Here is a 115,343-nt window from a genome sequence, read left to right on the forward strand (position 1 = left end):
GTACGGCCGGAGAAGATCGACCCGATGGTCAGATCGTCTTGCCCGGTGTAGCGGTGCAGCACGGTCAGCAGGGCCGCTTGGAGGACCGCCAGGAAGGAGACCTGGTGGGTGCGGGCGTAGGCGCGTGCCGCCGCGGCGGTGGCGTCGGGCAACCGGCGACCGGCGACCGCACCGGCACCGGTGGGCTGGGCCGGACGAGGACGATCGCTGGGGAAGTCCAGCGTCGGCAGATCGGCCAGGGCCTCACGCCAGTAGGCCAGCTGACGCTCCATCTCATCGCCATCGAGCCAGCGGCGCTGCCAGACCGCATGATCGGCCGGCTGCAGATACACCTGCGGCAGCTCGATCCCACCTCCACCGCGCTCGGCGGCATACAGGGCGGCGAGCTCCTCGGCCAAGATCTTGGCCGACCAGCCGTCGGCGACGATGTGATGGACCACCAGCACGATCGCGTGCTCCTGCGGCCCCAGCCGGGCCAGCGCCGCACGAAACAGCGGCCCGGCCGCCAGATCGAACGGCCGGTGCGCCTGACCGGCCGCCCACCGCTCGACCACCTCACCATCGAGCTCGGCCACCGGCAGCGAGAACGCCGACGGCGGAGGGTCGATCACCTGCCGCGGCAGACCGTCCACCTCGACGAACCTGGTACGCAACGCCTCATGCCGCTCCACCAAGGTGAGCAGGGCCCGCTCCAGGACGGCGACGTCCAACACACCACGCAACCGCAACGCGAACGGGATGTGGTAGGTCGTCGAGGTCGGGTCGAGCTGGTGCATGAACCACAGGCCCTCTTGCTGGTGGGTGCAGGAGAGCACTTCACCGCGCGCCACCGGCACCATGCGATCAGGCTTGCCCTGCTGCTCCTTCGCCGCGCGCTTCGCGGCCAGCAGCCGTTCCAGCTCCGCGATCTCGTCGTCCAGTGCCGTGTCCGGCTCCTCGGCCGCGGCGGGCACGAGTGCCTGGGCAAGCTCACGCACGCTGGGGTTGGAGGCGAGCGTTCCGATGCTGGCGCCGTCGATGCGGCCGACCGCGCGGACGGCGTCGAAGGAGTCACCGCCGAGTTCGAAGAAACTGGCCGTTACGTCGAGGTCCGTGAGGTCGAGGACCTCCTTGTAGACCGCGGCGATCGCCTCCTCCTCGGCGGTGGCGGGCGGTTCGGGTGCCGACGGTCGCTCGCGCGTCACCCTCTTCGGCTCGGGCTGCCGGACCGGCCGCGGGCCGGTCGCCGACACGACCGGGGCGATGCGTTCGGCGGTGAGGATCGCCTCCATGGTCAGGTGCAGCCGCTTGAGCAGGTCGTCGATGAAGTCGGGGGCGAACCGGTCGCGGTGGATCAGTAACTGCATCTCCGATACCGGAGAGGGTGCGACCGTCAACGTCAGCGGCAAGTCGATCTTGTCGTAGAGGGTGTCGACGCGGAACCTCAGTGGTTCGTCCGCCGTGGCGTCTCCGGTGCCTGCGTCGATGGCGAGCGAGTAGTTCTCCAGCACGAGGAGGGTGTCGAAGAGTTGCTGTCCCGGTACCTCGGCCCACTTCTTGATCTCAGAGAGGGGGGTGTACTCGTAGCGGCGCATGGCCGCGTAGGTGTTCTGGATGTCGCGCAACCACGAGCCGAGGTCACCGTCGTCGGGCACCGTGACCCGTAACGGCAGCGTGTTGGCGAACAGGCCCACCATCCGCTCGACCTGCGGCAGCTCGGGGGGACGGCCGGAGGTGGCGCAGCCGAAGGTGATCTCCGGCTGGCCCGTGTAGCTCTGGACCACGATGGCCCACACGGCCTGCACCATCGTGCTGAGCGTGACGCGGTGGCGGGCCGCCGCGTCACGCAGCCCGTCGGCCAGCGACATCGGCAGGCTCACCGTGCGGCGCTCGACCGCTCCGGTGCCGTGCTGCGGGTCCGTCGGCTCGAATCGGGCCACGAGGCTGGGCCGGACGTCGGCCAGGGTCTTGGTCCACAGGTCGCGCGCCTCGTGCAGATCCTGGCGGTGCAGCCAGGCGATGTAGTCGCGGTAGGCGGGCACGGGCTGCGGTGCAGGAGCGCCGAGGGTCAGTGTGCGGTACCACGCCATGACCTCGTCGAGCAGGACGGGGATCGACCAGCCGTCCAGCAGCACGTGGTGGTAGGTCCAGATGAGCTTGTAGCGGCGGTCGCCAAGCCGGATCACGTGTAGCCGCTGAAGCGGCGGCACCGCGGGATCGAAACCGGCGGCGCGATCCTCATTCTGCAGCTGCTCGAGCCGTTCGAGCTGTCGCCGGTCGTCGAGGTCGGACCAGTCGTGGTGGTGGACCGGCAGTGCCACTTCCTTGTGGGCCACCTGCAGCGGCTTGTCCAGCCCTTGCCAGTGAAACGACGTCCGCAACCCGGGCTGGGCGGCGACGACTGCCTCCCAGCCGCGTATCAAGGCGTCGACGTCCAGCGGTCCGTCGACGGCATAGGTGTGCTGGCTGAGGTACATATCGGCGGCGCCGTCATGCAGGCTGTGCAGCAGCATGCCCTGCTGAAGCGGTGAGAGCTCGTAGATGTCCTCGACATTTCCGCTGCTCACACTCTTTTCCCTTCGCTGGTCAGATGAAGGTCCTGGACGATGGTCTGGACGACCTGGCGTTCTGCGGCGGCGTTGAGGAAGTGCCCGCCGGTCAGATGAAGGTCCTGGACGATGGTCTGGACGACCTGGCGTTCTGCGGCGGCGTTGAGGAAGTGCCCGCCGGCCAGATGATGAAGCTGGAAGCCGGCGGTGGTCTCGGTGCGCCAAAAGGCCACGCGTTCGGGAGTGCCGGTGGGGTCGTCCACGCCGGCGAAGGCACGGATCGGCACGTCCAGGGGGGTGGTCGGGGAGAAATCGTGCGTGCTGAGCACGGCCAGGTCCGCCTGGAGAGTCGGGAGTACGGCCCGGAGCAGTTCCGGACTGTCCAGCACCTCAAGTGGCGTGCCGCCCATCTCGCGGAGGTAGCCCTCCAAGCCGTCGGGCCGCCCTTGCCAGGGCCAGGTGCCGTCATCGGTGATGGGCGCGGGATCGCACGCCACGTAGAGCCGGGTGGGCAACGGCATCGCCAGCTCGCGGAGCCTGTGCGTGAGGGCCCAGGCGACCCTGGCCCCCATGCTGATGCCGTAGCAGGCGAACGGTCGGTCCAGCAGCGGCTTGAGGACGTCGACGAGGTCGTGAACGAGGCAGGTCATGCGGTCGTGGGCCGGTTCGGCGAAGCGGTCGGCGCGACCGGGGAGCTGGACGGCGACCAGTTCGACGGATGACGGCATCAGCCGGTGCCACTCGCGGTACATGGCCGCGCTGCCGCCCGCGTGATGGAAGCACAACAATCGGATCCGGGCGTTGTGGTCGATGCGGCCGAACCGTTTCAGCCAGCGGCGGTCGATGTCCTGCGGGTGTACGTTCATCCCCACCTCGTCCGCGAGGGTGCGTATGAGCTCTTCACAGACGCTACCGAGAGCCGCCCTCGTGGTGCTGTCACACGAATCGAGGACAGTCGATCGAGGCGAAGCCTCTGTCCGGGCGGTGGCCCTGTTGCCCGATGAAGTCGACGGCCACCTGCATCAGGGTGGTGTCCGCGTGAAACAGGGACGAGTGGTCGCCATGTGCTTCCACCCGTAGGCGTCCGTTCGGCAGGCCGTCGGCCACCTGTTTCGAGCCCTGCGGGTGGGCGGTCTCGTCATCCTCGCTGGTGACCACGAGCGTGGGCTGTTGTACCTTCGTGAGGTACTGCTCCACGTCGGTGGTGGCGAGACTGCCGTTGAGCCGGCAGTACCGGTAGAAGAGCTCGGGGTTGGTGTAGGGGTACAGCACGAAATGCGCCGTCTCGGCGGGGGTGGTGGTGAGTGCCACCTGGCAGAAGGCGGTCTGTACCGACCGTGCCGCGGCACGGCTGTGCGCGGCGATGGTCATCAGCTCGATCAGGTCGTTCTGGAATCTGGTCCTCGGGGAACCGCCGCCGAACTGATAGGCGCCGTGCCACAGGCTGAGCGAGGAGATCCTGGCGGGCTGATCGGCCGCGGCCGCCAAGGCGATCACCGCCCCGCCGCAGAGGCCGACGACGTGGGCGCTGGACACGGCGTAGTGGTCCATGACGGCGAACAGGTCGGCGGTCTGCGCCGTGATGTCGACGGCGCAGTCGCCGTCCTGCTCGGCCGCGCCGAAGAGGCCTCTGCTCTCCCATGCCAGGACACGACGATCCCGTGCGAGGAAACGCATCCAGGCCTCCGCCAGTGCGGCGGGCATACCGCAGGCGGGAACGAGGACGACCGCCTCGTCGCCGGGGCCGGCGCTGTACACGTTCAGCGGCACCCCGTCGTAGGAGACGATGGTGTCCTTCCCGAAGAACGCGTCGAAGCCGTCCGCCACCGTTGTGGCGATCACCCGGTCGGCCTGTGCCGGCAGCTCTTCCGGCAGTGCCGCGATGGCGTTCGCCACGTCCGCGAGAGCTAGGCGATCGCTGATCACGCGTTCGAAGACCTGAAGGTCCTCGACGGCCACGTTCCGCGACAACGAAAGCCCCGTGACGCCGGCCTGCCTGGCGATCCGGCCCAGCAGCCGCTCCAGCCCGCTCCACCACCTCGTGGACCGGGTTTCGGACGCGTCGGTGGTGTCGCTCGCGACCGGAACGACCCGGACCGGAACGGCCAGGCCCTCCACGAGTGGCTTCACCGAGAGCACGGATGTCACAAGCCGGGCGATCGCCTCGCTCGCACGCGGCTCCAGCATTGGGCTACTCCCTGGCAGATCTGCCACACCTGATGGACCGGTGGCCGGGCTCAGCCGTACGGAAGCGACCGGCCCGGCTGTATCGTGTCTCGGCGGGCGATCACCGGACCGGGAACGTGTGCCCGCGCGTGGTGGCCGTGACCTTCCGGTTGTGGTCGTAGGTGTCGACACCGGCCACCAGCACCGCGCCGTAGTCCTTCAGACTGACCCGGCCGCCGTACTCGTCCACGTCTTCGGTGTCCGGGTAGATGGCCACGCTGGTCGGCACGTAGCGGCCGGCGAAGCCGAGGCGCATCTCCTTGTCCATCGCGCTGTGGGGCTTCGACGCGTGCATCATGGTCGACCAGAACATGATCGCCTCGCCTGGGCGCATGATCATCGATATCGCCTGCTCCTCCGGCGGCCGCCAGTTCGGGTCCTTCTGCAGTTCCCGGTAGTCGTAGCCGTAGAAGCCGCGATTGACGCCGCCCTTCTCCGCATTATTGATCTTGTCGGCCCGGTAGTGCATCTCCTTGGTCTCGTCGTAGAACATCGTGTGGTGCGTTCCCGGGATGAACTGGAGGCACCCGGTGTCCTCCGCGGCTTCGGTGAACGCCGTCCACACCGTGATGGTGCCGCCGAACTCCTTCTCCTCCTCGGGCCAGACGATCTGCGGTTTGCCCGAGGCGAAGGCGAACGTGTCGGCCTGGTGCCAGTCCGTTCCCTCATCACCGGGGTATTTCGGGAAGAACTCGCTACGCCAGCACAGAACGTTCGGGCCGAGCACGGCGGTGACCCGGTCGACGATCCGCGGGTGGCAGATGTGATCGGCAAGGAACGTCGAGTCGAGGTGGCGGTCGTAGTTGGCGATGTTGGTGTTGCCCGCCTGCGCGTCGCCTTCGTCGTAGACGGCGCCGCTACGGTTCATCAGCCGCAGCCGCTCGCGCCGCCAGATGCGCCGCATCTCGTCTTCCTCGTACACCTTGAAGGGGCCGAGGTAGCCGAGCTGGTGGAACCTGGCGACCTCTTCGGGGGTGGGGCTGAAGCTCTGCTGCACTGTTTCCGTCACCGGTTCTCGCTCCTCAGCTGCTCCGCCACGAGCCCCGACAGCGCGTCGACGCTCGCTTCCTCCAGTTCCGCGACATCCATGGCGATGTCGTACTTCTCGTTGATCTGAGCCACGACCCGGATGAAGGTCAGGGATGTGACCCCCTGGTCGAACACGTCGACCGACGGATCGATCTCGCGGTCCAGATGTGTACGCATGATGTCCATGATCGTTTCCCGGACGTCCGTCACCGGAACGCCGGCCCTCAGCGGCGCGGTCATTCCCGCCCTGCCCGGGGTTCACTTTCCCAGCGCATCGCGATCCACCTTTCCCTGCAGCGTCATCGGAATCTCCGTGACGACCTTGTAGACGGACGGCCGAAGATGTCGTGGCAGTTTCGTCAGCGCATGTCGCTCCGCCGCGGCGACGAGCCGCGCGCCGTCGTCGGCGTCGGCTCCGCCCGCGGGCAGAAGGTAGGCGACCAGGCGCACGTCGCCGCCGCCGAAATCGCGTGGTGTGACAACAGCCCGCGCGACTCCGGAAGTCTCCGACAGGCACTGTTCGATCTCACCCGGTTCGATCCGGTACCCGCGGACCTTCAACTGGTCGTCCACGCGCCCGAGATAGGCCAGTTCGCCGTCGGGTAGTCGTACCGCCCGATCCCCGGACCGATAGAGCCGTTCTCGGCCCTTCTCGGTCATGGCGGACACGAAACGATCGGCGGTGAGCGCCGGCCGGTTGAGGTAGCCGCGGGTCACCCCGCCGCCGGCGATGTACATCTCCCCCGGTACGCCGTCCGGTACCGAGTTCCCGTCGCCGTCCATCAGGTACACGCGCAGATCGGGGATGGGGACACCGATCGGACTCGCCCCGTTCGATTGCACGTCCGCGGAGGTGATCCGCCGATAGGTGCAGTGCACCGTGGTCTCGGTGATGCCGTACATGTTGACGAGGGCGGGACGACGATCGCCGTGCCGGTCGACCCAGGGCGCGAGCATTCGGGGCTCCAACCGTTCCCCGCCGAAGACGACCAATCGCAAGGTCGTGTCCGCGGAGCCCTCGTCACCGTTCTTCGCGGCGAACATCACGGTGAGCAGCTGGTGGAACGCCGACGGGGTCTGGTTCAGAACGGTGACCTCTTCGGAGCGAATCAGCGCGGTCAGCAACGCCGGCGAGCGGGAGGTCATCTCGGGAAGCAGCACCAGACGGCCGCCGTACAGGAGCGCGCCCCAGATCTCCCACACCGAGAAGTCGAAGCTGAGGGAATGGAACAACGCCCAGGTGTCCCGGTGGTCGAAGTGGAACCAGGCGGCCGTCTGCTCGAAGAGCCGCACCACGTTGCGGTGTTCGACCGCGACCCCTTTGGGCCTTCCGGTGGAACCGGAGGTATAGATCACATAGGCCAGGTCGTCGCCGGTCGCCTCGGATCGTCGCCTGCTGTCTCCGGGCTTCATGGCGGCCGTGTCGGCGACGACCTCGTCCCCTTCGATCCAGACGACCGACGCGTGGCGTCCGCCGATCACCTTTGCCGTGTCCTTCGCCGCCACCACGATCGGTGCCGCACTGTCGGCCAGCAGGTATTCGATGCGTTCCGCCGGGTAAGCCGGATCGATGGGCACGTAGGCTCCACCGGCCTTCAGGATGCCAAGCATGCCGACGATGGCTTCCGGGCTCCTTCGGGCACAGAGTCCGACCAGGACATCCGGCCCGACGCCGAGCTCGGTCAGACGGCCGGCGAGGCGGTCGCTTCGCGCGTCGAGCTCCCTGTACGACATGGTCTGTGTCGATGTGGACAGCGCGATGCTCTCCGGAGCCCGACGGGCTCGTTCCCGGAAGATCGTGTGCAGGCAGCTGCCGGGGAGCACCACACGGATTCCTTTCCGTCGCCGGATGCCGTCATGTTTCGATCACGGCCGTGCTCATCCCGCGGGCTGGGCTCCTTCCGGGGTACGTGGAAGCGTCCCGGCCGCGCAGGTGAGCCGGAATGCCGAGCGCCAGTCGCGCGTGTCCTCAGATTAGGTACGGCGACTGCAGCAGTGGAGTCACGTGAAAGGGGTACCGACCGGATCGGTGCGTTACGGAACGCCAGGTCAGGCCGCACGCCATGCGGCCGGTGGGTCTTCCCCGACGCGTCCGTCCACGGCCTCGCGCAGCAGGTCGGCGTGGCCGGTGTGCCGGCCGTATTCCTCGATCAGGTCGCACACGATGCGCCGCAGGCTGGCTCGGCGGCCATCAGGCCACGTCAGGTGGACGAGCTGGTCGAGCCCGCCGTCGCGCAGGGCGGCGTCGAACTCGGTCCTGGACCGCGCGACGGCGTCGTCCCAGAGGGTGTAGAGCTGTGCGGGAGTGTCGTCGGCGGCCGATGCGAAGTCCCAGTCGGGATCGGCCTTCCAGTCCACGCCGTTCCACGGGGCACCGAGCGGCGTGCCACTGAGCTTGGTGCCGAAGCACTGCTCCTCGACCCGCGCGAGATGCTTGAGCAGGCCGCCGAGGGTCAGTGACGAGGCGCCGACACGAACTCGCAATCCGGCGGAGTCGAGACCGTCGGTCTTCCATCGGAAGGTGGCACGCAGGCGCTCCAGCGCACCGGTGAGGTGCTCGGCCTCCGTGCCGGCGAGCGGCGGCTCCCACGCAGGCGCTTCCCACGACACGTCGCTGTCGGCCATGGCGTCAGCGTACACGCCGTCGTCAGCGGTGTGCTCCGACCACGCGTCGGCGGTACCTTACTCCCGCGGATCCGCGTTCTGTCTCGAGGATCCGTGCGTGTCGCGGCGCGGCCGGGCGGTGAAGGCGGTGAGACGATCGGCCAGGTCGACGAGCTCGGCCTGGTCGGCGTTGCTGAGGCTGACCCGGAAGGTGCCGCGGTCGTCCGGGAGGAAGGCGGTTCCTGGGATGACGAGCGTGTCGTAGTCGACGGCGAGCTCGCGCACGACGTCTTCGGTGGGACGTCCGGTGAACGGGTGGCGCACCCAGCCGAAGAAACCGCCGGCGGAGAGCAGTTCGAAGCCGCCGGGCCGGTCGGCCATCACGGTCGCGAACCAGTGCCGCCGGTCGGCGATCTCGCGGGCTCGTGCCCGTCGCCACTCCCGAGCCGCCGTGAGGCCGGCCCAGGCGGCCTCCTGACCGATCCGTGGTGCGCAGATCGCGACGCAGTCGAGCAGCTTCGTCACCTCACGGCCCAGCTCGGAAGAGGCGACCACGGCGCCCACCCGGTACCCCGGGAGGGCCAGTTCCTTGGAGAAGCTGTGCAGGCTGACGACGGTGCCGGGCCATCGCGGGTCGGCGAACAGCGAGTGCGCCGGCTCCTCGGTGTCACGGAACGACCGGTAGGTCTCATCCAGGATCAGCGCGACGTCGTGCCGCGCCGCCACCTCGGCCAGCGCCGCGATCCGGTCCGGTGCCACGGTCACACCGGTCGGGTTGCCGGGTGTCACCACGAGGATGGCCCGGGTACGCGCGGTGATCAGGGCTTCCGCCGCCTGGGGAGTGGGTACCAGGTCGGGCCCGGGCTCCAGGTACACCGGCACGATCCCGGTCATGCGCAGCCACATGTCGTGGTTGAAGTAGTACGGCAGCGCCACCACCACCTCGTCGCCGGGTGCGGCGAGTGCCGACGCCACGAGGCAGAACGCCTGGTTGCACCCGGCGGTGACGACCACATGCTCGGCACGCACCCGCCCGCGGTACGCGGCGGAGATCTCTGCGGCGAACGCCTCGCGCAGGTGGGGCAGCCCGTCGATCTCCGTATAGTCCCCGCCGTGTGGGTTGCGGGCGGTCGCGACGATGTGCTCGATCACCTCCGGGGCAGCGGGGTACTGGGGTGCCGCCTGGGCGAGGTCGAGCAGGTCACGCTCCTTCGCGCGGTGGTCGAGAAGGGTGTATGCGGTGCCGATCGGCGAGTCGGTCGTCTGAATCGCCCATTGGTTGAGTCGCACGCGGTGCTCCCTTGGATCCTTGGTCCGAAGTTCCTGACATATGAGCTCGTTCCGGCCGCGAACCGTCGGTCGGCGCCCGGGGCGCCCCTTGCCGATCCTGGCCTTGGCGTCGAACCGGACCTGGCGAGCGGCATCGCCGCCCTACGGAAGCGCTGTCCCCGGCGATTCGGCGAATTCGGGTAGGCGATCAACGTTCCGCACACCTCGGTGGTACCGGGTGGAGCCTCACCGGTGCCTGATGCAGCAACTGGTGCAGAGCGTGGCCCCTGGCACGGTGAACTGCAGGCAGCAGGTCTTGCGCCGTACCGTCGGCTCGCCGTTCGGCCCGGGTACCAACTCGATCAGGTCTGCGATGCCCAATGCCTGAAGAAGGGTGTGAATGGTCTTCTCCACCGGCGAGCCGGGGAGCGTCCCGGTGGCGCGGAGGATGCCGTGAGCGATGCCCGAGCTCACCGAACCGAGCAGGGCACGTCTGCCGATGCGCACCCGGGCCTGAGTCTCCTCCAGCAGGGGGGTCAGATGCGCATCCAGCAGGGACAGGCGAAGGGCCTCCAGCAGCGCGACCTCGTCGCCGGCCACGTGCACACCGGTCGGCGGCGGGAATCGCGCCAGCGCGTCGGACGGCAGCACCGCGACCGCGACCGACGGGCGCAGGCCGATGGCGAGGAACTGGTCCGGGCCGTCGATGCGGACCAGCACGTCGGCCGGATATAACAACGGCACTCGGAGAGCGGAGGCCCAGCCGATCACGCTGGGCAGGACCAGCCAGTAACTGTAGGACTTCCAGGCCAGCGACGCCGCGACATGAGGGGCTGCCTGCCATCGTCGGTGTGCCGCATCGAGCAGGTCGGTGATCCGGGAACCGTCGGTGAGCCAGGTCGCCGGCATCCAGCCGGTGTCGTCGCGAACCACCAGGTCCGGGGCAAGGCCGGACCGGTCGTGCAGGTCACGCAGCGCCGCGGTGACCGGCGCCAGGCGTTCCGCCTCGTTCACCTGGCGCGGGACGATCATGCTCACCCGACGACGCCGCCCTCGACTTCGCAGCCGACGGCCTGTGGCGTGTGAGACGGCGGTACGGCCAGTGCCGTGGGAGCCGGTGGCCGGTCGGAGGCGAACCGGCCGAGCAGGGCGGCCCGGGTGAGCTCCGCCTTGTTGCCGACGCCGAGCTTGGCGCGGATACGTTTGACGTACGTGTCGACGGTGTGCGGGCTGATGCCGAGCCGGGTGGCGATCTGGCCGTGTGTGAGCCCGCGCGCGATCTGCCGCAGTACCTGCTCCTCGCGCTCGGACAGGTCACCGTGGGCGGGGGCGTCATGGTCACCGCCGTTGCGGTAGGTGGGGTGCGCGCATCGATGACTGTGGACGGTGCCGGGGCGCGGCGGTGCGGCAGAGGTGGCGGCGTGGATCGCGTCGATGATGCGCTCGCCGGACGCGCGCTTGCTGATGACGCCGCTGGCTCCGGCGCCGAGGTAGGTGGCCTGCTCGGTGTCAGTGTCGTCGGTGAGCACCAGGACCGCGGTGCACTGGGCGGTTTCGGCGATGTGGGTGAGGTGGTCGGGCGGGGTGAGCACGCCGGCGTCGATGAGGGTGGCGTCGGCCAGCCAGGAGGGCTTTTCTCTTGGCGACGTCCTGGACGCTATGACCTTGATACCGGCGTCGTTGAGTATCTGGGTGAGGCCAACGAGGAAGATCGGTGAGTTGATAAGGACGTCGATCCGGATCACGAAGTTCCCCTATCCGTGTCTTACCTTTGGAGCATCAGGCCACACCCGCGGCAAACCGAGGTCCACATCCCTCTCCCACCGGGGTCTTCATTCACGCAACTATTTGATCGCCAACCGCAAACGACACTAGCCGCGCACCTGTCGCGGAAACCGGTCCCCGCTTTCGGGGACATACGCGATCATCTACGTCACCCGCTTGCACTGCACGACAAAATTCTGCTAGTAGTGCGCCGCGACTTTTGTTAATGTGACCTTTTATTCTTCTGTGCGAGGGTGACGGGCACGTGTCACGGTACCGACATACCCGACACATCCAGTGATGTATGCCCTCGTGCATCGGTATGTCCGCAGCGTCGTCAGGGGATCGCGGGACGCCTCGAGGTCGGGCCGTTATTCCAGAAACCCGTCCGGAACCTTACCAGATGGGCGGCCGTAATATCGGCGCCAGCGAACCAAATTGCTTTTAGCACTTCGATCAACTCGTATCCTTACACACAGTAAGGATACGAGTAATTTTCCGTGAACGGGCCGGAAAATACTTCTCGATCAATGTCGGAAGACATACATGGATCGGTTTCGGTTCGATCCCTACCATGCAGAGAGTCACCATATCGCCGACCTGTCCGTCGTCGATATTTCACCTGCCGTTTAATCTGACCGGTCACAACGATCAAGTAATTGGGTCAGGACTGCTCTGACCTGTTTCGCATCGGCGGAATGACGTTTTTCGCGCGCCCGGCAGTCCGAGTTCTGCGGACGGCAGGCGGCAGGCCACCTCGGCGCCCTGGGTGGTGTCCTTGAAGGTTCAGCCGTCGGCCGGACCGCTCAACCCGCGCGCCGTGTCCCCGTTAACGGGGACAAGGCGCGGGCGCGGGCGGTACCTAGACTGGCGCACGCTATCGCCCGTCTGGCAGAAGGAGAAACGGGATGCACCGACTGGCGCTGACGGCGAAGGACAACGCGGTGCTGTTCCCGATGCTCACCGAACTGGCCGACGCCTACGACACGATCGAAGACCCTCAACTGATCCGGCAGGCGCCGGTTCTCGCCAGGACACTACCGACCCACCTGCTGGAATTTCTGGAGGCCTTCCGCCTTGCCGAGCCGTCCGCACTGTGCCTGATCTCCGGGTTGCGGATGGAGGAGGACCCGCTCGGCCCCACACCCACTCATTGGCGAGACAGCCAGTACAACTCACCCGCCTTCGAGCAGGAGATCTTTTTTCTGCTCTGCGCCTCCGCACTGGGTGACGTGTTCGGCTGGACGACGCAGCAGGACGGCCGGATCATGCACGACGTGCTGCCCATCAAGGGGCACGAGCACTACGAGATCGGATCCAACAGTCTGCAACACCTGTCCTGGCACACCGAGGACGCCTTTCACCCCTGCCGCGGTGACTACGTGGCACTCATGTGCCTGAAGAACCCGGACATGGTGGAGACCACGGTTTCCTGCGCACCCGACCTGAACTGGTCCGCACTGGATGTCGAAGCTCTGTTTGAAGCCGAGTTCACTCAGATGCCCGACAACTCCCACCTTCCGGAGAACGGCACCGAATCCACCGGCGACCCGACCATCGACCGGTTACGCGCCCGCAGCTTCCAGCTCATCCAGTCGTGGAACGAGCATCCCGAAAAGCGGCCGGTCCTGTTCGGCGACCGAAGCGACCCGTACATGGCGCTCGACCCGTACCACATGAGGACCGACGGCTGGCCGCGCCGGCATCTGGAGGCCTTCCTCGGCCTCTGCGCCGAACTCGAGGACAAGATGACCGGGATCAGCCTGTGCCCCGGCGACACCGTCTTCATCGACAACTTCCGGGCGGTGCACGGCCGCAAGTCGTTTCAGCCCCGCTACGACGGCACCGACCGCTGGCTCAAGCGCCTCAACATCACCCGTAACCTGCGAGGCTCTCGCGCATGGCGGCCCGCCGCCGACAACCGCATCATCTACTGAGGACGGCTCCAGCGCATCAGATGCCCTTCCGGCCTTCCACGTTTCGTAGACTCACCGCCCGCGACAGCGCGTACCTGGTACTGATATCCGGGCGGACGCGGCGCCGTGTGGACGAGCGGACGGAGATCCCGGCGTGGTGGCGAGTGAGGGTGTGCGATTGTCCTGGCGGCAGGCTCTCGCCTGGCGGATGGCGCGGCATCACCTCATCGACCGGGCCGCACCGGAAGACGCCGTCGGCGTGGTCGGCGATATCTGCGGCCTGCACGCGCAGGTGATGTCCTCGGCCGAGCTGAGCCTGTGGGCCCGCGTCGAGAACCTGCCGCGCGACGCGGTGGGTGAGGCGTTGTGGAGACATCGTTCGCTGGTGAAGCTGTGGGCCACGCGCCGGACCTTGCACCTGCTGCCCACCGCCGAACTGGACGCATGGCTCGCCGCCCTCGGCACGCTGTCCGGTGGCTTCAGCGGCGCGAGCCCCGCCGATGTGAACGCCATCACCGCCGCGGTCGGCCAGGCACTCGCCGACCGGTCCCTCACCCGCGAGGAGCTGGCCCTCGAGGTCGGCCGGCTGACGGGGTCGGCGGAGTACGCCGACTGGCTGCGCTCAAGTTGGGGCTCGGCGCTGAAAGCGGCCTCGTTACGCGGGATCCTGTGCTTCGCTCCCGGGGAGAGCACCCGGGTGCGGTTCACTTCCCCGGCGAGCTGGCTACCCCGCGCGCCCGCTCCGTTGTCACCGACCGAGGGGTTACGTGAGATCACCCGCCGGTTCCTGCACGCCTACGGCCCCGCCACGGCCGCGGATCTCGGCCGCTGGTGGATGGAGGCGCGGTCCGGCCGACGAGTGCTCGCGATGCTCGAAACGCTGGGTGACGAGGCGGTCGAGGTCGACGTCGAAGGCCGGCCCGCCTGGGTACTGGCCGCGGACCTGCCAGACCTCGTCACGGCCCCACCGGTCGACGTGGCGCGGCTGCTGCCGGCCTTCGACCCCTGGGTGATCGGTATGGCCCGGTGTGAGCCGATGATCGACCCCCGCCACGTCGGCCGGGTCTACCGCCGGCAGGGCTGGGTCTCACCGGTCATCCTGGTGAACGGGCGGATCGCCGGCGTGTGGCGGCACAGGCGCATCGGCCGGCGGCTGGCGGTCGAACTGGAACCGTTCGAACCGCTGCCCTCCTGGACGCAGCGACAGCTCACTTCCGAGACCCGCCGGCTGGCGACGTTCCTGGACTGCGAGCGTTAGCGCACCCTAAGGCGATACCGGCTTCTCGGCGGTATGCGGTCGTCACCTGCGTCACCACCGGCATGTCGCAGTGCCCAGGCACGGTGCGCTCGGGCATCGGGGTGTGGGTGTCCGCTGAACGCGGGACAGGGCACCCCATTGACCGGCCCGAGACCGATCTCGTTGACTGAGGGCTCCGACTGGCTCGTACCGTAGGAGCGTCCGTGATCGGCAGCCACCAGTCCGCCGAAGGTCCACGTGCCGCAGCAGAACCCGTTCCTCGTCCGAACGAGGACGGCTTCGCGTATGGGGCCCCCACGGCGGATGAAGCGCCGGACGCCGTCACGGTGCGCCGGGCCGATCGCGGAGCCGACGCCATGATCACGGTTCCGCAGCAGATCCTGGTTCAGGCGGAGCGATCACCGCAGCGGGTGGCGGTCGAGTCGGCGGGCAACCGCCTGACCTACGCGCAGGTGCTCGCCGAGGCCGCCTGCCTGGCCGAGCACCTGCGCCGCATCGGCGTCGGGCCGGGCGATCTGGCAGCGGTGGCGGTGCCGCGCGGCGTCGACCTGGTTCCGGCGCTGCTCGGCGTCCAGTTCTCCGGCGCGGCGTACGTGCCCCTGGACCTCGAGCACCCGGCCGACCGGCTCAACTACATCATCGAAGATTCCCGAGCCAAGGTCGTGGTGACCGCCGACGCCGCCGGTTCCCGCGGTCTGCGCGCCGGCACGCAGGTCTACCTGAACGACATCGCGGTGCGTCCCGGTCCGGTACGCCTCGCCGAGCTGGACGCCGAATCCGCCGCCTACGTCGTCTACACCTCCGGTTCGACCGGGCGGCCGAAGGGCGTCATGGTGACGCATCGCGCGTTCGCCAACTTCGCCGAGTCCATGCGCGATCGCCCCGGGTTGCCGGACGATGTCGTGTTGCCGGCCGTGACCACGGTCTCCTTCGACATCGCCGGTCTGGAGCTGTTCCTTCCCCTGACCACCGGTGGTCGGGTGGTCATCGCACGGCATTCCGAGGCCAGTGACCCGCGTCGGCTGGCGGCCCTGCTGACTGGCACCGGCGCGCGCGTCATGCAAGCGACGCCGATCACCTGGCGGCTGTTGCTGGAGGCCGGATGGTCGCCGCCGCCCGGCTTCACGGTCCTGTGCGGCGGCGAGCGGCTGCCGGGCGAGCTGACCGATCGGCTGCTGGATGAAGGGGTCGTGCTCTGGGACCTGTACGGGCCCACCGAGACCACGGTCTGGTCGTCGGTCACCCGCTACGAACGCGGCCGCCCGACCAGGTTCGACCCGGTCCGCGAGACCACGTTGCACCTGCTCGACGAGCATCTGCGGCCGATTCCGCCCGGTAGGGCCGGTGAGCTCTACATCGGCGGCGCGGGAGTCGCCGCCGGCTACCTGGGCCGCTCTCCCCTGACCGCCACGAGGTTCGTCGCGGATCCGTTCACCGCGGCGGCGGGGGCGCGGCTGTATCGCACCGGCGACCTGGCACGCCGGCACCCGGACGGACGGATCGAGATCCTCGGCCGCAGCGACGACCAGATCAAGATCCGCGGATTCCGGATCGAGCCCGGCGAGATCGAGCACCTGCTGGCCCGGCACCCAGGAGTGGCCGAGGCCGCGATCCGGGCGTTCGGCGACACCGACGAGGCCACCCACCTGGTCGGCTACATCCGGCCTGCCGACCGGGCGGACCCACCTGATGCCAGGCGCCTGCGGCTTCACCTGGCGCGCTCCGCTCCGGCCTACATGATTCCGGCCCAGTTCGTCGTCCTGGACGAGTTCCCCCGGACGGCGAACGGCAAGCTGAACCGCTCCGCGCTCCCGGCCCCGAACGGGCCGCCGCACCACAGCGGCACCGACGACGTGGGCCGTCCCTCCTCGGAAGAGTCGGTAACCGGCACGGTCGAACAACGAATCGTCAAGATCGTGGCCGAGGTGCTCGGTCAGCCGACGATCGGCGTGCACGAGGACTTCTTCACACTGGGCGGCGACTCACTTCGCGCCGTTCAGATCGTTTTGCGGTTGAACGAGGAACTGGAGACGGAGGTCCCGATCAACGCGTTGTTCGAGACCCGCACCGTCTACGGGCTCGCCGCGCAACTCGACGCCGGCGGCGTACCGGAACCACACCCCGTGCCGCTCCTCGACGGGCGTGGCCTGCGGCTCTCGGCCGCCCAGTGGCGATTGTGGCTGCACCAGTTGTCGGCGCCGCACAGCACCGTCGACAACGCGCCGCTGGTCGTCCGCCTGCCCGGCCTCCTCGACGTCGCGGCCCTGGAGGGGGCGCTGACAGGTCTGCTCGAACGCCACGCCACCTTGCGCACGTGCTTCGAGCAGGACGACTCCGGGCTACCCGTCCCGGTCGTGGTGCCGGTGGCGCCGGTAGGGCTGAGCGTGGAGGACGGCGACCCGCGAGGCGTCCTCGCCGAAGAGCTGGCCCGGCCCTTCAATCTCGCGGCGGGGCCGCCGGTCCGCATCCGTCTGGTGCGCCAGGCCGCCGACGGGTCAACCCTGCTGCTCATGGTCGTGCACCGCATCGCGGCTGATGACCGGTCCTTGGAACTGGTCGCGAGCCAAGTACGTGCCGCCTACCGGGGCCGCACCGTGCCCACTTCGCCGCTCGGCTACACCGACTTCTCCGAATGGCAGCGTGTGTTCTCGGCGAGCCCGGCCGCGGGGCGGCACCTGGACTTCTGGCGCACAACGCTGGCCGGGCTCTCCCTGGCCGAACTGCCCGCCGATCGGCCGCGCCCCCTTGCCCGCGACTGGCGCAGCGGCACGGTCCGGTTCGACGTGCCGCCGGATGTGGCACGCCGCCTGTACGAGGTCGCCGCCGACCACGACACCACCCCCTTCGCGGGACTGCTGGCGGGGCTTCACGCCCTCCTGGCCCGCTACACGGGCGGGACCGATCTGGCCGTCGGCGTACCGGTCTGCGGCCGGGACCGGCCCGAACTGGAGAACATCGTGGGAATGCTCGAGGAGACCACGGTGATCCGGGTGGACCTCGGCAACAGCCCGAGCTTCGGCGAACTGCTGGCTTGCGTTCGCGAGGCCACGCTCGCCGCCGTCGACCACGCCGTGCTGCCGTTCGAGGATATCGTCGCGGCCGTCGCCGGAACCGCGGAGAGCGAACCGGCACCGGGACGCAACCCCCTGTTCGACGTTTTCTTCACCCTTCACGAGATTCCCGCCGAGCCGCCCGGATTCCTGTTGCCAGACGCGCCGGGAACACGGTTCGACCTCGGCTGCCACCTCACCGAGCGGCCGGACGGCGGAATCGACGGCCGGTTCGAGTACGCCACACAACTTTTCGACGAGGCCACGATCACCCGTCTCGCGAGCGCCTACGTCGACCTGCTCGCGAAGGTCGGCGCGGACCCGGGCGCGCAGGTCACGGCGACGCCGGTCCGGCCCCGCTGATCCCGGGCCGCTCCCCCGGTCCGGGATCCGGCTCGCCGTCGCGGTCGTGGCCGCGATCCGGCGCGATGTCCCTGGAAGCGGGGAGATGCCTGCCTGTGCGCGCGGCGGGATGCTTGCCAGCATGAGCGCCCCGACACCGCCTCGCCCACCGGCGAACAGCAACCGCCGAGCCGCCCCGGTAGCCGCCGCATGACCACCACCAACGGCTCCCACGGCCAGGCACTGCACCGCACCGATCCGATCCCGGACATCGATCTGGCCGATCCCGATCCAGCGCGCGCCGCCGCGCTGGATCGGCTCTTCACCGAGTTGCGGCGCGAGCATCCGGTCTTCTGGCACGGCCCGAAGAGCCGGCCGGGCTTTTGGGCGGTCATCGGGTACGCCGAGACCATGCAGGTCTACCGGGACGCCCCCACCTTCTCCGCCACGCACGGCATGACCATCGACAGCCTTCGCCCTGACCAGGATCCGGCGAGCGGGATGATGATCGAGGTCACCGATCCCCCGGAGCATCGCCGCCTGCGCCGGAGCGTCGGCGCCTTCTTCGTCGACGGCGTCGTCGCCGGCCTGGCACCGGCGATCGACGAGTACGTACGGGGGCTGCTCACCGGGATCCGCGACCGCGGCGGCACGATCGACTTCGTCGAAGCCGTCGCCGCCAGGGTCCCGACCTATGCCGCGGGCCTGCTGCTCGGACTACCTCCCGGTGATCTTGAGTGGATCACGAGCCGGACGGCGCTGGTGTTCCTGTCGGGGCCGGACACCGACACGCGCGGCGAACTGCGTGAAGCGGCCGAGCAGGCGAACGGCGAGTTGCTGGGCTACTTCGCCAAGCTGCTGCGCACGAACCGGCGCGGAAGTGGAGCCGGCAGCCTCGTGCACCGATTGGCGGCCGGGACCGCCAACCGCGAGGGCATGAGCACCGGCGAGGCGGTCCTGAACGCTCTCAACCTGGCCATCGGCGGAACCACCACGACACGCAGCGCGCTGACCAACCTCATGCACGGGCTGACGCAGCTCCCGGAGGTCTTCCAGGCGCTCCGTGACGAGCCGTCGGCGGTGCCGACGGCCGTCGAGGAGGCCGTACGGTGGGCGAACCCGGTGCGGCATCTCGCCCGCGTCGCCACCCGCGACGTCGAGCTCGCCGGCAGGAACATCCGGGCCCACGATCCGGTGCTTGTCTGGCCCCGCTCCGCCAACCGCGACGAGAGCGTCTTCGTGCGGCCGCATCGCTTCGACATCCACCGCCACCCGAACCCGCACATCGGTTTCGCGGCCGGCCCGCACAGCTGCCCGGGTACCGGGCTCGCCCGAGTGCAGCTCAGGGCGGTGCTCGGCCACACGCTGGAGATCTTCACCGGCGTCGAGCCGGTGGGCCCGGCGGAGCTGCTTCAGTCGAACTTCCTGCACGGGTACGCCCGCCTGCCGGTCCGGTTCGCCACGGCGTCCTGAGGATGGCCTTTCATGCGACCGGATGCGATGCCATCCCCTGGCAAGGCATCCTTTTACGTGACAACCGCCGGGAACGGCGCGACCGTACTGTTCGGTTATGGCGCGTCCTTCGCTTGTGACATCCTCCGCCGGCTCCGACGACGGCTCCCACGACGGCACCCCGCACGACCCGCCAGGCGCGCACGCCGAGCGGTCGCTGCCGCCGCGCACACCGTATGAGGATGCGATCGTCGGCATCCTCGGTGACGTCCTGGGGTGCTCCGGCATCGACGTCAACGACCGCCTGCTCGCCCTTGGCGACGTGTCCCAGGTGCCGCGCGTGGTCGCGCAGATCCGAAAGACGATCGGTGTCGACATCCCGGTCGCGGACTACGTCGAGTCCGGTACCGTCACCGCTCTGGCGTCGGTCGTGGCCGCCAAGTCGCTCGCGGCCCGCTCCGCCGCCCGCCCCCACGCGATGGGACCGCGGCCGAGCGACGCTCGCCCCGTGCTCTCGTTCGACCAGCAACGGCTGTGGATGGAGAACCAGCTCCTGCCCGGCGTGATCTACAACGTGCACGGGCGGCGCCGGATCGTCGGGGAGCTGAACGTGGCGGTCCTCGAGGCGAGCATCCGCGCGATCGTCGCTCGCCACGAGACGCTGCGCACGAGGTTCCCGGCCGGTGAAGGCGAGCCGGTGCAGGTGGTGGACGACCATGCCGACGACGGGCTCATCAGGATCACAGACCTCACCGGCCTGCGTGGCCAGGACGGTGACGAGACCGCCGAGCGCGCGGCCCGGCGCCTGCTCGACGAGGAGCTCACGACGCCGTTCGACCTGACGACCGGCCCGCTCATCCGCTGTCTGCTGATCAAGCTCGGCGACGACGAGCACGCACTCGGCGTCACCATGCACCACATCGTCTCCGACGCGTGGTCGATCGGACTGTTCATCCGCGAGCTGACCGCGCTGTACGAGGCGGGTGGGGATCCGCGCCGCGCCGGCCTGTCCCCTCTTCCCGTGCAGTACCGCGACTACGCGGTCTGGCAGCGAAGCTGGCTCTCCGGTGAGGCCCTGGAGAACCAGATCAACCACTGGCGCCGGCACCTGCAGGCAGCACCACGTGCCCTGGCCATGCCGACGGTGCAGCGGCGGACGAACGCGATGCGAGCCGAAGCCGGCCAGGTCGTGGCCGAACTGTCAGCACAAGAGACCGCGTCATTGCGTCAGCTGTGCCGCTCGCACGGGGTCACCTCGTTCATGGTGCTCTACGCGGTGCTCGCAACGATCTTCAGTCGGTGGTCGGGTCAGACCGACCTCGTCATCGGGGTTCCCGTCGCCGGCCGGACGAACCGCGCGACCGACAGGCTGATCGGTTTTTTCGTCAACATGCTGCCGCTGCGGGTGGACCTGTCGGACAACCCGACGTTCGTACGGCTGCTCGAGCGCGTACGCCGGGTGGCGCTCGACGGCTACGCGCACGCCGAAGCTCCCATGGACGAACTCGTCCGGGACCTGAACATCGCCCGTGACCCGCGCCGCACGCCGCTGTTCGAGGTGGTGCTCAACGTCGTCGCCAGCCCCGAGGCGGAGGACGTCACCAGTCTCACCATCGAGCAGATGGAGACGCCATCGTTGTTCAGCCGCTACGACCTGACGCTCACCGCGCAGGAGTCGGGCGGTGTGCTGCGCTTCAAGCTCGACTTCCCCGCCGACCGCTGCGACCCGCCGACGGGCCGTGAACTGCTGCGGCAGCTGCGCATGCTCCTGCGCGCCGCGGCCTCCGACCCCGATGCGCGACTGTTCGACGCGGCGGCCGAGGAGCCGGACAGTGCCGCGGCGAGCGATTTTGCGGCCGAGCCGTCCGTTCGCCCGGCACCCCACGTCGCCGTCGCGCGACACGCCGCCGACCACGAACTGGTCGCCGTCGAGGACGGCGCGGGCCGCTGGAGCTACCGGTGGCTGGCGTCGGCCGCCGATAAGGTCGCCGATGTGCTGACGCGGCGCGGCGTCACGGCCGCGGACCGACTCGGCGTGGTCCGGCGTCCGAGCGCCGCCTTCGTGGCGGTCCTGGCCGGTGCGGCGAAGGCGGGGGTGACCTGCACCGTGATCGAGACCGACGATCCGGCGCTGACCGGCCCGCTCGGAATCTCAACGGTGCTGGACACGAACCCGGCGGGCGAACCGGCGGCCGGCACGATCGACCTGAGCCCGCTCCTGTCAGCCGGCACCGATGCCGATGCCGCGGGGCTTGTTCTCGCGGGCTCCGCCACAGCCGAGGCGGCGCCGGGCGACTGGGCGGTCGAACGTTTCGGGTTCGGCCACGACGACCGGTTCGTGGTGCTGTCCAGCCGTCCAGGTCACCTGATGTCGGCGCTGTGCAGCACGTTCGGCGCCGGAGCGACCCTGGTGATCCCCGACCGCGGGTTCGGCAACGACATCGGCGCGCTCAGCACCTGGCTGCGCGACAACGCCGTCACGGTCGCCTACCTCGATCCGCCGATCCTGCGTGCGCTGTCCACCCAAAAGCCTCTGCCGAGCCTGCCCGCGTTGCGGTGCGTGTTCGTCGACAACACCGGGGACCTGCTGCCGCACGACGTCGAGGCGGCACGGCAGATGGCGCCGGGGTGCCGGTGCGTGGGCCTCTACCGCGTCGCGGCGGACGGTCGCCCGCTCGCCTGCTACGACGCCCCCGCCGGACTGGAGGCCCGCAACGCGCCGCTGCGTGTGCCGCTCGGCACCCCCCTGCCCGGCACGGGGATGGAGCTGCGGCGCTCTTGCGGGCAGACGGCGGCGGTCGGCGAGCTGGCCGAGATCTGGCACGACACCGAACGCACCGGCGACCTCGGGCGCAGGTGGCCCGACGGTTCCTTGGAGTACGCGGGCGAGTCGGGCGAAAGTTCTGCCGTCGACCTCATCGAGACCGTCACCGTTCTGCGGGACGTTCCCGAGGTCCGGGACGCGATCGTCGTCGAGCGAGCCGCCGCCGACGGAGCCGCGACGTTGATCGGCTACGTGGCCGGCCCCGATCCGCAGCTCGACACGATGACCGTCCGCAACTTCGTGAAGGCCCGCCTCCCCGAACACCTGGTGCCCGGCCACCTGTTCGTGCTCGAGGCACTGCCGCGGACGCCGTGGGGCGGATACGACCTGCGGGCCCTGCCTCGCCCCACGGGGGACGCGGTGGACGGTGACGACTACGCCGCGCCGCGCACGCCGATGGAGCGGCAGATCACCGAGATCCTCCAGGAACTGCTCGACATCGACCGGGTCGGTATCTACGACAGCTTCTTCGAACTCGGTGGTTTCTCGATGCTTGCGACACGACTCATCGTCCGTGTCCGTGACGCCTTCCGGGTCCAGCTCGCCGTACGGGACGTGTTCGAGTCGCCGACCGTCGACGAACTGGCACGGTTGATCGTCCGCGCGCAGGTGGAGCAGGTCGACATCGCCGACCTCGAGGCGCTGCTCGCGGAGGCCGAACAGGCCTGAGCGGTGCCCGGTCAGCCGGCGAGGAACGAGGTGAGGCAGGCGACCTGCTCGGGAGTCGCACGGAAGGCGTCCAGGTGATTTCCGTGCTCGGCCGACACCAGCCGTGCGCCGGGTATGATCTCGGCCAGCCGCCGGGAGCCGTCGGGGTGCGCGGTGTCGTCGTCCTCACTGGTGACGATGAGGCAGGGCAGGCTCACCATGGCCGCTGTCTGGCGGGAGTCCCAGTGCATGGTCGCCCCGGTGAGCTTGGCGTAGCGGTAGAACAGCTCGGCCGTGGCGTACGGCCGTACCACCAGTGGGCCGATCCGCTCCGGGACACCGGTCATCGGGCCGCTGGTGAGCTTGTCGCGAAGCCAGGCCGCGGTGTCGCGTGACTCACCGCCTAAATCCAGCAGGGCACGCAGATTGATCTGGTGGTCGCTCTTCTTGGCCTGGCCGCCCAGCTCCAGGTCAGCGTGCCACAGGCTCACGGAGCCGACTCGATCGGGCCGCCTGGCGGCCGCCGCCAACGCCACGGCCGCGCCGCCGCAGATGCCCATGAGGTGCACCGAGCCGGTGGAGAGCTCCTCCGTCAGCGCGAGCAGATCATCCACCTGGTGGCCGACGTCGTAGCCCCGCCGGTCGAAGGTCTCCGGTTCCTCGATCCGCTCGCTGGTGCCTCGCGTCTGGATGACCAGGCAGCGGTAGGAGGAGCTCAGCGCCGTGAGCCACGGCAGCGAGAGCCGGTAGCTCAAGGCACAAGGCGGCGATATCAGCACGCAGGGCGCGTCCTGCGGGCCCGCGTCGACGGCCGTGATCACGCTGCCGTCCGGCCGGTGCACCGTGTGCAGCCGATACCCGGCGTTCTCCGCCTGGCGAAGGCGCCGGGCCTCGGCGGCCGCGGCGGCCACGTCCTCGCAGGACAGGCCGGCCAGTTCGGGGGCGCGCTGCGCGCGCTGGATCTCCGCCGCCAGGCTGAGGAGGGCGAAGTCCCGCTCGCGTTCACCGGACGGCGCGTCGAAGGTGAGCGGGACCTCCAGCGCCCGGCACAGCGCGGCGACCAGATCCGGTGCTCGGTCGCAGGTGTCGGGATAGAGCGCGAACGGGCCGATCTGGATGGTCAGACCCTCCAGTTGCCGCACCGCGTCGACCAGGTCTGCCAGCGCGATCGAAAAGGCCTCGGTCATGGCTGCTTGACTCATCCTTCGTCAGCGCGATGGCCGCGCGACCCTGGCCAGGTTGCGGGCCGTGATCGTCGCGTCGAGATCGCGCGGGTTGATGTCCAGGTGGAGCGTGCGGTTCGCCAGGGCGACGATCCGGACGATCGACAGCGACGTGCCGCCGTGACCGGCGAGGTCGTCGTCGGCGGCGATGTCGGGATTGCACAACACCTCTCGTGTGAGGGCCAGGATCCGGCCGAGCCGCTCCTCGCCGGAGCCGTTCTCCGTACCGTCAAGGAACGAGATCGCCACGTCGGCTCCTCCTCGAAGATCAGTATCTGGGCGATCTCGCGCTCTGGTCATCCGGCCGGCGCGTCGTCGCCGGCGGGATCGGGGAGCGCGGCCAGGTCGTAGTCGCCGCTGCTCGTCAGCGGAAGCCGCTTCAGCCTCACCACGTGCCGCGGGAGCAGATACTGCGGCAGATGGGTCACCAAGCGTTGCCGCAGCCGGTCGAGATCGACGGTGGCGTCCCGGCAGGCGATGTAAGCCACCAGTCCGGGCCGGTCGTCGCGTTCCCGGTAGCCGGTCACCACCGCGTCCAGGACGTCGGGCAGGTCACGCAGGACCGCGACCGTCTCCAGCGGGTCGCCCTGCGGTGCGCCCGCCCTGCCCGTGGTCGCCGGGCCGGCGAATTCGACCATGCCGTCGGGCCGTCGCCGGACGAGATCCCCGGTACGGGTGGCGCCGAGGTGGAGCTCCCCCACCTCGGCGGTCGCGGCCGGTCTCCCGGCCGCGTTACGCACGACCGCCGAAGGGCCGGTGAAGTGCCTGCCGATCGGCACGCGCAGCGGTGCCGTGGACGGCGACCACGTGCCGGGCACCTCGTAGGCGGCCAGTGGCGCGTTCCCCCCGGCCGGCCGGTACAGGGCCACCACCCGGCAGCTTGGAGCGAGCCGCCGCATCAGTGCCACGTCGTGGGCGGTGAGGTCGCCCCGGTTGTCGAGGAACGCATGACGCAGCAGCGGCAGGACCGTCCCGCCCGGATGCGGAGTCAGCGCCCGTAGCAGCGGCGCGGTCAGGTAGACCGCGGTCGCGCCGGTATCGCGCAACCACGCCGGCAGCGCATCGGGGTCGCCGGCCGTCACCTCGTCGGCGAGGGCCACCGCGGCCCCGGCGGCCAGCGCCAGGGACATGGCGCACATCGTCAGGCCGGCGTCGCCGGTGGGGACGGCGAGCAGATCGTCACCGGTCAGGCCGGAGAGCCGATCACCGGCAGGGCCGGGCCCCTTGGACGTCTCGGCGGGCCCATCACCGCCTGCGCCCGGAGCGCGCAGCAGCTCACCGACGTCGATCACCCCGCCTGCACCCGCGGCCGGAGACGGGTCGAACACGACAGACCCCGCCGGAACGTCGCCAGGCTCGATGAGCGTGTAGGGCACGTCGGCCCGCGCGCAGCCCACAAGCGCGGCCACGAGTCCGGCCGACCGGCGCCGGACCACGGCCACCGCGCCCGGTCCCGCGTGCCCGGACGCCAGGTCGGCGACGGCCACGGTCGCCCTGGCCAGTTGCCGGTAGGTCCACTCGCCGTCCCGGTCGACCACCGCGCCGCGATCCGGCCGCCCCTCTGCCAGGCGTACGAGGTCGAGGTGGGGCGCCGGGGCCGCCGGCGCCGCGTCGCCGTCCTCGGCCGGGCGCTCCAGTTCGCAGGCCAGGATGCCGCGGGAGGGGTCGTCGGCGGCCGCGGCGAGGATCGCCACGACCTGGTCCAGGAGGGCCCGCATCGCCGAGGCCTCGAAGCGTTCGGCGTGATAGAGCAGCTCAAGCCGGTAGTCGTCCGCGCTGTGGTGCACGTCCAGGTTGAGGTCGAACTTGCTCGGCTGCGCCGGGAGGTCCGGTGCCTGCGCCGCGATGCCGGGCAGCCGCCACTCCTGCCCGGCGTCCTCGATCATGTTCAGCAGCACCTGGAACAGCGGCGTCCGCGACGGGTCTCGCACCGCCCCCAGCCTGCCGACCAGAATCTCGAACGGGGTCCCGCCGTGGTTTACATACCCTTCGACGGCCGTGCGCCGTACCCGGTCGAGCACCTGACCGAACGCCGGGTCGCCGGTGAGCTCGACGCGCAGCGGAACGGTGTTGACGAAGAGGCCGATCAGCGTGTCGGTGCCTGACGCTCCTCGCGTGTCCACCGGGACACCGATGACCACGTCGTCTTGACCGGACCAGCGGCGCAGCACGCTCGCCAGGGCGGCGAGCATCGCCATGAACGGGGTCACCCGGTGAACCCGGCACAGTTTGTGCAGCGCGGCCACCTCGTCGGCGCCCAGGACGGCCCGCACCTTACCGCCGACCGTGCCTTGTGACGGCAGCCGCCGGCGGGCGGTCGGCAGGGCCAGCGCGGGCGGCGCCCCCGCGAGCCGGTCACGCCAGTACTCGATGGGTTCTGCCAGGTGCTCGTCGGTCAGTGTGCTCCGCTGCCATACCGCGTAGTCCAGGTACTGGACCGCCAGCGGCGGCAGTGCGGCCCGCTCGGCTTCGCCGCCGGCCCGATACAGCGTGGAGAGCTCACGCAGGATCAAACCGATCGACCGGCCGTCGGAGACGATGTGATGAACCGTCACGCTGAGCAGGTGTTCGGTGTCGCTCAGTCGTACCAGCAGGCAGCGAAGCAGCGGCCCGCGGACCAGGTCGAAGGGCATGGCCGCCTCGTCGTCGGCCAGGCGCATCGCCGCACCGGCTCCTTCGGCGCCGAGCCCGGACAGGTCCTCCACGGTGATCCGCCACGAGGGGTCCGGCTCGGCCACCCGTTGCTCGGGCAGCCCTCGCACGACGGGGAACGTCGTGCGCAGGCTCTCGTGCCGCTCGATGATCGCTCGGATGCTGCGTTCCAGGACCGGCACGTCGAGGGGGCCGCGAAGCCACTGACGTCCGTGCACGTTGTAGGCGACCTTGGACCTGATCTGGCACTCCAGCCAGACTCGCTGCTGCTCGAAGGAGAGAACGGGTCTGGCGCCGGGCGGCCGCGCCGGGACCGCCTGCCCGGCGTATGACGGTTCGGGCGTGGAAAGCGCGGCGGCGAGATCGGCCAGCCGAGAGTTCTCGAAGACCAGCCGCAACGAAAGTGCGCGGCCCGACCGTTCGCGCAGCCCGATGAGCACCTCACCGGCCTTCAGCGAGTCGCCGCCCAGATCGAAGAAGTCGTCGTCACGTCCGACCGCATCCAGGCCGAGAACCTGCCGCCAGACCTCGGCGACCAGTTCCTCGTCGGTTCCGCGCGGCGGCTCGCCGCCGACCGCGGCCGGGGCGTCCGCGACCGGCAGCGCCAGGCGGTCCACCTTGCCGTTCGGAGTGCGCGGCAGCGCGTCGAGGACGACCAGGGTGCTCGGGACCATGACGATGGGCAGCGTGCGCCGCAGGTACGCCCGGACATCACCCACATTCAGGCCGCCGGGGCGGCGCGCGGTCAGGTATCCGACGAGTCTGCCGTCCTGCAGGCAGACCGCCGCGTCGCCGACGTGCGCGTGCCGCTGCAGGGTGTTCTCGATCTCCCCCAGCTCGATCCGCTGCCCGCGCACCTTGACCTGAAAGTCGCGCCGCCCCAGGTAGAGCAGGGCACCGTCCGACCGGTAGCGCACCATGTCGCCGGTACGGTACATGCGCTCACCGGGAGCCACCGCATAAGGGTCGGCGACGTAGCGCGACGCGGTGAGCGCGGACTGGTTGACATAGCCACGGCTCAGACCGCGACCGGCCAGGTAGAGCTCGCCGACCGCGCCGACCGGCACCGGTCGCAGCCCGCCGTCGAGCACGTAGCAGCGCCCGTGAGGCAGCGGCACGCCGATCGGAGGCGGCTGTTCCGCCGGGCGCAGCAGGGTGTACGTCGAGTAGGTGGTGTCCTCGGTAGGGCCGTAGAGGTTGAAGACCGCCTCAATGTGCCCGGTGGCATACAGCTCCTCGACCAGCGATCCGGTGACCGCCTCACCGGCCAGACCGACCACCCGCGTGCTGCGCGGCAGAGCACCCGCCGCGACCAGTGCGCGAGCCGCCGACGGCACCGAGCTGACCATCGTCACCTGCGGTGGATCGGCGAGCAGGGAAAGCGCGTTGTCGACCACGACGACGGTGCCGCCCGCGCAGAGCGTGGCGAAGAACTCAAAGACCGACACGTCGAAGGAGATCGACGTCGAGGCCAGCACCCGAGACAACTGCTCCGGCGAGAAGGTACGCCCGCCCCAGACCACCATCGCCGCCGCGTTGCGGTGGGTGATGAGCACTCCCTTGGGGCGTCCCGTAGAGCCCGAGGTGTACAGCACGTACGCCAGCCGGTCCGGCGGCACCCGCCCGCCATCCACACCGGACACCGGTTCCGCCTCAAGCTCGCCGAGCTCGGCGTCGGTGACGACCATCCGTGCCGAACTGTCGGCGAGCATGTAGGCCGTTCGATCGGCCGGGTAGGCGGGATCGAGCGGCAGGTAGGCCGCTCCGGCCTTCATGATGCCCAGCATGGCCACGGCCAGGTCCACGGACCTGCCGAGCCGGATACCGACGACGTCCCCGGCTTCGACGGCCCGCTTCCGTAACAGGTGAGCGAGCTGGTTGGAGCGCTCGTCCAGCCGGCGGTAGGTCAGCGTGCGGCGCGCGTCCTCGATGGCGACCGCGTCCGGTGTCCGGGCCACCTGCGCCGCGAACAGATCGACCAGGCCGGCGTCAGGATCTTCAAGGTCTTCGGGGGCTTCAGAGTCTTCGGTGTCTGGGCCGTGCCGCCATCGAAGGAGTAGTTCCCGCTCCTGGTCGGTGAGCAGGTCGAGCAGGTCGAGCGGTGTGTCGGGCTCGGCCAGCCCGCGGGCGAGGAGCATCGGCAGCCGCTGCGCCATCCGGGTCGCCGTCGTCTGCTCGAACGTCTCTGCGCTGTAGTCCCACATTCCCCACAGCCCGCCCTGGTCGCGCCACAGGTGCAGCTCCAGGTCGTAGCGGATACCGGGACGGGCGACGGCGACCTGCTCGAGCGGCGAACCGGCCAGCGTCGGTTCGCCCCAGTCGCCCTGGAAGGCGATGCTCGCTCGCACCAGCGAACCGCCGACGTGGCGTCCCGGCGCGAGCGTGGCGACCAGGTCCTCGAACGGCACACCCCGGTGAGCCAGGGCGGCCAGGCAGGTGGCGCGCGCACGACGGACGAGTTCCCGAAAGGTCGGCCGCCCGCTGAGATCGGCCCGCAACACGAGCAGGTCGGACAGGAGGCCGACCGCGCCGTGCACACCCGGCCGTGACCGGCCCGCCTCGGGTGTTCCCAGCGCGAAGTCACTTTGGCCGCTGTGCTGTCCGAGCAGCACCTGGAACGCGGCCAGCACCACCGTGAACAGCGTGGTGCGCTCGCTGCGCGCCAGCCGTTCGGCCTCCGCGACCAGTTCGGCGGGAATCTGCAGCGGTATCGAGCCCGCCTGGAACGTCGCGTGTGCGGGGCGCGTGTGGTCGGCCGGCAGGTCCAGTTCAGGCAGACCGGCGAGCTGGGTTCGCCAGTACTCCAGTGCCGACGAGTCGGCGGGCGCCGGCGCCGGATCGGATACCACCCCTGTGAGCTCACCACGGTAGGCGGCGTCCAGCTCGGCCAACAGCACCCGCATGGAGGCTCCGTCGCAGACCAGGTGGTGCGCCACGAAGACGAGCAGGCGCTCATCGTCGGCTAGGCGGTAGCCGTGCACCCGCGCCAGCGGCCCGCGCTCGAGGTCGAACGGCTCGGCCGCGATGCGCGCCGCGTGTTCGAGCGCGGCCGCCGAGCGCTGCGGCGGCGGCAGATGCCGCAAGTCGGTTCGTTGTGCCGTAAGGGTGAGGTCGTCTCGGACGACCCGGACCGGCCCGTGGTCGCCGTCGACGAACGTGGCGCGCAGGGCCGGATGACGGCGAGCCAGGACGCGGAGCGCACCATCCAGCCGGTCCTCGTCGAGGTCTCCGGTATGCCGGGCGGCGAAGCGCAGGTTGAAGACAGCGGTGCCGGGGCACAACCGCTCGAACACCATGACCCCGCGCTGTACCTTCGACATCGGGGCGGGACCCTGCGGAGTCGGCGTTTCGCCCTCGCCTCCGGCCCGCCATCGCCGGACGAGGCCGCGTCCCGCCGCGAGATCCATCACACGACTCCCGCGCCGTTGCCGGCCGTGACCACCCGATCGCGTATGAGACCCGGTTCCTGGCCCTTGGCGAGCCAGTCCGCGATGAGAGCCTTCGCCGCGTCGTCCGGTGTGGACACGGCCAAGATGGCCTCCAGAGGCACTGTGAGGCCCAGCGCGTGTTCGAGCACGGCCGCGGCCTCCGCCGCGCGCACCGAGTCGACCCCCAGGTCGATCAGGTTGTCCGCCGGTCGGCAGTCGTCGGCCTCGCAGATCATGGAGACGACGCCGCAGATCATGGCGGTGAGCTCGCTGGTCGCCTCAGCCTGGGCTCGGCTGTCGGCCGACGCCGAGCGTGTGGCCCCGCCGGGCAGCACCTCGTCGAAGGCGCCGGACACGAAGGCCTCGCGCGTGGCGGAGCGCCGTATCTTCCCGCTGGACGTGCGCGGCAGCGAGCGCGGCGGGACCAGCGCGACAACGCCGAGGCGCAATCCGGTCCGAGACAGCACGGCCGCCCGCACCTTCGACGTCAGCGCCTCGTCCTGCTGCCCGTGCGTCTCCAGCAGGAGCACAGGCAACGGCTCGGGCCCGGTGTCGACCAGGAACGCCGCCGCCATGCGGCCGACACTGCCGGCCACGTCGAGCGCCACCGCCTCCACGTCGACCGCGTGGTGATTCACGCCGCGAAAGACGATCACGTCCTTGATCCGGCCGCTCACGAAGAGCTCACCGCCACGCAAACACCCAAGATCGCCGGTGCGCAGGAAACGCAGCCCGTCCAGCTCACCGAAGAGGTCGCCGGCATCGCCGGAGAGATAGCCGGGTGTGACGTTCGGCCCGGCGATCCAGATCTCGCCTTCCACCCCCTCCTCCACCGGCAGGTGGCGTTCTGGATCAACGATGACGACCCGCTGATCCCGAACCGGCGTTCCGCAGCTTACGGCGGCGTCGGCGGCTGGCCCTGCCCAGTGACCGGCGCTGACGATCAGCGTCGCCTCGGCGAGGCCGTAACAGGGAAGGAACGCCTCCGCACGGAAACCGGCCGGAGCGAAACGCCGCGCGAACTGCGTCATGGTCTGATGCCGGACCGTCTCGCTGCCGCTGAAGGCGACCCGCCACCGCGACAGGTCGATCCCGCTCAGCTCCTGCTCATCGCGTGCCCGGCGCACGCACAAGTCGTAGCTGAAGTTGGGGCCGCCGGTGTGGGTGGTGCCGGTCTCGCTGATCTGCATCAGCCACCACAGTGGCGCCTTGAGGAAGTCACCGGGCCGCATGATGCGCATCGGGATGCCGGCGCTCATCGGTGTCAGCAGGCCACCGACGAGACCCATGTCGTGAAACGGCGGCAGCCAGGTCAACGCGCGAGAGCCCGGGCGCAGCTCGAACCGCTCCACGATGGCCGCGGTGTTGGCGGCGAGACTGTCGTGCCGCACCAGCACACCCCTCGGCCGGCCGGTGCTTCCCGAGGTGTACTGGATGACCGCGACATCGCTCCCGGCCGTCCTGCGCCGCAACTGCGGCCACGTGCCGCCGTCTGCTTCCGCGCCGGGCACGCTCAGCACGATCGGTGTCGTGATCTCAGGGTAGGGCTGAGGTGCCACGACGACCGGCGGGCGGGCGTCGGCGACGATGCCGGCGAGCCGATCACCGTCATGCCTTGAGGACGTGCCCGGCGGGAAGGCCGGGATCACCGGCCGACCGGCGAGGAACGCGCCGAACACGGCGACCGTGTAGTCGAGCCCGGCCGGGTAGGCCAGCAGCACCGGGCCGTCGGCGACCGAGGCGAGCCGCTCGGCCAACGCGGAGGCCCGGCCGGCGACCTGTGCGTACGTCAGCGTGCTGACGGGGCCGAGCGGGTCGACGCTTTCGTAGATGACGACATCCGGCGTCCGGTCAGCCCGCGCTAGAAGCGTGTCGGTCAGCACTTCAGGCTCCATGCCGCTCAGCCTCCATGTCGCGTATCGGATCTCAGCACGCGTGGCGGTCGGGGCGTGCCTGTCCGTGCACCGATGTGTCCACGGTGATCGCGTGACGCGCGATCAGCTCCGGGTGAGTGCGCGAGCGCTGCGCGGGCGGATGTCGGTCCAGTTCGTCTCGACGTAGTCGAGGCACTCCTGCCTGGCGGCCTCGCCGTGGACCACTCGCCAGCCGGCCGGGACGGCGAGCTTGGACGGCCACAACGAGTGCTGCTCCTCGTCATTGACGAGCACCACGAAGATGCCGTCGGGATCATCGAACGGGTTCATGGCGTCACGCCCTCCTTTGTGCGTCCGCTACCGGCCGCATTCGCCGACATGGCACCACGCTACGGACCTCAGGCGCGGAAGTGCTGTCACGTGAATCAAGGACTGTCTGGCGATCACGTGCTCCGACCGCGCCGCGAACCCGCGGTCCTGTGGGAAGGTGCTCGCATGACACGATTCGCCGTCGATGCTCCGGTGGCCATCTGGCTCGCGACCGACGGTCCGGCGATTCCGGCAGGCCACGTGCTGCTCGCACCGACGTTGCTGCGATCGCAGACGCTGGCGCTCATGTACGACTCCGTCCGCCGAGGCGACAACGACGAGCGAACAGCAAAGAAGATCCTTGACGGCATCCGTTCGTTGCGCATCCGGTTGCTCGGGGACCGGGTACTTCAATCCACCGCTTGGGAGGTCGCCCGCACACTCGGCTGGCCGAACACCTACAAGGCGGAGTACATCGCGTTGACCCGGCTACAGGCGGACGCGCTGGTGACGTTCGACGACGAGCTCGCCAAGGCGGCGAGCACACTGGTTACGATCGCACCGCTGACCGAGGTACTCCAGACGTCACATTAGGGCCTGTGCGAGGCAAGGATCTTCATACGGCTGAGCCACGGATTCACGACATGACCTCGCGAAGATGGAGACCGGCCAGGTAACTGTTCGAGGTCTTATCGAAGCGGAAGGCCAGACAGCTCCTTGATCTGGCTGATACAGCGCTTGACGATGAACGGATCGCGATCGCATTATCACTCTGTGACATGAAGCGGTTCGCTTCTCCCGATAGCCCGCGCGATGCCGAGGGTGCGGGGAACCGTCGCATCACGTAAGAAAAGTGATTTTCATCCGCTGGGTGAGGTATTGCACAGGACAAATAATTCCTTGATCGGAATGTCAAGGGCGTCGGCGATCTGGAAGACGTTGTCCAGCCGGGGGCTGTACATGCCGTTCTCGATGCGGTTGATGGTCTTGCGGTCGACCTCGGCGAGTTCTCCGAGTTGCTCCTGGCTGAGCCCTTGTCCTTCCCGCACGTCGCGTAGCCGCATGCCGAACTGTCTGCGCAGCTCAGCGAGGCGTGGCGTGGTCGGGGCGGGCACTCACCCACGGTGGCGTGCATGATCCTCAAAGGTCTGTACCAAGTTTGGTACATATAGCGGAGGGTGATCAGCACTCGCCTTCCCGCGACGAAAAGCTGACAGCGATTGCTTTGCTCGCCCCGGCACACCTTAAAGAGGCAACGATGATCACCACGGAGTCGCGTCGTCCCGCCCGCACGATCGCCCTGCCGCGCCGCAACCACCACGGCGGCCACTCCCCCGCCTGGCTGCTGGTCCAAGCCGCCCAACTGTCATGGGAGATCAACTCCATCCTCTCCCTCGTCCACGGCGCACGCCTCAACCTCACCGAGGAGCTGTCCATCCAGCACGAGGCGACCCAGGCCCTGATCAACGCCGCGCACGCCGGCGTCATCGTCGAATCCCGCCTGCCCCTGGCCCCCTCCTGGAGCAGCGGAGTACCGAGCCCGCGCTCGGTGTTCGCCCAGGCCCGCGAGGCCGGCAGCGACCCGCAGACGGTCATCCCGGAGATGTACGCCCCCGCCAAACCCGACATCCCCGCCGAACACCTGCAGGCACTCAGTGAGGCCTCCCGCCCTGACCTCTTTCCGCACGCCCAGTGCACCGGCACCAACGCCAAAGGCGTGCGCTGCGCCAAGCGCATCTTCACCGGCATCGGTGCCGAGCATTGTCATGTGCACCTGACCACCGCTGAACAACAGCGCCGCGAACAACTGCGCGAGGCCCGTGAAAAGGTCCGCCAGGCCGAGGAGGATGCGATCGAGTGCCAGCGGGTGGCCTTGGCCCGCGACTGGATCGACCGCTACGGCCGACGCCCCCACCGGGTGGAACTACCCACCCTGCCACCGCGGCCGCCCCAGATCACCCTCACCCACCCCGACCTCCCGCGACCGACGGACGCTCCTCATCCGATCATCGGGGTGCACGAGAGCGGCTGGCTGACCATCTGCCCCCGCGCCGGTGAGATCATCCGCGCCTTCCTCGATGCCCCGTGCGCCTCACCACAAGAGATCGCCGCACACGCCGCGGCCCACAGCCCCGAGCGGTGGGCCGATGCTGAGCAGTGGCTGGCCTCCAGCGTCTGGGACGGCATCCAGCCGCCCCTGGACTACATACCGGCCCCCGGCGAGGTGCCCGAGCTGGATGAATACCCCGGCGTCCACACATTGCGGCTGCAGATGATCGGTGACGAGCGCAATTGGGACCGCTGGGACAGCGGCTTCTCCGCTCTTGTACAGGCCTGTGGTCACCCGGAGGTGGAGACCATGGCTGATCTACTGGCGTTTTGGCAGCACGTGGGTATCTTGACTCAAACCCAGATCCACACCTATCCTCCGGCCCGGGTCCGGGGCACGGATGCCGCCTCGTGTGCCGAGCCGCGGCTGATGATCAGCACAACGGTGCGCTCGCCCTGGCGGGTTCTGTACGCGGCCGGGCGGCCCGAGGCTCCGTACGCACTGCTGCGGGCGGTGCGCTTCTTGACCGAGGTGGCCACCCCGTGGGATCGCGAGGTCTCCCCGAACGAAGTCTTCGAATTGGCCCGCATCGCCATATAGCAAAGCGCCGCGCTATTGCCGTGGGTGGCGCGGCCCGCGCGGACCCTTGAAAGGGCTACGGTCACAGCCAAGGGCAAGGTCGGATCCGGTGGGGTGCGGTCGCCTCAAGAGGCGCCAACAGGGTGGTGCGTGGCCGCCCAGGCATCGATGTGATCGAAAGCGGTGCGCAGGGCGGCCCCCTGCTCGGTCAGGCAGTAGGTGATCCGGGTGGGCGGCCCGTCCTCGACGATGCGCCGCACCAGCCCTTGGTCGGCGAGTTCACGCAAACGCTCGGTCAACACCCGCCCCGAAAGGCCCGGCACCGCCCGAACCAGCTGACTGAAGCGAGCCTCGCCCTGACACAACAGATACAGAACCTGCAAGATCCAGCGGCGGCCGAGCAGATCGATCGCCGCCGCGGTCGAAGGCGGGAGCAGAAAGGCCGGAGATTTCACCGAATCGGTGGCGCCGGTGTCACCGGCGTTGTTCACTTCCATAGAGTTACTCCAGATAACCAGGTGATCAGAGATACCCCATGTCGAGGTGGTCTGTGCCTGTCACCGAGCGGCTGCCGGCGCACACCAGCCTAACCATCACGGCCGCGGGCGACCGGACTCCTACGAGCGTCGCCTCCCAGCCTGCGAGCAGTCGACGAGCCTGCCCAGACAGCAGCCGGTCACATCATGGGCATGAAGGAAGGCGCCTCGATGCCGAACACCTCCCCCCTACCGTCGGCCGACGAGCCCTCAGCGACCTCGACCGCGACCGTCTGCGCAGTGCGCGCTCCGGCCGTGACCATCGTGCTCGACCCTCACGACGACCGCGCCATCACCGACGCGGCCCTGGCCGCGCATGCCCCCGAGCACGGCTGTATCACGGTGCATCCGACCACCGCCGTCACCGACGACCAGATCTTGGCCCATGACGTGCTGATCGCCCTGGGCAAACGGGCTACCCAGCTGAACGTGCAGCACCTGTCCAATGCAGCCTCCGCCTGGGCGGCCGCGGCGACCTGGACGCGCATTGGAGGCATCACCACGGTGATCGTGCTGCGAGCTCATCGGATGACCCCCCGGCGCTGGCAGCGTCTGCTTCACCTGCGCGCCCTGACCGGCGTGCACCTGATGTTGATCCATCACCACGGCGATATCGCACCAGCGCTGCAGCAGCAGTTAGCGGGAATCGAGCACCACATCAGCTGCGACCCCGACCTCCTGCCAGAAAGACCCATCGGCAAGGCGCCCATCGACGCAGACGAGCCGACGGCGCCACTGCCTGAGGTCGTGGCGGCACCGCTACCGTGGTACCGGGCCAATGCCTACCGGTGCTTGAGCGCCACCGCGTTCGCTCGCCTCGACGCCGAATACCATCGAGGACTGCACAATGCCTGCCGCTGGCTGAGCGCCCACGACGAGCGCGCCTCCCGCAAGGCCGCCCTTGCCCTCAACGACATCGGCATCAGTTTCGAGGCCTCGAAAGCCTCCTCCCTCGTCGATCATCTCGTGGGACGAACCCCCACGATAGAGACCACCTCCTCACCCGCCGACGTTCCCGACCGCTCCGTGCGGCCGTGGAGTGACAGCGCCGGCCTGCAGGTGTTCTTATCCGGCCTGGTCAACGACGCGCCCACCCCCGGCCACAGCATCGCGCGCATCCGAGGAGCCCAGGCGGCATTCTTGCTGCACGGGCTGCTGCTGAGCCCCCCAGAGGACCTGTCGACGGCACACGGACCAGGTTTCGGCCGATCCTCCTTCACCCGCTCGGCCGCTCATCGGATCCGCAGCCAGATCGCCCATCCCCTCATCGCCACCGCGCTCGCCATCGCACTGTTCACCGGTGAGCCCGGCCACGAAGTGGCCCAGATGGCTCTGCAGACGGTCGACGATGATGCCCGGCGGCTGCGCAGGGGAAACTACCGCTACGCCATCCCCGACCACGGTCGCGACCTGCTGCAGGCCGGTGCACTGTTTCGCCGGATGAGCTCTGCCCGCATCGGCAAGAGCTTCGCCACCCTCATCGGTCGTGACGGGGCCCTGCTGGAGCCGGCCGCTCGCGCCTGCGACGTCGAACTGCGCCTCGATTCGCCGCTTGAGCGTCCCTGGCACTACCTCACCGGCTGTTGGCACATCGGCCCCGCGCTGCACCAACGACGCCCCGACCCCGGCCGGCAACCGGCCTCCCCTCACCAGGAGTGGCCATGACCGGCGCCCGCATCCACTGTGCCCTCGACTTCGCCCTGATCGAGTCCCGGGCTGGCGACCTCGGCTGGGACAGCACCACCTTCGTCGCCGAGATCGGCATCCACCCCCGCGATCTACAGCGGGTGCTCGCCCCCGAGCGGGTGACGCTCACCTGGCTGTCCGACATCGCCACCGCCTTGGGAGTGCACCCCGCCGACTTGATCACCTCCCCCTGCGACAGCACGAAAGTAGGGCTCGGCACCGACAGCGACATCATCGAAACTCTGCTCGTCCCCCGCTCGCGCCCCGCCCCAGTGAGCGCCGAAACCCTCTCCATCATCACCGGCTGGCCTTTGCAGCGCGTCCACGCCGCCCTGGACGCACTCCAGCAGCACCTGCAGCACACCCCGTTCGTGTTGATCCGCGACTCACGCGGATACGTGATCGCCAGCCGCTCCCCCAGCCCTCAAGCCGGCGACAACCTGCCCGGCATCCGCCGGCGCGCCAACCCGCTCACCTTCGACAGCGCTGGCCCGATCGTGGCCGCTGTGCACGCTCATGCCCCGCCGACCACCTGCGGCCAGCCTCAACCATCCCCAGGTCACGCCATCGGCCATCCACCGCAGCCCGATTCGCCGACAGGCGACGATGACGGCCCTGATGGATATCTCACCCCTACAGGGCTTCACCCCGACATTCTGTTCGCACTCTTACTGACCGACATACCCGCACCGGTCCTACCGGCCGTCACCGGCCAGTGACCAGCGCCCGCGACGCCCCCCTTTGGACGACTGAACGGCCCGATCGCATCGACGGCATGGCGCTGGCGACTCCTTGCCCTCTTCACCGATCGATGATCGACAAGGTGCCTGAGGTGACCACTGCCGCCTCGCTGGCGCCGTGACCACCTGCCTGGCCACTTCGGCCGTTTCGGCTGGACATGGCGGCACCACCAGGGCTTAGCCGGGGACGATGCGGCAGACCGCAGTGGTCGGCAAGAGCGCGCAAGATGGCGAGCACGCGCGTGCCGGTCAGGGGAAGGTCGGCCAAACCACCCTCTTCCGCAGGAGTGGTAGCCAGCAGCGGCCCGCGCAGCTGCCCCCAGCGCTGTCGCAGCCTGGCGCCGCGCCGTTCCAGATAACCGCGCACCAGCCGATCGGCGTGCTCGGCCAAGACCACCGCCTCACCGTCGCCGGGCTTCACCAGCCGCAGTCCACCTGGGATGGACCTCAGCGCGCTCAGCTCAACAGCCAACAACGCCGGCGGCGCGATCTCGGTGTAAAACCACACCGCCAGCAAGGCCGCATCGCGCCAGGCCCTCTCAGCGACTACCTCGTCGGCCATCTCGGTGCCGCACTCGGATGCACACGCGTCGGCGTAGTCGACCAACACCGCGCTGGCCATCATGGTGTGAGCGCGCACCCGGGGACGCAGCGGCTCAGCCGACGGCAACTGCACCCCCTCGGTGGGGTCACGCCTGCAGATCCGCTGGTGCAGCAGATGTACATACCACGAGTGCACGCTCGCCACGCGCTTGCCCACCGGTACCGCTGCAGCACTGCGCTCGAGACCCTTGATCCACCAGATGATGTCCCAAGGGGTCGCCCTCAACGGGTTCACACGCCCGTTCTGGCAGTGACTGAGCCAGCTGCGTACATCCTCCAGATGGCTGACGCGGGTGTTGCCCTGTTTGCCGGCTAACCAATCAGCTGTTGCCCTCATGGCCAGATCAAGCGTCCCTTCGGCGTCGGAGTCCACGAGCGGCAGGGGGGCGCCGGTAGCGACGCTGCGCCCATGACCAGGTCCGCTCATCGGTGCCGCCATGGCGGGCGCGAGGATCGAGCCGGCAAGTCAGCGCACAAGGCTCGAAGGCAGCCGATCATGACGGGGCCGAGTGGTGATCGGCACAGGTGTCCATAACCTCATCGGGCATGGACGGCTCACCCGGGCTGAAGGCGAACATGACATCGGGATGCAGCACGAACGGCAAGCTTTCCCTCCGGGAGGTGTGAGCAACACCACGATCATCGTTTTTGGATGTGGCGCGGCCGTAGGGCGCCGCGATGCCGCGCTGAATCAACTCGGTGATCGTGCAGGCGGGAAGTTCGACAGCACCATGCGTGTGAGGAGGTAATGGACGCAATGCGGTGACCAACAGGCACGCCTCCTGTGCAAGCACAGGAAGCGACCAGTCACGACGGGCTCTCAGCGCGTCCGTCACCGCCTTCGACAATGCATACTTCTCCTCGCGCAGCGATAACACAGCTCCGCTGCGCTGCACCTGTCTTCCGGTCTCGGTTAAAAGCTCTTCCAGTACTCTAAAGGCAGTTTCTAATCTCTCCATGCTCCAGTCGAAGACGGAGATGATCTCTTCATTGGAGAGAGGGCCGAAATGCGTCAGCGCAACATGAAGCGATCTGCCGTCCTTACGCTCCCGCAAAAGAGGCTTCGCGGCAACAGTGTCGATTCCCGGCAGTAGTTCTTCTGCCGTTAGACCTAGTAAGTGCTGCAGCTTCAGCACCGTTTCGCCGGAGAGTTTACCTAACTCGATTGACTCATCAGGCTGCTTTCGGGCAAGTAAGGAAACAAGCTCAGTATAGTTCGCGCCGCCTGCCGCATTCATCTCAGCGGCTCGGCTCCAAATGAGAGTGCTGTTAATTTGCTGGGACACCAGAAATCCTCCCGAGCGCGTGATGATAAAAATTCAGGTACACGCCGGGGACCTGCGAACCGCATGATCGCGAGGATGAAACGGTAACGCCACCCAAAAACAGCGCATTTGCAGACGCCAATCATCGCGATGGCCGTCCAACATGAATTCTCGGAGGTTGAGGCCACATCGTTGCGCAGTGTCGGCCAGTGTCTGTCCCCCCACGCCGATACCCGTAGCCAGGAAACGTTCATCGTCGTCGCAGTTCTGCAAGACGGCGAACGCGCGCGCCGCCGCCAACAGATCCCTTGCCCACAATGGAATTGGGTAGCCTATCTTAAATGGCGTGTATGCGCGCAGAATGGAGGCATCTGGTGCTAGTCTGCACATGGAGATCAGGCTCAGCCACCAAGCCGAAAGGCCAGTTGCCAAGAACGCCGCTAAAGCACCCGCCCGCACCGGATCAATAATGTGACTCCGGATCTGCTCAGCAACCGCTGGCGTGAGCGGTGGATCAACAAAACCTGGCCCGCCAAGCTTTTCCGGGTTAGCAGGAATAACAAGATGAATTCCGTGCAATAGGAAGCCTGCCTGTGCACCATGCAAAAGCGCGACGGTATGCGCATGAGAGGGCGCAGCGACGACGAGTTCGGTGACGAAACGCGCGATCGCTTCCCTGTCCTCCCAAGGCCGCGGCAAAGACGCCGACGCCGAAGGCAAGCCACCAACCTGTACCGCTAGGTCATCAAGAGCGAACTTGAGTCTCTCAGCGACTTGACCATCCGGCACGTCGCGATCGCCGCTCTCCTTGCCATCGCCATGGAGGTCGACACCGGCGCTGGTTTGGATCTCCTTACAGTAGTCCGGATGAGCCGATAAAAAAGCACACGCGGCATCCATAGCTGAGGTGTAGAGCAAGTCCACGCGCGCGAAGTCCTCACGGCTCAGCGCCCGGAAGGCATTGGCGCGAAAATGCAACACGTTGCTCTGTGGTACCTCGGGCAATGCCTGGCACATCACCAAGCGAGCCTGCTCTTGCCGCTGTTTACTCATTAAGGGTGAACATTGTTGCTCAGGCACATCAGCAAACGCGGCAACGGGTGGCTGCTGCTCGTCAGCCGCAACCGGTGCGGCGCCTGCCTGCAAGATTCTTATGGTCGCCGTCGGCAGCAGACCTTCCCATCTCGCGGGCGGACGGGCATGCCAGACCAAAGTCAACGACGTGTTGGCATCCGCGGCCAATTGCACCAGCCGGGCCAAAGCCGGGCGAGGCAACCGATGAGCCCGCAAGATCACCAGCTGTCGGATGTCCATCCCGATGACCCACGCCGTGGTAATCATCCACATCGCGGTGGCCGTGAGAGGCTCCTTCACCACCGCTGTCGGCAGTTTACCCAGTGCGACCAAAATATCTTGGGCCAGTGCCGCCATCGCAGAGACGCCGACCGTGGGATGCACCGCGAGCACACCGTTGGCCACATCGTGCGCCCCCAGTGCGGCGCGGGTGATGTGGTAATCATCATCGGCATCCACCACGACCGTCACCCATGGGGCACCAGGAGCGTAGGAGGACGCAGCTCCAGCGGTGGCTGTCACGACAACTCCTTGTTTTCGCGGAGCCTGTCGAACACCCACACCAGCACATCCTTGTCGACCGTTGTGCGCCCCAGCTTCTTGAGCGCGCGAACCGCCAGCACGGTGATCTTTGCCCAGGCACGGAAATTACCGTGCCCGGCCTGGCGATTGGCCAGCAAGATGTCCTCCAGGTCGGCCTCGGCCCAGATCGAGTGGTAGACCGGCATCACCGTCATCACCTCAGCGGCCGTCAACGGCTCGAACTTCTGCCACAGCAGAACGCGAGAAGCCAGCATGCGTTCACGCTGCAACACCTTGTAGCAGTGCGCACCTCCCACGAAAATGATCGTGATATCGGTACCCGGGTCGTCCCACAGATGACGCCACAACTCAAAACAATCGGTGGACAACCACTGCGCCTCGTCACACACCAATACCCGGAACTTCTCCGCCAGCTTCTCTTTGAGAAGCTTGTCGAACTCCAGCGGATAAACCGGTGCAGGTCCCGGTATCTCGAGGGCGTCGAACAACACATTGCGGATATCGCGCGGGTAGGGGTGCGAGCGAAACTGGATGCGCAGGGTATCGTCAGGGGCGAGTTCGCGCAGTGAGGCGTTCACCGACATTGTCTTACCCAATCCGGAATCACCGTGCACGCACATCATCGCGCGCTCTTCGATCGCGATCTCCACATTGTCCTGGATACGCTGGAGCGCTTCGGTGACCACTACGCTGGCGCCCTTCAGGCGCAAGTAGTGATCATGAGCCTCATCCAGCGGAGATAAAAAGCCTGCATTCAAGACTTCTCCTCCTGATTTTTAGAAGGTCCCTGCGGGGGTTTCTTAGGGAGAGTCCAGCCAGGGGCAGGAGGCCGCAACGGAATGATCTCCGAGGCGGCCCGGGCAGGCAGCTTCTGATAATCGATACCCGCCAGCTCGGCTCGGGCCTCTTCAGAGGTCATTGCACCCAGCAATCGAGGGGGTTCGGCTTTGGTAACCGCCCCATACTGGATCCTGCGCTTTTTCGCCGCGGCCTTCAGCGCCCTGGTGACCCGTTTGCTCGCGCTACGGCGCGCGGCCTGAACCGCCACGACCGCCTGCTTCGGCGCCTGGTCCCCCAAGACGGCCGGACCCAGATGGCGGCCCGTGACCGCGTCGAACACCTCAACCTCATGATCATGATGAGGCATGTACCGCAAGCGCACCTTCCGTCCCGTCCCGCCAAAGCCCGTCATCCAGGCCCCCACATACTTACGCCCGCGCCACGACACCCCATTGCTCGTGAGAGTCCGCTCACGTCCGTCGTCTTCCAGCATGAACAACCGCAGATCCTCAGCCGGGATGTTATCGATCGGCCACGCATCATCCAGCCAGGCTTGATGCGGAGTCCGGCCCGACAAAGCCGGCTTGGGAATATCGAAATTCCACTCCCGCACCCACCCCAGCAGCAACTCAACGAAATCCTCGAACAACAGCACATGCTCGTCCGGATCGATGGGCTTGCCCCCCGGGAAAGTGGGCCGGCCAACATAGTGCGGCAGCGTGTTGAAGAACATCTTCTCCGCAGCCCCGTTCAACTCCTCGACGGTGCCCTTGAGCCACGGGCAATAGCCCGGCAGGTCCCCGACAACAACGGCGAAACGACTCAACGCCGTCATCACCGTCTTACACAAGAAGTCCTTACCGCGATCGACACGCACCAGTGTCGGCACCCCGCCGAACGGCCCATACTGCTCATCGTGCAAGATCGCGCTGCGAAGCGCAGCCAGGATGCTGGCCCGGTTGGGATACCCAGGCGTCACCGCCAGCCCGCACACGGCGTCGGTGGCACAGTCCACGAACCAGGTCACCCACGGCTTGATCAGCTGTCCATCGACATCGACCCTCACCGGAACCTGGACATGGTCGCCTTCCCAGACAGTGTTGCGGTGGTGCTGGTCGGTATCGGTAGGCCGGCGCAGGTAGACATCGAAACGGCGGCGCGCCATCTCCCCCTTGCGGATACCGCTCCACTCACCCGGAGTCAACGCGCGATTGACCGCCCGATACAACGTGCGCAGGCTGGGTGCGGCAGGGCCCCCGGCGCGTTCCTGCTTGACCAACTCCCGGTGCAGATGCGCGCAGTTGCCTCCCAGCAGCGCGAGCTGGGCCAGCAGATCATCGGTCAGCGTGAACGCGCTGCGCGGCTTGCGCTCGGTCTTGCCTTCCGCGCGCGCCCGCTCGAGCCACCGCCACACGGTACGTTCCGAGGCGTTCAAGCACGACGCCACAAGCCGCACATGCTCAGTGGCCAGTTCACCACGCGCCTCCAAGGTCATCAACCGCCGGGTAGCCGGCCCCCGAAGCTCGTGCAGGGATTCAGGATCCTGCTCCGACTCTGGCATCACACGATGATCTTCGTCAGGGGGAAAAGGGGGCATCTTCGCTGGCCTCCGATCCGGCGAGCCGTATCAGGACAGAAAACAGCCCACCTCAGCACTGGTAGGTCGCCAATGGCGAGCGGCCACCACAGGGGCCACCTGGACCATTGAGAAAAACCGTCAGCCGTGTGAGCCACGTCACTGCCGAGTCGTATGTTAGTACTAAAAATCACTTGGTGCTACGGAGTAACCACAATAAGTCTCCGAAAATCCCAGTGGTTTCAACGTCTCCATCCAGCATCGCCGCCCCGAGGCATCACGAGGCTTCCAGCGCGCTCGCACCACTGCCACGCCGCCTAGCTTCCGCCTCCCTCTCGCCACTACGCCAGCCTCCCGCCCCGGCGAACCCGCATAGGTAAACCGCCCATACTGCACTGGGCATCAGAGACAGCCATCACTGACATGTCATGGCACAAGCCACTGACACCGTGTGGCAAAACTGCACTTCAGAGCACGGATTTCAGTTGTCAGAACGTGGCATCTTGCCAATCGGCGACAGTCCTCTCAAAGAGAAAAAGAGAGCCACTACAGAAAGCGGCAGTAGGGTCGGGGCAACTCAAAGCTCTCGGTGGAGGAAGGAGTCCGTTCTGGGCGATTACTGGAGTTTGTGCAGACGGAACTTCCTGAAGCGCCTCGGCCGGATCAACGCTCTGACCTGCGGACTGACACCTCATGGCAAATCACTACTGACAGTTTCGTGGCAGTTCGCAACCGACCTGATAGCCGTTGGTGGCCGCGCCGAGCGCGCTGAGGCCGTCCGTGATCAGATGCACCAGGAAGTCGAGACGGCTCGTGCCGAGGCCAGCCGGGTCCGCGAGGAACTCGCCGCCCAAGCTCAGGCTCTGCAACAGATCCGTGATCAACGCGACGAGGCCCGTACCGCCGCCGCAGTGGCCACCGCCCAGCTGGAAACCCTGCAGCAGGCGTTGGAGCAGGCCAGCCACCGCGCCACGACCGCCGAACAACGCGAGGCTACCGCCCAGCAGACAATCAGCCAGCTCCTCGCCGGCCAGGCCAGCGAAGCCCATCCACCACAGCAGAGCCAGACAGCGACCGCACCTTAGGGGGTAGGCCACATCCCCCAACACGACTACCGCAACGGCGCGATCACGTATGTGAGCGCGCCGGTAGGTACGCCTTCTGATGCGATCAAGATCTTCTAGTTGTTAGTACAAAGGCGGGGTGACGATGCCGGCGCTGTCGTCGTGAGCGAAGGTGAACTCGGGCACGACCTTGATGACGCCCTCCACCCGGCCGATCGCCTCCACCAGACGGGTGATCTGGGACGTGCGCTCGACGACGCCGCCGACCGTCACCACCCCGTCCCGAACGCCGATCGACACCGTCGATGGATCGAGTCCGGCCGCACCGCGCACGACCGCCTCGATCTCGGCACGCATCTCCTCCGCCGGACGGGTGAAGACCCGCAGCAGATCCCGCTGGTGCACCGTGCCGATGATTCGGCCGGTGACCGGATCGATCACCGGCAGTTGCTTGATCCGCCGCTCGTGCATCAGCCGAGCCGCCTCGCGGACCGGCGTTCCCGGAGTCACCGTGATCGCCGGGCTGGTCATCAGCTCGGCGGCGTTGACGCCTGCCGCCTTTCGCTGCTCCTGCCAGCGTTTTTCGCCCTTGAGGATTCCGGCGCCGTGCCGTGCCTCGACGACTTCTTTGAGCAGCAAATCGTCTTGCGACACCACACCCACCGGACGCCGGTCCGCATCGAGCACCGCGACCGCACTGACGGCGAAACGCTTCATCGTCGCGAGAATCCCCGCGAAAGAGGTATCCGGCTGCACCGCGATCGCCACCCGGCCCATCACGTCCTTGATTTCGATCGGCATGGTGTTCTCCTCTCACTTCACGCGGCCCGCGGTGGCCACCACCTGACGTCGGCCGCCGGGGTGGTACCTGGATGCGGGCCGCCTTGGCGACGCTCGCCTCTGTCTCATCGTCCGTCGCGAGCCTTGCCGCGGGACAGGGCGGAACGTCCCGTGACCGGGGGACCTCTTGCCCCTCGAATCCGGCTGTGGTGTAACGATCACACGATAGGAATCACCGGACGGGAAGAGCGCGAAAGTGGCGGTTGTGGTCGATCCCGCCTGGCGCCAGGCCGGGTCGATCACCGTCTTGGTCGAGATCCTCAAAAGCCGCCCTGGGCCGTGGCATCTCCTTTTAACGGGCGGCAATGGGATGGAGCAGGCGTCGTGGAGGTATCCATGATCTTCGATCGCCCCAGGTCGTGATCAGGTATGCCGTCCCAGGTCAGTGAAGGGGGGAGGCGGTAGCGCGTGTGACGATGGGAGGGTGACGCAGACGATGACCGCCTGGGTGGTCCGCCGTCCCGGCCCCGTGACCACCCACCCGCTGGAGCGGGTACGGCTGCCCGTGCCCGAGCCCGCCTCGGGCGAGGTGCTCGTCCGGGTCGAGGTGTGCGCGGTCTGCCGCACCGACCTGCACCTGGCCGAGGGGGACCTGGCTCCCCGGCGGTCCGGCACGGTGCCCGGGCACGAGGTGGTCGGGCGTGTCGCGGCCCTCGGTCAGGGGGCCGATCAGCTCTCTGTCGGCACCCGGATCGGCGTGGCCTGGCTCCGCTCGACCTGCGGTGAGTGCCGCTACTGCGTCCGGGGCTCGGAGAACCTCTGCCCGTACTCGCGCTACACCGGCTGGGACGCCGACGGCGGCTACGCCGAGTACCTGACCGTGCCGCAGGACTTCGCCTACCCTCTGCCCGAGGACCAGCCGGCCGAGAAGCTGGCCCCGCTGCTGTGCGCGGGCATCATCGGCTACCGGGCGTTGCTCCGCGCCGAGTTGCCACCGGGCGGGCGGCTGGGCGTCTACGGGTTCGGCGCCTCGGCCCACCTCACCGCCCAGGTCGCCCTCGCCCAGGGCGCCACGGTGCACGTGCTGACCCGTTCGGCGGCCGCCCGCGCGCTCGCCCTGGAGCTGGGGGCCGCCTCGGCGGGCGGCGCCTACGACGCTCCTCCCGAGCCGCTGGACGCCGCCGTCCTGTTCGCCCCGGCCGGTGACCTGGTCCCGGTGGCGCTGGCCGCCCTGGACCGCGGCGGCACCCTGGCCGTCGCCGGAATCCATCTCAGCGACATCCCGCCGCTGAACTACTCCGACCACCTGTTCCAGGAGCGCACGCTGCGCAGTGTCGCCGCCAACACCCGCGCCGACGGCCGTGCCCTGCTGGAGCACGCCGCCCGCCGTCCGCTGCGCGTCACCACCACCGCCTACGACATCGAGCGGGCCGACCAGGCGCTGGCGGACCTGGCCGCCGACCGTGTCACCGGCGCAGCCGTCCTGCGTATCGGCGATCGGTCACCTGCCGCGGATCTCGGTGCCTGATAGGTGGGTCAGCCGGTGGAGGGGACACGTCCCAGCGTGAGGTAGGCGATCGGGCCGACCGGCTGGACCAACAGCAGCGGCCACCACAACGCCTTGGACCCTCTGACCTGCTCGGCGGGCCTGCACCACAGGTCGGTGGCCGCCGTGGCGGTGAGCGACAGCTCTACGGAGGCCAGCGTCAGGATCGCCGCCTGCTGCCGGGCGGAGAGGTCACTCCAGCGCTTGTGTGAACGTCTCATGAGTGGGCTCCTCGGTGGTGAGCGGCACGGGTTCGACGCGGAACGAGGCGGCCGGTGCCTGCGGCTTCCCGGTGACGGCGGTGCGACCGGCCACGACCGCCTCCTTCCCCTTCATCACACACCCGCGGGAGAGTTGCGGCACCGGCCGGACGTCACCTGCCGCGAGGACCATCGTCCTGGACCACCGCGCCGGCCGTCCTCCGCTCGCCATCGCGCAGAAAAACCGCACAGGCCGTGAAACGCCTCATCGTCGTGCGGTCTCCACCGTCATGGGACCGCCGGCCGTGCGGAACACCCGGGATTCGAGGCCATCGGCGCGCGGTTCGGGACTTTCAGCAGGTGGCGTGAGCGCGGCCGGGTGGTGGGCTGGTGGGGTAAGCCGTTCTCATCGGTGTCTCCCGGAAGGAGCCCGGACCATGAGCGCCTATCCCGTACGCGTGCGCGGCCACCTGGACGAGCCGCTGAGCCGGGGCCTGTGGCTGGTCAAGTGGCTGCTGGCCCTCCCGCACTACCTCGTCCTGGGGTTGTTGTGGATCGCCTTCGCCGTCCTGACGGTGATCGCCTTCTTCGCGATCCTGTTCACCGGCCGCTACCCCCGGCCGATCTTCGAGTTCAACGCAGGCGTGCTTCGCTGGACGTGGCGGGTCGCCTTCTACGGCTACGCGGCGCTGGGCACCGACCGCTACCCGCCCTTCACCCTCGGCCCGGCCCCGGACTACCCGGCCACGCTGGAGATCGACTACCCGGTACGGCTCTCGCGCGGCCTGGTGCTGGTGAAGTGGTGGCTGCTGGCCATCCCCCACTACCTCGTCGTCGCGCTCTTCACCAGCGCCGCCGTGGTCCTGTGGCGAGACGACCTGCCGGGCTCCGGCGGCCCCGTGCACAGCCTCGGCTTCGGCGGACTCACCGGCCTGCTGGTCGTCGTCTCCGCCGTCGTTCTGCTGTTGCGCGGCCGCTACCCGCGTTCGATCTTCGACTTCGTGCTGGGCATGAACCGGTGGACGCTGCGGGTGGCCGCCTACGCCACCCTGATGACCGACGTCTACCCACCCTTCCGTCTCGACACGGGCGAGGACGAACCCGCAGGAGGACCTCAGCCTCCGCCCGGAGGGGCCCGCCTTCCCCCTGCGGGGAACCCCCTGCCCGCAGGAACAGGAGCGGCCCCCGCCGCCCCGCCCAGGGAGCGGTCCCACGTGTGGTCGGCCGGGGCGGCCACCGCGGCCGTGCTGGGCTCCCTGCTCGCGTTCTGCGCGCTGGGCGCCGCCATCGCCGGGACCGGTGCCCTCGTGCTCGGTTCCGCGCGCGGGCCCGACGGCTTCGTCGACACCGGCATCGAGCGGGTGAACACGTCCACGTACGCGCTCACCGTCGAGGACGTCGAGATCGAGGGGCAGGGCGTCGGGTTCGTCAGCGACGCCGTCGGCCCGCTCCGCGTCCAGGTCGCCGGGGCGAACGGGCCCGTGTTCGTCGGGATCGCCCCGCACGGCGAGGTCGCCGCCTACCTGGACGGCGTAGCTCATGACCGGGTGACGCATCTGACCTTCTCCCCCGGTCCGGATGACGGCGCCCGTCCCGTTCGCGTTCCGGGCCGGGTGCCCGCCACCCGTCCCGGTGCGCAGCCGTTCTGGACCGCGCAGGCCGAGGGGATGGGGCGGCAGACCCTCACCTGGGACATCCGGCCGGGCGAGTGGACCCTGGTCGTCATGAACGCCGACGCCTCCGCGCGGGTGTCCGCCGACGTCCGGCTGGGCGCTCCCCTGGCCTGGACGGGAACTTTGATCGCGGGGGCGTTCGCCGCCGCGGCCGTCCTGTTCCTGGCCGGCGGTGGGCTGATCATGCTGGGCGTCCGCTTGGCCGCGGTCCCGCTCCCGCCCCTCCCCGCCCCCGCCCCACCGGTCGTCAGCGGATCCGTCTGAGGGCCACCGGCCGGCCCTTCCCAGGATCGAGCCCGCACGATCATCTCCGCTCGGCGAGGTGAAGACCTACGGTGCGGCCGGACAGGACCCGAACCGTCCACCGGCCGCACCGCTCAAGGACCCTGAGCACACCCGCGGGACCTCCTGTGAAGTCGGCCGCGACCCCGCCTTCGGCTCGGGGCCGACCACGGCCGTCCAGGATCCGGTCTCCACCACCGTCTGTCTGTTCACCGCGATGCTGCTGCTCGACCGACCTCCAGACGACGCCCACCTGCGGTCTCAGACACGGGGTGAGCGGACCACGGCCACGGTGCCGCGGGCGTGGTGCAGAACGCCCCGGCTGACCGAGCCCAGCACCAGCGATCCCAGGGCTCCCCGGCCGTGGGAACCCACGACGACCAGGTCCGCCCTCTCCGAGGCTGCGGTCAATACCTCGACCGGATGCCCCGACCGGACATCCTCGACGACCTTCACCTGCGGGTACGTCTGCCGCCATGAGGCGAGCTTGTCAGCTGCGACCTGGTGCTGTGCGCGGCGGATCTCGTCCATGTCGTAGACGATCTCCGGGGCATAGGCGTGTACCGGCGCCTGCCAGGCGTACAGGGCCCGCAAGGTGGCGCCGCGCAGCGCGGCCTGCTCGAAGGCGTAAGCCAGGGCAGGGTCGCACTGCGGGGAGTCGTCGATGCCGACGACGATCTCCCCGTGAGCGGTCCGGGGCCCGGGGTGGACGACGACCACCGGCCCGCGGGCGTGCCCGGCCACGTGCGTGCTCACCGAGCCGAGCACGGCTCCGGAGAACCCGCCCAGCCCCCTGCTGCCGACCACGACCTCGGCGGCCTCGGCGGCCTGGTCACGAAGGACCAGCGCGGGCGCGCCCTCGATCGTGCGGGTGGTGACCTCGATCCCGGGCCGGCGTTCGCGGACGAGGGCCTCGGCTTCGGCCAGGACCCGCTCCGCGTTGCGGGTCAGGGCATCGCCCCACTCCGGGGCGGAGAACCTCGGGATGTCGTACGGCGAGCGGTCCAGGGCGAAGACGATGCGCAGCGGAGCGCGCATGCGCGCCGCGTCGTCGGCGGCCCATTCCACGGCGGCGGAAGCGGCGGCCGAACCATCGGTGCCCACGATCACGGGATCGGACATGGTCGTTCTCCTTTGTGTTTCCTTGTCTTTCTCCCATCTCAGCGTTTCCCCGCGAGGACGTACCAGGGCCGGTCGGCCCATGACCGCGGGCCTATCGGCCGTAGTCTGCGCCGGGCCGGCGCGTGGGAATCGCGGGGTGGGTGTCCGAGAAGACCCGGGTGGTGCCATGGCGCCGGTGGAGGCCGGAGTTCCCGTTGCCGGTGGTATGGCGATGCCGGCTCTGGGCTGGGTTGCGGCAAGGTGATGGCCAGGAGGCGGATGGTGGCCCGTTCCGGCCCGTGAGCGGTGAGCAGGTCGGCCTCGTGCTGAGGCAGGCCGTGAGGCCGTGGCCGAGATCGTCAGGTCGCGCCGGTGAGACGGCGGCGAAACACCCAGTACGTCCACGCCTGATAGGCCAGCACCACAGGTGTGAAGAGGGCCGCGACCCAGGTCATCACCGTCAGCGTGTACGGCGAGGAGGCGGCGTTGGTCACGGTGAGGCTGTTGGCCGGATCCAGGGCGGGCAGCACGTTGGGCCACAGGCCGCCGAACAGGGCGGCCACGAGCGCGATCACGGCGATCGCGCTGGCCGTGAACGCCCACCCGTCGCGGCCGCGCAACGTCGCGGCCACGGCGCCGGTCAGACCGAGCGCGACCAGCGCCACCGCGGCCCACCAGATCGGCCTGTCACCGCCTGCGGCCAGCAGGAACGCCATCACCACCACGACTGCCGCCGGGGCCAGGCGCTTGGTCATGCGGGAGGCGCCCTGGCGCAGCTCCCCCGTGGTGCGCAAGGTCAGGAAGATCGCGCCGTGCAGGGTGAACAGCAGTAACGTGGCCAGCCCGCCGAGCAGCGCGAACGGGTTGAGAAGGGTCAGCAGGGTGCCGGTGTATTCGTGGTCGGCGTCCAAGGGGACGCCACGCAGGATGTTGGCGAAGGCGACACCCCACAGAAAGGCCGGGCCGAGGGAGCCCCAGAAGAAGGCCCGGTCCCAGCCACGCGTGCTGTCGGATTTGCCGCGGTACTCCAGCGCCACCCCGCGCGCGATCAAGGCCAGCAGAATGAGGAACAACGGCAGGTAGAAACCGCTGAACAAGGTGGCGTACCACTCGGGGAACGCGGCGAACGTGGCGCCGCCGGCCACCAGGAGCCACACCTCGTTGCCGTCCCACACCGGGCCGATCGTCGCGACGATGGTGCGCCGATCGGCCTCCCCTCCGCCGAGGAAGGGCAGCAGGATGCCGACGCCGAAGTCGAAGCCCTCGAGAACGAAGTAGCCGGTCCACAACACGGCGATCAGTACGAACCAGACAGTGGTGAGTTCCATGGCGGGGATCCCTCAGTAGCTCAGCGCGGGCACGGGGGCTTCCGAGGCGGAATCCTCGTGCGGCCCGATGCGGATGAACTTGATCAGCAGCCGCACCTCGATCACCGCCAGCACGGCGTAGACGAGGGTGAAGCCGGTCAGCGTGATCGCCGCGGAGGTGACGTCCACGCTCGGCGACACGGCCGCGGCGGTGCGCATCAAGCCGAAGACGGCCCACGGCTGGCGGCCCATCTCGGTGAAGATCCAGCCCAGGCTGTTGGCCAGGAACGGCAGCCCGATCCCGGCGATGGCCAGCCGGTAGGCCCAGCGGCCCGACGGCAGCCGGCCGCGCCGGGTCAGCCACAGACCGGCCAGTGCCAGCAGCGCCGACAACGCCCCGAAGCCGATCATCAGCCGGAACGACCAGTACGCCAGCCCCACCACCGGCCGGTAGTCGCCCGGCCCGTACAGGGCCTGGTAGCGGGCCTGGATGTCGTTGACGCCTTCGACCTGCCCATCCAGGGTGTTGGTGGACAGCAGGCTCAGCCCGTACGGGATCTGCACGTTGATGTGGTTGCGGCCGTTCTCGACGTCGCCGACGGCGAACAGTGAGAAACCGGCCGCGCTCTCGTCCTCCCACAGGGCCTCGGCGGCGGCCATCTTCATCGGCTGCTGCTCGGTCATGATCTGCGCCTGCCAGTGGCCGGACATCGACACCCCGATCGCCGCCACCGCGCTGACGGCCAGCGCCAACCGCGCCGACGTGCGAAACAGCGGCACATCGCGCTTGCGCAGCAGGAACCACGCGCTGATGCCCAGCACGAACGCCCCGGCCGTCAGAAACGCGCCGAAGATGACGTGCGGAAAGGTGACCAGGGTGGTCGAGTTGGTGAGTACCGCCCAGATATCGGTCAGCTCGGCACGGCCGTTGTTGATGCGATAGCCGACCGGATGCTGCATCCAGGAGTTGGCCGCCAGGATGAAATAGGCCGAGATGTTGGTGCCGATCGCGGCCACCCAGATGGTGGCCAGGTGCAGCCGGGACGGCAGCTTGTCCCACCCGAAGATCCACAATCCGAGGAACGTGGACTCCAGGAAGAACGCCATCAGCCCTTCCATGGCCAGCGGAGCCCCGAACACGTCCCCGACGAAGCGTGAGTAGTCACTCCAGTTCATCCCGAACTGGAACTCCTGCACGATCCCCGTCACCACGCCCATCGCAAAGTTGATCAGAAACAGGCGCCCCCAGAACCGGGTCAGCCGCAGATACTCCGGCTTCTTCGTCCGGTACCAGGCCGTCTGCAGCCCAGCCACGATGATTGACAAGCCGATCGTGAGCGGCACGAACAAGAAGTGGTAAACGGTCGTGATACCGAACTGCCAGCGCGAGAGGTCGAGCACATCCATGCCGCCAGGCTGGAGGACAGCCGCTCCGCCGCGTAGAGCCCAGCGACCTCTGCCCGGAGGGACTTTGGTCCCGCGCCTTCCACCGGTGTTCCCGGCCACCGCGTGTCCTGCCGGTTTCGACGGCTCGGATCCGGGCGTCGCGCACTAGAACGACTTTCACCTGCGGGTATGCCTGCCGCCACACGGTGAGAGGGCCTGCGGCGTGGCGCCGCGTGGCGCCAGGCCCCTGCTGCCGACCGTGATCTCGGTGGCGTCGGCGGCTTGGTCGCGCAGGACCACCGCCCCCCGTCTCCGCGTTCCTCCGTAAGGACGCACCAGGGCCGGTCGGCCCACGCCCGCGGGCCCATCGGCCGTAGTCGGCGGCCGGGTCGGCGCGGACACTGAAGGCATGGACGATCCGTCCGTGCGCGACGACGGGATAGAGCCGGATGCAGTCATCGTGTGTTCTGGCACGTCTCGAATCGTAAAGAGGAAAAGGAGCGACGATGGCTCGCCAGATCGCCATGACCTACCGGCCCCCCTCCGCAGCAGGTCTCGAGGCCCGCATCCACAATCTGGAGATTCAGGTCGCCCATCTCACGGAGCTGGTCGAGGCGCTGACACAAGAGCCCAAGACCCGCTCTTGACCGGAGGGGCTCGCCGGAGCCCGGAACGGAGGGCAAGGCGGGGACCGCCGCGGGGACGATCCGTCTGCTCGACGCGCCGGCCGACGGCACTGCCGGTGTCGACCGCCCTGAGCGTTGGCGGTCCTTCAGCCCCGCACTCCAGGCCCTCCAGCCCCGAAACGACCCGTCGCCATAGGCATGGCGTCGAAGAGAAACGCCACAGGAGGCCATGATGAACACTGTGCTGAAGTCGTCCGCCCGGATGGGGTTACTGGCGGCGGGCATCGCTGCGGCAACCTACCCGCTATTGCTCCGCAGACGGTGTCTGACCTGGGGAGCGACCCACGACGAGGCGGGAAGTGTGTTGCCCGGGGACGAGTTGTTGCCCGGGCCCTGCTTGGTCGCCACCCGTGCCGTCACCGTCGACGCGCCGCCCGGTGCCATCTGGCCGTGGCTGGTGCAGATGGGCAGCGGTCGCGGGGGCGCCTACACCTACGACTGGATCGAGAACCTCTTCGGCCTGAACATGCACAGCGCCGATGAGATCCTGCCGCAGTTCCAGGGCCTCAAGGCCGACGACGTCCTGCCTCTGGGGGCGACCGGCCCGCGGATGCGCGCGCAGGTCGTGGAGGCGCAACAGGCACTGGTGTTCCAGTCCGAGGACGGCAACTGGGTGTGGGCCTTCATCTTGCGTCCCGAAGGCGAGACGACCAGGCTCATCAGCCGCAACCGGATCGCAGCCCCTGACGCCGGCCCGCTCGGGCGGCTGGTCACCCTGCTCATCATGGAGCCGGGCAGCCTGATCATGGAGCGCAAGATGCTCCTGGGTATAAAAGAGCGGGCCGAACGCCTGGCGCGCATCGGATGAGCTCGCCGGTCGACCGCGGGTTCCACTCGGCGGCGGGTCGGTGACCCGCCGCCGACGGGTGCGTCACCCGGTTCGCGGTTACCGCTGCGCGGCCATGCGGACGGCCATCTCCACCAGCCGGCCGGCGTAGGCGCCCTCGTTGTCGTACCAGCCGAAAACCTTGACCAGCTCGCCGCCGGCCTGGGTGAGGGCGGAGTCGAAGACGCAGGAGGCGGGGTCGCCGATGATGTCGCGGGAGACCAGCGGGGCGGTGCTGTAGCGCAGGATGCCCTGCAGCTCTCCCCCGGCCGCCTCGGCGAAGGCCTGGTTGACCTCTTCGGCGGTGACCGGCCGGGTCAGCAGCGCCGACAGGTCGGTCAGTGAGCCGTCCTCCACCGGCACCCGCAGGGCGACGCCGTCCAGCCGTCCGGCCAGCTCGGGCAGGACCTCGCCCACCATGCGGGCCGCGCCGGTGGTGGTGGGGATGATGTTGACCGCGGCGGAGCGGGCCCGGCGCGGGTCCTTGTGGGGGGCGTCCAGCAGCCGTTGGTCGCCGGTGTAGGCGTGCACCGTCGTCATGAATCCCTTGACCAGGCCGAAGTTCTCGTGCAGCACCTTGACCATCGGCGCGACGCAGTTGGTGGTGCAGGAGGCCAGGGAGACGATCTCGTGGCGGGCCGGATCGTAGGCGGCGTCGTTGACGCCGGGCACGATGGTGGCGTCGACGTTCTTGCCCGGCGCGGAGATGAGCACCCGGCGGGCGCCGCCCTTGAGGTGGACGGCCGCCTGGTCACGGGTGCGGAACCTGCCGGTGGCCTCGATGACTAGGTCGGCTCCGCGGGCGGCCCAGTCGATGTCGGCCGGGTCGCGGTGCGCGGTGACCGGGATGGCGCGGCCGTCGACGTCGATCGAGGTCGCCGAGGAGGTGACCGGAAGGCCGAGGGGGCCGTAGGTGGAGTCGAACGCCAGCAGGTGCGCCAGGGCGGGGGCGTCGGCGAGGTCGTTGATCGCGACGACCTCCAGTCCCGCGGGCAGCGCGCGTCGCAGGAAGGCTCTGCCGATGCGGCCGAATCCGTTGATGCCGATCCTCATGGTGGTTCCTTCCGACGTTGGGTTCCGATCTCATCGTCCGGCGCGAGGGCTGGTTGCTGTAGGGGCCAAGGGCCCAGCGGGACGGCCTGATGACCCGGCGGCGCAGGACTTACGGCCCTGCGCAGGCGGTGGGGCCGGCGACGGGAGAGGAGATGCCTCGTCTGCGGGGAGGATGCGACGCGGGCCGAGGGCGGCGAGTTCGCTCCGCAGGGCGGCGACCAGGACGGGCAGGTCGGGTATGTGGTCGGGGTCGGCGATGAGCGCGATCGTGAGCGTCCCGGCGTAGGACAGGATGTCGAAGCTCACCGGCATGTTGCCGCTCTCGGAGACCGCGAGCGGGACGATCGCGCGGATCGCGGCGCCTGCGAAGGTCAGCGGCCCGTCGGGGCCGTGCACGTTGCTCACCAGCGTGTGGATGCGGCGCTGACGCCGCATGAACCAGCGGTAAAGCCCAAGCCGGATCGCGCCGCGCAGCGGCGAGAGCAGCAAGGCGATGACGGGAGGCCCTGATATCCGTTCCTTGCGCGCCGCCAGGACGGCGGCGACTTTCTCCAGCCGTTCCGGCGAGTCGCCCGCGGTGGGAAGGGCCACCACCAGCGGGCGGGCCTGATTGCCCAGCCGGTCGGTGGCGGCGACGCGACGGCCGGCGACCATGATCCCCACGGTGAGGGTGCCGGCGACCTCGCCCCGGTGGGCCAGCAGCGTACGCAGCGCACCGGTGATCGCGGTCAGCAGGGCATCGTTGACGGTGCCGCCGCGACGGTGGGCCGCTGCCCGCAGCTCGGCCAGATCGGTACGGACCACCTCCACCCGGCGCCGGGGCCCGGTCGGCCGCAGCAGTGAGCACCGGGCGGCGGGCATGGGATGCAGTTCGCCCCCGGCCGAGGCGACCGTCCGTACGGCACGCCACAACAGCGACGGCCGGGGCAGCGCCCGCAGCCGTTCCCGGAGGGCGTCGGCGGCGAGCGCGGGAAGCGAGGGCCTGCGCCGGGGAAAGGCGGAAGACGCCGGTGTGGCCGTCGTCCGTACCGGTGTGGCCGTCTCGTCCACCAGTTCGGCGAGTACGGCAAGCCCGCCGATGCCGTCGGCCAGCACGTGGTCCACGACCATGACCAGCCCGGTCGCGCCGTCGGCCAGGCCCGTGAGGAACACCGCCGCCCACAGCGGCCGGCCTGCCGGCAGCCGCTCGCACACCACGGCGGTGGCCGCGTCCAGCAGCGCCCGCTCGTCCCCCGGTGCCGGGCAGCGCACGCTCCGCACGTGCGATCCGATGTCGAAGGCCGGATCGTCGGCCCACACCGGACGGCCGCATCCCGGCGGCACCCGCAGCAGGCGCTGCCGCAGCCGCGGGACGGATCGGATCCGTTCGGCGAGCAGTTCCCGCGCGGCCGCCGGGTCGAATCCGGGCTCCGCCGCCAGCACCAGCAGCGCTCCTATCTGCTGGGGCACCGGCCCGGACGCGCCCATCGCCAGCATCACCAGATCCGTGGGACCGGCACGCTCGATCACCTGCCGCGGACCGCTCATCGTTTCCCCTCCCGCGTCCCCGTGCCGGGCTCTCGGCCCCCGCCTGCGCGGTGTCACCTTCATGGTCGTGCGCCGTCTCCCGCTCGCGGAGCCTTCCGTTGCCGGGTCAGGGGGCTTTCGGTCCTTTTGCGCCGGCGCTTCGCACCGGATGCCGGAGGCGGTACGGGGTCGAGGGGATCGAGTCGTACGGTGACGGCGACGGCCTCCCGCACCGGCATGAGCGGCTCGTCGCGGCCGACGGTCCGCCCGACCGCCAGCAGTGCGGCGCGTACCCGTTCGGGATCGCGGCTGACATCGGCCCGCCCGGTGCGCTCGACGCCCCGCAGGGTGAGCCGCAGCGGGGCTCCGCCCTCCAGGTTGCGCCACCACACCCGTGACCGCCTGCTGACCAGCGTCAGGTTCTGGCCGTCCTGGGCGTATTGTGCCGGGACCAGGACGGTGGCGCCGCTGCGCCGGCCGGTGACGGCCAGCAGGACGACCCATCGGGAGATCAGGCGATGCCCGGGGGTGCGCAGCAGCCGGCGCACCAGCGGATCGACCAGGTGCCTTTGCACCCGGCCGACGCCCCGGAGCGGGCGCCGGGCGGGCGGGGGCGTGGCGGGCAGAACCGCGGGTGATCTTCCTTCTGCGCCCGTCGTGCGGCCGGTCTCTGTCATGACGACGCACCACCTCTCATCTTGCGGCCGTTCACGACGGCGACGACCAGAACTCCTCCCAGCGTCCAGGCGGCCACGACCGCCAGGTCCGCCCACGGCCAGGGGCGGCCCGCCGGGTCCAGCGCGGCCAGCAGCGCGTGCGAGACGTGCTTGAGCGGCAGCACGTCCCCGGCCCGCTCCAGCACATCGGGCAGCGGCCCGCCGACGACGAACACGTCCGAAACGAAGGCCATCGGCAGGAAGGTGCCCAGGGTGATTGCGTTCGCGGCCGCAGCGCGGGACACCAGCGCCGCCACCAGCGTTCCCAGGGCGGCGAAGCACGCCACGCCGAGCAGCACCGTCGCCAGGATCGCGGGCACCGCCCCGGGCCCGATCCGGACGCCGTAGCCGGCTGCCGCGACCAGCGCCAGCACGACGGCGGTGGCCAGAGTGACCCACAGTGCGCAGGCGATCCAGCCCGCGTAGTAGGCCCAGTCCGGCAGCGGCGTGCCGGCCAGCCGCTTGAGCACGCCCCGTTCCCGGTCACCGGTGACGGCCTCGGTGAGGTTGACATAGCCCGACACCCCGACCGTGTAAGTGATCATCGCGGCCAGCATGAACAGCGGCAGCCGCACCCCTTCCACTTGTACGTCGCCGAAGACCACCGAGATGAGCACCAGCAGCAGCACCGGCAGCAGCACGGTGAAGAACGCCGTGGACAGGTCCCGGCGCAGCCGGAGCGTGGCGTGCGCGGCCTGGCCGGCAATCAGCCGCCAGGCCGCGGGGCGGCCTCCGGGACGCGGCAGGTGACCGGGCACCGTCCGCGCCGCTCCCGGAGCGGGTGCCGTCCGCGCCGCCCCCGCCTTTTCCCCCGCCTGGGGCCGTTCCCAGCGGAAGCACCACACCGCCACCGCCCCGGCACCCAGTCCCCAGGCCGCCAGGACGGCCAGATGATCACCGTACAGGCCCGCCCCGGGCAGGAAGGGGTTGAAGTCATCGCGTACGGCGTCGGCGAAATGACGCAGCGGGAAGAGCCGGCCGACGGTCTCCAGCCAGGCGGGCATCCGGGCACCGACCAGGATGATGTCGGAGATGAACGCCAGCGCCAGCAGCAGGCCGGTGCCGATCAGCTGCACCGCCGCCGCGTTGCGCACCAGCGCGACGACGGCGAAGCCGAGCGCGGTGAAGCACAGCGCGCCCAGCAGCAGGGTGAGCAGCAGCGCCGGCATCGTGCGCCACACCGGCTGCACGTCGTAGAAGACCCATCCCGCCCCGAGCATCACGACGACCGTCGCCAGCGCGATCACCAGAGAGGCGCCAGCCAGCCCGGTCATCAGCGCCCAGGCCGGCACCGGGGTGCCGCGCACGCGCTTGAGCCAGCCACGGTCGCGCAGGTCGGCCAGGTGGATGGCCAGGGCGCCGAAGCAGCCCTGGGCGATGCCGAACACGGTCATGACCGGGACGACGAACTGCATCACGTGCACACCGGAACCGGGAGCGACGGTCTCGTTGCCCACCGCCGCGCCGACGATCACCGTCATCAGCAGCGGCATCGCGACAGTGAAGAACGCCGCGACCGGTGTGCGCAGGAAGGAGAGCGCCTCGTGCCGGGCCAGGCGGGCGACCAGTGTGACGTTCATGACCGCCTCCCGTGCGCGGGCTCGTCCTCGGCGGCCGGGTCCCTTCCCGTCGCGGGCCCGAGGGCCGCCTCGGGCGTGGGGCGTGGGTCGCCGGAGCGTTCACCGGCCTCTTCGACGAGGTCGAGATAGACCTCCTCCAGGCCCGGCCGCGACAGCGTCAGCGAGGTCAGCTCCGATCCTCGCTCCAGGGCCCACCCGGTCAGGGCGTACATGTCGCGGGCGGGCTCGGTGGTCCGTAGGGCCACGACCGCGCCGCGTGGCTCGATCGCCCCCGTGAGCACGGGCAGGTCGGCCAGAGTCGCATCCTCAGGCAGGTGGAAGGACAGTGTGCTGCCCCGGGTGCTCCCGCCGAGGGTGTCCGGCGCGCCGACGGCCACCAGCCGTCCCGCGCGCAGCACGGCGACCCGGTCGGCCAAGTGCTGGGCCTCGTCCATGTAGTGGGTGGTCAGCAGGATCGTGGTGCCTAAGGCGCGCAGACCCTCGATCAGCTCCCAGGCGCGATGCCGGGCCGAGGGGTCGAACCCGGTGGTCGGCTCGTCCAGGAACAGCAGATCGGGCCGGCCCACCAGCCCCAACGCCAGGTCCAGGCGGCGTCTCTGCCCGCCTGACAAGGTCCGGACCCGGGCGTCCTTCTTGTCCGCCAGCCCGACCTGCTCGATCACCTCGTCCGGGCGGCGCGGGTGCGGGTAGAAGCCCGCGTACAGCCGGACCAGCTCGGCGACGGTGAACTCCTCCTCGAATCCCGCCTCCTGCAACACGATCCCGATGCGTTCACGGTAGGCCCGCCCGCCGGTGGCCGGGTCGAACCCGAGCACCGAGACCGTGCCGCCGTCGCGGTCGCGGTGGCCCTCCAGGATCTCCACCGCGGTGGTCTTGCCAGCGCCGTTCGGTCCCAGCAGGGCGAACACCTCGCCTTCGGCGACGGTGAAACTCACCGCGTCGAGCGCGCGTACCGGTCCGTAGTTCTTGCACAACCCATCGACGATCACCGCGGTCATGTCGGCTCCTCACCTCGGGACTTTGATGATCCGCCGCTGTGCCGGGGCCGGGCAGAGTCATAGGACGTCTGGCCGCAGGGTCTTTGGGCCTCACCGGCGAGCATCCGGCGGACCTGTCCGGCGACGGTGGGGACCGACGGCGGCCACCGGCGGGTCCTTGGCCTCCGGTGCTCGAGGGGGCGGCCGGACATGCTGGAGGTCCAAGGCGTCGCAGAGGATGGAGGCCGGGAGATGACCGTCACCAGGCAAGAGGTACGGGTCCGTGGAGCGGAACTCGCCGAGAGGATCGGGGAGTTCATCCACGAAGGCAACGTCCGCCGGATCATCGTGAAGAACGCCCACGGGCATACGGTGCTGGAGGTTCCGGTCACCGTCGGGGTGGTGGCGTTCATCGCCGCTCCGGCCGTGACCGCGGTGGGCGCGCTGGCCGCTCTCGCCGCGGAGTGGTCCGTGGAGGTCGAACGCGACGGCCAAGGCGGTGAGGTCCTCCCGCGGGCGCTCGAACACGAATGACCGTGCCGGCCCGGTCCGGGTGTCACGGACCGGGCCGGATGGAATGCCCCGCAGCCCGGGATGTCACAGTGTGCTGGCCAGGGGCCAAGTGGCGTTGGGGGTGACGATGGTGCCCGCCGTGCCCTGCAGGATGTCCGAGGCTTGGTCGAGTCGGCCGATGGCGGCCATGTCGCCGGTGCTCTCCACGAACCGGCAGGCCGCCTCGACCTTGGGTCCCATCGATCCGGCGGGGAAGTCCAGCTCACGCAGCTCGTGCGGAGTGGTGTGGCCGATCTCCTGCTGCTGCGGGGTGCCGAAGTTCCTCATCACCCGCGGCACGTCGGTCAGGATCAGGAAGGCGTCGCACTCCAGCGTCTCGGCGAGGATCGATCCGGTCAGGTCCTTGTCGACGACCGCCTCGATGCCCCGCAGCCGGCCCTTGTCGTCACGGATGACGGGGACGCCACCGCCGCCCGCGCAGACGACCACGATGCCGTCGCGGACCAGGTTTCGGATCAGCCGGGTCTCCACCACCCGCTGCGGGGCGGGTGAGGGCACGACCCGGCGCCAGTACGGTCCATCAGGTTTGACCGTCCAGCCGTTCTCCTCGGCCAGCCTCTCGCCCTCGGCCCGGTCGTAGACTTGGCCGACGAACTTGGTCGGGTCGGCGAGGGCCGGATCCACCGCGGAGACGAGCGTCTGGTTGATCATGCAGATGACCTGGCGTCCGGGTAGGGCGTTCTGCAGCGCCTGGAGCATCCAGTAACCGATCATGCCCTGGGTCTGCGCGCCGAGCGTGTCGAGCGGATAGGGCCGGGTGAGGTTGGGGTCGTCGGCGCTCTCCAGCGCCAGGACCCCGACCTGGGGGCCGTTGCCGTGGGTGATGACGAGCTCGTGCTCGCGGGCCAGCTCGGCCAGCGACGTCGCGGCGACGCGGACGTTGTCCTGCTGGAGGTCGGCGTCGGGCTTCTGTCCCCGCCGCAGCAGCGCGTTGCCTCCGAGGGCGACCAGTACGCGCATCGCTCAGGCCCCCAGGGTGGCGACCATGACGGCCTTGATGGTGTGCAGCCGGTTCTCGGCCTGGTCGAAGACGATGGACCGGGGCGACTCGAAGACCTCCTCGGTCACCTCCAGCGCCTCCAGGCCGGTCTTGGCGAACAGCTCCTCGCCGATCGCGGTCTGGCGGTTGTGGAAGGCCGGCAGGCAGTGCATGAACTTCACCCCGGGGTTGCCGGTCGCCTCCACCAGAGCGGTGTTCACCTGGTAGGGCAGGAGCAGTTCGATGCGCTCGTCCCACACCTCCTTGGGCTCTCCCATGGAGACCCACACGTCGGTGTAGAGGAAGTCGACCCCCCGCACCCCCTCGGCCACGTCCTCGGTGAGGGTGATCCTGGCGCCGGTCCGCCCGGCGAGTTCCCGGGCGGGCCCGACGGCCGCGCTCTCGTCGGGCCAGAGCGAGCGGGGGGCGACCAGACGCACGTCCATGCCGAGCATGGCGCCGGTGACCAGCAGCGAGTTGCCCACGTTGTTGCGGGCGTCACCGAGGTAGGCGTAGGACACCTGGTGCAGGGGCTTGCCGCCGTGCTCACCCATGGTGAGCATGTCGGCCAGCATCTGGGTGGGGTGCCACTCGTCGGTGAGGCCGTTCCAGACCGGCACGCCGGAGCAGGCGGCCAGTTCCTCGACGTGGGCCTGCTCACGTCCGCGGAATTCGATGCCGTCGTACATCCGGCCGAGCACGCGGGCGGTGTCCCTGACCGACTCCTTGTGACCCATCTGCGAGCCGGCCGGGTCGAGGTAGGTGACGTGGGCGCCCTGGTCGTGGGCGGCGGCCTCGAAGGCGCAGCGGGTGCGGGTGGAGGTCTTCTCGAAGATGAGGACGATGTTCTTGCCGGCGAGCCGCTGCCGCTCGGTGCCGGCGCGCTTGGCGGCCTTGAGGTCGGCGGCCAGCTCGATCAGGTGGCGGAATTCCTCGGGGGTGAAGTCGAGTTCCTTGAGGAAGCTGCGGTTGCGCAGGTCGATTGTCATGGGGGTCTCCATTGCGGGGATCTGGTCAGGATCGCTGCGAGATGGGCGGGTCGGGGGCTCCTGCCGGGGTGGCCCGGCCGAAGGGGGCGGGGAGGGCGCCACGGGTCAGATGCCCTCGCGCTCGATCGGGCAGCTCATGCAGCGCGGGCCGCCGCGGCCTCGGCCCAGCTCGCTGCCCCGGATCGTGATCACCTCGATCCCGTTGGCGCGCAGGTGGTTGTTGGTGGTGGTGTTGCGCTCGTAGGCCACGACCACGCCCGGCCGCAGGGCCAGCACGTTGCAGCCGTCGTCCCACTGCTCGCGCTCGGAGGCGTAGACGTCCTGGACGGCGGTCAGGACCTTGATGTCGTCCAGGTCCAGTGCCCGCGCGATGGCCCGGTGCATGTCCTCGGCGGGATGATCGGTGATCTTGAGTTCCTTCTCGTTGTCCCCGGGCTCGACCGTGTAGGAGGGCAGCATGCCCAGCCCGGCGAACTTGGTGAACACGCCGGCGTCCACGTTGGTCATGACCGTGTCCAGGTGCATGAACGCCCGCGCCTTCGGCATGTTCAGCGCGACGATCTTCGTGGCCGCCCTTCGCGCGAACAGGCTCCGCGCCAGCATCTCCACCGCCTGCGGCTGGGTGCGCTCACTGATCCCCACCAGCACCACGCCCCCGCCCAGGACGAGGACGTCGCCGCCCTCGACGGTGGCGGGCGCCGAGGGGGTGCCGGCCATCCAGACGTTGTAGCCGCCCTCGTCGGGCCGGTCGTAGCCGGGGGCGAACGTCGGGTGATAGCGGTAGATCGCCTCCATGTTGACGGTCTCGCGGCGGCGCGCCTTCTTCCTCATCGGGTTGATCGAGACGCCGTCGTAGATCCAGCAGGAGGTGTCGCGGGTGAACAGGTGGTTGGGCAGCGGCGGCAGGACGAAGTCGTTCATCTCCAGCACGCGGAAGGCGAGGCTCCTGGGATCGCAACCCAGCTCCATGATCTCCCGCTTGGTGATGCCACCGGTCAGGAACCGCGCCAGCGTTGCGGTGTCCAGGCCGTCGAGGGTGTTGCGGACGGCGTCGGCGGCCATCGGCCCGAAGAAGCGCTCGTCGACGCTGCGGTCGAGGATGTGCTTGCGCGCCTCGAGGATGCCGACCGTGGTCCGCAGGAGGTCCGACAGCAGGTGAACGGTGATGCCGCGGTCGCGCAGGACCTGCTGCCATTCCTGGTGTTCCTCCACCGCGCGCTGCACCCACAGCACGTCGTCGAAGAGGAACTCGTTCTTGTTGGAAGGGGTCAGCCTCTTCAAGGACAGCTCGGGGCTGTGCAGGATGACTTGGCGCAGCGTGCCGACCTCGGAGTCGACGTGGAGTCTCATCGCAGTTCTCCCGTGACGATGTGCGTGGTCTCCTTCGGGCCGTACTCGCCGCGCGAGGCCTTGACCCAGATGTAGACGGGGATGCCCACCAGGAGCATGAGCGTTCCCTGGAAGACGGCGTCGGCACCGGCGCCGAAGATCATCCAGAAGCTGAACAGCAGGGCCACGACCGCCAGGGCCATGTTCCAGGCCAGGTGCCCGCCCGCCGCCCGCCGCCCGTCGGTCGTCAGCCAGAACAGCTGGGCGGCGGCGGAGAACAGGTAGGGGACGACCGTGGTGAAGGCGGCCAGCAGCAGGATCGTGGTGAAGGCGTTCTCGGCGGCGAAGGCCAGCACGAACGTCGCCGAGGTCAGGGCCGTGCCGGCGACGATGCCGACCCACGGCACGTTGCCGCCCCTCATTCGGGTGAACATCTTCGGGAACAGGCCGTCGCGGGCGGCGGCCATCGGCATCTCGGCGACCAGGAGGGTCCACCCGTTCAGCGCCCCGAGACCGGAGACGATCGCGAGGGCGGCCATCACCACGCCCCAGACGCCGCCGCCGAACATCGCGTTGATCGCGTCGGCGAAGGGCGCCGTGGAGTTCACCAGCCTGTCGTGGGGGACGGTCCCGAAGACAACGACGGTGCCGAGCATGTAGAGCACCGCGCAGGCCAGGGTGCCGTAGACGCTGGCGCGGCCGATGTTGCGCTCGGGGTCGGAGACCTTCTCCGCGGCGATGCCGGCACTCTCCACGCCGGAGTAGGCGAACAGCACCAGCGCGGCCGACACCGAAAGGGCACCGATCCACGAGCCGTCCGTGGCGTTGAAGGGGCCGAAGTTGCCCGCCTTGACGAAGAACAGGCCGACGATCGCGACGAAGACCAGCGGGGCGAACTTCACGACGGTGGTGACCAGCTGGAACAGGCCCATCCTGGTGACACCGGCGAGGTTGATCAGCGCCGGGATCCACAGGCCCGTCAATCCGATGACCACCTGGGTGGGGACGCCGCTCCAGTCGAGCCCGAACGTGGCGTCGGCGAAGTAGACGACGTAGCCAACCCAGGCGAAGGCGATACCGGCGTTGCCGGCCCAGGCGGTGATCCAGAAGGACCAGGCGTTGAGGAAGCCGGGGAACTCCCCGAAGCCCTCGCGGGCGTAGGCGTACGGCCCGCCGGAGGCCGGGAGGCGGCGGCCGAGCCGGCCGAAGACGACGGCGAGCGCGAGAGCGCCGAGGGTGACGATGCCGAACGCCAGGATGCTCACGGTCCCGAAGGCCGCCAGCGAGGCCGGGAGCAGGAAGATCCCGGTCCCCACGATGTTCCCGACGACCAGCGCGACGGCCTGCGGCAACCCCAGGCGGCCGCCCTTCGTGCCGTCCTCGGTCCTGTCACCTGCTGCGCCGGTCCGATCGGCGAGGGCCACTGCAGGGAGTGGCCCGCCTCCTGTGTCGTTCATGACGCCTCCCGTCGACGATGACGTGACCACCTGCCGGACGGCGGTGGGTCTTCTCGGCGTGGACGGCGTGATGGCCTCTCGGATCTCATGTGGCCCGTGGTGCGTCTGTCCAGTAGCCGGGAAACTGTCACTATTCGACCGTTTTTTCCGATTCTTCGTCACGGGAGAACGGCCTCCATCGACGGGACCTTTGTCCTCTCATGTCGCTGTCCTGGTGTTCTTTGCCGTCGACACGGAGGCGAGACGCGGAAAATCACGCATCGGCGCGAGGTCGGTGTCCCGGCGCCGCCGACGGGCACCGGTGACGACCCCGTCCTTCCCGGCCCCGCGAGTGCCCGTGGCCCACAGGTCCCCCCTCGCCGGGACCTTCGCCCCTGCCCCGGCCGCTGGCGCGGGACGATCCTCGGATCACGGAGGTTCGCCTCAAGGAGGTCCGCCATGCTGAACCCGCTCGCCACGCACGCCGGAGCGCGCCGTCTCATCACCGCGGCCGGCGCCGCACCCTCGGTGCACAACACCCAGCCCTGGCGCTTCGTCGTCCGCCACCGGGAGTACGTCGAACTCCACGCCGACCCCGACCGCCGGCTGAAGGTGGCCGACCCGCGCGGCCGCTCCCTGCACGTCAGCTGCGGCGCGGCCCTGCTCAACCTTCGTCTCGCCCTGCGGGTGAGCGGCCACCGGCCGATCACCTGGTCCGTCCCGGCCGCCGGGGATGGCTCGCCCACCCTGCTGGCCGCCGTCCGGCCCGCATCGGCCGCCCCCGCCTCGGCGGCCGAGCACACCCTGTACGAGGCGATCACGACGCGGCGCACCAATCGCCAGCCGTTCACCGGCCGGTCCGTCCCCCGGGCGGTCACCGACGAGCTGAGCAGGGCTGCCCGGATGGAAGGCGCCGACCTGGTCCTCCTGGACGCCTCGGCGAGCGCCGTACTCCTGGAGGAGGTCGCCGCGGCCGAGGAGGCGCTCACGCGTGACCGTGACTACCGCGCCGAGCTGGCGCGGTGGACCTCCGGCCGCTCGCACCACGACGGCATGCCGCCCTACGTCCAAGGTCCCCGGCCAGTCGGCGACCTCGCGCCCGTGCGCGATCTCGCCCGGGTGAGCGGGGAGCGGGCCCGGTTCGAGGCCCATCCCCGCCTCGCCGTCGTGACCACACCGGGCGACGGCCCGGCGGACTGGCTGCGAGCCGGGCAGGCGCTGCAGCGGGTACTGCTCGTCGCCACCGTGCACGGGGTGTCGACGTCGTTCCTCAACCAGCCGCTGGACCTGCGCGACATGCGCCGCCGTACCGATCCCCGGCACCCCGTCGGCCACCCCCAGATGATCCTCCGTCTCGGGTACGGCCCCGCCGTACCCCACGCCCCGCGCCGACCGGCCCTGGAACTGCTCCGGATGGCGTGACCTGCGGCGGCCTCGCCTTGCGCACCCCGGACCGTGATACGAGTTCCCGGCAGGCCGGCGAAGGCGCGGACATCGGCTGCGTCACACGTGACCTGCGTGGATACCGTGATCATCCGGTTGACGCGAGCGTTCCCTCCCGGCCGGTCCGGCCCTCATCCGGTGACCTGGGAGCCGGTGAACGAGTCGGTGAACAGGGCGAGCAGGTCACCGATGCGCCGGTCGGCCTCGGCGGGATGACGGAAGTGCCCGGCCGGGTTGACGGTGTACTCGTTGCGCCGCCCGACGCGTTCGCGGCGCAGGTAGCCGGCGGCCTCGAGGTCGGCGACGATGGCCTGCGCGGCGCGTTCGGTGATGCCGACGGCGTCGGCGACGTCACGCAGCCGGGCGGTCGGCTCCCGGGCGATGGCCAGCAGCACGTGGGCGTGATTGGTCAGGAACGTCCACTCCTTGGTCCCGCGAGCCGCTCCGGCCTGAGCCGCCTGAGACATCTGATCACCATCCGTACGGTCCGGCCAGGGGCAGGTCACCCTCCAATGTACGCACGCGAAGACACGAAAGCGGCATCGCGGTTCCCCACCCCGGATCCTTGACATACGAAAACTACTTCGTGAATACTCGATCGTAGTTCGAGGGGGAGTACCCGACGTTCGACGCGCCGCCGTCATTACGGACCCGGCAGATCCGGATCCCGGCGACGCAGCCACCTCCGCGGTGGCCCGGGGAGACCTTCGACCAGCAGCGCCGGCCTCCGCGCGAGGCCCGGCCGGTCGAAAGGTGTTCCGTTGCCCGTTTCCTGGTGGGTCTGGGCGGCGCTGATGCTGGCGATCGCCGCGATGCTCGCGATCGACCTGTTCCTGCACCGCGACAACCACGTCATCGGCTTCCGCGAGGGCGCCCTCTGGTCCGGTGTCTGGATCGCCGCAGGACTGCTGTTCGGCGTGATCCTGTGGGCCTGGCAGGGCGGCGACGTGGCTGGCACCTACTACGCCGGATACCTGATCGAGAAGGCACTGTCGATCGACAACGTCTTCGTCTTCGCACTGATCTTCACCCACTTCGCCGTACCGGCGGCGGTGCAGCACAAGGTGCTGTTCTGGGGCGTGATCGGAGCGCTGGCGTTCCGGCTGGCGTTCATCTTCCTCGGCGCGGAACTGCTGGAGACCTTCTTCTGGACCGCCTACCTCCTCGGCGCGTTCCTCATCTACACCGGCTACACGATGGCCTTCCGCCACGGCGAGCAGACCCCGCCCGACCGCAACCCCGTGGTACGCCTGGTCCGCCGCGTCATCCCCACCGACGCCAACTACCACGGCGACGCCTTCTTCACCCGCATCGGCGGCAGGCGCGTCGCCACCTTGCTGTTCGTCGTCCTGATCGCCGTCGAGGCCACCGACCTGATCTTCGCCCTCGACTCCGTCGCCGCGATCCTGGCCATCACCACCAGCACGTTCATCGTCTGGACCGCCAACGCCTTCGCCATCCTGGGCCTGCGCAGCCTGTACTTCTGCCTGGCCGGGCTGCTGCGCCGCTTCGTGCACCTGCACTACGGACTCGCCGTGCTGCTGGCCTTCGCCGGGGTCAAGCTCATCCTGTCCGAGACCCCCGTCGGGAAACTGCCCATCCCGGTGACGCTGGGCGTCATCGTGATGACCATCACCGTGTCGATCGCATGGAGCCTGCGCACCACCCGCACCACCCACGACGCCGACGCCCCCGCGGCCCCTTCCACCACCGACGCCCCGGCCCCGTAACCGCCCCCGCACCGCTCCGACCGGAAGCGGAGCATGCCCGGACGATCATCCCGGTCACCGCTGTCGCGGGCCTCCGGTCACGACGTGGCCGAGGTGGGCTCTCCCGCCTCACCCCGCCTACGCCGCGCGGCAGGCCGCTGAACGCCGGAGCTCGAATGAGCGGGGCCGGAGGGTTTCTTCAGCGTCGTTTCTGGTCGTCCATGGGGGCCGTCGAGAGCGGCGTGCCGTCGTGACGGATCAGCCGGTTCGAGGTGTGCCGCAGGCGTCGCAGTCGCCGTAAGGGGGTGGTGAGCCTCAGCATCTGCTGCAGGGAGACCCCCTCGGTGGCCCACCGGCGCAGTTCCTCGCGGCCGAACAGGTGGATTCGGAAGTCGGCCGCCGTCTCCCGGGCCCCGCTGGTGAAGGACCCGTTGGTGATCACCACGGCGACATCGGCCCTGTGGGCGGGGGCGGCCGTCCCGTTCACCGTGTAGATCACCGAGGCGCCGACCTTGGAGCCGCTCGTGGTGTGCTTGCACTGGGCGACGACGCGATAGCCACCCGGGATACGGCCGATGACGTCGGCCGCCTTGTCCCCTCTCCGGCCGACATGCCGGGCGTCGATGCCGTCGCGCACCATGAGGTCACGCACCGCCAGCTCGAAATCGGTGTAGCTCAGCGCGTCCAGGTCCGCCAGCGTCAGCCGTACCTCACGCAACCGCGCGGACCGGCGGCGAATGGCGCTGATCTTCCACCATCCGAAAGCCACTGCCATCGCGACAATGACGATTCCCGCCGCCACACCGACATACCAATGACCGGAAACGAAGTCGACAGCCGTCCGGATCATATGAAAGACCGCCGAAAACGCGGCCAGCGCGACGAAGGCGGCCGCGATCCACTCGATCGGGCCGGCCGGTTTCCGAGGACGAGGAAGGCGATGGTGCCACCGTGGGCGTGTCACGGCGCCTCGGTCGGCTCGGGGGGCGGAATGTCGGCCCCTGCGTGCTCGGCGATCGGATCCGGGACCGGTGCGACGGGCTCGGAGACTGGCGACGGCCGCTGCGGGACGTCATGGCCCTCATCGGGCAGGGTTCCCCAGAACCATGCCGCTCCGACGATGACGGCCAGGATCACCCACCCTGATGCTTTCTTGTTTTTCGGCGCGGATTTCCTGACCCAATGTCCGCGTCGGAAATACTTTTCCGCCATGACGCCTCCCTGCGGATCTCGACCGATGTATTCGACGGATCGACCGCCACAGGGAGATGGAAACATATGCCACCGACAAACGCGCCGATTCGATGAAGGATCATAGAATCGTCCGCGCCGAAAAACATTACCTTGTGGTAAGTGAATCGTCGCCGGTGAGCAGAACCTGTTGGCCGGCGAGCGGTGGCCTCACGGCGAGGACGCCGCTTTCGCCGGGCCCTCCTCCAGCACCTCGGCGACCGGCCGCCGCACTCCCCCACCGTCGTCGAAGGTGACGCCCAGACGCATGATCATCTGGGGGTACTCCTGCGAGCACAGTTTCTGGCGCAGGAACTCCCGCAGGTGGAACATCTCCAGCGCCTGGGTGTGGAAGGCCGCGCCGAGCCCGTGGGCGCAGGCGCGCAGCAGGACGCGCTGCAACGCCTGGCCGGCCGCGAGCCAGTCCCGGCGGGAGTCGCCCTTAGTGGTCAAAATCGCCACGACACCGGTGGAGGCGGAGAAGAACTGGTCGCTGTCGTTGCCCCAGGGGTGGCCGTGGGTGTAGTCGCGCTGGGCGAAGTGCGGGCTGGTCCGCCGGGGCGCGCGCGGGTAGCCTTCGGCCGGGACCCCGTCCTGGCGGGAGCTTCCCGGCGGGCGCGCCCAGCGGATCAGCTCCAGCGACAGCAGCCGGTCTTGGGACTGCACGTCCTGGGCGGCGCAGGTGGCCGAGGCAAGCACCCGGATCGCCGCCTCGGACCGGACCGGTGTCAGCCGCGCCCCCTCACCGCCCGCCTCGGCCGCCAGGGCCTCGAGGAGACGTTCCGGGACGGGCGACGGCGTGAAACCGGCCCGGTGGGTGCGGCGACGCTCGATCTCGGCGTACAGCGACCGGGCGTTCTCGTCGGCGGCCACGGCCGCTCCCGGCCGTATCGTGGCCAGCAGGGCCGGGCGGTCGGGGTCGGGCAGCACGCGCACCCGCGGTTCGTAACCGAGCGCGCGCAGGGTGAGCCGCACGTTCACCAGGGCCGCTCCGCAGCTGATCAGCAGCTCCCGGCCGTCAGGATCGGCCACTCGCAGTTTTCTGTCGCTGTCGGCGCGCAGCGCGATCTCATCGCCGTCGACGCCGAATGACCAGGGCTGGGTGTTGTGCACCGACGGGGCCCACGTGGCGGCCCGGACCGCCGCGCGGACCACCGAGGTGATCTCCTCGCTCGTACGGGCGTTCATGATCTCACTCCTGTCACAGGAACGGCGGAACGGGGACCCGGTCGTCGGAGGAGCAGGTGAGGGTGTTCTCGACGTCGAGGACGCCGTCGATCTCACAGACCGCCGCGACCAGGCGCGTGATCTGCGACCGGAAGGCGACCCGGCCGGTCAGCGTGACCACCCCGGTCTCGACGCCGACACTCACCGTCTCCGGGCCGGTGAGCCGGTCACAGGCCGCGACGACCTCGCGTTCGATCTCCTCGGCCGGGCGGGCGAAGACCGCCAGCAGATCACCCTGGTGAATGGTGCCGGTGATACGCCCGGTGACCGCGTCGATCACCGGTAGCTGCTTGATCCGATGCCGGTGCATCAGCCGCGCCGCCTCCCGGACGGCGGTGTCCTTCGTGACGGTGATCGCGGGGGTGGTCATGATCTGCCCGGCCGTGCCCCCCGCGGCCTTGCGATGCTCCTGGCGCCTTTTGTGACTGTCGAAGACGCCACCGGAGCGAGTGCCGGAGTCGGTCTCCTTGAGCAGGAGATCATCGTCGGCGACCACACCGATGGGGCGATCGTCGGCGTCGATGACGGTGAGCGCACCGACCTTGAAACGCCGCATGGCGTCGACCATCTCGATGAACGTCGCCTCCGGCCGCACCGCGATCGCCGCGCCTGCCATGACTTCCCTGACCTTCATGACGCACCTCCTCACTACAACGGTCGCAAAGCGGCCCGGAAGGCGGCAGTGGCGAAAGTCCCCCGACGGCAGGGACCTATGGTCCGTTCCGCTGCGGGTGAGCGCTCCTGGCGGGTGGCCTCGCCCCCCCGCGATCACCACCGGTCACTGCCGTGCCAGGGAGAAGTAGGCCTCCTCCTCCTGATCGAAATGCAGCAGCAGGACCGCGTGCAGGCCGTAGAGGCAGGCGTACAGATCCTCGAGCCGCTCCGGACGCACGCCGCCGTCGTCCTCGGCGAGCGCGAGGTGGCGCCCCAGCCGGCGCACGAGCCGTTCGATCTCCGCGTGTGCCCTGCTCATGGTCATCGTGACCTCGGGACCGCCGAGAGCGCGTTCCATCGCCGGGTAGAGCCGCCGTTCCTCGGCCCGCTCGTGCGGGAGCAGGCGTTCGGTCAGGAAGGCGTGAACCTCCCTCAGGCGGCCAAGAGCCTCCTGCGGGGAAGCGCCGGCCATCTCGTCGGCGCTCTCCCGGATCATCTCCAGAGGCGGCCGCAACGAGGAGTGCTCCGTTTCGAAGCGGCGCAGCAGGGACTCGGTGGGGGCGTCGACCACCGTCCGGGTCCCCCGCCCCGGCCGCAGGGCCCGCAGCGCGTTGAGGATCACCGCCACGTCGATGACCTCCTGCAGCAGAGCGCCAGGCGCGGGCGGCAGTGCTCCGGCCGCCGCCACGATCATGGCCAGCAGGGACAGGGCCATGCCCGCGCCCGCGCTCTGTACGGCGATGCGGCGGGAGCGGCGGGCGACGTCCATGGCGTCGGCGAGCCGGTCCAGGCGGTCGGTGGTGAGCACCACGTCGGCCGCCTGGGTGGAGGCGGCCGAGCCGCGGGCGCCCATGGCGACCCCGACGTCGGCGGCGGCCAGGGCCGGGGCGTCGTTGATCCCGTCGCCCACCATCACGCTCACCGCCCTGGCCGCCTCCTGCCGTACCGCCCGTACCTTGTCGGCGGGGCTCTGCTCGGCCAGCACCTGGTCGACGCCGAGTACCGTGCCCACGCTCTCGGCGACCTCGGCCCGGTCCCCGGTGAGCATGACCACCCGCTCGATCCCGGCGGTGCGCAGCCGCCGCAGGGTCCGCGCCGCATCCGGCCGTACGGCGTCGCGAAGCAGGATCACCCCCGCGGTCTCGCCGTCCACGCCCACCCAGACGGTCATGGCGCCGTCCAGCGCGGCCCGCGCCCGCTGGGCCCGTTCCCACGGCGAGGAGGTCGAGGAGGTCGTCGCTTTGCCGACCTCTATCCGGTGGCCCTGCACCACTCCCGCGGTGCCGGTGCCGGGTCTTTCCACGACCGCGGTCGGCTGCGGCAACTCGGCCCGGTGGACGCGGGCGGCAGCGACGATCGCGGCGGCCAGGACGTGGGAGGACATCTGATCCACCGCGGCGGCCCAGCGCAGCAGGTCGTCGGCGCGGACGCCCGGCGCGGCCACGACGTCGACGACCCGGGGGCGTCCGGCGGTCAGCGTCCCGGTCTTGTCCACGATGAGCGTGCGGGCCTGTCCCAGCCGTTCCAGCGATCCCCCGCCCTTGACCACCACGCCGTGGCGTGCCGTACGAGACAGCCCCGAGGCGATGGCCGCCGGCGCGGCGAGCAGCAGCGGGCAGGGGGTGGCTACGACCAGCACGGCGACGGCGCGTACCGGCTGACCGGACAGCAGCCAGGCGGCCCCCGCCAGCAGGAGCGCGGCGGGCAGGAACCAGGCGGCGAACCGGTCGGCGAGCCGTACCACCGGAGCGCTGTCCGCCTCGGCCTGCCGCGCCAGTCGTACCACTGCCGCGTAGGTGCTCTCGGCCGCGGTGCGGGTGGCGCGCAGGTCGAAGGCGGAGCCGGCGTTCACGACGCCGCTGCGCGCGCTCTGCCCCGTGGTGCGCTTGACCGGGATCGACTCTCCCGTCAGGGCCGACTCGTCCAGCAGCGCCGGCCCCGTCGCGATCACTCCGTCGACGGGGACCGTCTCACCGGGGGGAACCAGCAGCAGGTCGCCGGGACATACCTGGTCGACCCCCACGAGGCCGGGCACGCCGTCCCGGTAGCGCCGGGCCGAGTGCGGCGCGCGTTCGTACAGGGCGGTCAGGTCCCGGCGGGCCCGGCGCAGGGCGTAGTCCTCCAGTGCCCGGCCGGTGGCCAGCATCACGCCGATCAGGGCGCCGGCGAGATACTCCCCTACGGCCAGTGCCCCTGCCAGGGCGAGCACGGCGATGGCGTCCACGCCCAGCCGGCCGCTTCGCAGCGCCGAGATCACCCAGCCGGTCGCGGGCACCAGGGCCAGGCCGGTGACCGCCGCCCACAGAAGATCACCGGTGCTGTCCGCGCTGGCCAGGTGGAGTGCGCCTCCGGCCAGCAGCCCGCACGTGGTCACCGCGAGGAAGGCGACGGTGCCGAGACGTCTCACCATCCACGCCTCCCCCGGGTGGCCGTCTCGCCCCGGAGACGGGAATGTGTTTCGATCAGGTGGGGGACGCGGGCGTGCGGTGGGATGACCAGCACGGGGCAGAACGCGTGAGCGGCGGCGTGAGCGCTCACCGAGCCGAGCAGCAGGCCGGTGAGCCCGCCCAGGCCCCGGGATCCGACCACCAGGGTCCTCGCCGTCCGGCTGAGCGAGACCAGTTCCGGCCCCGGGGTTCCTCGGGCCAGGACCGAGCGCACCTCCTGGCCCGGCAGCAGCCGCTCGGCCAGCCGTACACCCTCCAGCAGGACATGCTCCGCGAGCCGGCGTCGCTGTTCGGTGATCGCCGCCTCGCGTTCGGTGTGAGGACCGTCCCAGACATGGCAGACGGTCAGCCGCGCTCGTTGCGCCCTGCACTCCAGCGCCGCCCACTCGACCGCGCCACGGCTGTGCGGTGACCCGTCGAAAGCGACAATGATCTCTCCTTTCACGGCGCCCCCCGCCTGGGGGCGACCATGACGTCGCGTCGAGGGTCGGCGACAGGAGCCGCCCCGCGGCAGGGATGCCCTCTCATCACGCGGGGACGTGGGAGGGCACCACCGGGACCAGGCGGAACATTCCCGTCATCAGCTCCGGCGCCTCCCGGGGTTCGGGAAGGCGGCCGGCCACGGCCCGCAGCACGTCGGTGGCGGTCATCATCCCCGCCAGCCGGTGATCGTCGCCGATCACCCCGATCGCGTCGACACCCGCGTCGATCATGGCGGCGACGGCGACGGCCAGGGACGTGCCAGGGGTGGTATGCGGGCGGCGGCGGTCGGTCAGCAGCGCGCGGACCCGCACGTGGGACTGCTCCATCGGGCCCCCCGACCAGCGGGCGGTGAGGTCCTCACGCGTCAGGATCCCGCGCAGACGGCCCTGCCCGTCGACGACCGGCAGATGGTGCACACCCGCACGGCGCATGATCTCCCACGCCAGGAGCGGGGACTCGTCGAGATCGACGGCGACCAGGGTCCGGCTCATCACCTGCCCCACGGTCAGACGAGCGGTGTCCATCACGCCTCCCCTCGGGCCCGGACCACGGCGACCGGACAGCGGGCGTGGTGCAGGACCCCGTGGCCGACCGAGCCCAGCACGGCCGAGCCGAACCTGCCCAGCCCCCGGGAACCGACGACGACCAGGTCCGCGGCGGCCGAGGCGTCACACAGGACACCGACCGGATGCCCGCACACCAGCCTCTGCTCGACGTCGACCCCCGGGTACTTCTCCCGCCACGCCGTGAGCGTGTCGGCGCAGACGTGCCGCTCGGCGGCCAGGATGTCCTCGACCAGCGGCGTGTAGACGAAGGCGCCCGGTCCCGCGACGGGCATCTGCCAGGTGTGGATCGCCTGCAGCCCGGCGCCACGGCGGGCGGCCTCCTCGAAGGCGTACTCCAGCGCCGCCTCCGAATGATCGCCGCCGTCGAAGCCCACGACGATCCGGCCGCGTGCCCGCTCCGGGACGTCCCTGACGACCACGACGGGGGTGGCCACGTGCCCGGCCAGGGTCAGGGAGACCGATCCGAGCAGCAGGCCGGTGAATCCGCCCAGCCCTCGGCTGCCCAGCACGAGCTGCTCGGCGTCCTCGGCCTCGCGGCGCAGGACCTCGCTCACCCGGCCCGCCTCCAGCAGGGTCTCCACCTGCAGCTCCGAGGCGCGCTCGCGTGCCAGCGTGGCCGCTCGTTGCAGTACCTCCTGGCCGTACTCGGTGACGGAGTCGCGAAAGCCCGGCGGCGTCTGGAGCGGGATGTCACCGGGCCACGGGTCTTCCACGTGGACGATCTTCACGGCGCATCCGCGCCGGACCGCGTCGTCGGCGGCCCACCGGACCGCGTCGTCCGCGGACGACGAGCCGTCCACTCCCACCACCACATGCGCTGTCATGCCGACCTCCTCGAGTTCTCCCTCTCCTACGGGTTCTCCTTCCATTCGACCGGCCGGCGACGTTTTCCGCAGCGGCCCAAAGGCCCCTTCACCGGGGACTTCCGGCCCCATTCCTGCAGAGCGCCACCAGCCGTCGCCATCGGCCGGACGGCCTGGTGACGCCGCCCGGCGACCTTCCTGTGATCTTTCCGCGGTCTTGCCTCACGGCGCCTTCGCCTCGCCGGCGGGCGGCGCGGTCCGGGAGCCGTCCTCCTGGGCCGGCACGACGGCCACCGGACAGGACGCGTGCCTGACCAGGGATCCGGTGATCGCTCCGAGGTGGCCGGTGCGGGACGCCGCCCGGCCTCTGCCGGCGACGACGAGGGCGGCATCAGCCGATGCCGCCAGCAGAGCCTCCCTGGGTGCGGTCGTGGCGGAACAGATGTCGACAGGCACCTCGGCGTACCTGTGCCGCCACGGTGCCAGCCGCTCTTCCACCCGATCCCGGCAGGCCCGGGCCGAGTCCTCCAGATCGGGCACCGGGGCCATGGCGATGCCCCACGCCAGCGGGCGCGGGTGGCCGGCGTGCACCACCCGCAGGGGCAGGCGCCGCAGGACCGCCTCCCGGAACGCGAAGTCCAGCACCGCGTCGCCCGTGGTGTCCTTGACCCCCACGACGACCGGTCCCGGCTCAGAAAGGAGGGACATCCGGTCCGCTCCGCGCACGACGATCACCGCAGACCGGGCGTGGGCCGCCACGAACGCCGCGACGGAGCCGGTCATGAGCCGGGCCGCCACTCCCAGGTCGTGAGAGCCGACCACGAGAAGTTCCGCATCGGCCGACAGCTCGACGAGCCGCTGCGCGGCCGAGCCCTCGTGAAGATCGGTGACCACCTCGATGTCCTCGCGATGGGCGTGCGCGCATTTGACGCCGTGCAGCAGCACGTGCTCGGCCGCCTTGCTCAGATGGAGCCTGGCCTCACCGTCGGCCTCGCCGTAGGGCCAGCGCCAGGTGTGGGTGATCATGAGCGGGAGCCTTCTGAGCTCCGCCTCCTCCGCCGCCCACTCCAGGTCGCGCAAGGGGGAGTTCGAACCGTCATAGCCGATGACGATCCCGTTTCGTCTCGTCATGGTCCTCACCTCGATTTCATGCTCTGGCGATGCCGATCAGGCCGGTGTGCCGGGTCGCGCCCGTCGGCTCGAGGCGAGATCGCAGGGGGCCCGATGGCGTACGAAGGTCGTTGACACCGTTGCGCGGCCGTGCCGGGTCCGGGGATCGGCCGCACCACGGTTCATGCCGCCGGAGTTGTAGAGGGTCCAGCGCCGTCCTGTCGCCAGGATCAGTGAGTAGTGGTCGTCGGGGCTCTCCCCGGGCGGCAGGTAGGGGCAGGCGGCCAAGTGCGCCCGCCCGTCGAGGGTGGCGAACCGCTCCCGGTAGACACCCGGCCTGCCCGGGGCCGTCGGGATCGGGACACGGCCAGGCCATGGCGCCCTGCCGGCCCAGACGTTCACGGGACGGCCCCGCGAACAGGGGCGCCGCCCTCCCGAACTCGGCCGGTGTCGGGCACCCCAGATCCCCCCTCAATGCCGCGGCCAGGCCGTGCACGGCCGCGAAGCCGCTCCTGGTCTCTCCCGGCGGGGCCGGGGCGAGACCCGCCCACTGGAAGCGGCGGTCGAAGGTGACGCGGAAGGCGTCGAAACGATCGGCCGAGCCCATATCCCTCATGATGGACCCGCTACCCACGCCCCCATCAGGCCCGTGACCCCACCCAAAAGGGATTTTTAGCCTCCTTCTACTATTTGTCGACCTTTGGTAACAGGTTTCACCTTTCGCCCTGACCGGGTAGCGGACAAGGCGCCGCGGTGCGGGGTGGGCGGCCCGGACGGCCTCGCTTCGGGTCCTGAATCGCCTTGTGCAGCGCATCGGCCGCCAAAACGGCCGGAACGGCCAGCGCCGCGAGCGCCCAACCCGCGGGCGGCGGGAACGATCCTCCCAGGAGCGCCGACAGCGCCGGCACGCCGACGACGACCAGCAGCAGCACGGCCTCGACCGCGACCGCCCAGAGCAGCAGAGGGTTGCCCGCCCACCACGCGCGCCCCACCGGCCGTGTCTGACTGCGGCAGGCGAAGGCGTTGGCGAGCTGACCCAGCACCACGGCGGCGAACGCCGTGCCGGAGGCCGCGGCGAGCAGGGCCGGTGACGGCTCCGCCCCCAGCGTCCAGCCGCCCAGCATCAGCACGGCGACGAAGCCCGCCATCTCCACGGCGGCCTCGGCCGGTCCCAGCACCCCGAACACCCGGCGGATCAGACGGCGATCGACCAGCGAACCCGTCCGGGCAGGCCCGTCCATGGTCCGCGGATTGGCCGGTTCAGCGCCGAGGGCGAGGGCGGGCAGCAGATCGGTGCCGATGTCCAGGGCGAGGACCTGCAGCACAGTGAGAGCGAGCGGAATCGTCCCGCCCGACAGTGCCCAGACGGCGAACGGGGTCAGCTCGGCGACGTTGTCGGTCAGGTGGTAGGTCAAGAAGCGGCGGATGTTGGCGTAGGTGGCCCGGCCCAGCTCGACCGCAACGACAATGGTGGCGAAATGGTCGTCGAGCAGGACCAGGTCGGCGGCCTCGCGGGCAACGTCGGTGCCCGAGGCCCCCATGGCCACCCCGATGTCGGCCTCGCGCAGCGCCGGCCCGTCGTTGACGCCATCGCCGGTCATGGCCACCACGTGGCCGCGCCCGCGCAGCGCGCGGGCGATACGCAGCTTGTCCTCCGGCGTCGCCCGGGCGATCACGGCCCCGTCGTGATCCAGCAGCTCCCCGAGGGCCTCGTCGCCGACGGGCAGCTCGGCGCCGGTGACGACGAGTTCCTCCGACCCCAGCAGGCCGACCTTCTCGGCGATCGCACGCGCGGTGCCGGGATGATCACCGGTGATCATGGCGAGTTTGATCCCGGCCCGACGGCACTTCCCGATCGCCTCCGCCACATCCGGGCGAGGCGGATCCTCAAGGCCCACGAGACCGAGCAACGTCAGATCCCGTTCGACGTCCGCGGCGGTCCCCGCGGCGTTCTGCGCGGCGGTTCCCGTGGAGCTCCCTGTGGCGGCGCAGGTCACCGGGACGCTCCGGCGGGCGACGGCCAGGACGCGAAGCCCGCCCCTGCTCATCTCCTGCAGCGCCTGCTCCGCCTGCTCCGCCTGCTCCGCCGCGCACAGCGGCAGGACCGCGTCCGGAGCGCCCTTGAGGTGGAGCACGCCGTCGACGATCACCGAGGAGCGGCGGCGGACAGGATCGAACGGTAGGCGCCTGGTGACCGCCCCCTCCTCGCTGGATCCGGCCTGCAGGGCCAGCGCGTGCAGGGCCACCTCCATCGGGTCTCCCACCGGCTTCCACCGCCCGTCCGCGCGGACCAGCCGCCCGGTCGAGCTGAGCACGGCCGAGCGCATGATCTCGGCGGCGCAGACCGGATCGGCCAGGTCGAGCGCGCCACCGGGAGTCCACACCCGCACGACGCTCATCTCATTGCGGGTGAGGGTCCCGGTCTTGTCCGTGCAGATGAAGGTGGTCGCGCCGAGGGTCTCCACGGCCTCCAGATGGCGCACCAGCGCCTTCTGCCCGGCCATCCGCTGCGCCGCCCGCGCCAGCGACAGGGTGACGGTGGGCAGCAGCCCTTCGGGAACGAGCGCGACCGTGACCCCGATGGCGAACAAAAAGCCCGTCGAGGGCTCCATCCCGAGCAGCAGGGACAGGCCGAAGAACACCACGCCGACGCCGAGCGCGATGGCGGCGATCACTTTGACGACCCGCCCGAGCTCGCGGGCCAGGGAACTCGGCGGCCGGGTCGCGCTCCGGGTCAGGGCTGCCACGGCGGCCAGCCGGGTGCGTGACCCGGTGGCCGTCACGACGGCGGCCGCCTCCCCCTCGACGACGAAGGTCCCCGCGAAGACCGTGGCCTTCTCGCCGGGCCGGCACGCAAGGCTCTCCCCGGTCAGCATCGACTCGTTGACCGCCAGCCCGTGCACCTCGGCCAGCTCCAGATCAGCGGAGATCCGATCCCCCGCCTCCAGCAGCACCAGGTCGCCCGTAACCAGATCCGCGGCGTTCACCACCGTGCGGCGACCGTCCCGGACGACCTTGACCTCGGCCGGGATCAGCTCCCGCAGCCGCTGGCCCGCCCGGTCGGCCCGATACTCCTGGGCGAACGCGAACGCGCCGTTCAAGACCACCACCACCGCGATGGCCAGCGCCAGCTGGGGCATGCCCGCCACCAGTGCCAGTCCCGCCGCCACCCACAGCAGCAACGCGAAGAAGTGGACCATCTCGCGGATCAGCAGCACACCCGCCGGTGTCCGCCTACCCGCAGGAAGCGCGTTCGGCCCCTCGTCGGCGAGCCGCCGGGCCGCCTGCGCGCCCGTCAGCCCCGACTGTGCCTGAGATGTGGTCGACATACCTCAATGCTTCCCCCGCAGGCTTCGCCGACCTAGAGGAGAACGGACCTCCAACCGCCCCCACCTGCGGACATACCAGACACTACGGAAGTCCCCCGGATGTCAGGCCCTTATGCCCTGTTCGCACGCGAAGCTCTTGACCAGCGTGGACGGTGAACGCCGATTCGAGCAAAGGAGCATCGTCATGCTCGCAAAACGATGGACCGTGCAGATCCACATCACCGAGGACGGCGACACCACCGCCGCCCGAGCGGTCCTGTCCACCGAAGATCGCACCCACCTGGCCGGAGCCGGCCACGCATGCCGCAACCCGGCCGACCCGCAGGTACCCGAGATCGGCGACGAGCTCGCGGCCGCCCGCGCACTGGCCGACCTGGCCGGCAGGTTGCTCACTGCCAGCTCCCAAAACATCGCCCAGGTCACCAGCCCCACCTCCTGGTGAGGACCTCCCACCCCTACCGGGGGTGCGACCTGCCCAGATCTCACAACACAACCGATACTGCCCCTATGACCAATCGCGGATGGAACCGATCGCGGCCGACGAACGCGGCCCCCACCCCGGGCCATGCCGCATCACCCGGCCTCGTCCACCGGCCTCGAAGAATCACACGACCGAACCACCAGCCCGTGGATCGTTCAACATTCGCCCCGGCCACCACTCGATCACCGGCCGTTTCGATCGCCACCGCCCGTCCGGAGGCAAATATGCACCATGTCACCGTCAAGGACGTGATGACCCAGCAGGTGATCTCAACGGGTGAGAACACCTGCTTCAAGGACATCACCCGCACACTCCTCACCCACACCGTGAGCGCCTTACCGGTGGTGGACGACGACGGCCGCGTCGTGGGCGTCGTCTCCGAGGCCGACCTGCTGCGCAAGGAGGAACTCCGAAAGCAGCCCCCCGGCAAACACCACCCCTCTCCCCCAAAGCCGCACACAGACACCCCAGGGGCCCAAACGGCCCGTGACCTGATGAGCACCCCCGCGGTCACGATCCCCAAGGACGCCTCCCTGGTGGCCGCCGACCGCCTGATGCACGAAAAAGGCGTCAAACGGCTCCCGGTGGTCGACGAGCACGGCCGCCTGGCAGGCATCGTCAGCCGCTGCGACCTGCTGAAGGTGTTCATGCGCTCCGACCGCGACATCGAACACGACGTCCGCGTGGACGTCCTAACACGATCGTTGTGGATGGACACCTCACGCGTCCACGTCACGGTCAAGGACGGCGTGGTGACGCTGAGCGGCACGATGACTCTGCGCACCGACACTCGCATCGCGCTGGAGATGACCCGACAGGCCAGCGGAGTCGTCGACGTGATCGACGAACTCGCCTGGGACCGTGACAACACCCCCACCGACGAACAGCGTTAGCACACCCGCCATATCAGCGACCGGTCGGCGCGCTGCGACCCCGACCGTCCAGACCCGCGCCCCCACAGGACCGACCATCTTTTACTCCACGACGACAAGCCCCTGACCCGCCAAACACCACACCAAGAGCCCCTCCCCGGCCGCTCACCCCTCGACGACTCGGGCCTCACCCTCACCAAACGCATCGGAACCCGACAACGCGACCCCCTCGCGGGGCGAACCCTCCCAACCGGCGGGAACGACCGCGACAGGACAAAACCCATGCTGAAGAACCGACCTGCAGACCGAACCCAGCCTGCCGTGCTCACGTCCCCCGCCGACCACCACCACACTCGCCCCCCTCGATGCATCCACCAGAAGATCCTTCGCGGACGTGGCAGCGAAACACGTACGAACATCCACTTCCGGACAGGCGATCCGCCACGGCTCCAGACGCCCGGCCAGCACATCCTCCGCCGCGTCCATCGCGATCCGCCCCTCGCGCATCAACGGCTGCAACTGCCCAGCACGCACCGCCACCAGCCCCAACCGCCTCATGGCGGCCTCACGAAAAGCGAACTCGATCACCCCATCACGGGTATCGCCACCTACCCCCACCACCACCTCACCCTGCTCCCTCGGCACCGGAATCGGACCGGGCCCGCGCACAACGATCACCGGACAGCGCGCATACGCCGCCACCCCCTCGGCGACCGACCCCACAACCGCCCTGGCCAAGGCACCCATGCCACGAGAGCCCACCACGACCACGGCCGCACTCTCCGACAACTCGACCAGCCGTTCAGTCGCCCCACCCTCATACAGATCCGTCCCGACAACGGCCACCGCACTGCACGCACGAGCGCACTCCGCCCCGTGATACAGCACATGCTCAGCCGCCCTACGCAGATGAAGCCTCGCCTCCTCATCGGCCTCCCCATACGGGCACCGCCACGCATGAACCACCCTCAGCGGCACCCGCCCGAGCTCGGCCTCATCCATCGCCCATTCCAGAGCCTGCATGGAGAAGTCGGAACCGTCATAACCGACGACGGCCTCACAGATACCCGCCATCACCCTCACCTCCTCCCCCATGCTCGCCACAACCACCCCCCGAGCAGCAGGGCGCAACGTCCCAACGGCATGGGACCTTCTACCCCCTCCCATCACAGCACCTACCTGCCAAAACAAAGAAAAACACGATCTTCCGCCAGTCGCTCCATCCGGCCGGGCAACAGAGCGACATGCGACGGCGCCCAGGGACCTTCGCCCCTATTCGGCAGAAGAAAGGACTACGAACAATGAAAAGACCACGACCGAACAAGACAACGGTGGACAACCTCGTCCACCCTCAGACCCAACAACCAAGATCCCACCACCGAACCCCGGCAACGAACCGAAGGTGACGACCATGACACAACCCATCATCGTCGGCGTCGACGGCTCACCCCCCTCCCTCCACGCCCTCACCTGGGCGGCACAGGAAGCCACACTGAGAAAAGCGCCACTGCGCATCGCACACGCCGCCCTCCGCTGGGCCTACGACGTCCCCCTCGCCCCCCAACCGGCCCACTGGGGACCCGCCGAGGAAGCCGCCCGCAACGAACTGCTTCACCACGCCGCCGAACAAGCCCACTCCGACGCCACCACACTGAAGATCACCACCGAGATCCTCGACGGAAACCCCGCCGAAGCGATCACCACCGCAGCCACGACCGCACAGCTGATCGTCGTCGGCCACCGAGGTCTGGGCGGATTCACCGGACTACTCCTGGGCTCGGTCAGCACCGACCTGGCCGCACACTCCCCATGCCCGGTAGTGATCGTCAACCCACCGCACACCACCCCCGACACCGAGATCGCCGTCGGCGTCACCGGACGCACCAACCAGGACCCCACCCTGGAATTCGCCTTCAACGAAACCCTGGAATTCGCCTTCAACGAAGCGACCCTGCGCCAACGCCCCCTGCGAGCGATACACGCCTGGACCCACCCCGCCACCAGAGCACCCGGCGACATGCAGCCACTCCTCTACGACGTCGAGGGCATCGGCGACGAGGAAGCCCGGCTCCTGGCCGAATCACTCGCCGGCTGGCGAGACCGATTCCCCGACGTGACCCTCATCGAGCACGTCGTACACGAGCACCCGGCCAAAGCGCTCATCAACGCCTCCACGACCGCCGAACTGGTCGTCGCGGGCACCTCCGGCCCGCTCCTCGGCCCGACCGTACGTGCCCTGCTCCACCACGCTCAGGCCCCCGTCGCCGTCGTCCATCACTCATCACGCACCCGCCGCGTCTGAACACCCGGCGTGAGAGCACACGTGCCAGACGACAGGGTCCTGTTTGTTTTTGCGGCTCGTCTTTAGTCCTATATGTCTATTTTTACTGTTTTTCAAAAATCGATCGCCTTTACAAAGTAGATTAATAATATTCGATATCGACCCTTAGGGGAACAGGAGTGCCACCGATCGCGGTTCAAGGAGACCGAAGGAGCGTGGTCGCGCTCTGCCGCAGCGGCCCAGGCCCGGATCCTGCGCGCCGTCCTGCCCGACTAGGTCATGTGCCTCTTCCCCGCTCCAGATGTCTCAGGTCCTTCGCTCCGGGTGAAGGGCCCAAAGTCCCTGCCGACGCCCATCCCCTGGAAGGCACTCTCAGGACACGACTCGAGAGTGGAGACCATCATGCATCGAGCACCGCCCAGCGGGCCGCGCATCATCGTCGGTGTGAACGACACGCCCGGCGCCCGGTGGGCGCTGGCCTGGGCGCTCGGCGAATCGCGGTTGCGCCACCTGCCGGTGCACCTGATCCACGCCTACCAGGAGACCACCCGCCTGGAACACCAGCCATGGTTCACCACCATCGACGCGGCGGCCCAGGTGGCTGCCGCCGACATGCTCGCGCGCGTGCTCAGGGAGGTCGCGGACGGCCAGCTCCAAGGCGTCAAGCTTTCCGCCAGCGTGCGTCCGGGAAGGCCCGGCGTGGCCCTCACCGAACTCACCAGGAGCACCGACCTCCTGATCGTAGGGCGAAGCAGACGGCGCGTGCCGATCTTGTCCGCGGGCGTCACCGCCTACTGCCAGAAGCACGCCAAGGCCACGGTCATCACGGTCGCGACGCCCCCTCCCCCGGACCTCGTCGCCCTCTCCGGGGAGCGCGGCGGCCTTTGGCGGCGACTCAAGGGGCCGGCCGGAAGCCCGTCCGGCGAGCAGTGAACGGCAACGACCGCCTCGGGAAGGAGGCATTGAACGTCGTGACCCTACCGGTCGTACCGGCGTCGGCTCCGGCGTTCACGGCCCCGCCCCGGCGCGCCTACACGTTGCTCGGCGTCATCCAGGTGGTCGACACCGGCGACTCCGGCACCACGACGAGCTTCGGGATCAGGCCCGTCAAAAGCGCCGCGTACAAGATCTACGCTCTCAGCAAGCCCAGCCGGATCGTCCTGGATGTCACGACGCCCCAACGGACCGTTTGGGCGCGCGCCCACTTCCTCGGCACCACCGGCTTCAACGCCGCGCCACCGCCGTACACCACATCGGTGCCGCGCCCGGTTATCCCGTCCGCCACCGCGTACGGCGCGCTGCAGCGCCTGTTCGCCGGGCCCGCCCAGGCCGAGCGGACGCAGGGACTGCGGTTCGTCGGTTCCGGGGTCGCTGGATCCAGCAGGCCGGCCATCAAGGGCGGCATCGCCCGGATCCACCTGACAGGTCCGTGCACCGGTGGCGGCTCGACCTTCACCGTGGCGAGTGAGATCGCGCTGATGCCCAAGCGGTTTCCCCCGGTGAAGCGGGTGAAGATCTACGACACTGCGGAGCAGACCGGCCGGTCACCGGCGGCACCGACTCCATCCCGGCGTTGACGACGCCGACGTCTCCCGCCGTCGTCGATCACCACGCACCGCCCCGGAGCACGGCTCCTGGCCTGCTGACCGATCAAGGTCTCGGCGTTCATCGTTCGTCCGGGTGATGACGGACGACGGCGACGGGGCAGTGAGCCCGATGCAACACGGCGTGACTCACCGAGCCCAGCACGGCCGAGGCGAATCCCCCCAGCCCTCGTGAGCCGACCACGACCAGGTCCGCCTGACGTGAGGCATCGGACAGGACACGCACCGGATGATCACAGACGATCGACTCCTCCACCACGACGTCCGGATACCTCTCCCGGTAGGGAGCCAGCAGCCGCCGGGCGGTCTCGGCCTCGTCCGCGAACGTGCCTTCCAGCACCGGGCTGTAGCCCAGAGCGTACGGCGAGGGCATCGGCATCTGCCAGGCGTAGACGGCTCGCAGCCGCGATCCGCGTTGCCGGGCCCGGGAGAAGGCGTACTCCAGCGCGGCCTGTGAATGCTCCGAACCGTCGAATCCCGCGACGACCACGCCGTGCACGGTCGACACCGGCGCTCGGACGACGACCACGGGACCGGCCGCGTGGCCGGCCAGGCCGAGCCCGACCGATCCGAGCACCAGTCCGGCGAACCCGCCGACGCCCCTGCTGCCAACCACGAGCGCGTCGGCCCGCTCGGATTCGCTCCTCAGCCGCTCGACCACCGCTCCGGTCGCCAGAGCAGTGGTGATCTCGATGTCGGACGCGCGAGCCCGAGCCCGCTGTGCGGCCGTGGCCAGCAGGCGGTCGGCGTACCCGGTCACCGGGTCGTTTTCCTCCTCACTCCCGGAGAGGGAAAGGAGAGTGCTCCACGGCTCGTGCACGTGCACGATCTTCAGGGCCGCGCCGTCACGTGCGGCGTCCTCGGCCGCCCATTCCACCGCCGCCGTCGCGGGCGCGGATCCGTCGGTACCGACGACGATCAGTCCTGTCATGGCCGCCTCCTCTCGGAAAATCTCCGTCCCTTCACCTCCATCGCATACCCTCGGGAGCGGTTCGGCATCGGCCGAACGTCACCTGCCGCGAGGACCAACGTCTCCTGTACCGTCCACGGACTCCGTGAAGCACTCGTCTCCGGACGGCGACACGCCCCTCGCGGGCGTCCACCGGCCCTGCCCCCTATGTGATCCGGTGAACGCCGGCCTGTCGCATCGAGGCCAGTTCCGTCCCCCACCGATGGGCTCTTTGGACCTCCCCGTCCAGGAGCGGACCCGGGGTGCCGGAGACGTGGAAGCTCTGCGAGCCGGTCAGGATCGCGAAGCCGTGCCCGCGCAGGTTCCTCTCGACACCGCGCCGGGCCGATCCCGGAACCCAGGGGTTCTTGATCCGCGTGTCGAACGCCGCGGCCGCCAGAGCCCCGGAGGGGGCACCGAGGGCGGCCGCGGCGTTCGCGCAGCCCTTTCCCCTTGGACACCAGAGCACCGGAAGCCTGCTCGGCGGCCGACCGGCGGGTGGCGGGCCGGCTCATGCCGAAGGCGTGGGTGGGCCCGCCGACGACGAGCAGATCCACATCAGCGGGAATCGACACCGGGGCGTCGCCGACCTCGACCACCTCCACCTCCATCCGGGTGGCCAGACCGCCGGCGACGGCCTCGGCGATCGCACGGGTGTTGCCGAACATCGATTCGAAGACCACGAGCGCACGCATCGGGATCATCCCCTTCATCCAGTGATGCTCCGCGAAGGACAGGGATCGAGGGCCGATCGCCACCTTTCGCCGGTCGTCGTCAGGATTTCGTCCCGCGGATCGCCAGTGAAGAGGCGGACGGCTCGCGCGGCGAGGACGAAAGACCCGGCACCGAGGGCTCGCGACGAGGACGCGGACACACCGAAGCTCCGAGGCCGGAACCTCCCGCGCGGCCGTGACCGACGACCGTGCCGCTCGGGGACCTCCGGCTCTGCCTCCCCCGGCCACCGCGCGGAAGACTCGTAGGTGGACTCATAGGTGAAAGTCGAGGAGGAAGCAGACCATGAACATGCGCGCCGCCGTCGTCACCGCGTTCGACAGGCCCCTGGAGATCCAGGAGATCCCCGTTCCCGAACCGGCGGCCGATCAGGTCCTGGTCCGTATCGAGGCCAGCGGCCTGTGCCACACCGACATCCACGCCGCCCGCGGTGACTGGCCGGTCAAACCGGTGCCGCCTTTCATCCCGGGGCACGAGGGCGTCGGTGTCATCGGGAAGACCGGTTCGGCGGTGACCGGCCGGACGGTCGGCGAGCGCGTGGCCATCCCGTGGCTGGGTCACGCCTGTGGAACCTGCGAGTACTGCGTCGGCGGCCACGAGACCCTGTGCGAGTCCCAGCGGAACACCGGTTACACCGTCAACGGCTCTCACGCCGAGTACGCCGTCGCCCACGCCGCCTACGTCGTCCCGGTCCCCGACGCCGTCTCCCCCGCCGAAGCCGCACCGCTCACCTGCGCGGGCGTGACCACCTACAAGGCCGTCAAGGTCTCGGGCCTGCGGCCGGCCGAGCGCGCCGCGATCTTCGGTATCGGCGGCCTGGGCCATCTGGCCCAGCAGTACGCGCAGATCTTCGGAGCCGAGACCATCGCCGTCGACATCACCGACGACAAGCTCCGCCTGGCCCGGCAGCTGGGAGCCGCCCACACCGTCAACGCCGCCACCACCGACCCGGTCGTCGCGATCAGGGCACTGGGCGGGGCCGACGTGGCGATCGTGCTGGCCGCCAGCCCTCGTGTCCTGGAGCAAGCTCATGCCTCGCTACGGCGCGGTGGCCGCCTGGTGCTCGTCTCCCTGCCCAGGGACAACACCATGCGCCTGCCGGTCTTCGAGACCGTCCTGAGCGGCATCAGCGTGACCGGCTCCATCGTCGGCACCCGCGGGGACCTGGCGGAGGTCTTCCGCCTGCACGCCGCCGACCGGACCAAAGTGATCTACGAGACGCGCGAGCTCGACGAGATCAATCTCTCCTTCGAAGAGGTCCTCGACAGCGCTGTCCTGGCCCGCCTGGTCTTCGAGATGTGACCATGTCCGGTGGGGTGGGACAGGGGGTTCGCTCGGCCTACGGCCCGATCTCGCCCAGGACGGCGCCTCCTGAACCGGCACGAACCATAACGGCGATGCCTCGCCCTCGCGAAAGCCGGTCACCCCTCCGTCCCAGCGGGGAACGGGGAACGGAGGCATGACCGGCACTGAAAGCTTCGATCTCTTTACTGGGGCCAGGTCCAGTCGCGGATCTCGGCGGGGTCCTCGCCGAACGCGCGGGTGTGCGCCCGCGCCGCGAGGCGGGCGTCGATCATGTGCTGACGCAGGTAGGCGGCCCGCTCGGCCAGGCCGGGCACCCGGTCGATGACGTCGATCACCAGGTGGAAGCGGTCGATGTCGTTGAGCATGGCCATGTCGAACGGGGTGGTGGTGGTGCCCTCCTCCTTGTAGCCGCGCACGTGGATGTTGGCGTGCCCGGTGCGGCGGTAGGTCAGGCGGTGGATCAGCCAGGGGTAGCCGTGGAAGTTGAAGATGACCGGCTTGTCGGGCGTGAACAGCGTGTCGAACTCCGCGTCCGACATGCCGTGCGGGTGCTCGGTGGGAGGCTGCAGCCGCATCAGGTCCACGACGTTGACCACGCGGACCTTCAGCTCGGGCAGGTGCTCGCGCAGCAGCGCGGTCGCGGCCAGCGTCTCCAGGGTGGGCACGTCGCCGGCGCAGGCCATGACCACGTCGGGCTCGGTCCCGGCGTCGTTGCCGGCCCACGGCATGATGCCCAGGCCGCGGGTGCAGTGCGCGATCGCCTCGTCCATGGTGAACAGGTCCAGGATGGGCTGCTTGCCGGCGACGATGACGTTGACGTAGTCGCGGGAGCGCAGGCAGTGGTCGGCGGTCGACAGCAGCGTGTTGGCGTCCGGCGGCAGGTAGACGCGCACCACCTCGGCCTTCTTGTTCATCACCACGTCCAGGAAACCGGGGTCCTGGTGGGAGAAGCCGTTGTGGTCCTGGCGCCAGACGTGGGAGGAGAGCAGGTAGTTCAAGGACGCCACCGGGCGCCGCCAGGGGATCTTGCGGGAGGACTCCATCCACTTGGCGTGCTGGTTGAACATGGCGTCGATGATGTGGATGAACGCCTCGTAGCAGTTGAACAGGCCGTGGCGGCCGGTCAGCAGGTAGCCCTCCAGCCAGCCCTGGCACAGGTGCTCGCTCAGGACCTCCATCACGCGCCCGCCCGCACCCAGGTGGTCGTCGCCGTCCAGGAGCTCGGCGTTCCAGGCGCGGTCGGTGGTCTCGAACACCGCCGACAGGCGGTTGGAGGCGGTCTCGTCGGGGCCCATCAGCCGGAAGGAGTCGGGGTTGGCGGCGATGATGTCGCGCAGGAACGTGCCCAGCACCCGGGTCGGTTCGCTGGAGTGCGCGGCCGGGGACTTGGTCTCGACCGCGTAGGCGCGGAAGTCGGGCAGCACCAGCGGCCGCAGCACCTCCCCGCCGTTGGCGTGCGGGCTGGCGCTCATCCGCCGTGTCCCGCGCGGTACCGTCGCCAGCACCTCGCCCACCGGGCGGCCTTCGCCGTCGAAGAGCTCCTCGGGACGGTAGGAGCGCATCCACTCCTCCAGCATCGTCAGGTGCTCGGGGTTGTCGCGCATCCCGGCCAGCGGCACCTGGTGGGCGCGCCAGGTGCCTTCCACCTGTACCCCGTCGACCTCGCGCGGCCCGGTCCATCCCTTCGGGGTACGTAGGATGATCATCGGTAGCCGGTCGGCGCGCCCGGCCTTGTAGTCGGCGATCTGGTCGAAAACCGTCTCCAGTGTCTGAGCCATGATCTGATGCACGGTCTCGGGGTCGTCGCCGGAGACGATGTGCGGACGGTGGCCGTAGCCCTCCATGAGCTTGACCAGCTCCTCCTCGGGGACGCGGGCCAGCACCGTCGGGTTGGCGATCTTGTAGCCGTTCAGGTGCAGGATCGGCAACACCACCCCGTCGCGCTCCCGGTCGAGGAACTTGTTGGAATGCCAGCTGGCCGCCAGCGGACCGGTCTCGGCCTCACCGTCGCCGATGACGCACGCCACCACCAGGCCGGGATTGTCGAACGCCGCCCCGTAGGCGTGCGCCAGCGCATACCCCAGCTCACCACCCTCGTGGATCGAACCGGGCGTCTCCGGCGCCACATGACTGGGAATGCCGCCGGGGAAGGAGAACTGCCGAAACAGCCGCCGCATGCCCTCGGCGTCGCGGGAGATCTCCGGGTAGCGCTCGGTGTAGGAGCCCTCCAGCCAGGCATGCGCCACCGCCGCCGGACCACCGTGGCCCGGACCCGCGATGTAGATCATGTCCTGATCGCGCTCGGCGATGATCCGGTTCAGATGCGCGAAACAGAAGTTCAGCCCCGGCGTCGTCCCCCAGTGCCCCAAAAGCCGCGGCTTGATGTGTTCAGGCTTGAGCGGCTCGGTCAGCAACGGGTTGTCCAACAGGTAGATCTGGCCAATGGATAGATAGTTGGCCGCACGCCAGTACGCATCGATCTTCTGGAGTTTGTTCATGCTGCCAGCCTTCTTGATGATCGGTCGATCGCACAGGGACCTTGGTCCTCACCTGCCGGGCCGAACGGGAGTTGGTGCCGGGAACCTGCCCGCGTCCTCCGTGTGGGTGACCGCGAGGTGGTGAGATGCCGGGTGCGACATCGGGAGATTTCGTGTTCGAGACGTGGAAAGACCCGCTCCCTGTGCGGTGGGAGCGGGTCATTGATCTGTGGGGCGGGGGTGGTCAGCGAAGGATGGGGTAGCGGCGCACCAGGGGGGTGGTGGCCCACCAGGCGCCCAGGCCCCAGGTGGTGCCGGCGCCGGCCAGCGCCAGTCCGGCCAGGACGGCGGTGTAGATGAGATGATCGTCCAGGACGGGGTTGTTCTGCAAGGGCAGCTCGGCGGCCCACATCAGGACCATCATCAGTCCTCCGGCGACGGCGGCGATGCGCAGGCCGATGCCCAAGATCAGGGCGGTGCCCACGCCCAGCAGGCCGAGCATGAACAGCCAGTCCACCCATACCTGTCCGGCCAGCGCGCCGAACACCCCGCCCAGCGCGTTCTCCCCGGTGCCCTTGAGGAAGCCGGTCGTGGGGCTGGCTCCGGTGAGCCAGGCCCGCTCGGTGGGGGTGGCGAACCCCAGGCCGAAGGTCTTGTCCACGAACGCCCACAAGAAGATGAACCCCAGACCGATCCGGGTGATCGCCCAGGCGCGCTCGGCCGGGCGATTGACCGCCCGCTGCTCGACGCCCCGCTGCTCGATGGCCTGCGCGGGAACGGGCTGCGTGGGAACAGCGGGGACGGGCTGGGCGGGGATGGCGCCCGTGGCTGGCCCGATGTGAACGTCGTATCCATGAGTGGTGGCCATGACGGCTCCCCTTTCCCTGTCGATCCGTGATGTTCAGCGGTCCTTGTGACACCCTCATCACACCGCCTCCCCGACCCCCGCCAGAGAGCCGTAAGGACCGCGCCAGTGGGACTTTCGGCCTCTTCGCGATCAGCAGGAGGCGAGCACGTCCCTTCCACGACGGCGGCGTACAACAGAACGGGAGAGCGAGCAGGTCGTCGTCACCACGGGCGAGGCGAAGCGACGCCGATCGGACGGTCGCACGAGTCGCCGGCACCTGACGGTGAAATACCGTGGAGGGGATGCCGTCCGGATCGATCGTGTGCCATCGCACCGGGTTTCGGTCGGCGGCCGGCACGACACGACACGACACACGGAGTTTTCGATCCCTACCGGCCCACGTCAAGGGAGGCTAACGTGCAGAGCATGATTCGCGTTTTCCTGGTGGACGATCACGAGGTGGTACGGCGGGGCGTGGCCGCGCTGCTGGGCTCCGAGGACGACATCGAGGTGATCGGCGAGGCCGGTACCGCTGAGTCCGCCATCGCCCGCATCCCGGCCCTCAAGCCCGACGTGGCCGTGCTGGACGTGCGCCTGCCCGACGGCAGCGGGGTGGACGTGTGCCGCGAGGTCCGCTCCCGGCTGCCGGGGCTGGCCTGCCTGATGCTGACCTCCTACGCCGACGACGACGCGTTGTTCGAGGCGGTCATGGCCGGGGCGTCGGGGTACGTGCTCAAGCAGATCCACGGCTCGGACCTGATCGGCGCGGTCCGTACGGTGGCCGCCGGGCAGTCGCTGCTGGACCCGCAGACCACCGCCTCCATGCTGTCGCGACTGCGCGACCAGTCGGCGAGACAGGACCCGCTGGCCGCCCTGTCGGACCAGGAGCGGCAGATCCTGGAGCTGATCGGCGAGGGCCTGACCAACCGGCAGATCGGCGAGCGGATGTTCCTGGCCGAGAAGACGGTCAAGAACTACGTCTCCAACCTGCTGGCCAAGCTCAACATGCAGCGCCGCACCCAGGTCGCGGCCATGGCGGCACGGCTGAGGGCAGATCGTCGGTGATGTAGAGGACCTTCGTCCCTAACGTCTTCACAGGGCGAAAGGGCAGCCTGGAGGGTATGAAGCTCGACTCGGCAGGTCTGCAGATCCTCTCCCGGCAGGAGTGCGTCGCACTCCTGCCGGCGGCCTCGATCGGGCGCATCGTGTTCACCGATCAGGCCCTGCCTGCGGTGCAGCCGGTCAATTTCGTGCTGGACGGCGAGGACATCGTGATCCGCACGGGGATCGGCTCCAAGCTTGCCGCAGCGGCCAGCAACGCGATCGTCGCCTTCGAGGCCGACGAATTCGATCCCACAGCCCGCACCGGCTGGTCGGTCACCGTGGTCGGACCCGCACGCGCCGTACACGAACCGGCCGAGATCGAACGCCTGTCCGTACTCCCCCTGCGCACCTGGGCGCCGGGCAGTCGCGACCACTACATCGTGGTGCGCGCCGAGCAGATCACCGGCCGCCGCATCTCGTCCTGGCACGGCGAGCGGGAGACCTGACACCCGCCGTAGGCTTTCCCGCTCCCCGGAGTCACTTCAGCCTCTCGCAGGCTTTTACCTCCCATGGTCTCCGGCGCCTGCGGTCATCGTCCGCTGGAACGGCTCATGATCGTGCGGACCCACCCGGCCGAAACCGTTCCGGCCGGGTGGGTCCGTCATGATGCTCACCCCGGCCGCCCCTGGCCGAACGCCTCTGATCCGTCCCGGTGAGATCGGCGAGGAGCGGGCGGGACCGTCATGGTCCGGCACCGTCCCGAAGCACCTGCCGGTGACAGCGACCAATGGCGGCCCCCCAGGGACCTCCGGCCCTATATGCGGCTATCGGCCGGGCGTGGGATGGAGGGGAGAAACACAAGGAGACCACGGAGGTGGCAGATGACCACACTCGTCCGCAGGGAACCGAAGGGACTGTTTCCGGAGATCTTCGACTGGCTCGAAGGACCGCTGGCGGGGTTCCGCCCGGCGATCGGCCCCACGATCCGGTTCGAGGACTACGTCAAGGACGGCAGGTACGTCCTGCTGGCCGAACTCCCCGGCATCGACCCCGACAAGGACCTGGAGATCACACTCACCGACGGCGTCCTGGCGATCCACGCCGAACGGCACCACGAGGACAAGGACGCGCACCGCACCGAGTTCCGCTACGGCGCGCTCACCCGCTCCATCGTCCTGCCCGCGGGAGCCGATCCCAAGGACATCACGGCGGTCTACGACAAGGGCCTGCTGGAGATCAGCGTGAAGCTCGACGACAGCAAGGGCGCGGGTGTCCGCGTCCCCGTCGGCAAGGCCCGTACCACCAAATGACACACCAACGGGCCCGCTCGGGCGAGCGGGCCCGGACCATCACGGGTGGAGAGATGCCATGCGCACCAAGGTAGAGAACGTCATGACCAGGAACGTGGCGATGGTCACCGCCGACACGCCGTTCAAGGACATCGCCGAGACGCTCATCGAGCACGCGGTGAGCGCCGTTCCCGTCGTGGACGAGGAGGGCCGCGTCATCGGGATCGTCTCGGAGGCCGATCTGCTCGCCAAGGAGGAGTTCCGGGAGCAGTACTACCGCGAGGGGTACCAGCCGCCGCTGCGCACCCGGCTGCGGCACCGGCTGGGCCAGGAGGGCCGTGACCTGAGGATCAAGGCGCACGGCGACGTCGCCGCCGAGCTGATGACCTCCCCCGCGGTCACCGTCGTCAAGGAGATGTCGGTGGTCGGCGCCGCCAGGCTCATGGAGGAACACGGGATCAAGCGGCTTCCCGTCGTCGACCACGAGGGGCGCCTGGCGGGCGTCGTCAGCCGCCGCGACCTGATCAGGGTCTTCGTGCGGCCCGACTCCGACATCGCCGACGAGGTCCGCAAGGAGGTCCTCGAGCGCTCCCTGTGGGTGGACACCGAGCAGGTCCACGTCCAGGTCGACCACGGTGTCGTCACCCTGACCGGCACCATGGAGCGCCACAGCGAGGCCGATCTGGCGGCCCGGATGACGGGCCGCATCAACGGCGTCGTCGATGTGGTCAACGAGGTGCGGTGGAAGGAGGACGACCACACCTGGAACGCGCGGTGAACCGTTCGGACCACCGCCCTCTCACGGTCCCGGTCAGGACCTTCCGTCGCACGGCCCTGACCGGGACCTTCGCCGTCTCCGGACCGTCCGATGCCCGGCCGCGGCTTCGGAGACCAAGGTCCCGAATGCAGGTGCCTTTCGGCTCCGGCGCGCCGGAGCCGTGACGGAGATCCTGAAGAAGACCGCAGGACCACGACGCCCGAGGTGATCCAGATGACCGACCAGGCCGCACCCGCCCCGACCGCCGTCACCGAGATGATCGACACACTGGTGGGGAACGCGCTGAAGGCGTTGGACGACTACGCCGCCTTCGACCAGGAGCGGATCGACCAGATCGTCAAGAAGGCGTCCGTCGCCGCGCTGGACGAGCACGCGGCGCTGGCCGAGCGGGCCGTCGCCGAGACCGGGCGCGGCGTGTTCGAGGACAAGGCGGTCAAGAACATCTTCGCCTGCGAGCACGTGACCAACAGCATGGCCGGCCTCAAGACCGTCGGCGTCATCTCGCGTGACGACATCAGCGGGCTGGTGGAGATCGCCGATCCCGTGGGGGTCGTCTGCGGGGTCACTCCGGTCACCAACCCGACCTCGACCACCGTCTTCAAGGCTTTGATCGCGCTGAAGACGCGCAATCCGATCGTGTTCGCCTTCCATCCCGCCGCCCAGGAGTGCAGCGTGGCCGCGGCCAGGATCGTGCGGGACGCCGCGGTCGCGGCCGGTGCGCCCGAGCACTGCGTGCAGTGGATCGAGCAGCCGTCCCTGGCGGCGACGAGCGCGCTGATGCGTCACGACGGCGTGTCGACGATCCTGGCCACCGGCGGCAACGGCATGGTGCGGGCGGCGTACTCGGCGGGCAAGCCCGCCCTCGGGGTGGGCGCCGGCAACGTTCCCGCCTACGTGGAGGCCACCGCGGACCTGCGGCGCGCGGTCAACGACATCGTGTTGTCCAAGTCCTTCGACAACGGCATGATCTGCGCCTCGGAGCAGGCCGTGATCATCGACGACGCGGTGTACGAGGACGTGCTCGCCGAGTTCGCCGTCCTGCACGCGTATCTGGCCGACGCCGAGGAGAAGCGCAAGCTGGAGGCGTTCCTGTTCGGCGCGGCGGCCGAGGGCCAGTCGTGCGCGCAGTCGAGGATCAACGCCGACGCCGTGGGCCGGCCGGCGAGCTGGATCGCCGAGCGGGCCGGGTTCACGGTGCCCGAGGGCACGTCGATCATCCTTGTCGAGGCCGGGCAGGTCGGCCCGTCCGAGCCGCTGACCCGGGAGAAGCTCTGCCCGGTCCTGGCGGTGCTGCGCGCCGGAAGCCGCGAGGAGGCGATCGTGACGGCCGAGCGGATGGTGGAGTTCGGCGGGCTGGGACACAGCGCCGCGATCCACACCCGTGACGAGGACCTGGCCGAGGAGTTCGGCCGGCGGGTGAAGGCGGTGCGGATCATCTGGAACGCGCCGTCCTCGCAGGGCGGCATCGGCGACATGTACAACGCGTTCGTCCCGTCGCTGACCCTCGGCTGCGGCAGTTACGGCCGCAACTCGGTCTCGCACAACGTCTCCGCGGTCGACCTGCTCAACATCAAACGGATCGGCCGGCGCACCAACAACCTGCAGTGGTTCAAGGTTCCGGCGAAGGTCTACTTCGAGCCGCACGCGATCCGCTATCTGGCCGACATGCCCGGCGTGCACCGGGTGACCATCGTCACCGATCCGACGATGACCCGTCTGGGGTACGTCGACCGCGTTCTCACCGTGCTGGGCCGGCGTCCGGAGCGGGTCGCCCTGCAGATCATCGACGACGTGGAGCCCGAGCCGAGCGTCGCCACCGTCGACCGGGGCGCCGAGCTGATGCGCGCGTTCCGGCCCGACACCATCATCGCGCTCGGCGGCGGGTCGGCGATGGACGCGGCCAAGGTGATGTGGCTGCGCTACGAGCACCCCGAGGTCGTCTTCGACGACATGAGGCAGAAGTTCTTCGACATCCGCAAGCGCGCCTTCACGTTCCCGACGCTGGGCGAGCTGGCGCGGCTGGTGTGCGTGCCGACGACGTCGGGCACCGGCGCGGAGGTCACCCCGTTCGCGGTGATCACCGACACCGTGACCGGCAAGAAGTACCCGCTGGCCGACTACGCCCTCACCCCGAGCGTCGCCATCGTCGACCCCGTCCTGGCCGCCGACCTGCCGGCCGTGGTCACCGCCGACAGCGGCTTCGACGCCCTCACCCACGCCATCGAGGCGTACGTGTCGGTCTACGCCAGCGACTTCACCGACGGCCTGGCGCTGCACGCGATCAAGCTGGTCTTCGCCCACCTGGAACGCGCGGTGAGGCTCGGCGCCGCCGACCCGGCCGCCAGGGAGCACATGCACAACGCCGGCACCATCGCCGGAATGGCCTTCGGCAACGCCTTCCTCGGCATCGTGCACGCCATGTCGCACACGCTCGGCGCGACGTTCCACGTGGCGCACGGCCGTACCAACGCGCTCCTGCTCCCCCACGTGATCCGCTACAACGGGACGGTTCCCGCCAAGCTGTCGGGCTGGCCGAAGTACGAGCACTACCGGGCCCCCGAGCGGTTCCAGGAGATCGCCCAGGCGCTCGGCCTGCCCGCCGCCACCCCGGCCGAGGGTGTGGAGTCCCTGGCGACCGCGGTGGAACGGCTCCGGAAGGCCGTGGACATCCCCTCGTGCTTCCGCGACCTCGGCGTCGAGGAGGCGGCGTTCATGGCCGCGCTCCCCCAGCAGGCCCGCAACGCCTACGAGGACCAGTGCGCCCCGGCCAACCCCCGGATGCCGATGCTCGACGACATGTGCGACCTCATGCGCGCCGCCTACCACGGCAGGCGCTGACCCGGACCCGGCGGCCGGAGCCGTCGCCCCGGCCGCCTTCGCGCACCACCCGAACCGAATGGAGGCGACACGCGATGCGGACCTACGTGTACGACTTCGCCGACGGCGACAAGGACATGAAGGACCTGCTCGGCGGCAAGGGGGCCAACCTGGCCGAGATGACCCGGCTGGGCCTGCCCGTCCCGCCCGGCTTCACCGTCACCACCGAGGCCTGCCGCTCCTACCTCGCAACAGGCGTGGCCCCGGCGGAGCTGGAGGAGGAGATGGCCGTCCACCTGCGGCGCATCGAGAAGACCATGAACCGCGCTTTCGGCGACCCCGGCGACCCGCTGCTGCTGTCGGTCCGCTCCGGCGGCCGCTTCTCCATGCCCGGCATGATGGAGACCGTCCTGGACATCGGTCTGACCGACGCGACCGTCACCGGGCTGGCCGCCTCCGGCGGCGAACGCTTCGCCTGGGACTGCTACCGCCGGCTCATCTCCATGTACGGCTCGACCGTCGAGGGCATCGCGGACTCCGCGTTCGAGAACGCGCTGGCGGCGTTGCGCCGCGAGCGCGGCGTCGCCTGCGATCCGGAGCTGAGCGCCGCCGACCTGCGCGAGCTGGTGGGCACCTACAAGGAGATCTTCCGCGCGCACGCCGGCACCGGCTTCCCGCAGGACCCGGCCGAGCAGCTCGCCGGCACCGTGCTGGCAGTCTTCCGCTCCTGGAACACCGAACGCGCCCGCCTGTACCGGCGCGCCGAGCACATTCCCGACGACCTGGGCACCGCCGTCAACGTGATGGCCATGGTGTACGGCAACCGCGGCCCCGGATCGGGCACCGGAGTGGCCTTCACCCGCGATCCCGCGACCGGCGCGCGCGGCGTCTACGGCGACTACCTGCCCGACGCCCAGGGCGAGGACGTGGTGGCCGGTATCCGCGACACCCTGCCCCTGCAGGAGCTCGCCCGGCTGGACAGCCGCTGTTTCGACGAGCTGGTGCGGGCGATGGACGTGCTGGAGCGCCGCTACCGCGACCTGTGCGACATCGAGTTCACCATCGAGGGCGGCAGGCTGTGGATGTTGCAGACCCGGGTGGGCAAGCGGACCGCCGCCGCCGCCTTCGTCATCGCCGCCCAGCTCGTCGACGAGGGGGTCATCGATCTGGACGAGGCGCTGCGGCGCGTCGACGGCGCCCAGCTCGGCCGGCTCATGTTCCCGCGCTTCGACCTGTCGGGCTCCCCCGAGCGGATCGCCTCAGGTGTACCCGCCTCTCCCGGGGCCGCCTCGGGCCGGGCGGTGTTCGACTCCCGCCGTGCCGCCGAGGCCACCGGCCCGGTCATCCTGGTGCGGCGCGAGACCAATCCCGACGACCTGCCCGGCATGCTCGCGGCCCGCGGCATCCTGACCAGCCGCGGCGGCAAGACCTCGCACGCGGCCGTCGTCGCCCGAGGGATGGGCCGTACCTGCGTCTGCGGTGCCGGTGACATCGAGGTCGATCCGGAGGGCCGGCTGTTCCGGGCCGGCTCCGTGACCGTCCGCGAAGGCGACATGATCTCCGTGGACGGCACCACCGGAACGGTGTACCTGGGCGAGCTGCCCGTGGCCCCGTCGCCGGTCGTGCGCCACCTCGAAGGCGACCCCGAAAGCGCCCCCGCGGACGGCCTCGCGGGCGATCTCGACACCGGCTCGGGGCCGCTCGTCTCGGCTGTGGGCAGGCTCCTGGCCCATGCGGACACGCTGCGTCGGCTGGACGTGCAGGCCAACGCCGACACCGCCGAGGACGCCGCCCGCGCCCGCAGGTTGGTGCGTCCGGGATCGGGCTGTGCCGGACCGAGCACATGTTCCTGGGCCCGCGGCGCACCCTGGTGGAGCGCCTCATCCTGGCCGAGGGCGAGCGGGAGGTCAGGGTGGTGCTGGAGGAGCTCCTGCCGTTGCAGCGGGCCGACTTCGCCGGCGTTCTGGCGGCCATGGACGGGCTGCCGGTGACCATCCGGCTGATCGATCCGCCCCTGCACGAGTTCCTTCCCCCGTTGGAGGAGCTGCTCGGCGCCGCGACCGACCGCGAGCGGGCCCTGCTGGCCGCGGTACGCAGGATGCACGAGAGCAACCCGATGCTCGGGCTGCGCGGTGTCCGGCTCGGCCTGGCCATCCCCGGCCTGTTCGCCATGCAGGTCCGCGCCATCGGCGAGGCCGCCGCCATCCGTGTCCACGAGGGCGGGACCCCACGACCGGAGATCATGATCCCGCTGGTCGGCGACGTCCGCGAGCTGGCTCTGGTCCGCGCCGAGTCCGAGCGGGTGCTGGCCGGGATCGACGGCGCGCCGCCGATCCCGATCGGGACGATGATCGAGGTGCCCCGGGCGGCCCTCACCGCCGGTGACATCGCCGGGCAGGCCGACTTCTTCTCCTTCGGCACCAACGACCTGACCCAGATGACCTGGGGGTTCTCCCGTGACGACGTGGAGGCGTCGTTCCTGCCGCAGTACCTGCGCCTGGGCGTCTTCGAGACCTCGCCGTTCGAGAGCATCGACCGGCGCGGCGTCGGCCGCCTGGTCGAGCTGGCCGTCGAGGAGGGGCGAAGGGCGCGTCCCGGGCTGCGGATCGGTGTCTGCGGCGAGCACGGCGGCGACCCCGACTCCGTGTGGTTCTTCCACGACGCGGACCTGGACTACGTCTCCTGCTCGCCGTACCGGGTGCCGGTCGCTCGCCTGGAGGCGGGCCGCGCGGCCCTTCCCCGCCGGTGACGAGACACGCACGAGACCCGGCCGACCGATCATGGCGGCATCCGGCCCACCGTGACAAGGGACGATCGCCCGTGACTCCTCAGCGGCAACCGGCGCCCGCGCCGGCGCCGGCCGGGGCCTTCGTCTCACCGGGCTGCTCATCAGCCGGGCCGCACGCGCACGACGCGGCCGGGTCCTGGCCGGCGGCCGCGGACCTGCCCAGGGTGTCGGCGTCGGCCTTGACGACGTACACCTCCCAGGGTTCGGCGCCGGGGCCGATCCACACCGAACGCCTTCCCCGCCGCGCGGAAAAAGGATGCTGATGAGCGTATGTCCGTACCGCGGCCCCACTAGGACCTATTTGAAACGATCGACATCAGGGTCGTTCGGGCCGCCGGTTTCCAGCGACACCGGTCTGTTTGCCGGGCCACGGCGAGAGCAGCGATGAGATCGGCGCGGTGAGCCTTGCTGCGACGAGGTCAATGCCTCGGCGGAGACGATGACCACGGCGACGGTCGCCATGAGGGCCGCGACGAGCGGCATGTCGAAGTGCGATCCGTTCACGGGAAAGAGCTGCCAGGCGACGTTAAGCGTCATGTGGAAGAGCGTCATGGCGAAGACGCTGCGGCCCATGTGGTCGAACAGCCAGATCATGATCACCCGTGCGGCGACGGTACCGAGCGACCACCAGGCGATCCAGGAGACCGAGCGCTGGACCTGCAGCAGCGGTACCCAGTGCCACACCGCCCAGACCGTTCCGAGAACGAGGCCGGCCCGCACCGCTCCCCATCGTTCCTGCAGGGGCTGCGTGGCATACCCCGACCAGCCGAGCTCCTCGCACAGGGCGCCGACGAAGAACCCGAGAAAAAGAAACAGTATCAACGACGCAGAAAAGCGCGGATCCGGGAGAACGGTTCCCGTCAGGCGGAGCAGGAGGAACGACGCCGTCACCACGGTGGGATACAGCAGGAGGGCGGGGATGTACCAGGCCTTCACCGGGACCCGGCCGCCGTCGAACGACCGTGCCAGCAGCACCCGCACGCCCGCGACGCCGTCCTCGCGGTACCTCAGCACCACGGCGGCGACGACCGGGCAGACGAAGGCCAGCCCGGAGAGGGGGATGCCGGGCAGGATCTGCGACCCGACCATGGCGTCAAGTGCCAGAAAGGGCACGGTGAAGGCGAAGACCAGCAGAAAGAACGCGGTCGGCGACCTTCGAGGGGAGGTCTCGGCCTCCGTCATCGACGCTGATCCCACGGGCGCGCGGGACGTCCTGGAACGGCGGAAGCCAAGAAAAAATGTGGGATACCATGTCTCATGTACGGAAAGTACTCAGTCGAGAGTGAGATGTCCATGCCGGGTGAGCCTCGCGTGCCCGGCGGCCCAGGCCGCCGAAGGCCCCGGCTGAACGATCAGGAGACCCAGCGGCGGATGCTCGACGCGGCGCTGGCCATGGTGCACCGGGACGGACTCACCGTCGGCCTCGATCACATCGGCTTCGAGGAGGTCATCCGCGACGCCGGGGTGTCGCGCACCGCCGTCTACCGCCGATGGCCCTACAAGGACCTGTTCTTCGCCGACCTGCTGCGAGAGCTGGCGCAAGGCGCCGCTCCGGCCGCCGCGATCGCCGAGGAGGACACCATGCGACTGCTCGCCTCGGTGGTGGCCGGACGAACAAAGGAGCTGGCCTCGCCACACGGCAGGCACGGTCTCATCACCGAGATGCTGCGGGTCAGCGCGAGCAGCGATTTCGAGGCCATCCACGACTCCGCCGAGTGGCGCACCTATCTGGCACTGCAGGCCACGTTCCTGAGCCTGCCCGACGGCGACCTGCGCGACGAGGTCCAAGCCGCACTGGCCCGCTCCGAGGCACGGTTCGTCGAGCGGGTGGCGCGCGGCTGGGAGCAGATCGCCGGCGCCATGGGCTACCGGCTACGGCCTGGTTCCGGAGGCGGCTTCACCGTCATCGCGACCTTGGCCGGCGCGACGATGCGCGGGCTGGTCCTGATGGCGCTGTCGGATCCCGAACTGCTGACGCGCCGCGTGAGCGCCGACCCCACCGCGGCCGGCGCTCACGCCGACTGGACGCTGGTCGGCCTGGCGGCGGCCTGCATCGCCACCACCTTCCTCGAGCCCGATCCGGACGTCACATGGGACGGTGAACGCGTGGCGTCGCTGCACGCCCTGCTCGGGCACGATGCATCCGACCAGTTCAGCGCCAACCCTGACCGGCGACCTCATCCGGGGTGAGACGTTCCGTCTCCCGTCACGATCGCCGGGAGGAGTCCGGGTCCGTGGGCACGGGGGCGAGGACCGCCGAGCCCTCGCGGACATAGTCCGGCAGCGGGCGCACCCGGCCGTCGAGGTGCCACTGCTCCAGGGCCCCGAAGTAGACGCCGAACAGGTAGGCGCGGACGGTGACGCGCGCCTGCGTCGGAGCGACACCCTTGGAGCGCAGCGCGGCCACCAGGCGCTCGGCGAGATCGTCCAGGGCGGTGTACACGGCTTCGCGTACCGGCGGCTCCTCCAGCACGTAGCGCATGCCGCGCCAGGGGGTGTAGGCCGCCGCCTCGCCCGAGGGCGCCGCGGCCGCGTAGACGCTCGCCACGATCCGCTGAAGCGTGCCCGGGAGATCGTCCAGGTCGAGCTGCTCCTCCAGCAGGTCCTGGCCGACGGCGGCATGGGTGTCGGTGGCGAACAGGCCCTCCTTGGTGCCGAAGTAACGGTAGAAGGTGCGCGGCGACACTCCGGCGGTCGCGGCCACCTGCTCGACGGTGACCGCGCCGTAGCCGTGCTCGTCGAACAGGTCCATCGCCGTCTCGATGATGTGGTGCATCGCGGCCAGCCGGTTGCGCTGGCGAAGGGTCAAGGGCACCGCCCAAGCCTACCGCGCACATGACCCAGACCCGCTGTATGACAGTTCGTGCCATATTGACATTAAGTGTCATCGGTTGAAGGATGAGGGCCGTCCCCACCACCGGGCGGCGGGCCACCGTCCCCGTCCTGCTCCCGGTGACCGAAAAGACCCCCGTCCGGTGCCGGCGCGCGCGATCTGCTTCCCACGGCGCCATCCGCCCTTTCACCGTACGAACGCGGTAAGCCCGCCCCGGCGCGGACACCGTCTGAGAAAACGAGGCTGACAATGCCCACCCACGCCCTCGTAGGGCACCTGGTTATCGCCACCGCCCCGCTGACCGCCCTGCTGGCCCTCGTCTATGCCTGGCGACCCCAGGCCCGGCGCCGATTGCGCATCCCCTTCGTCACCATCGGCGTAGTGAACATGGCCCTGGTCGGCTGGGCGGCGCAGGCCGGTGCCACGCTCCTGGACATGTTCAAGGCCACGGGAAGGACCACGGGTGAGGAGTTGTCGGCGACGGCCGTGGTGCACGCCCACCAGGCGGACGCGCTGAGCGTGGCCTCGCTGACCCTGCTGCTGGCCGCCGTCGTCCTGCTGTGGTGGGTGCTGGCGCCGAGCAGACCTCGCACGACGGGCGCGACGGCCGGCGCCTGCCTTCTGAGCACCTGCGCGCTGGCCGTCTGCTGGTTCAGCGCCAGCACGCTCGTCGAGGCGACGCGCTCGGTATGGACGCATCACACCCTCTGGCAGGGCTGAACCGGTGATCGGCGCCCGCGTCACACTTCGTCGCGTCGCGGGGCGGGCGAGGTGAGGGTCCTGGAAGCGGTGCTGGTGGTCACCGATTTGCTGATCTTCCTCGCCCTGGTGATCCTGATCCCGCGCACGCTGCGCGTGCTCCGACAGGCGGCGCCCGCGGCGCCCGCGGCGGCGGTGGCGCAGGCGCTGCTGGAGGGGCCGCGCTGGCAGGTGATCCCGGCCTACGCGCTGGCGGCGGCCATCACCGTGGTGTGGCTGCTCGGCGTCCTGGCACCGGCGCGCCGCCCGGTCCGGCTCCTGCGGCTCCGGCGGTTCGCCACCGCCGTCACCGTGGTGCTGGCCGCGATGGGGCTGGCCGTCTCGACGGCACTGGCGATCCTGCTGCCCGTGTTCTCCTTCGCACCGCCCACCGGCCCGCACCGGATCGGCACCGTGACCTACCACTGGACCGACGGCGGGCGTCCCGACGTCCTCGCCGCGGATCCGCGTGCCCGCCGCGAGCTGATAGTGCAGATCTGGTACCCCGTCGCCGGCGCGCCGTCCGCTCCCCGTGCCGCCTACGTCCAGGACGAGGACGTCCTCGTGGCCATGGCGCGACTGGCGCGGGTGCCGGACTTCACCTTCGGGCACCTGCGTCACGTGACGACGAACGCCGTCACCTCCGCACCCGTGGCCGCTCAGCACTCCCGCTACCCGGTGCTGATCTTCCTGGAGGGGGCCATGGGCTTTCGCCAGATAAACACCTTCCAGGTCGAGCACCTGGTCTCCCACGGCTACGTCGTCGCAGCCGTCGACCATCCCCACACCGCCGCCTCGGTGCGTTTCCCCGACGGGCACCGCATCGCCGCGCTGCCCGCAGCCCGGCTCAGGGCCCTGATCGACCGGAGCCTCGACCCGGCCGGCGAGCGGGCCGGCGAGCGGGCCGACCAGACCCCGGCGCCCGGCGGCCGCTCGCTCGGCGGCGGCCTCGTCCCCCACCTCGCGCGCGATGTCACCTTCACCCTGGACCGCCTGACCGCCCTGGACCGGGCGGACCCGGCCGGCCTCCTGACCGGACGGCTGGACCTGCGCCGCATCGGCGCCTTCGGCGTCTCACTGGGCGGCATCGTCACCGGCGAGGCCTGCCGGACAGAACCGCGCCTGCGCGCCTGCCTGATGATGGACACCCGCATGACCCCCGCCGTGGTACGCCAAGGCCTCGACCGGCCCAGCATGTGGATCACCCGCGACGCCGCCACCATGCGGCGCGAGGGCTGGTCCGCCGACGACATCGACCAGCACCAGAGCAGCATGCGGGCGGTCTTCGACAAACGGCCCGCGGACGGCTACCTCGTGCGCGTACCCGGCATGTTCCACGCCGACTTCACCGACGTCTCCTCCTGGTCACCGGCGCTGTCCCGTTTCGGGATCACTGGCTCGGTCCCCGCGCAACGCGCGCACACCATCCTCAACGCCTACACCCTGGCGTTCTTCGACCGGCACCTGAAAAACCTCCCGACCCCACTGCTGGACGGCCCCGCACCGGACTATCCGGACGTACTGCTCAAAACACGCCAACCCTGAGTACTTCACGTCTCACGAGGACACACCCGATGACAGGAGAACAGACGATGGCGACCACGCCGGGCCACCCGGAATCAGGCATCCTCGGCCGACTGTACGCGCTCAAACGGTGGATGTACCGCGGCGACCGCCCCGGCCTCCTGGCACGGGCGCTGAACCACGTGGCCGCACTGCAGTACTCGACCGGGGTGCTCGCATCCCGCCGGGCGGCCACGCTCGAGGTACGCGGGCGCTCCAGCGGCCGGACGATCACCGTCCCGGTAGTGGTCGCCGACCACGAAGGCCGGGAATACCTCGTGTCCATGCTCGGCAACAACGCCAACTGGGTCCGCAACGTCCGCGCCGCCGACGGCCGGGCGGTCCTGCACCGAGGCCGGCGCAGGCCGATCGTGCTCCAGGAGGTCGACCCCGGCGCGCGTGCCCCGATCCTGCGCCGCTACCTGGCACTGGCGCCCGGCGCCCGCCCGCACCTGCCGGTCACCAGGGACTCCCCGCCGGAGGCCTTCGCGGCGATCGCCGAAGCACACCCCGTCTTCCGGATCACCTCACCGCACACGGCCGGGCACGCCTGACCCGTCCGCCGGCCGCCCGGGCAAGCGTGTCGTCGACGGATACCGCTCGGTGTAGGAGCCTCCAGCCAGGCGTGCGCCACCGCCGCCGGGCCACCGTGCCCGGGGCCGGCGATGTAGATCATGTCCTGGTCGCGTTCGGCGATGATCCGGTTCAGGTGCGCGAAACAGAAGTTCAACCCCGGCGTGGTCCCCCAGTGCCCCAGCAGGCGCGGCTTGATGTGCTCTGGCCCTCCCCTCTGGCCGGGCAGTGTCCTCCGTGTGGGTGACCGCGAGGTGGTGAGATGCCGGGTGCGACATCGGGAGATTTCGTGTTCGAGACGTGGAAAGACCCGCTCCCTGTGCGGTGGGAGCGGGTCTTCGGTCTGCGGGCGGGGTGAGCGCCGGGTGCTCAGCGCAGGATGGGGTAGCGGCGCACCAGGGGGGTGGTGGCCCACCAGGTGCCGATGCCCCAGGTGGTGCCGGCGCCGGCCAGGGCCAGGCCGGCCAGGACGGCGGTGTAGATGAGGTGGTCGTCCAGGACGGGGTTGTTCTGCAGGGGCAGCTCTGCGGCCCACATCAGGATCATCATCAGTCCTCCGGCGACGGCGGCGATGCGCAGGCCGATGCCCAAGAGGAGGGCGGTGCCCACGCCCAGCAGGCCGAGCATGAACAGCCAGTCCACCCACCCCTGTCCGGCCAGCGCGCCGAACACCCCGCCCAGCGCGTTCTCGCCGGTGCCCTTGAGGAAGCCGGTGGTGGGGCTGGCTCCGGTGAGCCAGGCCCGCTCGGTGAGGGTGGCGAAGCCCAGGCCGAAGGTCTTGTCCACGAACGCCCACAAGAAGATGAACCCCAGACCGATCCGGGTGATCGCCCAGGCACGCTCGGCCGGACGATTGACCGCCCGCTGCTCGGCGGGCTGTGTGGGAACAGCGGGACCGGCCTGAACGGGGACGATCTGCGCGGGAACGATTCGTGCGGCAACGGGCTGCGCGGGAGCGGCGCCCGTGGCCGGCCCGGTGTGAACGTCGTATCCGTGAGTGGTGGCCATGACGGCTCCCCTTTCCCTGTCGATCCGTGATGTTCGGCTGTCCTTGCGACACTCCCATCACACCGCCTCCCCACCCCCCACCACAGAGCCGTAAGGACCCCGCCGCGGTCTCGAACGTCCCTCCCCCGCGGGACCTTCGGCCCTGCCGCACCACGTATGAGACGAGTGGAATGGCGGAAAGAGTCCATACCGCCAGGAAGAGGAAGACACGCGCGTGAGCGTCGGCGCGATCCGCGCGCCGTGGCGGGACCGCGATGGCATCCCCCTCCGGAAGGATCGATGAGAATGCTGGCTCGCGATGTCATGACCGGCCCGGTCATCACGCTCCGGCCCGCCCATACGGTGCGCTGGGCCGTCCGGGTGCTGCTGGCCAACGCCGTCACCGCCGCTCCCGTCCTGGACGACGACGGGACGCTCGTGGGGATCGTCAGCGAGATGGACCTGCTGCGAGGGGAGTTCCAGCCCGACCCGCGTACCGCGATGCGCCCCATCCTGGGTCACGCCGCTCCCCCGCCGCTGCGGGTGGAGGAGGTGATGACCCGCCAGGTGGTGACCGTCACCCCCACGACCGACGTCGCCCGGCTGGTCGAGCTCCTCATCGCCGAGCGCGTCAAGAGCCTCCCGGTCCTGGAGGGCGAGCGGGTGGTCGGCATGGTCAGCCGGCGTGACCTGATACGCATGCTGGCCCGCTCGGACGAGGAACTGCGCGCGGACGTGATCGCCGCCCTGACTGAGCAGTATCCCCTCGGGCCGAGCTGGGACGTCACCGTCGAGGACGGGGTGGCCACGCTGAGCGGGCACGCCGACGACCGGCACGACCGGATCGCCGACCTGCTGACCAGGACCGTCCCCGGCGTCACCCGGGTGAGGCACCTTCCGTGACCGGGCCGGCGTGTCCGGCACCGTACGGCACCGTACGGCACCGCCGATCAAGGACGTTGGTCCCCTCCCCCGGTGACCTCCGGCCGATGAAACGGGCCTCGCCGACGACGACAGTGGAGATGTAGACGAGCGACGAGGGGGTTCTCCCGATGACGAGCACGACGAACGCGACGAGCACGGTGGCCGTGCGGAACACGCCGGCCGAGCGGCGGGGGGTGGCCCCGGCGCCGTGGCGGGGGTTCCGCGGCGAGGGGTGGCGCACGGGTGTGGACGTGCGCGCCTTCATCCAGGACAATTACCTCCCCTACGTGGGCGACGAATCATTCCTGGCCGGGCCGACGGACCGTACCCTGGCCGTCTGGAGGAAGATCACCGATCTGCTTCCCGAGGAGCGGCGGCGCGGGATCTACGACGTGGACGCCTCGACCCCGTCGTCGATCACGGCGCACGCGCCGGGCTACATCGACCGTGACCGCGAGCTGATCGTGGGGCTGCAGACCGACGCGCCGCTGAAGCGGGCCATCATGCCCGCGGGCGGGCTGCGGATGGTGGAGAACGGGCTGGCCGCCTACGGCTACACGCTCGACCCGAAGGTGAAGGAGATCTTCACCCTGTATCGCAAGACCCACAACGACGGCGTCTTCGACGCCTACACCCCCGAGATCCGCGCGGCCCGCCGTGCCGGGATCGTCACCGGCCTGCCCGACGCCTACGGGCGCGGCCGGATCATCGGCGACTACCGGCGGGTCGCGCTGTACGGGGTGGCGCACCTGGTCACTGCCAAGAAGGCCGAGCTGCGCGCGCTGGAGGGCGTCTTCGCGAGCGACGCGGTGATCCGCGACCGCGAGGAGCTGTCGGAGCAGGTACGCGCGCTGGAGGAGCTGCGCCGGATGGCGGCCTCCTACGGCCACGACGTCTCCCGCCCCGCCGCCACTGCGCGCGAGGCGATCCAGTGGCTGTACTTCGCCTACCTGGCCGCGGTCAAGGAGCAGAACGGCGCGGCCATGTCGCTGGGCCGCACCTCCACCTTCGTCGACGTCTACCTCCAGCGTGACCTGGAGGAGGGACGAATCACCGAGCAGCAGGCCCAGGAACTCGTCGACGACTTCGTGATCAAACTGCGGATCGTGCGGTTCCTGCGCACCCCCGAGTACGACCAGCTCTTCTCCGGCGACCCGACCTGGGTGACCGAGTCGATCGGCGGCATGGGCGCCGACGGCCGCACCCTGGTCACCCGTACCAGCTACCGCTACCTGCAGACATTGCGCAACCTCGGCCCGGCCCCCGAGCCGAACCTGACCGTCTTCTGGTCGGCACGGCTGCCCGAGCCGTTCAAGCGGTTCTGCGCCCGCCTGTCGATCGAGACCAGCGCCGTCCAGTACGAGTCCGACGACCTGATGCGGCCCGTGCACGGCGACGACACCGCCATCGCCTGCTGCGTGTCCGCGGCCCCGGTGGGCAGGCAGATGCAGTTCTTCGGCGCCCGGGTCAACCTGGCCAAGACCCTGCTGTACGCGATCAACGGCGGCCGCGACGAGATGACCGGCGAGCAGATCGGCCCCGTGACGGAGCCTTTGCGCGGCGAGTACCTCGACCACGACCGGGTCATGGCGGCGTTCGAGACGATGATCGCCTGGCTCGCGCAGACCTACGTCGAGGCGCTGAACATCATCCACTACATGCACGACCGCTACGCCTACGAGCGCATCGAGATGGCCCTGCACGACCACCCGGTCAAGCGCACCCTGGCCTGCGGCATCGCCGGACTGTCGGTCGCGGCCGACAGCCTGTCGGCCGTCAAGCACGCCCGGGTGCGGGTGATCCGCGACGACAGCGGCCTGGCCGTCGACTACGACATCGAGGGCGACTTCCCCGCCTACGGCAACAACGACGACCGCGCCGACGACATCGCCGTGGGCCTGGTGCGCTCGTTCATGACCGAGATCCGCCGCCACCCCGCCTACCGCGGCGCCGAGCACACCCAGTCGGTGCTGACCATCACCTCCAACGTCGTCTACGGCAGGCACACCGGCAACACCCCCGACGGGCGTCGCGCGGGCGAGCCGTTCGCGCCGGGTGCCAACCCGATGAACGGCCGCGACCGGCACGGCCTGGTCGCCTCCGCCCTGTCGGTCGCCAAGCTGCCCTATGACCAGGCGGGCGACGGCATCTCGCTGACCAACACCGTCACCCCCGAGGGACTCGGACGCACCGAGCAGGAGCGGGTGGGCAACCTGGTCGGCGTGCTGGACGGCTACACCGACGCGGGCGGCTTCCACATGAACGTCAACGTGCTGAACCGGGCCGTGCTGCTGGACGCGATGGAGCACCCCGACAGGTACCCGCAGCTCACGATCCGGGTCTCGGGGTACGCGGTGAACTTCGTCCGCCTCACCCGCGAGCAGCAGCAGGACGTGGTGGACCGCACCTTCCACGGATCGCTGTGAGGGAGGGCGCGATGAACCCGGCGGCGCGGTGCGAGCAGATGACCGGCGATCACGAGACCGCGCTACGGCAGGGCGAGGCCGAGCTTCGCCCGCCACCCGCGCCACCTGGCACCGGCGTCATCAGCTCCTGGGACCTGTCCATCGGCGTCGACGGCCCCGGCACCAGGTTCACCCTCTTCACCGCCGGCTGCCCGCTGCGCTGCCTGTACTGCCAGAACCCCGAGACCTGGCGGATGCGCGACGGCCGCCGCGTCACCGTCGACGAGGTCATGGACGAGGTCGGCAAGTACCGCCGGTTCCTCACCGTAGCCCACGGCGGGGTGACGATCAGCGGCGGTGAGCCGCTGCTGCAACCCGGCTTCACCGCCGAGGTGCTGCGCCGCTGCCGCGAGATCGGCCTGCACACCGCCCTGGACACCTCCGGTTTCCTGGGCGAACGCGCCGGCGACGCGCTGCTCGCCGACACCGACCTGGTCCTGCTCGACATCAAGTCCTCCGACCCGGCCACCTACCACGGCCTGACCGGCGCCCCGCTGGAGCCCACCTTGCGCTTCGCCCGCCGCCTGGCCGCACTCGGCCGCCCGGTCTGGGTCCGCTTCGTCCTGGTCCCCGGCATCACCGACGACCCCGGCAACGTCGAGGGCATCGCCCGCTTCGTCGCCGGCCTGGGCAACGTCGAACACGTCGACGTGCTGCCCTACCACCGCATGGCCGCCGAGAAGTACCGGCGCCTCGGCCTGCCCTTCCCCCTGCCCGGCGTCCTGCCGCCCGGCCCGGAACTGCTGGAACGGGTCCACGCCCAGTTCCGGGCGCACGGCGTCACCAGCATCTGACCGACGAGGCTCCCCGTCCGGTCCGCCGGCCTGAATCCGTGCCGCTCGCCGGCCGGTGCCACGTCGGGCGACGTTCACCCCGTCCACGATCGCGCGGGCACGTACTCGTTGCGCCAGGCCGCCACCGGCGACGAAGCAGAAACGCGAGGACAGCCCGGGGCTTCCCCAAGAAGACGAGGGGCGACGAGGAAAACGGCCCGCCCGGTGAGAATTCCCGGTCCGTACCGGACCAGGATCGAGCCGACACCGCGCCTGTGGAGCTCGGACGTCCACGGCCGACGGGCCGAGGACCCGCATGCCGACCGGCCCCTGGGCATCGAGGAGGCCGCGGGTGAACCGGTCAGGAGGACGGCGGGGCCGGGATCACGACCAGCGGGCAGGTGGCGTGGTGCAGCAGCGAGTGGCTGACCGATCCCAGCAGCAGCCCGGTCACCTCCCCGCGGCCGCGTGAGCCGACGACCAGCAGACCGGCGTGGGCCGAGGCCTCGGCCAGGACGTGCGCCGGGTGGCCGTGTTCGAGCCGCTGGGTGATCGTGACGTCGGGGTGGCGTTCGCTCCAGCCGGCCAGGGCCTCGGCCAGCAGGCGCCGTTCTGCCTCGGCGGCCTCCTCCGCGATCTGCAGGGCGGAGGGGCCTCCACCGACGACCGGAGTGCTCCAGGCGTGCACCGCCCGCAGGCCGACACCGCGCAGGGACGCCTCGGCGAAGGCGAACCCCAAGGCGTCCGCCCCCGCGGCCGAACCGTCCAGGCCGACGACCACCTCCCCGCCCGGCGGGGTGAGCGGATCGCGGACGACGGCCACCGGGCACGCGGCCCGCCCGGCGACCCCCAGCGCCACCGAACCGAGCAGCATCCCCGCGAAACCCCCCAGCCCGTGATTGCCGACCGCCAGGAGCCCGGCGCCGGCGGCGGCCTCGATCAGGACGGTGCGCGGGTCACCGCCCAGCAGCTGCGTCCGTGCCGTGACCCGGGGATCCTCCTGGTGGACGCGTTCCAGTGCCGCCTCCAGCGTGGAGGTGGCCCCCTCGCGCATCCAGCGGCCCACCTCGGCGTAGCGGTCCCGCTCGGAGATCTCCAAAGGCCAGGCGGGCATGGCGTGCACCAGGCTCAGCTCGTCGCCGCGAAGCGCGGCCTCACGCGCCGCCCAGCCCGCAGCCGCGAGCGCCGCCTGCGAACCGTCCACTCCCACTACGATCATGACAACCTCCTCGTGTCATCCATGACACCATCACACCGGCGGGCGACCGGCGGGCGACAGCGGTAAAGGTCCTTTTACCCGAGGACCTCCGTCACCCTGTCCCGGTTCTCGGCCTCCCGTACTCGTCGCCGGGACGGGCGTCCGCTCCGTTCACGGCCGGCCACCGGGCAAGATCGCAGAGCAGGGGAGTGAGCACGGCCGTGCCCAGGGCCAGCGCCCACCCGGTCGCGGGCAGCGGCACCAAGGCCAGCGGGGCGCCGAGGAACGGGACAAGGGTGACGAGCACCTGGAGCAGCGCGGTGGCGGCGACCGCGATCGTGATCGTACGGCCGTGCCACCATCCCCGTTCGAAGGTCCACTGGCGGGCCCGCACGACGTAGGCGAGGGTGAGGCGGGCCAGGACCAGCGTGAGGACCGCCTGGGTGCGTACCTGCTCGTCGCTCCAGCCCATCCGCCGGGCCGCCTCGACCGCAGCGATCACCAGCAGGCCGACGACGAGGGAGCGCAGCGCGACCCGTCTGAGCACGGCGCCCGACAGCAGGCCGTCCCGTCGTGGCCGTAGTGCCAGGGGGTCTCCCGCGGGCCGGTCGACGCCCAGGGCGATGGCCGGGATCCCGTCCAGCACCAGGTTGATCCAGAGCAGGTGCACCGGAAGCAGCGGGATGATCAGGTCAGGCCACAGGAGGAGGCCGACGAGCACCAGGAGGATCTCCGCCAGGTTGCCGGTGAGCAGGTAGCCGATCATCGAGGTGACGTTGTGGTGCAGGCGCCGTCCCTCGCGCACCCCGGTGACGATGGTGCCGAGCTCACCGTTGGTGACGACGACGGCGGCCGCCTCCCGCGCCACGTCGGTTCCCTCCTCGCCCGCCATCGCCACGCCCACGTCCGCGTGCCGCAGCGCGGGCGCGTCGTTGACACCGTCACCGGTCATGGTGACGACCTCTCCGCCTTCTTGAAGGGCGCGTACCAGGTCGAGCTTGGTCGCCGGATCCACCCGGGCCAGCACGCTCGCCCCGCGCAATCGCGCGGCCCTGTCCTCGGCACCCCGCCCCTCCAGGGAGGCGCCGGTGACCACGGCAGCGGAGTCGATGCCGACCTCCTCGGCCACGGCCCGGGCGGTGTCACCATGGTCGCCGGTGACCATCATGACCCGGATGCCGGCCGCCCGGCAGTCGCCGACCGCCCGCAGGGCCGAGGGCCTGATCTCGTCGCGCAGCCCGAGCAGGCCGAGCGGGCGCAGGCCCCCGGCGTCCAGGTCGTCGCTGTCCCCCTCGGCCAGCGCCAGCACCCGAAGGCCCTGACAGGCCAGTTCGGTCACGGCGTTCATCAGGCGGTCGGTCTGTTCACCGGGCACGCAGCGGACCAGCACCGCCTCGGGCGCGCCCTTGACGGTCAGCAGGGGCCCCTCGGTCGGCAGCGGCCCTTCGGTTACCACGGCCATGGAGCGGGTCTCGGCGTCGAAGGGCCGGCTCTTCAGGCGCCTCTCGCCGTGTGACAGCCGGGCCCCATTGCGCTCGGCGGCCGCGCGCAGCGCCACGTCGACGGCGTCTCCGAGCCCGTCGCGGGCGTCGTTGCAGCGCAACGCAGCCCGCCACACGTCCGCACCGGCGATCGTCACCTGATCGACGACCGCCAGCCGCCCGGTGGTCAGCGTCCCGGTCTTGTCGGAGGCGATGACGGTCGTCGCGCCGAGCGCCTCGATCGCCGAGAGCCGGCGAACGATCACTCCCAGCCTGGCCATCCGCTGGGACCCCAGGGCCAGCGCGGTGGTGACGGCGGTGGCGAGGCTCTCGGGAACGGCGGCGATGGCGAGTGCGACCCCGGCCAGCACGATGTCGAGCAGCGCGGCCTCCCCGCGGCTCACGCGCGTCAGGCCCAGCAAGACCATGATCACTCCCGCTATCAGCGCGAGCAGGCCGATCCGCCGCGACGCCTGCGCCAGATCCGCCTCCAGGGGCCCCTTGTGCTGCCGCCCTTCGAGGGCACCGGCGATGCGTCCCATCTCGGTCGCCGCGCCGGTCCGCTCCACCAGGGCCGTCGCCGTCCCCCGGACGACGAGGGTGCCGGAGAACAGTTCCCCGTCGCGATCACCCAGCGCAACCTCCACCCCGCCGACGCCGCCGACCCGTTTGCCCGCCGACCGTGACTCCCCCGTCAGCATGGCCTCGTCCACGCCCACGGCGCCG

General features: G+C 69.7%; 94 protein-coding genes and 3 pseudogenes (1 of these 97 running past the window's edge). 35 read left to right on the forward strand and 62 right to left on the reverse strand.

What is annotated here, in order from left to right:
• From ACLQ2R_RS33290 to ACLQ2R_RS33335, 10 genes are all read right to left on the reverse strand, one after another.
• Positions 1-2,546, reverse strand: a 2,546-nt coding sequence (locus tag ACLQ2R_RS33290) for a condensation domain-containing protein (RefSeq protein ID WP_425965382.1), incomplete at its 3' end; no start/stop codon positions are given.
• Entirely contained in the window at positions 2,543-3,394 is an 852-nt protein-coding gene (locus ACLQ2R_RS33295) for a thioesterase II family protein (protein ID WP_425965384.1), read from the reverse strand. The genes ACLQ2R_RS33290 and ACLQ2R_RS33295, both read right to left, overlap by 4 nt.
• A 70-nt stretch (positions 3,395-3,464) precedes the next feature.
• Positions 3,465-4,715, reverse strand: a complete 1,251-nt coding sequence (locus ACLQ2R_RS33300; protein WP_425965386.1) for an alpha/beta fold hydrolase — start codon at positions 4,713-4,715, stop codon at positions 3,465-3,467.
• Between the two features lie 100 nt (positions 4,716-4,815).
• Positions 4,816-5,763, reverse strand: coding sequence for a chlorinating enzyme (locus ACLQ2R_RS33305; protein ID WP_425965388.1), 948 nt, complete (start codon positions 5,761-5,763; stop codon positions 4,816-4,818).
• On the reverse strand, positions 5,760-6,023 hold the full coding sequence (locus ACLQ2R_RS33310) for an acyl carrier protein (RefSeq protein ID WP_425965389.1): 264 nt from the start codon (positions 6,021-6,023) through the stop codon (positions 5,760-5,762). Before ACLQ2R_RS33310 ends, ACLQ2R_RS33305 begins: the two co-directional genes overlap by 4 nt.
• Positions 6,024-6,041: 18 nt before the next feature.
• Positions 6,042-7,610 (reverse strand): amino acid adenylation domain-containing protein, encoded by a 1,569-nt coding sequence (locus tag ACLQ2R_RS33315; protein WP_425965390.1) that lies wholly within the window; start codon positions 7,608-7,610, stop codon positions 6,042-6,044.
• Between the two features lie 222 nt (positions 7,611-7,832).
• Entirely contained in the window at positions 7,833-8,408 is a 576-nt protein-coding gene (locus ACLQ2R_RS33320; protein ID WP_425965391.1) for a DinB family protein, read from the reverse strand.
• A gap of 57 nt (positions 8,409-8,465) precedes the next feature.
• On the reverse strand, positions 8,466-9,677 hold the full coding sequence (locus tag ACLQ2R_RS33325) for an aminotransferase (protein ID WP_425965392.1): 1,212 nt from the start codon (positions 9,675-9,677) through the stop codon (positions 8,466-8,468).
• Positions 9,678-9,902: 225 nt separating this feature from the next.
• Positions 9,903-10,688: a (2Fe-2S)-binding protein gene (locus tag ACLQ2R_RS33330; RefSeq protein WP_425965481.1), complete on the reverse strand. Its 786-nt coding sequence runs from the start codon at positions 10,686-10,688 to the stop codon at positions 9,903-9,905.
• 2 nt (positions 10,689-10,690) lie between these two features.
• Positions 10,691-11,401: a helix-turn-helix transcriptional regulator gene (locus tag ACLQ2R_RS33335; protein ID WP_425965393.1), complete on the reverse strand. Its 711-nt coding sequence runs from the start codon at positions 11,399-11,401 to the stop codon at positions 10,691-10,693.
• Between the two features lie 927 nt (positions 11,402-12,328).
• Between ACLQ2R_RS33335 and vioC the strand changes: the two genes are divergently transcribed.
• The 5 genes from vioC (at position 12,329) to ACLQ2R_RS33360 (ending at position 22,931) form a co-directional block, all read left to right on the forward strand.
• A complete protein-coding gene (vioC, locus tag ACLQ2R_RS33340) occupies positions 12,329-13,357 on the forward strand; it encodes an arginine beta-hydroxylase, Fe(II)/alpha-ketoglutarate-dependent (RefSeq protein ID WP_425965394.1) in 1,029 nt (342 codons plus the stop codon).
• A gap of 133 nt (positions 13,358-13,490) precedes the next feature.
• The gene (locus ACLQ2R_RS33345; RefSeq protein WP_425965395.1) at positions 13,491-14,594 is read left to right on the forward strand and encodes a winged helix DNA-binding domain-containing protein; all 1,104 of its coding nucleotides are present in this window, start codon (positions 13,491-13,493) and stop codon (positions 14,592-14,594) included.
• 356 nt (positions 14,595-14,950) lie between these two features.
• Positions 14,951-18,007, forward strand: coding sequence for an amino acid adenylation domain-containing protein (locus ACLQ2R_RS33350; protein WP_425965396.1), 3,057 nt, complete (start codon positions 14,951-14,953; stop codon positions 18,005-18,007).
• A 189-nt stretch (positions 18,008-18,196) separates the two neighbouring features.
• A complete protein-coding gene (locus tag ACLQ2R_RS33355; RefSeq protein ID WP_425965397.1) occupies positions 18,197-19,459 on the forward strand; it encodes a cytochrome P450 in 1,263 nt (420 codons plus the stop codon).
• A gap of 115 nt (positions 19,460-19,574) precedes the next feature.
• Positions 19,575-22,931, forward strand: a complete 3,357-nt coding sequence (locus ACLQ2R_RS33360; protein ID WP_425965398.1) for a condensation domain-containing protein — start codon at positions 19,575-19,577, stop codon at positions 22,929-22,931.
• An 11-nt stretch (positions 22,932-22,942) separates the two neighbouring features.
• Here the strand turns inward: ACLQ2R_RS33360 and ACLQ2R_RS33365 are convergent, their stop codons facing one another.
• The 5 genes from ACLQ2R_RS33365 to ACLQ2R_RS33385 all read right to left on the reverse strand — a co-directional run bounded on the left by ACLQ2R_RS33365 (position 22,943) and on the right by ACLQ2R_RS33385 (position 32,417).
• Positions 22,943-24,097: an alpha/beta fold hydrolase gene (locus tag ACLQ2R_RS33365; protein WP_425965399.1), complete on the reverse strand. Its 1,155-nt coding sequence runs from the start codon at positions 24,095-24,097 to the stop codon at positions 22,943-22,945.
• Positions 24,098-24,118: 21 nt separating this feature from the next.
• The gene (locus tag ACLQ2R_RS33370) at positions 24,119-24,382 is read right to left on the reverse strand and encodes an acyl carrier protein (RefSeq protein ID WP_425965400.1); all 264 of its coding nucleotides are present in this window, start codon (positions 24,380-24,382) and stop codon (positions 24,119-24,121) included.
• A gap of 47 nt (positions 24,383-24,429) precedes the next feature.
• Positions 24,430-30,105, reverse strand: coding sequence for an amino acid adenylation domain-containing protein (locus tag ACLQ2R_RS33375; protein ID WP_425965401.1), 5,676 nt, complete (start codon positions 30,103-30,105; stop codon positions 24,430-24,432).
• 86 nt (positions 30,106-30,191) lie between these two features.
• Positions 30,192-32,108 (reverse strand): AMP-binding protein, encoded by a 1,917-nt coding sequence (locus ACLQ2R_RS33380; protein WP_425965402.1) that lies wholly within the window; start codon positions 32,106-32,108, stop codon positions 30,192-30,194.
• A 102-nt stretch (positions 32,109-32,210) separates the two neighbouring features.
• Positions 32,211-32,417, reverse strand: coding sequence for an MbtH family protein (locus ACLQ2R_RS33385; protein ID WP_425965403.1), 207 nt, complete (start codon positions 32,415-32,417; stop codon positions 32,211-32,213).
• 165 nt (positions 32,418-32,582) lie between these two features.
• Here ACLQ2R_RS33385 and ACLQ2R_RS33390 point away from each other — a divergent pair, with 165 nt between their 5' ends.
• Complete coding sequence (locus tag ACLQ2R_RS33390) at positions 32,583-32,990, forward strand: type II toxin-antitoxin system VapC family toxin (protein WP_425965404.1); 408 nt, start codon at positions 32,583-32,585, stop codon at positions 32,988-32,990.
• A gap of 266 nt (positions 32,991-33,256) precedes the next feature.
• Here ACLQ2R_RS33390 and ACLQ2R_RS33395 read toward each other — a convergent pair whose 3' ends face one another.
• Entirely contained in the window at positions 33,257-33,511 is a 255-nt protein-coding gene (locus ACLQ2R_RS33395) for a helix-turn-helix transcriptional regulator (protein WP_425965405.1), read from the reverse strand.
• Between the two features lie 143 nt (positions 33,512-33,654).
• On the opposite strand from ACLQ2R_RS33395, the gene ACLQ2R_RS33400 reads away from it, so the two are divergent.
• Positions 33,655-35,046 (forward strand): hypothetical protein, encoded by a 1,392-nt coding sequence (locus tag ACLQ2R_RS33400; protein WP_425965406.1) that lies wholly within the window; start codon positions 33,655-33,657, stop codon positions 35,044-35,046.
• A 104-nt stretch (positions 35,047-35,150) separates the two neighbouring features.
• On the opposite strand, the gene ACLQ2R_RS33405 is transcribed toward ACLQ2R_RS33400, so the two are convergent.
• Positions 35,151-35,522: a winged helix-turn-helix transcriptional regulator gene (locus tag ACLQ2R_RS33405; protein WP_425965407.1), complete on the reverse strand. Its 372-nt coding sequence runs from the start codon at positions 35,520-35,522 to the stop codon at positions 35,151-35,153.
• A 186-nt stretch (positions 35,523-35,708) separates the two neighbouring features.
• Between ACLQ2R_RS33405 and ACLQ2R_RS33410 the strand changes: the two genes are divergently transcribed.
• Complete coding sequence (locus tag ACLQ2R_RS33410; RefSeq protein ID WP_425965408.1) at positions 35,709-37,226, forward strand: hypothetical protein; 1,518 nt, start codon at positions 35,709-35,711, stop codon at positions 37,224-37,226.
• On the forward strand, positions 37,223-37,966 hold the full coding sequence (locus tag ACLQ2R_RS33415; RefSeq protein ID WP_425965409.1) for a hypothetical protein: 744 nt from the start codon (positions 37,223-37,225) through the stop codon (positions 37,964-37,966). Before ACLQ2R_RS33410 ends, ACLQ2R_RS33415 begins: the two co-directional genes overlap by 4 nt.
• A gap of 82 nt (positions 37,967-38,048) precedes the next feature.
• Here the strand turns inward: ACLQ2R_RS33415 and ACLQ2R_RS33420 are convergent, their stop codons facing one another.
• The 7 genes from ACLQ2R_RS33420 to ACLQ2R_RS33450 form a co-directional block, all read right to left on the reverse strand.
• A complete protein-coding gene (locus ACLQ2R_RS33420) occupies positions 38,049-38,963 on the reverse strand; it encodes a hypothetical protein (RefSeq protein WP_425965410.1) in 915 nt (304 codons plus the stop codon).
• Between the two features lie 121 nt (positions 38,964-39,084).
• Positions 39,085-39,876 carry a hypothetical protein gene (locus ACLQ2R_RS33425; protein WP_425965411.1) on the reverse strand — a complete coding sequence of 264 codons (792 nt, stop codon included), beginning with the start codon at positions 39,874-39,876 and terminating at the stop codon, positions 39,085-39,087.
• 33 nt (positions 39,877-39,909) lie between these two features.
• Positions 39,910-41,400: a hypothetical protein gene (locus tag ACLQ2R_RS33430; RefSeq protein ID WP_425965412.1), complete on the reverse strand. Its 1,491-nt coding sequence runs from the start codon at positions 41,398-41,400 to the stop codon at positions 39,910-39,912.
• A gap of 47 nt (positions 41,401-41,447) precedes the next feature.
• Complete coding sequence (locus ACLQ2R_RS33435; protein ID WP_425965413.1) at positions 41,448-42,230, reverse strand: AAA family ATPase; 783 nt, start codon at positions 42,228-42,230, stop codon at positions 41,448-41,450.
• Positions 42,227-43,813, reverse strand: a complete 1,587-nt coding sequence (locus tag ACLQ2R_RS33440; RefSeq protein ID WP_425965414.1) for a Mu transposase C-terminal domain-containing protein — start codon at positions 43,811-43,813, stop codon at positions 42,227-42,229. Before ACLQ2R_RS33440 ends, ACLQ2R_RS33435 begins: the two co-directional genes overlap by 4 nt.
• 719 nt (positions 43,814-44,532) lie before the next feature.
• Positions 44,533-44,877: a hypothetical protein gene (locus ACLQ2R_RS33445; RefSeq protein ID WP_425965415.1), complete on the reverse strand. Its 345-nt coding sequence runs from the start codon at positions 44,875-44,877 to the stop codon at positions 44,533-44,535.
• A gap of 138 nt (positions 44,878-45,015) precedes the next feature.
• Positions 45,016-45,693, reverse strand: coding sequence for a CBS domain-containing protein (locus ACLQ2R_RS33450; RefSeq protein WP_425965416.1), 678 nt, complete (start codon positions 45,691-45,693; stop codon positions 45,016-45,018).
• Positions 45,694-46,156: 463 nt separating this feature from the next.
• Between ACLQ2R_RS33450 and ACLQ2R_RS33455 the strand changes: the two genes are divergently transcribed.
• Positions 46,157-47,200: a zinc-binding alcohol dehydrogenase family protein gene (locus tag ACLQ2R_RS33455; RefSeq protein WP_425965417.1), complete on the forward strand. Its 1,044-nt coding sequence runs from the start codon at positions 46,157-46,159 to the stop codon at positions 47,198-47,200.
• An 8-nt stretch (positions 47,201-47,208) separates the two neighbouring features.
• Here the strand turns inward: ACLQ2R_RS33455 and ACLQ2R_RS33460 are convergent, their stop codons facing one another.
• Positions 47,209-47,439 carry a hypothetical protein gene (locus tag ACLQ2R_RS33460; protein WP_425965418.1) on the reverse strand — a complete coding sequence of 77 codons (231 nt, stop codon included), beginning with the start codon at positions 47,437-47,439 and terminating at the stop codon, positions 47,209-47,211.
• The gene (locus ACLQ2R_RS33465) at positions 47,411-47,533 is read right to left on the reverse strand and encodes a hypothetical protein (RefSeq protein WP_425965419.1); all 123 of its coding nucleotides are present in this window, start codon (positions 47,531-47,533) and stop codon (positions 47,411-47,413) included. Before ACLQ2R_RS33465 ends, ACLQ2R_RS33460 begins: the two co-directional genes overlap by 29 nt.
• A gap of 322 nt (positions 47,534-47,855) precedes the next feature.
• Here ACLQ2R_RS33465 and ACLQ2R_RS33470 point away from each other — a divergent pair, with 322 nt between their 5' ends.
• On the forward strand, positions 47,856-49,355 hold the full coding sequence (locus tag ACLQ2R_RS33470; RefSeq protein ID WP_425965420.1) for a DUF4389 domain-containing protein: 1,500 nt from the start codon (positions 47,856-47,858) through the stop codon (positions 49,353-49,355).
• A gap of 279 nt (positions 49,356-49,634) precedes the next feature.
• On the opposite strand, the gene ACLQ2R_RS33475 is transcribed toward ACLQ2R_RS33470, so the two are convergent.
• From ACLQ2R_RS33475 to ACLQ2R_RS33485, 3 genes are all read right to left on the reverse strand, one after another.
• Positions 49,635-50,495 carry a universal stress protein gene (locus tag ACLQ2R_RS33475; protein WP_425965421.1) on the reverse strand — a complete coding sequence of 287 codons (861 nt, stop codon included), beginning with the start codon at positions 50,493-50,495 and terminating at the stop codon, positions 49,635-49,637.
• A gap of 338 nt (positions 50,496-50,833) precedes the next feature.
• A complete protein-coding gene (gene cydB, locus ACLQ2R_RS33480; RefSeq protein WP_344887250.1) occupies positions 50,834-51,802 on the reverse strand; it encodes a cytochrome d ubiquinol oxidase subunit II in 969 nt (322 codons plus the stop codon).
• A gap of 12 nt (positions 51,803-51,814) precedes the next feature.
• Positions 51,815-53,188 (reverse strand): cytochrome ubiquinol oxidase subunit I, encoded by a 1,374-nt coding sequence (locus tag ACLQ2R_RS33485; protein WP_425965422.1) that lies wholly within the window; start codon positions 53,186-53,188, stop codon positions 51,815-51,817.
• Positions 53,189-53,673: 485 nt separating this feature from the next.
• Here ACLQ2R_RS33485 and ACLQ2R_RS33490 point away from each other — a divergent pair, with 485 nt between their 5' ends.
• Both ACLQ2R_RS33490 and ACLQ2R_RS33495 read left to right on the forward strand, forming a co-directional pair.
• Positions 53,674-53,814, forward strand: coding sequence for a hypothetical protein (locus tag ACLQ2R_RS33490; protein WP_425965423.1), 141 nt, complete (start codon positions 53,674-53,676; stop codon positions 53,812-53,814).
• Between the two features lie 376 nt (positions 53,815-54,190).
• Positions 54,191-54,661, forward strand: a complete 471-nt coding sequence (locus ACLQ2R_RS33495) for a hypothetical protein (RefSeq protein ID WP_425965424.1) — start codon at positions 54,191-54,193, stop codon at positions 54,659-54,661.
• A gap of 78 nt (positions 54,662-54,739) precedes the next feature.
• Here ACLQ2R_RS33495 and gap read toward each other — a convergent pair whose 3' ends face one another.
• From gap to ACLQ2R_RS33520, 5 genes are read right to left on the reverse strand one after another with little or no spacing between them, the layout of a single operon-like run.
• Positions 54,740-55,732: a type I glyceraldehyde-3-phosphate dehydrogenase gene (gene gap, locus ACLQ2R_RS33500; RefSeq protein WP_425965425.1), complete on the reverse strand. Its 993-nt coding sequence runs from the start codon at positions 55,730-55,732 to the stop codon at positions 54,740-54,742.
• 30 nt (positions 55,733-55,762) lie between these two features.
• Positions 55,763-57,259 carry a wax ester/triacylglycerol synthase domain-containing protein gene (locus ACLQ2R_RS33505; RefSeq protein WP_425965426.1) on the reverse strand — a complete coding sequence of 499 codons (1,497 nt, stop codon included), beginning with the start codon at positions 57,257-57,259 and terminating at the stop codon, positions 55,763-55,765.
• Between the two features lie 59 nt (positions 57,260-57,318).
• Positions 57,319-57,915 (reverse strand): nitroreductase/quinone reductase family protein, encoded by a 597-nt coding sequence (locus ACLQ2R_RS33510; protein WP_425965427.1) that lies wholly within the window; start codon positions 57,913-57,915, stop codon positions 57,319-57,321.
• Positions 57,912-59,534 carry an ABC transporter permease gene (locus ACLQ2R_RS33515; protein WP_425965428.1) on the reverse strand — a complete coding sequence of 541 codons (1,623 nt, stop codon included), beginning with the start codon at positions 59,532-59,534 and terminating at the stop codon, positions 57,912-57,914. Before ACLQ2R_RS33515 ends, ACLQ2R_RS33510 begins: the two co-directional genes overlap by 4 nt.
• A complete protein-coding gene (locus ACLQ2R_RS33520; RefSeq protein ID WP_425965429.1) occupies positions 59,531-60,532 on the reverse strand; it encodes an ABC transporter ATP-binding protein in 1,002 nt (333 codons plus the stop codon). Before ACLQ2R_RS33520 ends, ACLQ2R_RS33515 begins: the two co-directional genes overlap by 4 nt.
• Before the next feature lie 231 nt (positions 60,533-60,763).
• Between ACLQ2R_RS33520 and ACLQ2R_RS33525 the strand changes: the two genes are divergently transcribed.
• Positions 60,764-61,045 (forward strand): DUF4342 domain-containing protein, encoded by a 282-nt coding sequence (locus tag ACLQ2R_RS33525; RefSeq protein ID WP_425965430.1) that lies wholly within the window; start codon positions 60,764-60,766, stop codon positions 61,043-61,045.
• A gap of 63 nt (positions 61,046-61,108) precedes the next feature.
• On the opposite strand, the gene arcC is transcribed toward ACLQ2R_RS33525, so the two are convergent.
• The 4 genes from arcC to ACLQ2R_RS33545 all read right to left on the reverse strand — a co-directional run bounded on the left by arcC (position 61,109) and on the right by ACLQ2R_RS33545 (position 65,838).
• A complete protein-coding gene (gene arcC, locus ACLQ2R_RS33530) occupies positions 61,109-62,044 on the reverse strand; it encodes a carbamate kinase (RefSeq protein ID WP_425965431.1) in 936 nt (311 codons plus the stop codon).
• A gap of 3 nt (positions 62,045-62,047) precedes the next feature.
• Positions 62,048-63,052, reverse strand: a complete 1,005-nt coding sequence (gene argF, locus ACLQ2R_RS33535) for an ornithine carbamoyltransferase (protein WP_344887272.1) — start codon at positions 63,050-63,052, stop codon at positions 62,048-62,050.
• Between the two features lie 105 nt (positions 63,053-63,157).
• Positions 63,158-64,402 (reverse strand): arginine deiminase, encoded by a 1,245-nt coding sequence (locus ACLQ2R_RS33540; RefSeq protein WP_425965432.1) that lies wholly within the window; start codon positions 64,400-64,402, stop codon positions 63,158-63,160.
• Positions 64,399-65,838: an amino acid permease gene (locus ACLQ2R_RS33545; RefSeq protein ID WP_425965433.1), complete on the reverse strand. Its 1,440-nt coding sequence runs from the start codon at positions 65,836-65,838 to the stop codon at positions 64,399-64,401. The genes ACLQ2R_RS33540 and ACLQ2R_RS33545 overlap by 4 nt, the downstream gene beginning before the upstream one ends.
• 438 nt (positions 65,839-66,276) lie before the next feature.
• On the opposite strand from ACLQ2R_RS33545, the gene ACLQ2R_RS33550 reads away from it, so the two are divergent.
• On the forward strand, positions 66,277-67,239 hold the full coding sequence (locus ACLQ2R_RS33550) for an Acg family FMN-binding oxidoreductase (RefSeq protein WP_425965434.1): 963 nt from the start codon (positions 66,277-66,279) through the stop codon (positions 67,237-67,239).
• A gap of 152 nt (positions 67,240-67,391) precedes the next feature.
• On the opposite strand, the gene ACLQ2R_RS33555 is transcribed toward ACLQ2R_RS33550, so the two are convergent.
• A complete protein-coding gene (locus tag ACLQ2R_RS33555) occupies positions 67,392-67,727 on the reverse strand; it encodes a helix-turn-helix transcriptional regulator (RefSeq protein ID WP_425965435.1) in 336 nt (111 codons plus the stop codon).
• Between the two features lie 294 nt (positions 67,728-68,021).
• On the opposite strand from ACLQ2R_RS33555, the gene ACLQ2R_RS33560 reads away from it, so the two are divergent.
• Positions 68,022-68,990: a TerC family protein gene (locus ACLQ2R_RS33560; RefSeq protein ID WP_425965436.1), complete on the forward strand. Its 969-nt coding sequence runs from the start codon at positions 68,022-68,024 to the stop codon at positions 68,988-68,990.
• A 178-nt stretch (positions 68,991-69,168) separates the two neighbouring features.
• On the opposite strand, the gene ACLQ2R_RS33565 is transcribed toward ACLQ2R_RS33560, so the two are convergent.
• From ACLQ2R_RS33565 to ACLQ2R_RS33610, 10 genes are all read right to left on the reverse strand, one after another.
• Positions 69,169-69,744 (reverse strand): restriction endonuclease, encoded by a 576-nt coding sequence (locus ACLQ2R_RS33565; RefSeq protein WP_425965437.1) that lies wholly within the window; start codon positions 69,742-69,744, stop codon positions 69,169-69,171.
• Between the two features lie 185 nt (positions 69,745-69,929).
• Positions 69,930-70,181: a hypothetical protein gene (locus ACLQ2R_RS33570; protein WP_425965438.1), complete on the reverse strand. Its 252-nt coding sequence runs from the start codon at positions 70,179-70,181 to the stop codon at positions 69,930-69,932.
• Between the two features lie 189 nt (positions 70,182-70,370).
• The gene (locus ACLQ2R_RS33575) at positions 70,371-71,387 is read right to left on the reverse strand and encodes an Acg family FMN-binding oxidoreductase (RefSeq protein ID WP_425965439.1); all 1,017 of its coding nucleotides are present in this window, start codon (positions 71,385-71,387) and stop codon (positions 70,371-70,373) included.
• A 13-nt stretch (positions 71,388-71,400) separates the two neighbouring features.
• Positions 71,401-72,060, reverse strand: coding sequence for a CBS domain-containing protein (locus tag ACLQ2R_RS33580; protein WP_425965440.1), 660 nt, complete (start codon positions 72,058-72,060; stop codon positions 71,401-71,403).
• Between the two features lie 144 nt (positions 72,061-72,204).
• On the reverse strand, positions 72,205-74,490 hold the full coding sequence (locus tag ACLQ2R_RS33585; RefSeq protein WP_425965441.1) for a heavy metal translocating P-type ATPase: 2,286 nt from the start codon (positions 74,488-74,490) through the stop codon (positions 72,205-72,207).
• Complete coding sequence (locus ACLQ2R_RS33590; RefSeq protein WP_425965442.1) at positions 74,484-74,972, reverse strand: universal stress protein; 489 nt, start codon at positions 74,970-74,972, stop codon at positions 74,484-74,486. Before ACLQ2R_RS33590 ends, ACLQ2R_RS33585 begins: the two co-directional genes overlap by 7 nt.
• A gap of 82 nt (positions 74,973-75,054) precedes the next feature.
• Positions 75,055-75,534: a CBS domain-containing protein gene (locus ACLQ2R_RS33595; RefSeq protein ID WP_344887296.1), complete on the reverse strand. Its 480-nt coding sequence runs from the start codon at positions 75,532-75,534 to the stop codon at positions 75,055-75,057.
• Complete coding sequence (locus ACLQ2R_RS33600) at positions 75,534-76,400, reverse strand: universal stress protein (RefSeq protein WP_425965443.1); 867 nt, start codon at positions 76,398-76,400, stop codon at positions 75,534-75,536. The genes ACLQ2R_RS33595 and ACLQ2R_RS33600 overlap by 1 nt, the downstream gene beginning before the upstream one ends.
• A gap of 201 nt (positions 76,401-76,601) precedes the next feature.
• Positions 76,602-77,510, reverse strand: coding sequence for a universal stress protein (locus ACLQ2R_RS33605; protein ID WP_425965444.1), 909 nt, complete (start codon positions 77,508-77,510; stop codon positions 76,602-76,604).
• Positions 77,511-78,202: 692 nt separating this feature from the next.
• Positions 78,203-80,818, reverse strand: coding sequence for a cation-translocating P-type ATPase (locus ACLQ2R_RS33610; protein WP_425965445.1), 2,616 nt, complete (start codon positions 80,816-80,818; stop codon positions 78,203-78,205).
• Between the two features lie 184 nt (positions 80,819-81,002).
• Between ACLQ2R_RS33610 and ACLQ2R_RS33615 the strand changes: the two genes are divergently transcribed.
• Both ACLQ2R_RS33615 and ACLQ2R_RS33620 read left to right on the forward strand, forming a co-directional pair.
• Positions 81,003-81,260 carry a dsRBD fold-containing protein gene (locus ACLQ2R_RS33615; protein WP_425965446.1) on the forward strand — a complete coding sequence of 86 codons (258 nt, stop codon included), beginning with the start codon at positions 81,003-81,005 and terminating at the stop codon, positions 81,258-81,260.
• Positions 81,261-81,523: 263 nt separating this feature from the next.
• The gene (locus ACLQ2R_RS33620; RefSeq protein ID WP_425965447.1) at positions 81,524-82,192 is read left to right on the forward strand and encodes a CBS domain-containing protein; all 669 of its coding nucleotides are present in this window, start codon (positions 81,524-81,526) and stop codon (positions 82,190-82,192) included.
• A gap of 144 nt (positions 82,193-82,336) precedes the next feature.
• Here ACLQ2R_RS33620 and ACLQ2R_RS33625 read toward each other — a convergent pair whose 3' ends face one another.
• The gene (locus tag ACLQ2R_RS33625; protein ID WP_425965482.1) at positions 82,337-83,245 is read right to left on the reverse strand and encodes a universal stress protein; all 909 of its coding nucleotides are present in this window, start codon (positions 83,243-83,245) and stop codon (positions 82,337-82,339) included.
• 337 nt (positions 83,246-83,582) lie between these two features.
• On the opposite strand from ACLQ2R_RS33625, the gene ACLQ2R_RS33630 reads away from it, so the two are divergent.
• The 3 genes from ACLQ2R_RS33630 to ACLQ2R_RS33640 all read left to right on the forward strand — a co-directional run bounded on the left by ACLQ2R_RS33630 (position 83,583) and on the right by ACLQ2R_RS33640 (position 86,029).
• Entirely contained in the window at positions 83,583-84,473 is an 891-nt protein-coding gene (locus ACLQ2R_RS33630) for a universal stress protein (protein ID WP_425965448.1), read from the forward strand.
• 381 nt (positions 84,474-84,854) lie between these two features.
• The gene (locus tag ACLQ2R_RS33635; RefSeq protein WP_425965449.1) at positions 84,855-85,385 is read left to right on the forward strand and encodes a universal stress protein; all 531 of its coding nucleotides are present in this window, start codon (positions 84,855-84,857) and stop codon (positions 85,383-85,385) included.
• Positions 85,386-85,414: 29 nt separating this feature from the next.
• The gene (locus ACLQ2R_RS33640; RefSeq protein WP_425965450.1) at positions 85,415-86,029 is read left to right on the forward strand and encodes a hypothetical protein; all 615 of its coding nucleotides are present in this window, start codon (positions 85,415-85,417) and stop codon (positions 86,027-86,029) included.
• A gap of 88 nt (positions 86,030-86,117) precedes the next feature.
• Here ACLQ2R_RS33640 and ACLQ2R_RS33645 read toward each other — a convergent pair whose 3' ends face one another.
• The 3 genes and pseudogenes from ACLQ2R_RS33645 to ACLQ2R_RS33655 form a co-directional block, all read right to left on the reverse strand.
• A complete protein-coding gene (locus ACLQ2R_RS33645; protein WP_425965451.1) occupies positions 86,118-86,987 on the reverse strand; it encodes a universal stress protein in 870 nt (289 codons plus the stop codon).
• 184 nt (positions 86,988-87,171) lie between these two features.
• Positions 87,172-87,474, reverse strand: coding sequence for a hypothetical protein (locus ACLQ2R_RS33650; RefSeq protein ID WP_425965483.1), 303 nt, complete (start codon positions 87,472-87,474; stop codon positions 87,172-87,174).
• A gap of 103 nt (positions 87,475-87,577) precedes the next feature.
• A pseudogene (locus ACLQ2R_RS33655) lies at positions 87,578-87,718 on the reverse strand (hypothetical protein); the annotation flags it as partial.
• A gap of 304 nt (positions 87,719-88,022) precedes the next feature.
• Between ACLQ2R_RS33655 and ACLQ2R_RS33660 the strand changes: the two are divergent.
• Positions 88,023-89,039, forward strand: a complete 1,017-nt coding sequence (locus ACLQ2R_RS33660) for a zinc-dependent alcohol dehydrogenase (protein ID WP_425965452.1) — start codon at positions 88,023-88,025, stop codon at positions 89,037-89,039.
• Between the two features lie 185 nt (positions 89,040-89,224).
• On the opposite strand, the gene ACLQ2R_RS33665 is transcribed toward ACLQ2R_RS33660, so the two are convergent.
• Together ACLQ2R_RS33665 and ACLQ2R_RS33670 are read right to left on the reverse strand one after the other, a co-directional pair.
• Positions 89,225-91,540 carry a phosphoketolase family protein gene (locus ACLQ2R_RS33665; RefSeq protein ID WP_425965453.1) on the reverse strand — a complete coding sequence of 772 codons (2,316 nt, stop codon included), beginning with the start codon at positions 91,538-91,540 and terminating at the stop codon, positions 89,225-89,227.
• A gap of 223 nt (positions 91,541-91,763) precedes the next feature.
• Positions 91,764-92,387 (reverse strand): hypothetical protein, encoded by a 624-nt coding sequence (locus tag ACLQ2R_RS33670; protein ID WP_425965454.1) that lies wholly within the window; start codon positions 92,385-92,387, stop codon positions 91,764-91,766.
• Positions 92,388-92,792: 405 nt separating this feature from the next.
• On the opposite strand from ACLQ2R_RS33670, the gene ACLQ2R_RS33675 reads away from it, so the two are divergent.
• The 6 genes and pseudogenes from ACLQ2R_RS33675 (at position 92,793) to ppdK (ending at position 101,043) form a co-directional block, all read left to right on the forward strand.
• The gene (locus tag ACLQ2R_RS33675) at positions 92,793-93,431 is read left to right on the forward strand and encodes a response regulator (RefSeq protein ID WP_425965455.1); all 639 of its coding nucleotides are present in this window, start codon (positions 92,793-92,795) and stop codon (positions 93,429-93,431) included.
• Between the two features lie 56 nt (positions 93,432-93,487).
• A complete protein-coding gene (locus ACLQ2R_RS33680) occupies positions 93,488-93,916 on the forward strand; it encodes a pyridoxamine 5'-phosphate oxidase family protein (RefSeq protein WP_425965456.1) in 429 nt (142 codons plus the stop codon).
• 375 nt (positions 93,917-94,291) lie between these two features.
• The gene (locus ACLQ2R_RS33685; protein ID WP_425965457.1) at positions 94,292-94,720 is read left to right on the forward strand and encodes an Hsp20/alpha crystallin family protein; all 429 of its coding nucleotides are present in this window, start codon (positions 94,292-94,294) and stop codon (positions 94,718-94,720) included.
• Between the two features lie 58 nt (positions 94,721-94,778).
• Positions 94,779-95,477 (forward strand): CBS domain-containing protein, encoded by a 699-nt coding sequence (locus ACLQ2R_RS33690; protein WP_425965458.1) that lies wholly within the window; start codon positions 94,779-94,781, stop codon positions 95,475-95,477.
• 213 nt (positions 95,478-95,690) lie between these two features.
• Positions 95,691-98,315: a bifunctional acetaldehyde-CoA/alcohol dehydrogenase gene (gene adhE / locus ACLQ2R_RS33695; RefSeq protein WP_425965459.1), complete on the forward strand. Its 2,625-nt coding sequence runs from the start codon at positions 95,691-95,693 to the stop codon at positions 98,313-98,315.
• A gap of 74 nt (positions 98,316-98,389) precedes the next feature.
• A pseudogene (gene ppdK / locus ACLQ2R_RS33700) lies at positions 98,390-101,043 on the forward strand (pyruvate, phosphate dikinase).
• Between the two features lie 79 nt (positions 101,044-101,122).
• Here the strand turns inward: ppdK and ACLQ2R_RS33705 are convergent.
• Positions 101,123-101,308 carry a hypothetical protein gene (locus ACLQ2R_RS33705; protein WP_425965460.1) on the reverse strand — a complete coding sequence of 62 codons (186 nt, stop codon included), beginning with the start codon at positions 101,306-101,308 and terminating at the stop codon, positions 101,123-101,125.
• A 71-nt stretch (positions 101,309-101,379) separates the two neighbouring features.
• Complete coding sequence (locus ACLQ2R_RS33710; protein ID WP_425965461.1) at positions 101,380-102,264, reverse strand: CPBP family intramembrane glutamic endopeptidase; 885 nt, start codon at positions 102,262-102,264, stop codon at positions 101,380-101,382.
• A gap of 111 nt (positions 102,265-102,375) precedes the next feature.
• On the opposite strand from ACLQ2R_RS33710, the gene ACLQ2R_RS33715 reads away from it, so the two are divergent.
• A complete protein-coding gene (locus ACLQ2R_RS33715) occupies positions 102,376-103,272 on the forward strand; it encodes a TetR/AcrR family transcriptional regulator (protein ID WP_344887337.1) in 897 nt (298 codons plus the stop codon).
• A 16-nt stretch (positions 103,273-103,288) separates the two neighbouring features.
• Here ACLQ2R_RS33715 and ACLQ2R_RS33720 read toward each other — a convergent pair whose 3' ends face one another.
• Complete coding sequence (locus ACLQ2R_RS33720) at positions 103,289-103,897, reverse strand: helix-turn-helix domain-containing protein (protein WP_344887339.1); 609 nt, start codon at positions 103,895-103,897, stop codon at positions 103,289-103,291.
• A 267-nt stretch (positions 103,898-104,164) separates the two neighbouring features.
• Between ACLQ2R_RS33720 and ACLQ2R_RS33725 the strand changes: the two genes are divergently transcribed.
• Genes ACLQ2R_RS33725 through ACLQ2R_RS33735 form a run of 3 tightly spaced genes read left to right on the forward strand, consistent with a single transcriptional unit; the run spans position 104,165 to position 106,770 of the window.
• The gene (locus tag ACLQ2R_RS33725; RefSeq protein WP_344887341.1) at positions 104,165-104,635 is read left to right on the forward strand and encodes a hypothetical protein; all 471 of its coding nucleotides are present in this window, start codon (positions 104,165-104,167) and stop codon (positions 104,633-104,635) included.
• Between the two features lie 51 nt (positions 104,636-104,686).
• On the forward strand, positions 104,687-106,198 hold the full coding sequence (locus ACLQ2R_RS33730) for an alpha/beta hydrolase family protein (protein ID WP_425965462.1): 1,512 nt from the start codon (positions 104,687-104,689) through the stop codon (positions 106,196-106,198).
• Between the two features lie 29 nt (positions 106,199-106,227).
• Positions 106,228-106,770: a nitroreductase/quinone reductase family protein gene (locus ACLQ2R_RS33735; protein ID WP_344887345.1), complete on the forward strand. Its 543-nt coding sequence runs from the start codon at positions 106,228-106,230 to the stop codon at positions 106,768-106,770.
• A gap of 24 nt (positions 106,771-106,794) precedes the next feature.
• On the opposite strand, the pseudogene ACLQ2R_RS33740 reads toward ACLQ2R_RS33735, so the two are convergent.
• Together ACLQ2R_RS33740 and ACLQ2R_RS33745 are read right to left on the reverse strand one after the other, a co-directional pair.
• Positions 106,795-106,997 (reverse strand): annotated as a pseudogene (locus ACLQ2R_RS33740) (hypothetical protein); the annotation flags it as partial.
• 161 nt (positions 106,998-107,158) lie between these two features.
• Entirely contained in the window at positions 107,159-107,797 is a 639-nt protein-coding gene (locus ACLQ2R_RS33745) for a hypothetical protein (RefSeq protein WP_425965463.1), read from the reverse strand.
• Between the two features lie 285 nt (positions 107,798-108,082).
• Between ACLQ2R_RS33745 and ACLQ2R_RS33750 the strand changes: the two genes are divergently transcribed.
• From ACLQ2R_RS33750 to pflA, 3 genes are all read left to right on the forward strand, one after another.
• Positions 108,083-108,679, forward strand: coding sequence for a CBS domain-containing protein (locus tag ACLQ2R_RS33750; protein ID WP_344887349.1), 597 nt, complete (start codon positions 108,083-108,085; stop codon positions 108,677-108,679).
• A 149-nt stretch (positions 108,680-108,828) separates the two neighbouring features.
• The gene (gene pflB / locus ACLQ2R_RS33755) at positions 108,829-111,126 is read left to right on the forward strand and encodes a formate C-acetyltransferase (RefSeq protein WP_425965464.1); all 2,298 of its coding nucleotides are present in this window, start codon (positions 108,829-108,831) and stop codon (positions 111,124-111,126) included.
• Between the two features lie 11 nt (positions 111,127-111,137).
• On the forward strand, positions 111,138-111,959 hold the full coding sequence (gene pflA / locus ACLQ2R_RS33760; protein WP_425965465.1) for a pyruvate formate-lyase-activating protein: 822 nt from the start codon (positions 111,138-111,140) through the stop codon (positions 111,957-111,959).
• A gap of 340 nt (positions 111,960-112,299) precedes the next feature.
• Here pflA and ACLQ2R_RS33765 read toward each other — a convergent pair whose 3' ends face one another.
• Positions 112,300-113,157 carry a universal stress protein gene (locus tag ACLQ2R_RS33765; protein ID WP_425965466.1) on the reverse strand — a complete coding sequence of 286 codons (858 nt, stop codon included), beginning with the start codon at positions 113,155-113,157 and terminating at the stop codon, positions 112,300-112,302.
• Positions 113,158-113,248: 91 nt separating this feature from the next.
• Positions 113,249-115,343, reverse strand: the 3' portion of a protein-coding gene (locus ACLQ2R_RS33770; protein WP_425965467.1) for a cation-translocating P-type ATPase. It continues 431 nt past the right edge of the window; only the last 2,095 of its 2,526 coding nucleotides appear in the window; its start codon lies off the right edge, out of view — the gene reads right to left on this strand; its stop codon occupies positions 113,249-113,251.

Source organism: Streptosporangium sp. DT93 (genome assembly GCF_049844535.1).
Taxonomy (GTDB): domain Bacteria; phylum Actinomycetota; class Actinomycetes; order Streptosporangiales; family Streptosporangiaceae; genus Streptosporangium.

Bases quoted from the DNA above. Each gene is read 5' to 3' on its own strand.
- ACLQ2R_RS33295 (WP_425965384.1), bottom strand. From the start codon at position 3,394: ATGAACGTACACCCGCAGGACATCGACCGCCGCTGGCTGAAACGGTTC.
- ACLQ2R_RS33300 (WP_425965386.1), bottom strand. From the start codon at position 4,715: ATGCTGGAGCCGCGTGCGAGCGAGGCGATCGCCCGGCTTGTGACATCC.
- ACLQ2R_RS33310 (WP_425965389.1), bottom strand. From the start codon at position 6,023: ATGACCGCGCCGCTGAGGGCCGGCGTTCCGGTGACGGACGTCCGGGAA.
- ACLQ2R_RS33320 (WP_425965391.1), bottom strand. From the start codon at position 8,408: ATGGCCGACAGCGACGTGTCGTGGGAAGCGCCTGCGTGGGAGCCGCCG.
- ACLQ2R_RS33330 (WP_425965481.1), bottom strand. From the start codon at position 10,688: ATGATCGTCCCGCGCCAGGTGAACGAGGCGGAACGCCTGGCGCCGGTC.
- vioC (WP_425965394.1), top strand. From the start codon at position 12,329: ATGCACCGACTGGCGCTGACGGCGAAGGACAACGCGGTGCTGTTCCCG.
- ACLQ2R_RS33350 (WP_425965396.1), top strand. From the start codon at position 14,951: ATGATCACGGTTCCGCAGCAGATCCTGGTTCAGGCGGAGCGATCACCG.
- ACLQ2R_RS33355 (WP_425965397.1), top strand. From the start codon at position 18,197: ATGACCACCACCAACGGCTCCCACGGCCAGGCACTGCACCGCACCGAT.
- ACLQ2R_RS33365 (WP_425965399.1), bottom strand. From the start codon at position 24,097: ATGACCGAGGCCTTTTCGATCGCGCTGGCAGACCTGGTCGACGCGGTG.
- ACLQ2R_RS33375 (WP_425965401.1), bottom strand. From the start codon at position 30,105: ATGTCGAAGGTACAGCGCGGGGTCATGGTGTTCGAGCGGTTGTGCCCC.
- ACLQ2R_RS33380 (WP_425965402.1), bottom strand. From the start codon at position 32,108: ATGGAGCCTGAAGTGCTGACCGACACGCTTCTAGCGCGGGCTGACCGG.
- ACLQ2R_RS33385 (WP_425965403.1), bottom strand. From the start codon at position 32,417: ATGAACCCGTTCGATGATCCCGACGGCATCTTCGTGGTGCTCGTCAAT.
- ACLQ2R_RS33390 (WP_425965404.1), top strand. From the start codon at position 32,583: ATGACACGATTCGCCGTCGATGCTCCGGTGGCCATCTGGCTCGCGACC.
- ACLQ2R_RS33400 (WP_425965406.1), top strand. From the start codon at position 33,655: ATGATCACCACGGAGTCGCGTCGTCCCGCCCGCACGATCGCCCTGCCG.
- ACLQ2R_RS33405 (WP_425965407.1), bottom strand. From the start codon at position 35,522: ATGGAAGTGAACAACGCCGGTGACACCGGCGCCACCGATTCGGTGAAA.
- ACLQ2R_RS33410 (WP_425965408.1), top strand. From the start codon at position 35,709: ATGGGCATGAAGGAAGGCGCCTCGATGCCGAACACCTCCCCCCTACCG.
- ACLQ2R_RS33415 (WP_425965409.1), top strand. From the start codon at position 37,223: ATGACCGGCGCCCGCATCCACTGTGCCCTCGACTTCGCCCTGATCGAG.
- ACLQ2R_RS33440 (WP_425965414.1), bottom strand. From the start codon at position 43,813: ATGCCAGAGTCGGAGCAGGATCCTGAATCCCTGCACGAGCTTCGGGGG.
- ACLQ2R_RS33445 (WP_425965415.1), bottom strand. From the start codon at position 44,877: ATGGGCTTCGCTGGCCTGGCCGGCGAGGAGCTGGCTGATTGTCTGCTG.
- ACLQ2R_RS33450 (WP_425965416.1), bottom strand. From the start codon at position 45,693: ATGCCGATCGAAATCAAGGACGTGATGGGCCGGGTGGCGATCGCGGTG.
- ACLQ2R_RS33460 (WP_425965418.1), bottom strand. From the start codon at position 47,439: ATGAGACGTTCACACAAGCGCTGGAGTGACCTCTCCGCCCGGCAGCAG.
- ACLQ2R_RS33470 (WP_425965420.1), top strand. From the start codon at position 47,856: ATGAGCGCCTATCCCGTACGCGTGCGCGGCCACCTGGACGAGCCGCTG.
- ACLQ2R_RS33475 (WP_425965421.1), bottom strand. From the start codon at position 50,495: ATGTCCGATCCCGTGATCGTGGGCACCGATGGTTCGGCCGCCGCTTCC.
- cydB (WP_344887250.1), bottom strand. From the start codon at position 51,802: ATGGAACTCACCACTGTCTGGTTCGTACTGATCGCCGTGTTGTGGACC.
- ACLQ2R_RS33485 (WP_425965422.1), bottom strand. From the start codon at position 53,188: ATGGATGTGCTCGACCTCTCGCGCTGGCAGTTCGGTATCACGACCGTT.
- ACLQ2R_RS33490 (WP_425965423.1), top strand. From the start codon at position 53,674: ATGGCTCGCCAGATCGCCATGACCTACCGGCCCCCCTCCGCAGCAGGT.
- gap (WP_425965425.1), bottom strand. From the start codon at position 55,732: ATGAGGATCGGCATCAACGGATTCGGCCGCATCGGCAGAGCCTTCCTG.
- ACLQ2R_RS33505 (WP_425965426.1), bottom strand. From the start codon at position 57,259: ATGAGCGGTCCGCGGCAGGTGATCGAGCGTGCCGGTCCCACGGATCTG.
- ACLQ2R_RS33510 (WP_425965427.1), bottom strand. From the start codon at position 57,915: ATGACAGAGACCGGCCGCACGACGGGCGCAGAAGGAAGATCACCCGCG.
- ACLQ2R_RS33515 (WP_425965428.1), bottom strand. From the start codon at position 59,534: ATGAACGTCACACTGGTCGCCCGCCTGGCCCGGCACGAGGCGCTCTCC.
- ACLQ2R_RS33520 (WP_425965429.1), bottom strand. From the start codon at position 60,532: ATGACCGCGGTGATCGTCGATGGGTTGTGCAAGAACTACGGACCGGTA.
- ACLQ2R_RS33525 (WP_425965430.1), top strand. From the start codon at position 60,764: ATGACCGTCACCAGGCAAGAGGTACGGGTCCGTGGAGCGGAACTCGCC.
- arcC (WP_425965431.1), bottom strand. From the start codon at position 62,044: ATGCGCGTACTGGTCGCCCTCGGAGGCAACGCGCTGCTGCGGCGGGGA.
- argF (WP_344887272.1), bottom strand. From the start codon at position 63,052: ATGACAATCGACCTGCGCAACCGCAGCTTCCTCAAGGAACTCGACTTC.
- ACLQ2R_RS33540 (WP_425965432.1), bottom strand. From the start codon at position 64,402: ATGAGACTCCACGTCGACTCCGAGGTCGGCACGCTGCGCCAAGTCATC.
- ACLQ2R_RS33545 (WP_425965433.1), bottom strand. From the start codon at position 65,838: ATGAACGACACAGGAGGCGGGCCACTCCCTGCAGTGGCCCTCGCCGAT.
- ACLQ2R_RS33550 (WP_425965434.1), top strand. From the start codon at position 66,277: ATGCTGAACCCGCTCGCCACGCACGCCGGAGCGCGCCGTCTCATCACC.
- ACLQ2R_RS33555 (WP_425965435.1), bottom strand. From the start codon at position 67,727: ATGTCTCAGGCGGCTCAGGCCGGAGCGGCTCGCGGGACCAAGGAGTGG.
- ACLQ2R_RS33565 (WP_425965437.1), bottom strand. From the start codon at position 69,744: ATGGCAGTGGCTTTCGGATGGTGGAAGATCAGCGCCATTCGCCGCCGG.
- ACLQ2R_RS33570 (WP_425965438.1), bottom strand. From the start codon at position 70,181: ATGGCGGAAAAGTATTTCCGACGCGGACATTGGGTCAGGAAATCCGCG.
- ACLQ2R_RS33575 (WP_425965439.1), bottom strand. From the start codon at position 71,387: ATGAACGCCCGTACGAGCGAGGAGATCACCTCGGTGGTCCGCGCGGCG.
- ACLQ2R_RS33580 (WP_425965440.1), bottom strand. From the start codon at position 72,060: ATGAAGGTCAGGGAAGTCATGGCAGGCGCGGCGATCGCGGTGCGGCCG.
- ACLQ2R_RS33585 (WP_425965441.1), bottom strand. From the start codon at position 74,490: ATGGTGAGACGTCTCGGCACCGTCGCCTTCCTCGCGGTGACCACGTGC.
- ACLQ2R_RS33595 (WP_344887296.1), bottom strand. From the start codon at position 75,534: ATGGACACCGCTCGTCTGACCGTGGGGCAGGTGATGAGCCGGACCCTG.
- ACLQ2R_RS33600 (WP_425965443.1), bottom strand. From the start codon at position 76,400: ATGACAGCGCATGTGGTGGTGGGAGTGGACGGCTCGTCGTCCGCGGAC.
- ACLQ2R_RS33605 (WP_425965444.1), bottom strand. From the start codon at position 77,510: ATGACGAGACGAAACGGGATCGTCATCGGCTATGACGGTTCGAACTCC.
- ACLQ2R_RS33610 (WP_425965445.1), bottom strand. From the start codon at position 80,818: ATGTCGACCACATCTCAGGCACAGTCGGGGCTGACGGGCGCGCAGGCG.
- ACLQ2R_RS33615 (WP_425965446.1), top strand. From the start codon at position 81,003: ATGCTCGCAAAACGATGGACCGTGCAGATCCACATCACCGAGGACGGC.
- ACLQ2R_RS33620 (WP_425965447.1), top strand. From the start codon at position 81,524: ATGCACCATGTCACCGTCAAGGACGTGATGACCCAGCAGGTGATCTCA.
- ACLQ2R_RS33625 (WP_425965482.1), bottom strand. From the start codon at position 83,245: ATGGCGGGTATCTGTGAGGCCGTCGTCGGTTATGACGGTTCCGACTTC.
- ACLQ2R_RS33630 (WP_425965448.1), top strand. From the start codon at position 83,583: ATGACACAACCCATCATCGTCGGCGTCGACGGCTCACCCCCCTCCCTC.
- ACLQ2R_RS33635 (WP_425965449.1), top strand. From the start codon at position 84,855: ATGCATCGAGCACCGCCCAGCGGGCCGCGCATCATCGTCGGTGTGAAC.
- ACLQ2R_RS33645 (WP_425965451.1), bottom strand. From the start codon at position 86,987: ATGACAGGACTGATCGTCGTCGGTACCGACGGATCCGCGCCCGCGACG.
- ACLQ2R_RS33660 (WP_425965452.1), top strand. From the start codon at position 88,023: ATGAACATGCGCGCCGCCGTCGTCACCGCGTTCGACAGGCCCCTGGAG.
- ACLQ2R_RS33665 (WP_425965453.1), bottom strand. From the start codon at position 91,540: ATGAACAAACTCCAGAAGATCGATGCGTACTGGCGTGCGGCCAACTAT.
- ACLQ2R_RS33670 (WP_425965454.1), bottom strand. From the start codon at position 92,387: ATGGCCACCACTCATGGATACGACGTTCACATCGGGCCAGCCACGGGC.
- ACLQ2R_RS33675 (WP_425965455.1), top strand. From the start codon at position 92,793: ATGATTCGCGTTTTCCTGGTGGACGATCACGAGGTGGTACGGCGGGGC.
- ACLQ2R_RS33680 (WP_425965456.1), top strand. From the start codon at position 93,488: ATGAAGCTCGACTCGGCAGGTCTGCAGATCCTCTCCCGGCAGGAGTGC.
- ACLQ2R_RS33685 (WP_425965457.1), top strand. From the start codon at position 94,292: ATGACCACACTCGTCCGCAGGGAACCGAAGGGACTGTTTCCGGAGATC.
- ACLQ2R_RS33690 (WP_425965458.1), top strand. From the start codon at position 94,779: ATGCGCACCAAGGTAGAGAACGTCATGACCAGGAACGTGGCGATGGTC.
- adhE (WP_425965459.1), top strand. From the start codon at position 95,691: ATGACCGACCAGGCCGCACCCGCCCCGACCGCCGTCACCGAGATGATC.
- ACLQ2R_RS33710 (WP_425965461.1), bottom strand. From the start codon at position 102,264: ATGACGGAGGCCGAGACCTCCCCTCGAAGGTCGCCGACCGCGTTCTTT.
- ACLQ2R_RS33715 (WP_344887337.1), top strand. From the start codon at position 102,376: ATGCCGGGTGAGCCTCGCGTGCCCGGCGGCCCAGGCCGCCGAAGGCCC.
- ACLQ2R_RS33725 (WP_344887341.1), top strand. From the start codon at position 104,165: ATGCCCACCCACGCCCTCGTAGGGCACCTGGTTATCGCCACCGCCCCG.
- ACLQ2R_RS33735 (WP_344887345.1), top strand. From the start codon at position 106,228: ATGACAGGAGAACAGACGATGGCGACCACGCCGGGCCACCCGGAATCA.
- ACLQ2R_RS33745 (WP_425965463.1), bottom strand. From the start codon at position 107,797: ATGGCCACCACTCACGGATACGACGTTCACACCGGGCCGGCCACGGGC.
- ACLQ2R_RS33750 (WP_344887349.1), top strand. From the start codon at position 108,083: ATGCTGGCTCGCGATGTCATGACCGGCCCGGTCATCACGCTCCGGCCC.
- pflB (WP_425965464.1), top strand. From the start codon at position 108,829: ATGACGAGCACGACGAACGCGACGAGCACGGTGGCCGTGCGGAACACG.
- pflA (WP_425965465.1), top strand. From the start codon at position 111,138: ATGAACCCGGCGGCGCGGTGCGAGCAGATGACCGGCGATCACGAGACC.
- ACLQ2R_RS33765 (WP_425965466.1), bottom strand. From the start codon at position 113,157: ATGATCGTAGTGGGAGTGGACGGTTCGCAGGCGGCGCTCGCGGCTGCG.